115 protein-coding genes, 2 tRNA genes and 1 other RNA gene (1 of these 118 cut by a window edge) are annotated in these 113995 nt (G+C 53.0%); 58 read left to right on the plus strand and 60 right to left on the minus strand.

The window, feature by feature from the left end; all coding sequences use genetic code 11:
• Window positions 1–31: 31 nt before the first annotated feature.
• Window positions 32–1168 (minus strand): 23S rRNA (guanine(1835)-N(2))-methyltransferase RlmG, encoded by a 1137-nt coding sequence (gene rlmG / locus NMC31_RS14970; protein ID WP_253898344.1) that lies wholly within the window; start codon window positions 1166–1168, stop codon window positions 32–34.
• An 83-nt stretch (window positions 1169–1251) separates the two neighbouring features.
• Between rlmG and NMC31_RS14975 the strand changes: the two genes are divergently transcribed.
• The 5 genes from NMC31_RS14975 (at window position 1252) to sstT (ending at window position 6343) form a co-directional block, all read left to right on the plus strand.
• A complete protein-coding gene (locus tag NMC31_RS14975) occupies window positions 1252–1743 on the plus strand; it encodes a M48 family metallopeptidase (protein WP_253898345.1) in 492 nt (163 codons plus the stop codon).
• A gap of 92 nt (window positions 1744–1835) precedes the next feature.
• Complete coding sequence (locus NMC31_RS14980) at window positions 1836–2528, plus strand: SanA/YdcF family protein (protein ID WP_253898346.1); 693 nt, start codon at window positions 1836–1838, stop codon at window positions 2526–2528.
• An 81-nt stretch (window positions 2529–2609) separates the two neighbouring features.
• The gene (locus tag NMC31_RS14985) at window positions 2610–3608 is read left to right on the plus strand and encodes a Gfo/Idh/MocA family protein (RefSeq protein ID WP_253898347.1); all 999 of its coding nucleotides are present in this window, start codon (window positions 2610–2612) and stop codon (window positions 3606–3608) included.
• A gap of 286 nt (window positions 3609–3894) precedes the next feature.
• Window positions 3895–4863, plus strand: a complete 969-nt coding sequence (locus NMC31_RS14990) for a TerC family protein (RefSeq protein WP_253898348.1) — start codon at window positions 3895–3897, stop codon at window positions 4861–4863.
• Window positions 4864–5098: 235 nt separating this feature from the next.
• Window positions 5099–6343: a serine/threonine transporter SstT gene (gene sstT, locus NMC31_RS14995; protein WP_253898349.1), complete on the plus strand. Its 1245-nt coding sequence runs from the start codon at window positions 5099–5101 to the stop codon at window positions 6341–6343.
• A gap of 18 nt (window positions 6344–6361) precedes the next feature.
• Here the strand turns inward: sstT and NMC31_RS15000 are convergent, their stop codons facing one another.
• The 3 genes from NMC31_RS15000 to uxaC all read right to left on the minus strand — a co-directional run bounded on the left by NMC31_RS15000 (window position 6362) and on the right by uxaC (window position 9910).
• Window positions 6362–6913, minus strand: coding sequence for a YgjV family protein (locus tag NMC31_RS15000; protein WP_149463935.1), 552 nt, complete (start codon window positions 6911–6913; stop codon window positions 6362–6364).
• An 82-nt stretch (window positions 6914–6995) separates the two neighbouring features.
• The gene (locus NMC31_RS15005) at window positions 6996–8483 is read right to left on the minus strand and encodes a UxaA family hydrolase (RefSeq protein ID WP_253898350.1); all 1488 of its coding nucleotides are present in this window, start codon (window positions 8481–8483) and stop codon (window positions 6996–6998) included.
• Between the two features lie 14 nt (window positions 8484–8497).
• Entirely contained in the window at window positions 8498–9910 is a 1413-nt protein-coding gene (gene uxaC, locus NMC31_RS15010; RefSeq protein WP_253898351.1) for a glucuronate isomerase, read from the minus strand.
• 460 nt (window positions 9911–10370) lie between these two features.
• On the opposite strand from uxaC, the gene exuT reads away from it, so the two are divergent.
• From exuT to NMC31_RS15050, 8 genes are all read left to right on the plus strand, one after another.
• Window positions 10371–11666, plus strand: coding sequence for a hexuronate transporter ExuT (exuT, locus tag NMC31_RS15015; protein WP_149463938.1), 1296 nt, complete (start codon window positions 10371–10373; stop codon window positions 11664–11666).
• Window positions 11667–11791: 125 nt separating this feature from the next.
• Window positions 11792–12568, plus strand: a complete 777-nt coding sequence (gene exuR, locus NMC31_RS15020) for a transcriptional regulator ExuR (RefSeq protein WP_253898352.1) — start codon at window positions 11792–11794, stop codon at window positions 12566–12568.
• Window positions 12569–12884: 316 nt separating this feature from the next.
• On the plus strand, window positions 12885–13550 hold the full coding sequence (gene yqjA, locus NMC31_RS15025) for a DedA family general envelope maintenance protein YqjA (RefSeq protein ID WP_108475034.1): 666 nt from the start codon (window positions 12885–12887) through the stop codon (window positions 13548–13550).
• On the plus strand, window positions 13550–13933 hold the full coding sequence (gene mzrA, locus NMC31_RS15030) for an EnvZ/OmpR regulon moderator MzrA (RefSeq protein ID WP_253898353.1): 384 nt from the start codon (window positions 13550–13552) through the stop codon (window positions 13931–13933). The genes yqjA and mzrA overlap by 1 nt, the downstream gene beginning before the upstream one ends.
• A 135-nt stretch (window positions 13934–14068) precedes the next feature.
• Entirely contained in the window at window positions 14069–14437 is a 369-nt protein-coding gene (locus tag NMC31_RS15035; RefSeq protein ID WP_149463940.1) for a DUF1090 domain-containing protein, read from the plus strand.
• A 29-nt stretch (window positions 14438–14466) separates the two neighbouring features.
• Window positions 14467–14772: an ElaB/YgaM/YqjD family protein gene (locus tag NMC31_RS15040; protein ID WP_015962914.1), complete on the plus strand. Its 306-nt coding sequence runs from the start codon at window positions 14467–14469 to the stop codon at window positions 14770–14772.
• 2 nt (window positions 14773–14774) lie between these two features.
• Window positions 14775–15173, plus strand: coding sequence for a phage holin family protein (locus NMC31_RS15045; RefSeq protein WP_015962913.1), 399 nt, complete (start codon window positions 14775–14777; stop codon window positions 15171–15173).
• On the plus strand, window positions 15166–15447 hold the full coding sequence (locus NMC31_RS15050) for a YqjK-like family protein (protein ID WP_015962912.1): 282 nt from the start codon (window positions 15166–15168) through the stop codon (window positions 15445–15447). The genes NMC31_RS15045 and NMC31_RS15050 overlap by 8 nt, the downstream gene beginning before the upstream one ends.
• Window positions 15448–15486: 39 nt before the next feature.
• On the opposite strand, the gene NMC31_RS15055 is transcribed toward NMC31_RS15050, so the two are convergent.
• A complete protein-coding gene (locus tag NMC31_RS15055) occupies window positions 15487–16455 on the minus strand; it encodes an Rpn family recombination-promoting nuclease/putative transposase (protein ID WP_253898354.1) in 969 nt (322 codons plus the stop codon).
• A gap of 273 nt (window positions 16456–16728) precedes the next feature.
• On the opposite strand from NMC31_RS15055, the gene NMC31_RS15060 reads away from it, so the two are divergent.
• The 3 genes from NMC31_RS15060 to NMC31_RS15070 all read left to right on the plus strand — a co-directional run bounded on the left by NMC31_RS15060 (window position 16729) and on the right by NMC31_RS15070 (window position 18667).
• Window positions 16729–17121, plus strand: a complete 393-nt coding sequence (locus tag NMC31_RS15060) for a DoxX family protein (RefSeq protein WP_015962910.1) — start codon at window positions 16729–16731, stop codon at window positions 17119–17121.
• 66 nt (window positions 17122–17187) lie between these two features.
• Window positions 17188–18174, plus strand: coding sequence for a glutathione S-transferase family protein (locus tag NMC31_RS15065; RefSeq protein WP_253898355.1), 987 nt, complete (start codon window positions 17188–17190; stop codon window positions 18172–18174).
• Window positions 18175–18301: 127 nt separating this feature from the next.
• The gene (locus NMC31_RS15070; RefSeq protein WP_108475028.1) at window positions 18302–18667 is read left to right on the plus strand and encodes a DUF805 domain-containing protein; all 366 of its coding nucleotides are present in this window, start codon (window positions 18302–18304) and stop codon (window positions 18665–18667) included.
• A 79-nt stretch (window positions 18668–18746) separates the two neighbouring features.
• Here the strand turns inward: NMC31_RS15070 and NMC31_RS15075 are convergent, their stop codons facing one another.
• On the minus strand, window positions 18747–19643 hold the full coding sequence (locus tag NMC31_RS15075; RefSeq protein WP_149463942.1) for a LysR family transcriptional regulator: 897 nt from the start codon (window positions 19641–19643) through the stop codon (window positions 18747–18749).
• A gap of 105 nt (window positions 19644–19748) precedes the next feature.
• On the opposite strand from NMC31_RS15075, the gene NMC31_RS15080 reads away from it, so the two are divergent.
• Together NMC31_RS15080 and NMC31_RS15085 are read left to right on the plus strand one after the other, a co-directional pair.
• A complete protein-coding gene (locus NMC31_RS15080) occupies window positions 19749–20450 on the plus strand; it encodes a pirin family protein (RefSeq protein WP_253898356.1) in 702 nt (233 codons plus the stop codon).
• Between the two features lie 25 nt (window positions 20451–20475).
• A complete protein-coding gene (locus NMC31_RS15085; protein WP_253898357.1) occupies window positions 20476–20637 on the plus strand; it encodes a protein YhaL in 162 nt (53 codons plus the stop codon).
• 31 nt (window positions 20638–20668) lie between these two features.
• On the opposite strand, the gene NMC31_RS15090 is transcribed toward NMC31_RS15085, so the two are convergent.
• From NMC31_RS15090 to garP, 14 genes are all read right to left on the minus strand, one after another.
• A complete protein-coding gene (locus NMC31_RS15090) occupies window positions 20669–21982 on the minus strand; it encodes an L-cysteine desulfidase family protein (protein ID WP_253898358.1) in 1314 nt (437 codons plus the stop codon).
• Between the two features lie 23 nt (window positions 21983–22005).
• A complete protein-coding gene (locus NMC31_RS15095; protein ID WP_149463945.1) occupies window positions 22006–23337 on the minus strand; it encodes an SLC5/6 family protein in 1332 nt (443 codons plus the stop codon).
• Window positions 23338–23643: 306 nt separating this feature from the next.
• The gene (gene tdcG / locus NMC31_RS15100; RefSeq protein WP_253898359.1) at window positions 23644–25008 is read right to left on the minus strand and encodes an L-serine ammonia-lyase; all 1365 of its coding nucleotides are present in this window, start codon (window positions 25006–25008) and stop codon (window positions 23644–23646) included.
• Between the two features lie 67 nt (window positions 25009–25075).
• Complete coding sequence (locus NMC31_RS15105; RefSeq protein ID WP_015962903.1) at window positions 25076–25471, minus strand: enamine/imine deaminase; 396 nt, start codon at window positions 25469–25471, stop codon at window positions 25076–25078.
• Between the two features lie 14 nt (window positions 25472–25485).
• Window positions 25486–27780, minus strand: a complete 2295-nt coding sequence (gene pflB, locus NMC31_RS15110) for a formate C-acetyltransferase (RefSeq protein ID WP_253898360.1) — start codon at window positions 27778–27780, stop codon at window positions 25486–25488.
• A gap of 33 nt (window positions 27781–27813) precedes the next feature.
• Window positions 27814–29022: a propionate kinase gene (gene tdcD, locus NMC31_RS15115; protein ID WP_253898361.1), complete on the minus strand. Its 1209-nt coding sequence runs from the start codon at window positions 29020–29022 to the stop codon at window positions 27814–27816.
• Window positions 29023–29053: 31 nt separating this feature from the next.
• Window positions 29054–30385, minus strand: coding sequence for a threonine/serine transporter TdcC (gene tdcC, locus NMC31_RS15120; RefSeq protein ID WP_149463950.1), 1332 nt, complete (start codon window positions 30383–30385; stop codon window positions 29054–29056).
• Between the two features lie 93 nt (window positions 30386–30478).
• On the minus strand, window positions 30479–31468 hold the full coding sequence (gene tdcB, locus NMC31_RS15125) for a bifunctional threonine ammonia-lyase/L-serine ammonia-lyase TdcB (protein WP_108475019.1): 990 nt from the start codon (window positions 31466–31468) through the stop codon (window positions 30479–30481).
• Window positions 31469–31580: 112 nt separating this feature from the next.
• Window positions 31581–32504 (minus strand): transcriptional regulator TdcA, encoded by a 924-nt coding sequence (gene tdcA / locus NMC31_RS15130; protein ID WP_253898362.1) that lies wholly within the window; start codon window positions 32502–32504, stop codon window positions 31581–31583.
• A gap of 688 nt (window positions 32505–33192) precedes the next feature.
• Window positions 33193–33573, minus strand: an RNA gene (rnpB, locus tag NMC31_RS15135) — RNase P RNA component class A.
• 32 nt (window positions 33574–33605) lie between these two features.
• On the minus strand, window positions 33606–34751 hold the full coding sequence (garK, locus tag NMC31_RS15140) for a glycerate 2-kinase (RefSeq protein WP_253898363.1): 1146 nt from the start codon (window positions 34749–34751) through the stop codon (window positions 33606–33608).
• Between the two features lie 96 nt (window positions 34752–34847).
• Window positions 34848–35738: a 2-hydroxy-3-oxopropionate reductase gene (gene garR, locus NMC31_RS15145; RefSeq protein WP_149463953.1), complete on the minus strand. Its 891-nt coding sequence runs from the start codon at window positions 35736–35738 to the stop codon at window positions 34848–34850.
• A gap of 30 nt (window positions 35739–35768) precedes the next feature.
• Window positions 35769–36539, minus strand: a complete 771-nt coding sequence (garL, locus tag NMC31_RS15150) for a 2-dehydro-3-deoxyglucarate aldolase (protein WP_253898364.1) — start codon at window positions 36537–36539, stop codon at window positions 35769–35771.
• A gap of 28 nt (window positions 36540–36567) precedes the next feature.
• On the minus strand, window positions 36568–37899 hold the full coding sequence (garP, locus tag NMC31_RS15155) for a galactarate/glucarate/glycerate transporter GarP (RefSeq protein WP_149463955.1): 1332 nt from the start codon (window positions 37897–37899) through the stop codon (window positions 36568–36570).
• A 415-nt stretch (window positions 37900–38314) separates the two neighbouring features.
• Here garP and garD point away from each other — a divergent pair, with 415 nt between their 5' ends.
• Complete coding sequence (gene garD, locus NMC31_RS15160; RefSeq protein WP_253898365.1) at window positions 38315–39886, plus strand: galactarate dehydratase; 1572 nt, start codon at window positions 38315–38317, stop codon at window positions 39884–39886.
• 220 nt (window positions 39887–40106) lie between these two features.
• Here the strand turns inward: garD and NMC31_RS15165 are convergent, their stop codons facing one another.
• Window positions 40107–40913: a DeoR family transcriptional regulator gene (locus tag NMC31_RS15165; protein ID WP_253898366.1), complete on the minus strand. Its 807-nt coding sequence runs from the start codon at window positions 40911–40913 to the stop codon at window positions 40107–40109.
• Window positions 40914–41162: 249 nt separating this feature from the next.
• Between NMC31_RS15165 and kbaZ the strand changes: the two genes are divergently transcribed.
• The 12 genes from kbaZ (at window position 41163) to NMC31_RS15225 (ending at window position 51527) form a co-directional block, all read left to right on the plus strand.
• Entirely contained in the window at window positions 41163–42443 is a 1281-nt protein-coding gene (gene kbaZ / locus NMC31_RS15170; RefSeq protein WP_149463958.1) for a tagatose-bisphosphate aldolase subunit KbaZ, read from the plus strand.
• A 27-nt stretch (window positions 42444–42470) separates the two neighbouring features.
• Window positions 42471–42944: a PTS N-acetylgalactosamine transporter subunit IIB gene (agaV, locus tag NMC31_RS15175; RefSeq protein ID WP_149463959.1), complete on the plus strand. Its 474-nt coding sequence runs from the start codon at window positions 42471–42473 to the stop codon at window positions 42942–42944.
• Between the two features lie 11 nt (window positions 42945–42955).
• A complete protein-coding gene (agaW, locus tag NMC31_RS15180) occupies window positions 42956–43735 on the plus strand; it encodes a PTS N-acetylgalactosamine transporter subunit IIC (RefSeq protein ID WP_149463960.1) in 780 nt (259 codons plus the stop codon).
• Window positions 43725–44603: a PTS N-acetylgalactosamine transporter subunit IID gene (agaE, locus tag NMC31_RS15185; protein ID WP_253898367.1), complete on the plus strand. Its 879-nt coding sequence runs from the start codon at window positions 43725–43727 to the stop codon at window positions 44601–44603. Before agaW ends, agaE begins: the two co-directional genes overlap by 11 nt.
• A gap of 15 nt (window positions 44604–44618) precedes the next feature.
• Entirely contained in the window at window positions 44619–45053 is a 435-nt protein-coding gene (gene agaF / locus NMC31_RS15190; RefSeq protein ID WP_253898368.1) for a PTS galactosamine/N-acetylgalactosamine transporter subunit IIA, read from the plus strand.
• Window positions 45050–46180, plus strand: coding sequence for an N-acetylglucosamine-6-phosphate deacetylase (nagA, locus tag NMC31_RS15195; RefSeq protein WP_253898369.1), 1131 nt, complete (start codon window positions 45050–45052; stop codon window positions 46178–46180). The genes agaF and nagA overlap by 4 nt, the downstream gene beginning before the upstream one ends.
• A 279-nt stretch (window positions 46181–46459) precedes the next feature.
• Window positions 46460–47614, plus strand: coding sequence for an SIS domain-containing protein (locus tag NMC31_RS15200; RefSeq protein WP_253898370.1), 1155 nt, complete (start codon window positions 46460–46462; stop codon window positions 47612–47614).
• A gap of 12 nt (window positions 47615–47626) precedes the next feature.
• Window positions 47627–48499: a tagatose-bisphosphate aldolase subunit KbaY gene (kbaY, locus tag NMC31_RS15205; protein WP_253898371.1), complete on the plus strand. Its 873-nt coding sequence runs from the start codon at window positions 47627–47629 to the stop codon at window positions 48497–48499.
• A gap of 200 nt (window positions 48500–48699) precedes the next feature.
• Complete coding sequence (gene agaB / locus NMC31_RS15210) at window positions 48700–49176, plus strand: PTS galactosamine transporter subunit IIB (protein WP_253898372.1); 477 nt, start codon at window positions 48700–48702, stop codon at window positions 49174–49176.
• 49 nt (window positions 49177–49225) lie between these two features.
• The gene (agaC, locus tag NMC31_RS15215; RefSeq protein ID WP_149463967.1) at window positions 49226–50023 is read left to right on the plus strand and encodes a PTS galactosamine transporter subunit IIC; all 798 of its coding nucleotides are present in this window, start codon (window positions 49226–49228) and stop codon (window positions 50021–50023) included.
• Window positions 50013–50804: a PTS galactosamine transporter subunit IID gene (gene agaD / locus NMC31_RS15220; RefSeq protein ID WP_253898373.1), complete on the plus strand. Its 792-nt coding sequence runs from the start codon at window positions 50013–50015 to the stop codon at window positions 50802–50804. Before agaC ends, agaD begins: the two co-directional genes overlap by 11 nt.
• A 9-nt stretch (window positions 50805–50813) precedes the next feature.
• Window positions 50814–51527, plus strand: coding sequence for a galactosamine-6-phosphate isomerase (locus NMC31_RS15225; protein ID WP_253898374.1), 714 nt, complete (start codon window positions 50814–50816; stop codon window positions 51525–51527).
• A gap of 52 nt (window positions 51528–51579) precedes the next feature.
• On the opposite strand, the gene rsmI is transcribed toward NMC31_RS15225, so the two are convergent.
• Window positions 51580–52443, minus strand: a complete 864-nt coding sequence (gene rsmI / locus NMC31_RS15230) for a 16S rRNA (cytidine(1402)-2'-O)-methyltransferase (RefSeq protein WP_253898375.1) — start codon at window positions 52441–52443, stop codon at window positions 51580–51582.
• A gap of 63 nt (window positions 52444–52506) precedes the next feature.
• On the opposite strand from rsmI, the gene NMC31_RS15235 reads away from it, so the two are divergent.
• From NMC31_RS15235 to dolP, 4 genes are read left to right on the plus strand one after another with little or no spacing between them, the layout of a single operon-like run.
• Window positions 52507–54588 carry a penicillin-binding protein activator gene (locus NMC31_RS15235; RefSeq protein WP_253898376.1) on the plus strand — a complete coding sequence of 694 codons (2082 nt, stop codon included), beginning with the start codon at window positions 52507–52509 and terminating at the stop codon, window positions 54586–54588.
• The gene (locus NMC31_RS15240; protein WP_253898377.1) at window positions 54546–54932 is read left to right on the plus strand and encodes a YraN family protein; all 387 of its coding nucleotides are present in this window, start codon (window positions 54546–54548) and stop codon (window positions 54930–54932) included. The genes NMC31_RS15235 and NMC31_RS15240 overlap by 43 nt, the downstream gene beginning before the upstream one ends.
• A gap of 29 nt (window positions 54933–54961) precedes the next feature.
• Window positions 54962–55552 (plus strand): DnaA initiator-associating protein DiaA, encoded by a 591-nt coding sequence (diaA, locus tag NMC31_RS15245; protein ID WP_015962885.1) that lies wholly within the window; start codon window positions 54962–54964, stop codon window positions 55550–55552.
• 9 nt (window positions 55553–55561) lie between these two features.
• On the plus strand, window positions 55562–56137 hold the full coding sequence (gene dolP, locus NMC31_RS15250) for a division/outer membrane stress-associated lipid-binding lipoprotein (RefSeq protein ID WP_149463973.1): 576 nt from the start codon (window positions 55562–55564) through the stop codon (window positions 56135–56137).
• A gap of 98 nt (window positions 56138–56235) precedes the next feature.
• On the opposite strand, the gene NMC31_RS15255 is transcribed toward dolP, so the two are convergent.
• Window positions 56236–56880 carry an NAD(P)H-binding protein gene (locus NMC31_RS15255; RefSeq protein ID WP_253898378.1) on the minus strand — a complete coding sequence of 215 codons (645 nt, stop codon included), beginning with the start codon at window positions 56878–56880 and terminating at the stop codon, window positions 56236–56238.
• A gap of 103 nt (window positions 56881–56983) precedes the next feature.
• On the opposite strand from NMC31_RS15255, the gene NMC31_RS15260 reads away from it, so the two are divergent.
• Window positions 56984–57502 (plus strand): type 1 glutamine amidotransferase domain-containing protein, encoded by a 519-nt coding sequence (locus tag NMC31_RS15260; protein ID WP_015962882.1) that lies wholly within the window; start codon window positions 56984–56986, stop codon window positions 57500–57502.
• Here NMC31_RS15260 and NMC31_RS15265 read toward each other — a convergent pair.
• The gene (locus tag NMC31_RS15265) at window positions 57482–57925 is read right to left on the minus strand and encodes a YhbP family protein (RefSeq protein WP_253898379.1); all 444 of its coding nucleotides are present in this window, start codon (window positions 57923–57925) and stop codon (window positions 57482–57484) included. The genes NMC31_RS15260 and NMC31_RS15265 overlap by 21 nt on opposite strands.
• A gap of 54 nt (window positions 57926–57979) precedes the next feature.
• Between NMC31_RS15265 and NMC31_RS15270 the strand changes: the two genes are divergently transcribed.
• Window positions 57980–58264 (plus strand): GIY-YIG nuclease family protein, encoded by a 285-nt coding sequence (locus tag NMC31_RS15270; protein WP_253898380.1) that lies wholly within the window; start codon window positions 57980–57982, stop codon window positions 58262–58264.
• Here the strand turns inward: NMC31_RS15270 and NMC31_RS15275 are convergent.
• Both NMC31_RS15275 and ubiT read right to left on the minus strand, forming a co-directional pair.
• The gene (locus NMC31_RS15275) at window positions 58251–58754 is read right to left on the minus strand and encodes a GNAT family N-acetyltransferase (protein WP_253898381.1); all 504 of its coding nucleotides are present in this window, start codon (window positions 58752–58754) and stop codon (window positions 58251–58253) included. The genes NMC31_RS15270 and NMC31_RS15275 overlap by 14 nt on opposite strands.
• Entirely contained in the window at window positions 58748–59272 is a 525-nt protein-coding gene (ubiT, locus tag NMC31_RS15280; RefSeq protein ID WP_253898382.1) for a ubiquinone anaerobic biosynthesis accessory factor UbiT, read from the minus strand. The genes NMC31_RS15275 and ubiT overlap by 7 nt, the downstream gene beginning before the upstream one ends.
• Before the next feature lie 205 nt (window positions 59273–59477).
• Here ubiT and ubiU point away from each other — a divergent pair, with 205 nt between their 5' ends.
• The 3 genes from ubiU (at window position 59478) to NMC31_RS15295 (ending at window position 62555) form a co-directional block, all read left to right on the plus strand.
• Entirely contained in the window at window positions 59478–60473 is a 996-nt protein-coding gene (gene ubiU, locus NMC31_RS15285; protein ID WP_253898383.1) for a ubiquinone anaerobic biosynthesis protein UbiU, read from the plus strand.
• An 8-nt stretch (window positions 60474–60481) separates the two neighbouring features.
• On the plus strand, window positions 60482–61360 hold the full coding sequence (locus tag NMC31_RS15290; protein WP_253898384.1) for a U32 family peptidase: 879 nt from the start codon (window positions 60482–60484) through the stop codon (window positions 61358–61360).
• Between the two features lie 187 nt (window positions 61361–61547).
• Window positions 61548–62555, plus strand: coding sequence for a luciferase-like monooxygenase (locus NMC31_RS15295; protein ID WP_253898385.1), 1008 nt, complete (start codon window positions 61548–61550; stop codon window positions 62553–62555).
• Between the two features lie 81 nt (window positions 62556–62636).
• Here the strand turns inward: NMC31_RS15295 and mtr are convergent, their stop codons facing one another.
• The 12 genes from mtr to NMC31_RS15355 form a co-directional block, all read right to left on the minus strand.
• On the minus strand, window positions 62637–63881 hold the full coding sequence (gene mtr / locus NMC31_RS15300) for a tryptophan permease (RefSeq protein WP_253898386.1): 1245 nt from the start codon (window positions 63879–63881) through the stop codon (window positions 62637–62639).
• 145 nt (window positions 63882–64026) lie between these two features.
• Window positions 64027–65964: an ATP-dependent RNA helicase DeaD gene (gene deaD / locus NMC31_RS15305; protein WP_149463981.1), complete on the minus strand. Its 1938-nt coding sequence runs from the start codon at window positions 65962–65964 to the stop codon at window positions 64027–64029.
• Window positions 65957–66037 (minus strand): protein YrbN, encoded by an 81-nt coding sequence (gene yrbN / locus NMC31_RS15310; protein ID WP_100249910.1) that lies wholly within the window; start codon window positions 66035–66037, stop codon window positions 65957–65959. The genes deaD and yrbN overlap by 8 nt, the downstream gene beginning before the upstream one ends.
• A gap of 105 nt (window positions 66038–66142) precedes the next feature.
• Window positions 66143–67027, minus strand: coding sequence for a lipoprotein NlpI (gene nlpI / locus NMC31_RS15315; protein ID WP_253898387.1), 885 nt, complete (start codon window positions 67025–67027; stop codon window positions 66143–66145).
• Window positions 67028–67138: 111 nt separating this feature from the next.
• Entirely contained in the window at window positions 67139–69274 is a 2136-nt protein-coding gene (pnp, locus tag NMC31_RS15320; RefSeq protein WP_149463983.1) for a polyribonucleotide nucleotidyltransferase, read from the minus strand.
• Window positions 69275–69621: 347 nt separating this feature from the next.
• On the minus strand, window positions 69622–69891 hold the full coding sequence (gene rpsO, locus NMC31_RS15325; protein ID WP_015962870.1) for a 30S ribosomal protein S15: 270 nt from the start codon (window positions 69889–69891) through the stop codon (window positions 69622–69624).
• Between the two features lie 150 nt (window positions 69892–70041).
• Window positions 70042–70986, minus strand: coding sequence for a tRNA pseudouridine(55) synthase TruB (gene truB, locus NMC31_RS15330; RefSeq protein WP_253898388.1), 945 nt, complete (start codon window positions 70984–70986; stop codon window positions 70042–70044).
• Window positions 70986–71387, minus strand: coding sequence for a 30S ribosome-binding factor RbfA (gene rbfA, locus NMC31_RS15335; RefSeq protein WP_015962868.1), 402 nt, complete (start codon window positions 71385–71387; stop codon window positions 70986–70988). The genes truB and rbfA overlap by 1 nt, the downstream gene beginning before the upstream one ends.
• 161 nt (window positions 71388–71548) lie before the next feature.
• Complete coding sequence (gene infB / locus NMC31_RS15340; RefSeq protein ID WP_149463985.1) at window positions 71549–74236, minus strand: translation initiation factor IF-2; 2688 nt, start codon at window positions 74234–74236, stop codon at window positions 71549–71551.
• A gap of 24 nt (window positions 74237–74260) precedes the next feature.
• Entirely contained in the window at window positions 74261–75748 is a 1488-nt protein-coding gene (gene nusA / locus NMC31_RS15345; RefSeq protein WP_015962866.1) for a transcription termination factor NusA, read from the minus strand.
• A gap of 27 nt (window positions 75749–75775) precedes the next feature.
• Complete coding sequence (rimP, locus tag NMC31_RS15350; protein WP_015962865.1) at window positions 75776–76228, minus strand: ribosome maturation factor RimP; 453 nt, start codon at window positions 76226–76228, stop codon at window positions 75776–75778.
• Window positions 76229–76435: 207 nt separating this feature from the next.
• Window positions 76436–76512 (minus strand) — tRNA-Met (locus NMC31_RS15355).
• A 337-nt stretch (window positions 76513–76849) separates the two neighbouring features.
• Here NMC31_RS15355 and argG point away from each other — a divergent pair.
• A complete protein-coding gene (gene argG / locus NMC31_RS15360; RefSeq protein WP_253898389.1) occupies window positions 76850–78193 on the plus strand; it encodes an argininosuccinate synthase in 1344 nt (447 codons plus the stop codon).
• A 304-nt stretch (window positions 78194–78497) separates the two neighbouring features.
• On the opposite strand, the gene NMC31_RS15365 is transcribed toward argG, so the two are convergent.
• The 6 genes from NMC31_RS15365 to rlmE form a co-directional block, all read right to left on the minus strand.
• Window positions 78498–78584, minus strand: a tRNA-Leu gene (locus NMC31_RS15365).
• Window positions 78585–78597: 13 nt separating this feature from the next.
• The gene (secG, locus tag NMC31_RS15370) at window positions 78598–78927 is read right to left on the minus strand and encodes a preprotein translocase subunit SecG (protein ID WP_253898390.1); all 330 of its coding nucleotides are present in this window, start codon (window positions 78925–78927) and stop codon (window positions 78598–78600) included.
• Between the two features lie 229 nt (window positions 78928–79156).
• Window positions 79157–80494 carry a phosphoglucosamine mutase gene (glmM, locus tag NMC31_RS15375; RefSeq protein WP_149463987.1) on the minus strand — a complete coding sequence of 446 codons (1338 nt, stop codon included), beginning with the start codon at window positions 80492–80494 and terminating at the stop codon, window positions 79157–79159.
• Window positions 80487–81335 (minus strand): dihydropteroate synthase, encoded by an 849-nt coding sequence (gene folP, locus NMC31_RS15380; protein ID WP_149463988.1) that lies wholly within the window; start codon window positions 81333–81335, stop codon window positions 80487–80489. The genes glmM and folP overlap by 8 nt, the downstream gene beginning before the upstream one ends.
• A 97-nt stretch (window positions 81336–81432) precedes the next feature.
• Complete coding sequence (gene ftsH / locus NMC31_RS15385; RefSeq protein ID WP_108474971.1) at window positions 81433–83367, minus strand: ATP-dependent zinc metalloprotease FtsH; 1935 nt, start codon at window positions 83365–83367, stop codon at window positions 81433–81435.
• A gap of 100 nt (window positions 83368–83467) precedes the next feature.
• Window positions 83468–84097 (minus strand): 23S rRNA (uridine(2552)-2'-O)-methyltransferase RlmE, encoded by a 630-nt coding sequence (gene rlmE, locus NMC31_RS15390; RefSeq protein ID WP_015962846.1) that lies wholly within the window; start codon window positions 84095–84097, stop codon window positions 83468–83470.
• 126 nt (window positions 84098–84223) lie between these two features.
• On the opposite strand from rlmE, the gene yhbY reads away from it, so the two are divergent.
• A complete protein-coding gene (gene yhbY / locus NMC31_RS15395; RefSeq protein WP_041686369.1) occupies window positions 84224–84517 on the plus strand; it encodes a ribosome assembly RNA-binding protein YhbY in 294 nt (97 codons plus the stop codon).
• A 153-nt stretch (window positions 84518–84670) separates the two neighbouring features.
• Here yhbY and greA read toward each other — a convergent pair whose 3' ends face one another.
• Window positions 84671–85147: a transcription elongation factor GreA gene (greA, locus tag NMC31_RS15400; protein ID WP_015962844.1), complete on the minus strand. Its 477-nt coding sequence runs from the start codon at window positions 85145–85147 to the stop codon at window positions 84671–84673.
• Window positions 85148–85393: 246 nt separating this feature from the next.
• Between greA and dacB the strand changes: the two genes are divergently transcribed.
• Complete coding sequence (gene dacB, locus NMC31_RS15405) at window positions 85394–86827, plus strand: serine-type D-Ala-D-Ala carboxypeptidase (RefSeq protein WP_149463989.1); 1434 nt, start codon at window positions 85394–85396, stop codon at window positions 86825–86827.
• 37 nt (window positions 86828–86864) lie between these two features.
• Here the strand turns inward: dacB and cgtA are convergent, their stop codons facing one another.
• From cgtA to rplU, 4 genes are all read right to left on the minus strand, one after another.
• Window positions 86865–88043 (minus strand): Obg family GTPase CgtA, encoded by a 1179-nt coding sequence (gene cgtA, locus NMC31_RS15410; RefSeq protein WP_149463990.1) that lies wholly within the window; start codon window positions 88041–88043, stop codon window positions 86865–86867.
• A 15-nt stretch (window positions 88044–88058) separates the two neighbouring features.
• Window positions 88059–89024, minus strand: coding sequence for a DMT family transporter (locus NMC31_RS15415; protein WP_253898391.1), 966 nt, complete (start codon window positions 89022–89024; stop codon window positions 88059–88061).
• Between the two features lie 103 nt (window positions 89025–89127).
• Window positions 89128–89385: a 50S ribosomal protein L27 gene (gene rpmA, locus NMC31_RS15420; RefSeq protein WP_007673187.1), complete on the minus strand. Its 258-nt coding sequence runs from the start codon at window positions 89383–89385 to the stop codon at window positions 89128–89130.
• A 19-nt stretch (window positions 89386–89404) separates the two neighbouring features.
• Window positions 89405–89716: a 50S ribosomal protein L21 gene (rplU, locus tag NMC31_RS15425; RefSeq protein WP_003025032.1), complete on the minus strand. Its 312-nt coding sequence runs from the start codon at window positions 89714–89716 to the stop codon at window positions 89405–89407.
• A 258-nt stretch (window positions 89717–89974) separates the two neighbouring features.
• Here rplU and ispB point away from each other — a divergent pair, with 258 nt between their 5' ends.
• Together ispB and sfsB are read left to right on the plus strand one after the other, a co-directional pair.
• On the plus strand, window positions 89975–90946 hold the full coding sequence (gene ispB, locus NMC31_RS15430) for an octaprenyl diphosphate synthase (protein WP_015962839.1): 972 nt from the start codon (window positions 89975–89977) through the stop codon (window positions 90944–90946).
• A gap of 205 nt (window positions 90947–91151) precedes the next feature.
• Entirely contained in the window at window positions 91152–91421 is a 270-nt protein-coding gene (gene sfsB, locus NMC31_RS15435) for a DNA-binding transcriptional regulator SfsB (RefSeq protein ID WP_149463991.1), read from the plus strand.
• A 58-nt stretch (window positions 91422–91479) separates the two neighbouring features.
• Here sfsB and murA read toward each other — a convergent pair whose 3' ends face one another.
• The 7 genes from murA to mlaF all read right to left on the minus strand — a co-directional run bounded on the left by murA (window position 91480) and on the right by mlaF (window position 96301).
• Complete coding sequence (murA, locus tag NMC31_RS15440; RefSeq protein WP_015962837.1) at window positions 91480–92739, minus strand: UDP-N-acetylglucosamine 1-carboxyvinyltransferase; 1260 nt, start codon at window positions 92737–92739, stop codon at window positions 91480–91482.
• 65 nt (window positions 92740–92804) lie between these two features.
• The gene (gene ibaG / locus NMC31_RS15445) at window positions 92805–93059 is read right to left on the minus strand and encodes a BolA family iron metabolism protein IbaG (RefSeq protein ID WP_015962836.1); all 255 of its coding nucleotides are present in this window, start codon (window positions 93057–93059) and stop codon (window positions 92805–92807) included.
• 139 nt (window positions 93060–93198) lie between these two features.
• Complete coding sequence (gene mlaB, locus NMC31_RS15450; RefSeq protein ID WP_149463992.1) at window positions 93199–93489, minus strand: lipid asymmetry maintenance protein MlaB; 291 nt, start codon at window positions 93487–93489, stop codon at window positions 93199–93201.
• Window positions 93486–94121, minus strand: a complete 636-nt coding sequence (mlaC, locus tag NMC31_RS15455; RefSeq protein WP_015962834.1) for a phospholipid-binding protein MlaC — start codon at window positions 94119–94121, stop codon at window positions 93486–93488. Before mlaC ends, mlaB begins: the two co-directional genes overlap by 4 nt.
• A gap of 18 nt (window positions 94122–94139) precedes the next feature.
• Window positions 94140–94694, minus strand: coding sequence for an outer membrane lipid asymmetry maintenance protein MlaD (gene mlaD, locus NMC31_RS15460; protein WP_149463993.1), 555 nt, complete (start codon window positions 94692–94694; stop codon window positions 94140–94142).
• Window positions 94695–94698: 4 nt separating this feature from the next.
• Window positions 94699–95481: a lipid asymmetry maintenance ABC transporter permease subunit MlaE gene (mlaE, locus tag NMC31_RS15465; RefSeq protein ID WP_149463994.1), complete on the minus strand. Its 783-nt coding sequence runs from the start codon at window positions 95479–95481 to the stop codon at window positions 94699–94701.
• A 7-nt stretch (window positions 95482–95488) separates the two neighbouring features.
• The gene (gene mlaF / locus NMC31_RS15470) at window positions 95489–96301 is read right to left on the minus strand and encodes a phospholipid ABC transporter ATP-binding protein MlaF (protein WP_113858901.1); all 813 of its coding nucleotides are present in this window, start codon (window positions 96299–96301) and stop codon (window positions 95489–95491) included.
• 202 nt (window positions 96302–96503) lie between these two features.
• On the opposite strand from mlaF, the gene NMC31_RS15475 reads away from it, so the two are divergent.
• The 12 genes from NMC31_RS15475 to yrbL all read left to right on the plus strand — a co-directional run bounded on the left by NMC31_RS15475 (window position 96504) and on the right by yrbL (window position 105241).
• A complete protein-coding gene (locus tag NMC31_RS15475; RefSeq protein WP_253898392.1) occupies window positions 96504–97478 on the plus strand; it encodes a calcium/sodium antiporter in 975 nt (324 codons plus the stop codon).
• Between the two features lie 14 nt (window positions 97479–97492).
• Window positions 97493–98479 carry an arabinose-5-phosphate isomerase KdsD gene (kdsD, locus tag NMC31_RS15480; protein WP_253898393.1) on the plus strand — a complete coding sequence of 329 codons (987 nt, stop codon included), beginning with the start codon at window positions 97493–97495 and terminating at the stop codon, window positions 98477–98479.
• A gap of 14 nt (window positions 98480–98493) precedes the next feature.
• Window positions 98494–99060, plus strand: coding sequence for a 3-deoxy-manno-octulosonate-8-phosphatase KdsC (gene kdsC, locus NMC31_RS15485; protein ID WP_253898394.1), 567 nt, complete (start codon window positions 98494–98496; stop codon window positions 99058–99060).
• Complete coding sequence (gene lptC, locus NMC31_RS15490; protein ID WP_149463997.1) at window positions 99057–99632, plus strand: LPS export ABC transporter periplasmic protein LptC; 576 nt, start codon at window positions 99057–99059, stop codon at window positions 99630–99632. The genes kdsC and lptC overlap by 4 nt, the downstream gene beginning before the upstream one ends.
• On the plus strand, window positions 99601–100155 hold the full coding sequence (lptA, locus tag NMC31_RS15495; protein ID WP_149463998.1) for a lipopolysaccharide ABC transporter substrate-binding protein LptA: 555 nt from the start codon (window positions 99601–99603) through the stop codon (window positions 100153–100155). Before lptC ends, lptA begins: the two co-directional genes overlap by 32 nt.
• Before the next feature lie 6 nt (window positions 100156–100161).
• Entirely contained in the window at window positions 100162–100887 is a 726-nt protein-coding gene (gene lptB, locus NMC31_RS15500; RefSeq protein ID WP_108474955.1) for an LPS export ABC transporter ATP-binding protein, read from the plus strand.
• Between the two features lie 47 nt (window positions 100888–100934).
• Window positions 100935–102368 (plus strand): RNA polymerase factor sigma-54, encoded by a 1434-nt coding sequence (rpoN, locus tag NMC31_RS15505; protein WP_149463999.1) that lies wholly within the window; start codon window positions 100935–100937, stop codon window positions 102366–102368.
• A 22-nt stretch (window positions 102369–102390) separates the two neighbouring features.
• Window positions 102391–102678 (plus strand): ribosome hibernation promoting factor, encoded by a 288-nt coding sequence (hpf, locus tag NMC31_RS15510; RefSeq protein ID WP_149464000.1) that lies wholly within the window; start codon window positions 102391–102393, stop codon window positions 102676–102678.
• Between the two features lie 56 nt (window positions 102679–102734).
• On the plus strand, window positions 102735–103223 hold the full coding sequence (gene ptsN, locus NMC31_RS15515; RefSeq protein WP_149464001.1) for a PTS IIA-like nitrogen regulatory protein PtsN: 489 nt from the start codon (window positions 102735–102737) through the stop codon (window positions 103221–103223).
• Window positions 103224–103256: 33 nt separating this feature from the next.
• Window positions 103257–104111 (plus strand): RNase adapter RapZ, encoded by an 855-nt coding sequence (gene rapZ, locus NMC31_RS15520; protein WP_015962821.1) that lies wholly within the window; start codon window positions 103257–103259, stop codon window positions 104109–104111.
• Window positions 104108–104380 (plus strand): PTS phosphocarrier protein NPr, encoded by a 273-nt coding sequence (npr, locus tag NMC31_RS15525; protein WP_015962820.1) that lies wholly within the window; start codon window positions 104108–104110, stop codon window positions 104378–104380. Before rapZ ends, npr begins: the two co-directional genes overlap by 4 nt.
• A 228-nt stretch (window positions 104381–104608) precedes the next feature.
• Complete coding sequence (gene yrbL / locus NMC31_RS15530; RefSeq protein WP_253898395.1) at window positions 104609–105241, plus strand: PhoP regulatory network protein YrbL; 633 nt, start codon at window positions 104609–104611, stop codon at window positions 105239–105241.
• On the opposite strand, the gene mtgA is transcribed toward yrbL, so the two are convergent.
• The 4 genes from mtgA to mnmL form a co-directional block, all read right to left on the minus strand.
• Window positions 105238–105963: a monofunctional biosynthetic peptidoglycan transglycosylase gene (gene mtgA, locus NMC31_RS15535; protein ID WP_253898396.1), complete on the minus strand. Its 726-nt coding sequence runs from the start codon at window positions 105961–105963 to the stop codon at window positions 105238–105240. The genes yrbL and mtgA overlap by 4 nt on opposite strands.
• Window positions 105960–106613, minus strand: a complete 654-nt coding sequence (elbB, locus tag NMC31_RS15540; protein ID WP_253898397.1) for an isoprenoid biosynthesis glyoxalase ElbB — start codon at window positions 106611–106613, stop codon at window positions 105960–105962. Before elbB ends, mtgA begins: the two co-directional genes overlap by 4 nt.
• A gap of 232 nt (window positions 106614–106845) precedes the next feature.
• Window positions 106846–109182 carry an aerobic respiration two-component sensor histidine kinase ArcB gene (arcB, locus tag NMC31_RS15545; protein WP_149464005.1) on the minus strand — a complete coding sequence of 779 codons (2337 nt, stop codon included), beginning with the start codon at window positions 109180–109182 and terminating at the stop codon, window positions 106846–106848.
• Window positions 109183–109328: 146 nt separating this feature from the next.
• Window positions 109329–110303, minus strand: a complete 975-nt coding sequence (gene mnmL, locus NMC31_RS15550) for a tRNA modification radical SAM protein MnmL/YtqA (RefSeq protein ID WP_253898398.1) — start codon at window positions 110301–110303, stop codon at window positions 109329–109331.
• A gap of 683 nt (window positions 110304–110986) precedes the next feature.
• On the opposite strand from mnmL, the gene gltB reads away from it, so the two are divergent.
• Window positions 110987–113995 carry the 5' portion of a glutamate synthase large subunit gene (gltB, locus tag NMC31_RS15555; RefSeq protein ID WP_253898399.1) on the plus strand. Its footprint extends 1452 nt past the window's final position, so 3009 of the gene's 4461 nt are visible here — the first part of the coding sequence; it begins with the start codon at window positions 110987–110989; its stop codon lies off the right edge, out of view.

Genomic DNA, 113995 nt, shown 5'->3' on the forward strand with positions numbered 1-113995 from the left:
AGTGGGAGAGGGCCGGCGTGAGGGATTCGCCTTAACGGCGACGCCCCAGTTTCACCGCTTTCAGCACCACAAACTTGCTGTTGGTGGCGATAGTGGTGCAGTTGCCGAAAATCTTCTTCAGCTTATGGAAGTAGTCGAGGTGACGGTTAGCCACAATATACAGCTCGCCGTTAATTTTCAGGCAACGACGCGCGTGGTGGAACATCTCCCATGCCACGTTATCAGTCAGCGCATGCTGCTGATGGAACGGCGGGTTGCACAGTACCGCGTTGAAGCGGAACGGTTCGACGCCGGAAAGCGCGTTGTTGATCATAAATTCACAACGATCGATGGCGTCCGGCAGGTTGCTTTCAACATTAAAGCGGCTGGAGGCCACCGCCATCGGTGATTCATCCACAAACACTACCGTTGCTTCTGGATTTTTCTCCAGCAACGTCAGGCCAATCACGCCGTTACCGCAGCCGAGATCAACAATCTCACCTTCCAGGTTTCCCGGCAGATGTTCCATAAAGAAGCGCGCGCCAATATCCAGCCCGGTGCGAGAGAAGACGTTCGCGTGGTTATGAATGGTCCACGAGGTGCCTTCCAGCGGCCAGCTCAGGATCTGCGATTCGTCTGCCAGCACCGGTTTAGTGAAAGTGCAGTTGATCAGACGCGCTTTCTTCCACGCAAGCGTGGTGGTAGTCGTGCCGAGGATTTTCTCGAACAGCGCCAGCGTGGAGTTGTGAATATCACGCGCTTTCGCACCGCCGATAATACGCGTTTGCGGCGTAACCACCTCGCGCAGTGCGCGCAGTTGCTGCTCAAGCAGCGCCAGCGTTTTTGGGATTTTAATCAGCACGACGGCAGGCGCAGACGGATATTCAGCAGTGCTGTCGAGGAATCTGACGCTGGATTCTTCAATGTCGTTATGGCGCAGGTTTTCGCGCGTGCCGAGCTCGCTGACGTAAGAGTCACCAATGCTGTAGGGCTTATGCTCCGCCAGCGCGCAGCTCAGTGCACCGAAGCTGTCATTGAAGATCAGGACCGGGCCGTTGATTTCGGTGTCGTCCAACTGCTGCAGCAGATACTCATCCGCCGCTTCCCACGCCTGTAGCGGGTTGACGTCGTCCGTCTCCGGGAAACGTTTCAGGTTCAGTGAACGGAAACCGTTGTCTATGTGGCTCATCGGCCCTCCAGAATGGTAAAATTTGGCGTTATCCCTGAAAAGGGTGCGTGAGTATACACTTTTTAATCCGATTTGGGGCTGTGATGACGCAACTAACTTATCTCCAGGGCTACCCAGAACACCTGCTGGCACAAGTGCGCACGCTTATCGCCGAACAGCGTTTAGGTGAGGTACTGGAGAAACGCTACCCGGGAACGCATGATTTTGCGACGGATAAAGCCCTCTGGCAGTACACGCAGGATCTGAAAAGTCAGTTTCTGCGTAATGCGCCGCCAATTAACAAGGTGATGTACGACAACAAAATCCATGTTCTGAAAAATGCGTTAGGGCTTCATACCGCCGTTTCGCGCGTTCAGGGCGGAAAGCTGAAAGCCAAAGCAGAAATTCGCGTCGCCACCGTTTTTCGCCATGCGCCAGAGCCGTTTCTGCGCATGATTGTGGTGCATGAATTAGCGCACCTGAAAGAGAAAGTGCACGACAAAGCGTTTTATCAGTTGTGCTGTCATATGGAACCGCAGTACCACCAGCTGGAGTTTGATACCCGGCTGTGGCTGACACAAATGTCATTGGGTTAAGACAAAATCTGAATTCGATTGTCGATCGTTATGAATTTATCCACTAACGTCTACAATCGACGTTCCCCCGCTTTCGTTAAGGATAACGATCAATGCTTCGCGTATTAGCCCGTTTTCTCCGTCGCCTTCTTTTTTCTCGACGCATGTTCAGGTTCGTCTGTTTTCTGCTTTTTGCGGCTATTGCTATGATTTTTTTCGCCAACCGGGAGATAGTCAAAGCAAGCCAGCAACTGACATGGAATGACGTCGATGCAATACCCACGCGCAATGTCGGCCTGCTGTTAGGCGCCAAACCGGGCAACAATTACTTCGCCCGGCGGATTAACGCGGCAGCGGCATTATTTCATGCCGGAAAAGTGAAATGGCTGCTGGTGAGCGGCGATAATGGCCGTAAAAATTACGATGAATCTTCCGGCATGCAGCAGGCGCTGATTGCCAAAGGGGTGCCCGCCAGCGCTATCTTCTGTGACTACGCCGGTTTCTCTACCCTCGACTCGGTCGTGCGTGCCAATAAAGTCTTTGGCGAAAATAACATTACGATTATCTCGCAGGAATTTCATAATCAGCGCGCCATCTGGCTGGCAAAGCAATATGGCATCGATGCTATAGGCTTTAACGCGCCAGACCTGGAGAATAAGCGTGGAACGTACACACGCCTGCGGGAAAAACTCGCCCGCGTCAGCGCACTGATTGATGCCCAAATCCTTCACAGGCAACCCAAATATCTCGGCCCCACGGTGGTGATTGGCCCAAACAGCGAGCATGGTTGCCCCGCCACGAAATAAGTGCGTTACCGCGCACTCAATTTGTCACGCCCGCGTGCTACATTGAAGGAAGATCCCCTTTTATGGAGCACGTCAGCGTCTATGATACGTTTCGCAGTCATTGGTACAAACTGGATAACCAAACAGTTTGTCGATGCCGCCCACGAGACCGGCAAATATAAGCTCACCGCTATCTACTCCCGCAGCCTTGAGCAGGCCCAAACCTTCGCCAACGATTACCCCGTCGAGCATCTCTTTACTTCGCTTGAAGCGATGGCGCAAAGTGATGCCATTGATGCGGTGTATATCGCCAGCCCAAATTCATTCCATTTCCCGCAAACGCAGCTTTTCTTAGGCCATAAAAAGCACGTGATTTGTGAGAAGCCGCTGGCGTCAAACCTGCGCGAAGTGGAAGCCGCGATTGAAACCGCGCGCGAAAATCAGGTGGTGCTATTTGAAGCGTTTAAAACTGCCAGCCTGCCAAATTTCCTGCTTTTGCAGCAGTCGTTAAGCAAAGTGGGTAAGGTGCGTAAAGCGCTCATCAACTACTGCCAGTACTCGTCCCGCTACCAGCGTTATCTCGACGGTGAAAACCCAAATACCTTTAATCCGGCGTTCTCTAACGGTTCGATTATGGATATCGGTTTTTATTGCCTGGCCTCAGCGGTCGCGCTGTGGGGCGAGCCGCACGGCGTGCAGGCATCCGCGAGCCTGCTGGAAAGCGGCGTAGATGCGCACGGTCTGGTGGTGCTCGATTATGGCGATTTCAGCGTTACCCTTCAGCACTCAAAAGTGAGTGACTCGGTGCTGCCAAGCGAAATCCAGGGCGAAGAGGGTTCGCTGGTCATTGAGAAGATTTCCGAATGCCAGAAAGTCACCTTCGTGCCGCGCGGCGGCAAAGCGCAGGATCTCACTCAGCCTCAGCATATTAATACTATGCTGTATGAAGCAGAGGTCTTTGCCCGTCTGGTCGAAACCAATGAAGTGAATCATCCGGGGCTTGCTGTCAGCCGTACAACAGCGAAACTGCAAACGGAGATTCGCCGCCAGACTGGCGTCACCTTCCCTGCTGATGACATCAGTGAGCAGGTACCAGCGTAAAGCTATGTAAAACGGATGTTACAGGTCATTGACGTCGTCGATGGCCTGTAATATTTTGTAACCTGCAAAGGGGAGTAACTTCCTTGCCGGTGGATCGTCATTACGATATGTGAAAAACCATATCCGGTCGCCGGGCAATAAAACGTATGCACCTTCGGGCAACCGTTTGAAGTGCATACTTTTTGTTGTAAGTGAGACCTTGCCGGAAGGCGAGGTCTATGCATAAAAAAGCAGCGGCTGACGTCTTCCGACATTAGCCGTTTTTTTATGCGTAAGGAAAATATCTATGAATAGTGTCGGCACACCGTTGCTGTGGGGCGGATTCGCTGTCGTCGTCGTGATCATGTTAGCCATCGACCTGATGTTGCAGGGCCGACGCGGCGCTAACGCCATGACCATGAAACAGGCTGCGGCCTGGTCTATCGTCTGGGTCACGCTCTCGTTGTTGTTCAACGCTGCCTTCTGGTGGTATCTGGCTGAGACACAGGGTCGCGCGGTGGCCGATCCACAAGCGCTCGCCTTCCTTACCGGTTATCTGATTGAGAAATCGCTGGCCGTCGATAACGTCTTCGTCTGGTTGATGCTGTTCAGCTACTTCTCCGTACCACCTGCGCTGCAACGACGCGTACTGGTTTACGGTGTGCTGGGCGCGATCGTGCTGCGTACGGTTATGATCTTCGCCGGAAGCTGGCTCATCACCCAGTTTGAATGGCTGCTGTATGTGTTCGGCGCATTCCTGCTGTTCACCGGCATCAAAATGGCGCTGGCGAAAGAAGATGAGAGCGGCATCGGCGATAAACCGCTGGTGCGCTGGCTGCGCGGTCATCTGCGCATGACCGATAAGATAGAGAGCGAGCACTTCTTTGTGCGTCAAAAAGGCGTTGTCTACGCCACGCCGCTGTTGCTGGTGCTGATTCTTGTCGAGTTCAGCGACATTATTTTCGCCGTCGACAGCATTCCGGCGATCTTCGCGGTCACTACCGATCCGTTTATCGTACTGACCTCTAACCTGTTCGCTATTCTCGGCCTGCGCGCAATGTACTTCCTGCTGGCGGGCGTGGCAGAGCGCTTCTCGATGCTTAAATATGGCCTGGCGGTGATCCTGGTGTTTATCGGTATCAAGATGCTGATTGTCGATTTCTACCATATCCCGATCGCGATTTCCCTTGGGGTCGTAGGCGGTATTCTGGTACTGACGCTGTTGATCAATGCCTGGGTCAACCACCAGAACGATAAAAAGCTGGAGACAAAATAAGAGGTGGCCCCGGTGAATTTTTCACCGGGGTTGTCCCCTTGAGTTTTCTATCAATGTCAAAATATTGTTTATAGATAGTTAAAAAATAAGATCCGCGATAAAAAACCAGTATTTTGCACTTCCCCCCGGCCGCCGTTTCTTTATACTCGACTGTGCAAACATTTGTTACATTCTGACAAAGAGTACCTCCAGAGTACGTCAGAATGGCAGCCACAACACGCTCAAGGAAACAGAAATGACAACGCAACCAACAAGCGGATTACTCCGCAGGTTCACTCAGGGTAGTCTGGTAAAAAAAATTCTCGTCGGGTTGGTTCTCGGTATTTTGCTGGCATGGGTTTCTAAACCCGCGGCTATCGCCGTTGGCCTTCTGGGTACGCTGTTCGTCGGTGCGCTGAAAGCGGTCGCCCCGGTGCTGGTACTTATGCTGGTCATGGCCTCTATCGCCAACCATCAGCAGGGTCAAAAAACCAGTATTCGCCCAATATTATTCCTTTATCTGTTAGGCACATTCAGCGCGGCGCTTACCGCTGTCGTCTTCAGTTTCCTCTTCCCCTCAACGCTGCATCTCTCAAGTTCAGCCACTGATATCGTGCCGCCTTCAGGCATCGTTGAAGTGATGCGGGGTTTGCTGATGAGCGTAGTCGCTAACCCTATTCACGCGCTGCTTAACGCTAACTATATCGGTATTCTGGTGTGGGCTGTGGGACTGGGTTTCGCGCTTCGCCATGGTAATGAATCCACCAAAAACCTGGTCAATGATTTCTCAAATGCTGTGACATTTATGGTGAAGCTGGTGATTAGCTTTGCGCCAATCGGTATCTTTGGCCTGGTGGCGTCCACCCTGGCGACGACCGGCTTCGAAACGCTTTGGGGATATGCGCAGTTGTTGCTGGTTCTGGTAGGCTGCATGTTGCTGGTCGCTCTGGTCATTAACCCGCTGCTGGTGTGGTGGAAAATCCGCCGTAACCCTTTCCCGTTGGTACTAATGTGCCTGCGTGAAAGCGGTGTCTATGCGTTCTTTACCCGCAGTTCTGCGGCCAACATTCCGGTTAATATGGCGCTGTGTGAAAAACTGAATCTGGATAAAGACACCTATTCTGTTTCTATTCCGCTGGGAGCCACCATCAATATGGCCGGCGCGGCAATCACTATCACGGTACTCACTCTGGCGGCGGTCAGCACGCTGGGTATTCCGGTTGATTTGCCCACGGCGCTGCTGCTGAGCGTCGTCGCCTCATTGTGCGCCTGTGGGGCATCCGGCGTGGCGGGCGGTTCACTGCTGCTCATTCCGCTGGCCTGTAATATGTTCGGTATTCCCAACGATATCGCCATGCAGGTGGTCGCCGTCGGCTTCATCATCGGCGTGCTGCAGGACTCCTGTGAAACGGCGCTGAACTCCTCTACCGACGTCTTGTTTACGGCTGCGGCCTGCATCGCAGAAGACGAGCGTCTGGCTAAAAACGCGCTGCGTAGTTAATTTTTTCCCCCTTCGCCGTCAGGCGGAGGGGCTTTCTTCCTGTGTTTTCTTCTCAACATTGAACGGGTCTATTCCACGACGCTGCATGCGCCAGAAACGGATAATATTCAGTCCGTTCATTACCAGAAAACTTCCTTCAATCATCGTGCCGCCAATTGAGCCAAGCCAGAAGTTATGGATAACCCAGCAGGCCGTTGAGCACCACATTACGCAGCGTACCGACAACCCTTTGCAGCGAAACAATGCCCACGTACTGGCCACCGTACCGGCAATCGGTAACAGTTCCATGGCGTGGTGTAGCTTGCTTAACCCGAGGATCAACGTCAGGGCGATAAACACAAACATCACCCAGATGCGTCGGGTATACACCGAGATGATGGTACGGATAACGTTGAGTTCGGCGCTCATCCCTGCCGGGATGGCTCCCATCAGAAAGAAATGCACGCCAATCGTCGCACTGTAGAGGGAGAGCTGAAACTTGAAGCGCCGTTCATCGCGGTTGATGAAGGTGGTGATACCGATTATAAACGCGAGTACACCTACGCCCTGGGCGAGCCAATACGCAGTCATGGAGAGGTCCTTGTTGAACACCATAAAAAAACGGCGTTTCAGGAAGTGAAACGCCGTTTTATCGTATCAGATCACATTTTTATTACAATGTGACACCGCTCTTAAAGATCGCCAGCTCGCGGAAATCATTGCGTTCGTTGCAGGTCTCTTTGCCGTTGGCAAAATCAACAATCACATCAACAAACTCGTTCAGCAACTGCGGCATCGCTTTGCCATGAATCAGCTGACCCGCGTCGAAGTCGATCCAGTGTTTTTTCTTTGCCGCCAGTTCACTGTTGGTGGCAATTTTCACCGTCGGCACAAAACCGCCGTACGGCGTGCCGCGACCGGTGCTGAACAGCACCATATGACAGCCCGCTCCCGCCAGTGCACTGGTCGCAACCGCGTCGTTACCCGGCGCGCTCAGCAGGTTCAGGCCAGGCGTTTTCAGACGTTCGCCGTAGCGCAGTACGTCCACCACTTTGCTGGAACCCGCTTTTTGCGTGCAGCCCAGCGATTTATCTTCCAGCGTGGTGATGCCACCGGCTTTGTTACCCGGTGATGGATTCTCGTAGATAGGCTGGTCATGGGCAATGAAGTACTGCTTGAAGTCATTGACCATCGTCACCAGTTTTTCAAACGTAGCTTCGTCACGGCAGTGGCTCATCAGGAGCTGTTCCGCGCCAAACATTTCCGGCACTTCGGTCAGCACGGTAGTGCCGCCGTTGGCAATCACGTAGTCGGAGAAGCGACCCAGCATTGGGTTGGCGGTGATCCCGGAGAGGCCGTCGGAACCGCCGCACTCGAGGCCAAACTTCAGCTCGCTCAGCTTGCCTGGTACGCGCTTATCATTACGCATCACGTTGTACAGCTGATGGAGATGCTCAATCCCCGCTTCCACTTCATCGTCCTGGTGTTGGCAAATCATAAAGTGAACGCGGTCGGCATCAAAGTCACCCAGCGTTTCGCGGAAGGCATCAACCTGGTTGTTTTCACAGCCAAGACCAATCACCAGCACCGCGCCCGCGTTAGGGTGACGCACCATGTTTTGCAGCATGGTGCGGGTATTAATATGGTCGTCGCCCAGTTGAGAGCAGCCGTAGGTGTGACTGAAGAGATGCACGCCATCGGTACCTTCGGCGTCATTGGTCTCTTTCAGGAAGCGAGTCTGGATCTGACGCGCGATGCCGTTAACACAGCCCACAGTAGGCAGGATCCAGATTTCGTTACGCACCCCAACGTCACCGTTAGCGCGACGATAAATGTTGATATCGCGATCTGCCGGTTGCGCCGCTTCAGGCTGGAAATCGGGTTGATAGCTATACGTATCCAGATCGCTCAGATTGGTACGCGTATTGTGCGAGTGAATATGTTCACCTGCCGCAATATCTACCAGCGCATGGCCAATCGGTAAACCATACTTAATGACGTTTTCACCTTTGGCGATAGGGCACAACGTGAATTTATGCCCACGCGCTACCGCCTGACGGAGCGTTACCGTCTGGTTGTCGACCGAAACTTCCGTGCCTTCAGCCAAATCCGCTAATGCTACCGCAACGTTATCCAGCGCATGGATCTTGATGTATTGCATATCAACCCCGGACCTTAGTTCAGTTCAATGGCGAAGTAGTCACGCGCATTGTTAAAGCAAATGTTTTTCACCATCTCGCCCAGCAGGTTGATATCCGCCGGCGCTTCGCCCGCAGCCACCCAGCGGCCAATCATCTGGCACAGGATGCGACGGAAGTATTCGTGACGGGTATACGACAGGAAGCTGCGGCTATCGGTCAGCATGCCAACGAAACGGCTCAGCAGGCCCAACTGTGCGAGCTGAGTCATCTGACGTTCCATGCCGTCTTTCTGATCGTTGAACCACCAGCCGGAACCGAACTGCATTTTGCCCGGCATCCCTTCGCCCTGGAAGTTACCGATCATGGTGCCCAGCACTTCGTTGTCGCGCGGGTTCAGACAGTACAGGATGGTTTTCGGCAGCAGATTCTGTTCGTTCTGTTTGCTCAGCAGTTTAGAGAGCTCTTCCGCCATCGGACGGTCATTGATGGAGTCGAAACCGACGTCCGCGCCCAGCAGTTTGAACTGACGCAGGTTGTTATTACGCAGCGCACCAATGTGATACTGCTGTACCCATTCGCGACGGGCGTATTCTGCGCCGAGGAAGACCAGTACCGCCGTTTTGAACTGGGCGACTTCATGCTCGTTCAGGGTTTCACCCGCCAGACGACGCGCCAGGATGCTATCCAGCTCGGCTTCACTCGCTTCGGCGAACATGACCACATCCAGCGCGTGGTCAGACACTTTACAGCCGTGCGCGGCGAAGTGGTCCAGACGTTTGGTCAGCGCGGTTTGCAGGTCGGTGAAACGACGGATATCGATGTCAGACACTTCACCCAGTTTCGCCATGTAGTCGTTGAAGGTGGACTGCTCAATGTTGAACGCTTTATCCGGACGCCAGCTCGGCAGGACTTTGATGGAGAAAGTGCTGTCCTGGGCAACGGTCGCATGATGTTCCAGCGAGTCGATCGGGTCATCGGTGGTGCCGACCATTTTCACGTTCATCTGCTGCATGATGCCACGTGCGGAGAACGTGTCCTGCGCCAGCAGTTCGTTGCATTCATTCCAGATTTCGTCCGCGGTAGACGGCGAAAGCAGTTTGCCGGTGATGCCAAACGGACGGCGCAGTTCAAGGTGCGTCCAGTGGTATAACGGGTTGCCAATGGTGTGTGGCACGGTCGCCGCCCACGCATCAAACTTTTCACGGTCAGACGCATCACCGGTACACAGACGCTCAGCGACACCGTTGGTACGCATGGCGCGCCACTTATAGTGATCGCCTTTGAGCCAGATGTCATACAGGTTGTTGAAACGGTAGTTTTCAGCAATCTGCTGCGGCGGGAGATGGCAATGATAGTCAAAAATCGGCTGATCTTTTGCGTAGTCGTGGTACAGACGGCGGGCAAATTCGGTATCTAACAGAAAATCTTCAGTCATAAACGGGGTCATTATCGTCTTCCTCTCACGAGTGGTCAGATGTTTATCTGTAATGCCGACAAAGTTATCACACCAATTTCGTCAAGCCGAAGATTTTTTCGTGAGTTAGATCAATAAAAATTGACAAAAAATGACATTAAAAAACTAAAAAAAGCGACCAAAGCCGCGCCATGACTGACTTCAAGCCCTACCACCTATACCCACACGTAAAATACCTCTTTTGTGACAGCATTCACCTTTTAAAGTTGTATGACAAGTTATTGTGCACCCCGTCAAACATAAGCCGACGGAATGCATTGTTGGTGAAAGATACACCTGACTTAACGGTACGGATACCGAATTAAGCACAAGTACGAAGGCAAGGTTCGGGTCGTACCGGGTTCTCCCGGTAAGCCCCTCGATTGAGACATCCTCCCGTAGTACTGGATGAAGACCGTATGAAGATGCGGAATAACGACACGATGAGGTTTACATGCGTAAAATTAAAGGATTACGTTGGTACATGATCGCACTGGTGACGCTGGGCACCGTGCTGGGTTACCTGACGCGTAATACCGTTGCAGCCGCTGCTCCAACCCTGATGGAAGAGCTGCACATTTCTACACAGCAATACTCCTATATCATTGCCGCTTACTCCGCGGCCTATACGGTAATGCAGCCTGTTGCCGGTTATGTGCTGGATATTTTGGGCACCAAAATTGGTTACGCCTTCTTCGCCGTTGCCTGGGCTGTCTTCTGCGGCGCAACCGCATTAGCAGGTAGCTGGGGTGGGCTGGCGCTGGCGCGAGGTGCGGTCGGTGCGGCAGAAGCTGCGATGATCCCGGCTGGCCTGAAAGCGAGCTCCGAATGGTTCCCGGCGAAAGAGCGCTCTATCGCGGTCGGTTACTTCAACGTCGGTTCTTCAATCGGTGCGATGATTGCGCCTCCGTTGGTGGTATGGGCAATCGTCATGCACAGCTGGCAGATGGCATTTATTATCTCCGGTGTGCTGAGCTTCGCCTGGGCGATGGCATGGCTTATCTTCTACAAACACCCGCGTGACCAGAAAAAACTGACCGACGAAGAACGCGACTACATCATTAACGGCCAGGAAGCCCAGCACCAGGTCGGTACGGCGAAGAAAATGTCCGTGGGTCAGATTCTGCGTAACCGTCAGTTCTGGGGTATCGCCCTGCCACGTTTCCTGGCAGAGCCTGCCTGGGGTACTTTCAATGCCTGGATCCCGCTGTTCATGTTTAAAGTGTATGGCTTTAACCTGAAAGAAATCGCCATGTTCGCCTGGATGCCAATGCTGTTTGCTGACCTGGGTTGTATCGTGGGGGGTTACCTGCCGCCGCTGTTCCAGCGCTGGTTTGGCGTGAACCTGATTGTTTCCCGTAAAATGGTTGTCACCCTGGGCGCCCTGCTGATGATTGGCCCAGGTATGATTGGTCTGTTCACCAGCCCGTATGTTGCAATCGGCCTGCTGTGCATCGGTGGCTTTGCTCACCAGGCACTGTCTGGCGCGCTGATTACGCTCTCTTCTGACGTATTCGGTCGTAACGAAGTGGCCACGGCTAACGGCTTGACCGGGATGTCCGCCTGGCTGGCAAGTACTCTGTTCGCCCTGGTGGTCGGTGCGCTGGCAGATACCATCGGCTTCAGCCCGCTGTTCGCGGTATTGGCCATCTTCGACCTGCTGGGTGCATTGGTCATCTGGACGGTATTGAAAAACAAACCGGCTGAAGAGGTTGAGCAAGAAACGCACCAACCGGCCACGCAAAGCTAGTTTGAGAGTGTTAAACCTGTAGCAAAAGCCGCCGATTATGGCGGCTTTTTCATGCGGCGTTATGGTTAGATCCTCGTAAAAGTGGTATAACAAATCTAATCTGCCGTACCCTGCCTGGAGAGAATATGGAAATCACTGACGCACGTCGTTTATATCAGCAACTTGCCGCTGAGCTGAAAGAGCGCATTGAGCAAGGCGTTTATCTCGTGGGCGACAAACTGCCTGCCGAGCGCTTTATTGCTGACGAAAAATGCGTGAGCCGTACAGTGGTTCGTGAAGCCATTATCATGCTGGAAGTCGAAGGCTACGTTGAAGTGCGCAAAGGCTCCGGCATCCATGTTATTTCCAATACGCCACGCCATCAGCAGGCGCCTGACGAATCCATGGAATTCGCCAATTACGGCCCGTTCGAGCTGCTCCAGGCCCGTCAGCTCATTGAAAGTAATATCGCCGAATTTGCCGCTACCCAGGTGACCAAGCAGGACATCATGAAGCTGATGGAGATCCAGGACAAAGCGCGCAACGAGAAGTGTTTCCGCGACTCCGAATGGGATTTGCAATTCCACATTCAGGTCGCGATGGCCACGCAGAATACCGCCCTTGCCGCCATCGTCGAGAAAATGTGGACCCAGCGTAGCCATAACCCGTACTGGAAAAAACTGCATGAACATATTGATGCGCGTACGGTCGATAACTGGTGCGATGACCATGACCAAATCCTGAAAGCGTTGATCCGCAAAGACCCACATGCTGCCAAACTGGCGATGTGGCAGCATCTGGAAAACACCAAGCTGATGTTGTTCAACGAAACCAGCGATGACTTCGAATTTAATGCCGATCGCTACCTTTTCGCTGAAAACCCGGTTGTGCATCTCGACACGGCCGCCAACGGCACTAAATAATCGTCTATCCCTTATCAGGCCAGTCTTCGGACTGGCCTGACGTTTAATGTGGGTAAGCAAAACATATATAGTGTCAGCCTTTGTAAATACCCTCGCCTCTCCCCCACACAACACGCAAAATCAAACCTCAACAAACTGCAAAATCTGTGACGTAAAACTCAGGCGTTTGTTACAATTAGATGCATTTTGTCGTTCTGTGAGTTAGCAATTGCTTACTTCGCCATTAACAAGGATGTGTTTACCGCGACCGATTAAAATATAAACAATGTCGCAGTGCGTTCAGGCGTTACGTTAATCGTTGTACCAGGAATCGTGAATGGAACTATTATCCCAGTTATTAAATGCGTTATGGAGCCAGGATTTCGAAACCCTGTCGAATCCGTCCATGATTGGCATGCTCTACTTCGTCTTGTTTATGATCCTGTTCCTTGAGAACGGGCTGTTACCTGCCGCCTTCTTGCCAGGCGATAGCCTGCTGGTGCTGATTGGCGTTCTGATTGCCAAAGGCGCGCTGGGTTTCCCACAAACCATTCTTTTGCTTACCACCGCCGCAAGTCTGGGCTGCTGGCTCAGTTATATTCAGGGGCGATGGCTGGGGAATACGCGCATTGTGCAGAACTGGCTTTCGCATCTTCCGGCCCACTATCACCAACGCGCGCATCATCTGTTCCATAAACATGGGCTCTCTGCGTTGCTGATTGGCCGTTTCATCGCTTTCGTACGTACCCTTCTGCCAACCATCGCCGGGATATCCGGGCTGAGCAATGCGCGCTTCCAGTTCTTTAACTGGATGAGTGGCCTGCTGTGGGTGCTTATCCTGACTTCGCTGGGGTACCTGCTTGGCAAAACGCCGGTATTCCTGAAGTATGAAGATGCGTTGATGTCCTGTCTGATGCTGTTGCCGGTAGCGTTGTTGATAATTGGCCTGGTAGGGTCGCTGGTTGTTCTGTGGAAGAAAAAATACGGCAACCGGAGCTCATAATGGAGCTGAAACAGGTCACGCTACGTCGATTTACCCTGAGCCTTGGCGCATTATTGCTGTTTTGCGCCATTCTCTGGCTCTGCGCGACGTTACAGCAGAAAGAATCCACGCTGGCGATTCGCCCACTCAATCAGGGCGTCAGCATGCCGGATGGCTTCTCCATCTGGCATCATCTGGATGCTAACGGTATTCAGTTCAAGAGCATTACGCCGCAAAACGACGCGCTGCTGATTAAATTTGAGTCCAGCGCGCAAAGCGCCGCAGCCAAAAAGGTGCTCGACAGCACGCTGCCGCATGAGTACATCATCGCCCAACAAGATGACGATCGCGATGCCTCCACCTGGCTTTCGCTATTGCGCGACACGCCGCATCGCTTTGGATAATTCTGTATCTAATCACTGGCTTTGGTGATTTCCCTTTTTTCTAACTATGCTTAAGTAAGTGGGCGTAACCTATCACCCCACATTACTGGAACCCGTACATTCCTGATGTACTTAACACAATGGAAGGTTTCTTACATGAAATACCGCATCGCACTGACCATCGCTCTTCTGTCCCTTACTGCTGGCGCTAGCGCGACCACGCTCTGTCAGGAGAAAGAACAGGACATCCAGCGTGAGATAAGCTATGCCGAAAAGCATAACAATCAAAACCGTATAAATGGCCTGAAAAAAGCGTTAAGTGAGGTCAAAGCACACTGTTCCGACAGTAAGCTACGCGCCGACCATCAGGAAAAAATTGCCGAGCAGAAAGAAGAGATCGCTGAACGTCAGCGTGACCTGCAGGAAGCAAAGCAAAAAGGCGATGCGGATAAAATTAGCAAGCGCGAGCGTAAACTCGCGGAATCTCAGCACGAGCTTAAAGAACTGGAGTCTCGCCAGTACTAAGCACATGGACATTCAAACAGGAGAGCATCATGTCTAAAGATACCAATGCAGATAATCTGCGCGCGGAACTGAAATCACTGGCTGACACCCTGGAAGAAGTACTGAATAGCTCCTCTGATAAGTCTAAAGAAGAGATAAGTAAGCTGCGCAGCAAAGCGGAAAGCGCACTGAAAGAGAGCCGCCATCGTCTGGGCGAAACCAGCGATGCACTGGCCAAACAAACCCGCGAAGCCGCGGCGCGTGCCGATGGCTATGTACGTGAAAATCCCTGGACCGGTGTAGGAATTGGCGCGGCGGTGGGTCTGGTGCTGGGCGTACTGCTGACGCGTCGCTAATAATGGCGGATTATCAACACACACAAGGCCCGGGGAAAAACATCCTCGGCATCGGCCAACGTCTGGTAACCGTACTGGTGCAGATGGTTGAGACGCGGGTGCGCCTTGCGGTGGTGGAGCTGGAAGAAGAGAAAGCCAACATCTTCCAGCTATTACTGCTGGTTGGCTTAACCCTGCTGTTTGCCGCTTTCGGTCTGATGAGCCTGCTGGTCCTGATTATCTGGGCAGTCGATCCACAATATCGGCTGAACGTGATGATTGGTACCACCGTCACCTTACTGGTGCTGGCGTTAATCGGCGGCCTTTGGACGTTACGTAAAGTGCGACGCTCAACCCTGCTGCGTCACACACGTCACGAACTGGCCAACGACCGGGCGCTGCTGGAGGACGATCGTGAGTAACCGAAAGGAGCGTGAGGCGCGTAAGGCGTATTTGCTGAGCCAGATTCAGCAACAGCGGCTGGACTTAAGTGCGGGCCGACGCGACTGGCTGGAACTCACCCACGTCTATGACCGTAAATGGGCGATGCTGCTCAGCCTGCGGACCTGGGCGCTGGCGGGGAGCGGTGTGTTCGCCGTCTGGGGTTTACGTCAGCCGAACAGGCTGGTGCGCTGGGCACGACGCGGATTCAGCGTCTGGAGCGCCTGGCGGCTGGTGAAAAATACGCTGCGTTAATCTGACACAGGGCCCGGTATACCATGCCGGGCCTTGTTTTTAGGCGAGCGCTTCTATCTCGGCAACAGCCAGGCCGGTGGTTTTGGCGATAATCGCCACGTCGATGCCGGTGGCTAATAGTGCCTGGGCGATTTGGCGTTTGGCAGTGCGTTCGCCCCTATCAAAACCCTTATCGAGCCCTTTACTAAAACCTTCGCGACGCCCTTTGTTCATCCCTAACCGACGGCCAAAATCGATCCCTTTTTCCCGCTCTTTTTCCATCCACTCCGCAATCGTCATCAACGTCTCCTTGTGTTGAGGTACCTTACGCGCCAGCCGGCGAAAAAAGACGAACAGACTGGCGGAATGGCCGGCCTGCGCGATATAGCTCATCATCGCATCGAACTGGCTTTGGGTAGTGTAACCTGGCGCTAAAAGCCTTGCCAGCGCATCGGTGAGCTCAAGAAGATCGCGGCGGCGAATATGCTTTTGTAGAAATTCCAGCACCGCCATTCGCCGATGCGTGGCGATCTCATCGTCTGACAGCACCGTGATATCCACCAGCGGCAGCGCCTCGAAATAGACCTGTTTCGCCAGTGCCGGATGACTAAACGCTTCCCACCAGCGCATGGAATAGGGATAAGGGCTGCGTTCGCCATGATAAAACAGAATCGGAATAACCAAAGGCAACTGGTTATCGACGTTTTTGAGATGGCGATGCATCGCGGAAAAGGCATAGTACATCAGGCGAAAGGTCATGTTCTTCTGGGCCGTGCTTTGATGCTCAACCAGCGCATAGACATAACCTTTTCCCTGCACGGTATCCACGGACCACAGCACATCGGAGTGTGTTTCCTTCAGCTCCTCATCGATAAAACTGCTCGATTCCAGCTGCAGCGTCGACAGGTCGCACTGCGCACGTAAAGGGGCGGGGAGATGAATCGTCAGAAAGTCGCGAGCGGTTTCCGGGTGGGTCATGAACGTTTTAAAAACAGCATCATGCGGTGTTGGGGTCGTTGTTTCAGTCATGACATCCTGTCCAATAAGTGTCCTGTGCCGAGTATCCTGCCGATAACCCTTGCCGTCAGCAGCCAATTCCCCTCTTCCCGAGCAGCCTCGACAAAAATATTCATCTTGCATTGCATTACTCAGAATTTTTGAAGCAATTCGACAGTTTTCCTTGCTAACAATTGATCCAGGCCGCAGGTATTCTTCTTTCCATCGACAGCAGGCACACAGCATCAACGTGTATTTGCACAATAAATAACATTGTTCGCCCGATGGGTTTCCTGGAGTTATAAGATGAAAAAATTAGAAGATGTTGGTGTACTGGTAGCGCGCATTCTGATGCCAATCCTGTTTATTACCGCAGGTTGGGGCAAAATCACCGGTTATGCGGGTACCCAACAATATATGGAAGCAATGGGCGTCCCTGGCTTTATGCTGCCGCTGGTTATCCTGCTTGAGTTTGGCGGCGGTCTGGCAGTGCTGTTTGGTTTCCTGACCCGTACCACCGCACTGTTTACTGCGGGCTTCACCATCCTGACCGCGTTCCTGTTCCACAGCAACTTCGCGGAAGGTGTAAACTCGCTGATGTTCATGAAAAACCTCACCATCGCGGGCGGTTTCCTGCTGCTGGCTATCACTGGCCCGGGCGCATTCAGCATCGACCGCGTGCTGAATAAAAAATGGTAATCGCACTATACTGAATCAAAGCGAGGAGACATCTCCTCGCTTTTGCCATCTGAAGGAGAGAAAAAAATGGGACAACTGATTGACGGCGTCTGGCATGACACCTGGTACGACACCAAATCCACCGGGGGTAAATTTCAACGTTCAGTCTCGGCATTCCGTAACTGGCTCACTGCGGATGGCGAAGCAGGCCCAACGGGCGTCGGCGGTTTTGCCGCTGAGAAAGATCGCTATCACCTGTACGTCTCGCTCGCCTGTCCGTGGGCACACCGCACGCTGATTCTGCGTAAACTGAAAGGCCTGGAGCCGTTTATTTCCGTTTCCGTGGTTAACCCGCTGATGCTTGAAAATGGCTGGACCTTTGATGACAGCTTCCCGGCTGCGACCGGCGATACGCTGTATCAGCATGAATTCCTGTATCAACTCTATCTGCATGCCGATCCACACTATACCGGGCGCGTTACTGTGCCGGTACTGTGGGATAAGAAAAACCATACCATCGTCAGTAACGAATCTGCCGAAATCATTCGCATGTTCAATACGGCCTTCGACGGTCTGGGTGCAAAAGCGGGCGATTACTACCCTGTCGCCCTGCGCGAGCAAATTGATGAACTGAACGGCTGGATCTACGACACCGTAAATAACGGCGTCTACAAAGCCGGCTTTGCCACCAGCCAGGAAGCCTACAGCGACGCAGTCGAGAAAGTCTTCACCTCACTGGAACGCCTTGAGCAGATCCTCGGTCAGCATCGTTATCTGACGGGCAACCAACTCACTGAGGCTGATATTCGCCTGTGGACCACATTGATTCGCTTTGATCCGGTTTATGTAACGCACTTTAAGTGCGACAAACACCGCATCAGCGATTACCTGAATCTGCACGGCTTTATGCGCGATATCTATCAGATGCCGGGCATTGCCGAAACGGTGAATTTCGATCACATCCGCAATCACTATTTCCGCAGCCATAAAACGATTAACCCTACAGGAATCATTTCCATCGGGCCGTGGCAGGATCTCGACGAGCCGCACGGGCGTGATGAGCGCTTCCGTTAATGACACAGGGCATCCTTCGGGATGCCCTATTAATTGGTTACGTAAATATTTACCACCGTTTCATTCACAGCTATTCTTAATTTGATCGCTTAGAAAACAAGTGATTAACGATTAGCTGAGGCAGAAAATGGATTGGTATCTCAAAGTTCTACGAAATTACATCGGTTTTGGGGGCCGCGCGCGCCGTAAAGAGTACTGGATGTTTATTCTGGTCAACGTCATCTTTACGCTGGTGCTGGGTATTCTCGATAAGATGCTGGGCTGGCAACGCGCCAGCGGTGAAGGCATTCTGACAACAATTTATGGTGTGCTGATTTTCCTGCCCTGGTGGGCCGTCCAGTTCCGCCGTCTGCATGATACCGACCGCTCAGCCTGGTGGCTGTTGCTGCTGATCATCCCGATTATCGGCTGGCTGGTGATTATTATCTTCAACTGCCAGTCGGGTACGCCGGGCGAGAACCGCTTTGGGGCGGATCCGAAGTTGAATTCGTAGCGCATTTATTGCCGGATGGCGCTTCGCTTATCCGGCCTACGCAAGTCCTGTAGGCCGGATAAGGCGCTGAACATAATGACTACTTAACCGCCAGCAGCTTCTGAATTTCCCGCAGACACCACGACTTCGCTTCGCCCATGCTGTCGCGACGCCACGCCATGATAATTTCCACTTCGTTGGTGTATTCCGGGCTCACTACCCGCAAACGCCCCTCGGCGATATCTTTTTCCACCAGCGGATACGGCATGGTCGCCACGCCTAATCCGGCCAGCAGAGCCTGGCGCTTATCTTCCATTGAGGTTACGGTAAGACGTGGCTGTTTATCCAGCAACTGCACCGTCAGCACCGGGCGTTCACGCGCCGTATCTGCCACCGCCACACCGCGGTATTTCACGCGCGTCACTTCAGAGAGCGGTTCCGGCTCCTGATGAATCGGGTGATCTGGCGCGGCGACGTACACGTTCATCACCGAATAGAGTTTGCGGGAGTTAATTTCCGACGACGAGCGGAAATGCATATCCGGCGCAATCACGATATCCGCACGCCCTTGCTCCAGACGTTCCCACGCACCGGCCAGCACTTCGGTGATAATCGACAACTGGGTGTTAGCTTTCAACGCCAGCTTCTCAATCAGCGGGTAGAGCGTAGGCGTTGGAATAAGCGCTTCGGTGACAATCGTCAGATGCGTTTCCCAACCGCGCGCCAGTGCTTCGGCATCGGTCGTCAGCTTATCCGCCGCTTCCAGCAGCACGCGCCCGCGTTCCAGAAGCATCCGCCCGACATTGGTGAATTTTGTTCGATGACCCGAGCGGTCGAACAGCACAACGTCCAGTTCTTCTTCCAGTTTTTGCATGGTGTAGCTTAATGCAGACGGAACGCGTCCCAGCTCATCAGCCGCAGCGGCAAAGCTGCCGCGACGGTCGATTGCATCCATCACCCGCAGGGCTTCCAGCGTTAATGCTCTCTCTTTAGCCATCGTTTTATCATTCAGGAAATTTGAATATACCGGGCAGAATATCTGGCTAACAATGCAGCGTCCATACCTTTACCATTGATTTAGTGTAAAGAGAGGTCAAAAACTATGATTACTACCCGAACAGCCAAACAGTGTGGACAGGCGGACTTCGGCTGGCTCCAGGCTCGCTACACTTTCTCCTTTGGACACTACTTTGACCCGAAACTGCTGGGATACGCCTCTTTGCGTGTCCTGAACCAGGAAGTGCTGGCACCAGGGGCCTCCTTCCAGCCGCGAACTTACCCGAAAGTGGATATCCTTAATATCATCCTCGAAGGGGAAGCGGAGTACCGCAACAGCGAAGGCCATCATGTCCAGGCGAAAGCAGGCGAAGCGCTGCTGATTTCGACCCAGCCGGGCATCAGCTACAGCGAACATAACGTCAGTAAAGATACGCCGCTCACCCGGATGCAACTCTGGCTTGACGCCTGCCCGGAACGCGAAAACCCGCTGGTTCAGAAAGTGGACATTGCAGATGCATCACGACAACTGCTCGCTTCACCGGACGGCGCAGACGGCAGTCTGCAACTGCGTCAGAAGGTGTGGATCCACCATATCGACTTAAAAAAAGGCGAAAAAGCCAGTTTCCACCTCAACGGCCCGCGCGCTTATCTGCAATCGATTCACGGTACCGTGCATGCCGAAACGCTGGCGATGGAAAAAGGGGCGCTCACCTGCGGTGATGGCGCATTTATTCGTGACGAAGATAACATAACGCTGGTTGCCGATACGCCGCTGCGCGCTTTACTGATAGATTTACCTGTATGATTTTCAGGATGAAAAGAGTGAGCAGATGAGTAAAAAAAGCCATAAGAAGCCGCAGGCGAAAAAGCAGGTAAAACCCAAGTCCGTCATTTCAGCGCCGGTAAGTTTCGGTTATGAAGAGATGTTAGGCGAACTCGAAGCGATTGTCGCTGATGCCCAAAACCGCCAGTCGGAAGAGGAAGTGGCGTAAAAAAATCCCCGGTGATACCGGGGATTGTTATTTAAATGGTCGCCTTGTGAGACATAATCTCGATAATTTGTTGGTCCGTATGCTGCATCGCATGGCGCGCCAACGCACACAGATTAGCAATTGAATGCTCGACGTCACACCCCACAATGCCATCGTTGCCACTTACCGCCGATCCATCTAACGCCAGCAGAACGGCTTTCCACGCAGAAGACACACTGGTAGAGACCTTCATCGCGCAGCTGTTAGACGCCCCATCGCAAATCATTCCGCTTACGTCTCCTATCATGCTGGCGATAGCCATTGAGATCACGGCATAATCGCCCCCCGCAAGTAAGGCCATCCCCGCCGCAGCCCCCATCGCCGCTGTCGTAGTCGCACAGAGCGCAGAAAGTCGCGGAAGTTGATTATGAATATAAATGGCGCTTAGGTGCGACAGCATTAATGCTCGCGCCAGTTTTTCATCATCGGCCGCAAAATGCTCCGCGACAATCAACACCGGGAGCGTGGCAGTAATCCCCTGATTACCTGAGCCTGAATTGGTCATGGCAGGAAGCGACGCCCCTCCCATTCTGGCATCAGACGCCGCGCTGGTGCGGATTAAAATAGCCGTCGAAATATCATCAGCCAACAACCCACGATGCCGTTGTTTTTCTAGCGTTCGGCCAAGGTGTAATCCCCATTCGCTTTGCAGGCCCTGCCTGGAGAGCGCATCATTCATCTGGGCAGCGTCGAGAATAAAACGAATCGCCTCAAAGGGAATCTGAATAGCGAAATCGACAATCTCCGCAAGCGTAGCCGATGCCAGACTTTCCAGAGGATTAGGTCGACGCGTTTCGCCGCCCTTCTCCGCAAGGGAAAATAGCGCTCCATCCTGCGTCTCAATGCTGACGATACGCGTGTGATCTCCAACGATGGTCACGCTACACCAGTGCTCGCCAGCACTAAGCCTGGCTCTGGCGTAGAGAATATCCTCGCACGGCGATTGCAATACGATGCGTACCTGCCCATTTTCCAGCATCAATTTCGCCGCCGTAAGGTGGTCCCTGGTGCTGTTTTTCAGTACCTCCAGCCCAGCCCGCGGGTCACCGCCCAGCGCCCCCAGCGCCGCCGCAATAGGTAGGCCCACCATCCCGGTTCCCGGAACGGTCACGCCCATGCCGTTCTTCATCAGATTAGGCGAGACCCACGCGTCAATGCGTTCAATTTTTCCCTGTAAATGCGATGCCGCCACAGCCGCTGCGAGCGCCAATGAGACAGGCTCAGTACAGCCAAGCGCAGGTTTTACCTCCTGCTTTACTGCAGCGAGAAACACATCCCATTTGGGGTTTATTTCATTCTCAAACATAACAACAACCTTTTATAGCGATATCAGGAAAATGCGAGGAATGGAGATACACATAATAGAAGGCCAGTAACAATAATGACCCACAGGGATAACCCCTTATATTTATGCAATGCAGGAACTTTATAGACCAGCCAGGCAGGAATTAAACATCCGACCATGCCGAATATAGGGCTGCAAATCGAAGTAAAACTAAGTACCGGGGCATTCAGAACAATTGCACTCCAGGCCAGGAGAACTGCAAATATCATGATGCCGCGCTGTACGATTTTTTCATTGATTGCATCAGATGAAAATCTACGGCGCAGTACGTTCATTACAATACCCTGAGTCGCTTCACGGAAGCCTAAATAGACACCAAAGAAGGCGGTCATCACCGCGAAGATATTCAGGATAACGCTGACAACTTTCACCCAACCAGCACCTGCGCCGCTAATAAATTGCGCAGCAATCGCCAGTGCAGAAATATTCTGCTCATAGGCTTTGACAGCCTCATCATGCCCCATCGCCAGCGTAAATGAGACGGCATAAAAGAATACAGTTACAAAGAGAATACCAAATGCAATATTCATGGCCCGCAATGCTTTATAGCGTGCGACTTCTATTGATTTTTCCCGAGAACGGTAGGAAATCACCATCGGGCTCAGTGTCTGAATAAAGAGAATGGACGTCAGTGTAAAAGGCAACGTAATGATCGCATTTTTGATTAGCAGGCCTAACGGCGGTAAAGCACCAACATTATAGAGACGCCACATCCCTATCATTGACAGCCCCAACGCAGCGACAACCAGAAGCTTTGTCAGTACCATACCTGATGAGATCTTGAACAGCAGTTTCTCTCCCCGGGAGGAGATTGCCACCAGAACGCAAATAAGCACTAACCCATAAAACGGGTTTTCGGAGAGCAACCCGTCCGTTACGCCAAAGGTTTGCAGATAAGATGCACTGTCGTTGGTGATTGCAGTTGAATAGACGAACATCCAGATGACTAACATCACAAAATAGAGAGCGCCCAACAGGATCCCCCAGTTTTTACCGAGGTAGCCGCTAATCACGCTGGGATAATCTTTGCATTCTGGTGATTCAGCGAGGGTATTAATAAACAGTCGCTGAAAAAGATACATTGCCGGATAACCAATAATCGAAGAGAGTAAAAAAACCCACAGGCCCATTAGCCCAACCTGCACAGGTAAAAAAACAATGCCCGCACCAATTGCCATGCCGATACTCATAATAACCCATCCAGTATCGGTGCTGTCGAACTTGATGGCTTCTTTCCAGGCTTGCTCACTCATATTCTCCCGAGAAAGAGGTACAGCACTTTCCCGAGCAACACAATTTTTTGTCGCCGTTTCCATAACGTAACCACTCTGTGTATAGGTAAGATGTTTATTATTTATCTCGTTGCTACAAAGGCGATATACAACGTATTTTTGGCAGGCTTATTATTAATATAAAGGCATCATACTCGTAGATTGAGAGAAATATTTCACAATATTAAGATGAATAGAGGGTAATATTGACAAAAATTTTCTCTGCCAAGGCGCATATGAAGAAAAAGATACTACCAATAAAGTATGTTTGAACAACATCACATTTTTAATCCAGGGAAAAAGGATAAAAAAAAGCTCCGTCGTGCGGAGCTTTTTCGTGACTGGAGAGTGTTAACTGCACACCACTTTTATCGCCAGCCCGCCACGAGACGTTTCGCGATACTTATCGTTCATATCTTTGCCCGTTTCATACATTGTCTCGATCACTTTATCGAGAGAGACACGCGCTTCACTGGTACGCTGAATAGCCATTCGCGCCGCATTGACCGCTTTTACCGCGTTGATGGCATTACGCTCGATACAGGGAATTTGCACCTGACCGCCAACCGGGTCGCAGGTCAGGCCCAGGTTATGCTCCATGGCGATTTCCGCCGCCATGCACACCTGATGCGGGCTGCCGCCAAGCAGCTCCGTCAGGCCCGCCGCCGCCATTGAAGCTGCAACGCCCACTTCGCCCTGGCAGCCCACTTCTGCGCCAGAAATTGAAGCATTCTGTTTATACAGGCCGCCAATCGCCCCGGCGGTCAGTAAAAAACGCGCCACGGAGTTGCCGTTCACCGTACGACGGAATTTGTCGTAATAGGCCAGCACTGCCGGTACGATACCGCAGGCACCGTTGGTGGGCGCGGTGACGACGCGCCCACCCGCCGCATTCTCTTCACTGACCGCCAGCGCGAACATGTTGATCCAGTCGATCACATTCATCGGATCGCTGGATGTACTGTCGCTGGAGACGAGGATCCGCCGTAACGCCACCGCGCGACGCGGCACATTCATCGGCCCGGGCAACACGCCTTCCGTATTCATACCACGCTCGATCCCGGTGCGCATGACGTGCCAGATCCGCGCAAAACCGGTGTCGATCTCTTCTCTGCTCCTGAGCGCCAGCTCGTTTTGCATCATCAGGCCTGAGATAGACAACCCGTTATCCGTGCACTGTTTTACCAGTTCACTGGCTGAACGGAATGGAAACGGCACCGGCTGTTCGATGTCATGCGCCAGGCCAAACTTTTCCTCTTCGACAATAAAACCGCCGCCCACCGAGTAGTAAGTTTTACTCAGCAGAATCTGGTCGCCGTGACGCGCGGTAAAACGCATGCCGTTCTCGTGGCGCGGCAGGGTCTCGTCATGAAAGACCACGTCATCATTCACAGAGAACGGCACCACGGCAGCGCCTTGCGCGACCGTTAGACGCCCGCTGCGCTGTACGGCGCGAATAAATGCCGGAATGGCGTCAATATCGACGCTATCCGGGCGATTGCCGGCCAGCCCCATAATCACCGCGATATCGGTGGCATGCCCTTTCCCGGTGAGCGACAGCGAACCATAGAGATCAACCGTCAGACCGGTTATTTGCGACAGCGCCCCACTCTTCTCGAGTTCATCAATAAAGGATTTCCCGGCATTCATCGGCCCAACCGTGTGCGAACTGGATGGCCCAACGCCGATTTTGAACATATCGAATGTGCTAATCATATCCGTGACCTCGATACGACTTCAGAGACGGGCTGCCGGATAGCAGCCCGGTGTGGCTACAACTGATTTACAGGCTATCTCCCCGAACGGCAATTGCCTCAATTTCCAGCTTCACATCCTTCGGTAATCTCGCCACCTGCACGCAGCTGCGCGTCGGGTAAGTCGCATGATGATCGTCGAAGAACTGCTGATAAACCTGGTTGATGGTCGCAAAATCATTCAGGTCAGTGATAAATACCGTCGTCTTCACGATACTCCCCACTTCAAGGCCTGCCGCCGTGATGATGGCTTTGACGTTCTCCAGGCTCATTCGCGCCTGATCCGCCACATCCGCCGGGATCTCGCCGTTTTGTGGATTCACCGGGATCTGCCCGGAGGTGAAGATCATTTTTCCTAAATCGATCCCTTGTACGTAGGGGCCAATCGCACCCGGCGCACGGGTGGTTTCAATCATCTTTTTCATGCGCTCTCCAGTTCTCAAAGTGCCTGAGTAAAGGTTCGGAAAATTACGTCCTGTTGCTGCTCACGCGTCAGCGCATTAAAGCGCACCGCGTAGCCCGAGACGCGAATCGTTAAGTTCGGGTAATTTTCCGGATGCGCGATGGCATCCAGCAGCATGTCGCGGTTCATCACGTTGACGTTAAGATGCTGGCCGCCTTCTATCGACGCTTCATGATGGAAATAGCCATCAAGCAGGCCGACGAGGTTGGTCTTGCGTACCGCATCCTCTTTGCCGAGCGCTGCCGGAACAATCGAGAAGGTGTAGGAAATCCCGTCTTTGGCATAGGTAAACGGCAGCTTCGCCACCGATGTCAGCGAGGCAACCGCACCTTTGCGATCGCGTCCGTGCATCGGGTTGGCACCCGGCGCAAATGGCGTGCCCGCGCGGCGGCCGTCCGGCGTATTCCCGGTTTTCTGGCCATACACCACGTTCGAGGTGATGGTCAGAATCGACTGGGTCGGTACGGCGTTACGGTAGGTTGGCAGCACTTTGATTTTCTTCATAAAGCGCTCAACCAGGTCACAGGCGATGCTATCGACACGTTCGTCATTGTTACCGTATTGCGGATAATCGCCCTCGATTTCAAAATCGACAGCCAGCCCGTTTTCATCACGAATCGGTTTTACGCGGGCATATTTGATAGCCGACAGGGAATCTGCAGCCACCGATAACCCGGCCATACCGCAGGCCATGGTGCGATAGACATCGCGGTCGTGCAGTGCCATCAGCGACGCTTCGTAGCTGTATTTGTCATGCATGTAGTGAATGACGTTCAGCGCGCTGATGTACTGCACCGCCAGCCAGTCCATAAAGTGATCGAGGCTTTCCATGACGGTGTCGTAATCCAGCACCTCATCCAACAACGGCGCGGTTTTCGGGCCGACCTGGATTTTCAGCTTCTCATCCACCCCACCGTTAATGGCGTACAGCAGCGTTTTCGCGAGGTTGGCGCGCGCACCGAAGAACTGCATCTGCTTGCCAATAACCATCGGGCTGACGCAGCAGGCGATGGCGTAGTCATCGCTGTCGAAGTCTGCGCGCATCAGATCGTCGTTTTCATACTGCAGGGATGAGGTGACGATAGAGACCTGCGCCGCATACTGCTTGAATGCTTTCGGCAGCGCTTCCGACCACAGTATGGTCAGGTTAGGCTCTGGCGCGGGGCCCATGGTGTGCAGAGTATGCAGGTAACGAAACGCGTTTTTGCTTACCAGCGTGCGGCCATCCAGCCCCATCCCGCCGATCACTTCCGTCGCCCAAATCGGGTCGCCGGAGAAGAGCGTGTCAAATTCCGGGGTACGCAGGAAACGCACCATGCGGATCTTCATAATAAAGTGGTCGATCAGCTCCTGCGCCTGCTGTTCCGTTAGCTCACCCGCCTGCATATCGCGCTCGATATAGATATCAAGGAAGGTGGCCGTGCGGCCCAGCGACATCGCGCCGCCGTTCTGCGATTTCACCGCCGCCAGGTAGGCGAAATAGAGCCACTGCACCGCCTCCTGAGCATTACGTGCCGGGCGCGAGATATCGCAACCATACTTCGCTGCCATCTCCTGCATTTGCAGCAGCGCGCGGCGATGTTCTGCCAGCTCTTCACGCAGGCGAATGGTGGCTTCCAGGCTTTCGCCCCACTCCAGTTTGTTCTGTAAGTCCGCAAATTGCAGCTCGCGTTCGCGCACCAGATAACGGATGCCGTACAGCGCCACGCGGCGGTAATCGCCGATAATGCGCCCGCGCCCGTAGCCATCCGGCAAGCCGGTCAGCACGCCCGATTTGCGGCAACGCAGCATATCCGGCGAGTAGGCGTCAAATACGCCCTGGTTATGGGTTTTACGCAGCGACGTGAACTGGTACTCGAAATCGGCATCCATTTCGCGGCCATAGGCCTCGAAAGAGCTTTTGATCATATTGATGCCGCCGAACGGATGCAGCGCGCGTTTCAGCGGTTTATCCGTTTGCAGGCCGACGATTTTTTCCAGATCTTTTTCGATATAACCCGCATCGTGCACGGTGATGGTGGTCGCGATATTGGTGTCAAAATCGACCGGGGCGTGAGTGGCATTCTCGGTACGAATGCCTTCCATCACTTTTTCCCACAATGCGGTCGTCGCCGATGTCGCTTCCGCAAGGAAAGACTCATCGCCTTCATACGGCGTGTAGTTCTGCTGAATAAATTCGCGAACGTTAATCTCGTCCTGCCATTCGCTACCCTTAAAACCGCGCCATGCATCGGCAAAATGCATATCGTTAAGATCGATATTTACCTTCATGAAACTCTTCTCTCAATTTTAAAAGCGATTAACTCAGGCGTATTCCGCTACCGTATTAATATTTCCTAAACGGATAGCGTCCAGCGCAATCATTTTTTCTTCATTGGTCGGAATAACGGCGCAGACGACACTGGAATGTTCGTCAGAAATAATACGTTCGCCGCAGGAATTAGGTTGGTTATTCATTTCGCGACTCACCACCACGCCCAGCACGCGTAAATGCTCCATCACCATTTGGCGGATAAGTACCGAATTTTCACCGATACCGCCGGTGAAAATAATACCGTCCAGCCGGGTCAGCGATGCCGCGTGTCCGGCAATATGGCGCGCAATGCGATGGACAAAGGTTTTGATCGCCAGCTGCGCGCGCTCATGCCCTTCGTGCCACGCTTTTTCCAGGGTGCGCAGGTCTGATGACAATCCGGAAATACCCAGCAGGCCAGACTCTTTATTGACGATGTGCTCAAGGTCGCTCATCGTCTGGTTGGTCTGGCTGGCAATCCACGCCATCGCGCCAAAATCGACGTCGCCGCTGCGGGTGCCCATCATCAGGCCTTCCAGCGGCGTCATGCCCATCGACGTATCTACGCTCTGCCCGTTGTGTACCGCGCAAATAGATGCCCCGTTGCCCAGGTGCGCAATCACCAGCCCGGAATCGGCTTCCTGTAACCCCAGCAGGCCATACGTCTGTTTTGCGACATAACGATGAGAGGTGCCGTGGAAACCGTAGCGGCGCACGCCCAGCTCTTCAGTGTATTTCCATGGTAGACCATAGAGATACGCTTCTGGCGGCAGCGTCTGATGGAAGCTGGTGTCAAACACGGCAACCTGCTGTACGCCCGGGAAAAGCTGGCGGGCGGACTCAATCCCGCTCAGGTTGGCGTAGTTATGCAACGGCGCCAGCGGCGAAACTTTACGGATACTGTCAATCACTGCGTCAGTAATTAAAACAGACTGGGTAAAGATATCGCCGCCGTGGGCGATGCGGTGGCCAATTAAGGCCACATTGTCCATTAAATTGCGTTTTTCAAGTTCAAATGAGATAGCGCTTAATGCAGCTTCATAAGTGGGTTGGGACAGCGGCGAAATATCGCCGCCGTTGACCGTTAAACCCGCCTGTTCAGTATTAATACCCTCCGCGATACCCGCCAGTAATACATCACAGGTATCAACATCCAGTACTGAAAATTTAATAGACGATGAACCGCTATTAATAACCAATACAACCGGGAACTCATTCATATTACGACTCCGCTCATCCTGAGCATGTTAATTAAAACAGTTTGTAGACGATATTCAGAATGGTCAGCAGACCAATCGCGGTAACGAAGACGTTATCCAGTTTGCCGCGGTATTTCGCCAGCGACGGTGCTTTACGGATGGCATACATCGGCAGCAAGCAGAGCAGAGAAGCGATAATCGGCGCGCCCATGGCTTCAATCAGGTCCAGGATGTTCGGGTTGGCGTAGGCCACCACCCAGGTAGAACCCATGATGAAAATCATGCTGATGGTATTCAGTTTGCCGGTGGAAACTTTGGTTTTGTCACCCTTGTAACCGAACTTCAGCACCAGGCCATTCAGCCCTTCCAGCGTGCCCAGGTAGTGGCCGAAGAAGGATTTGAAGATAGCAACCAGCGCGATGATGGAGGCACCATACTCAAGCGTGGTGGCAAACGTCGATTTCTGACCCGCCATGGAGGAGAAGTGGTTCGCCAGATACGACAGCACCGGGATGTTCTGCGCTTTCGCTTCCGCCATGTTTGCCGGAGAGAGCGTAAACAGGCAACTGAAGGCGAAGAACATCACCACGGCCACCATCAGCATACTGGCGCGGGAGATAATTTTAGAGCACTTACGCTCGGTATAATCACGGCCAAATTCGCCTTCGTACTCTTCACGCTTAGAGACCACGAAAGAGGAGACAATCGGTGAGAAGTTGAAGGAGAACACCATGATGGAAATCCCCAGCCACACGGTGACCAGAATGCCATCGTGACCGGTCAGCGAGATATCGCTGAGGCTAACCTGGTCAATAACCGCAGAGTTCCAGTAAGGAATCAGGGAGAGCGAAATTAGCACCAGGCTCGCGATGAACGGGAACACCAGGAAGCTCATCACTTTCACCATCAGATCTTTACCGAAGTAAATGACGAACGCCATCAACAACAGCAGGAACAATGCCACCAGGCCACGGTTTAACGCGGGCATCTGGAGCTGGTTTTCCCAGAAGGTCATGAAGGTGTTGGTAATGGTAACGCCATAAATCCACAGCAGTGGGCAGATAGCAAAGAAGTACAGGAAGGTGATAACCACCCCGCCGGTTTTACCAAAGTGCTCTTCTACCGTTTCAGTGATGTTTCCGGAAGGGTTAGATCCTGAAAGACACAGGCGCGCCAGCGCGCGGTGGCAATAAAAGGCAATGGGGTAAGCCAATAACAGCATTAATAATATTGGGATAAGGCCGCCGTAGCCTGCGCGAATTGGGAAGAATAAAACCCCGGCACCAATCGCTGTACCGAATAAACCCAACGTCCATGTGGTATCCGATTTACGCCAGGAGGCTTCTTTAGAATGGCTTACATTAATACTTTCTGTCGTACTCATATCTTATCCTTTGATTAAAGTACCCGTCATTCTTTAAATACCAGGCCAGCGCCGTTCGGCGCGCGGCCCGTAAATAATGATCAGGAAAATGGATTAAGCACCAACATACCCTGTAATTTGGGAAACACGAGAAAGGTCGATATTCCCACCTGAAATAATACTGACCGTTTTACGGCCACGAATATAATCGTCGAGCTTGCCGCTTAAGAGTGCCGCCGACGCTAATGCCCCCGCGCCTTCTGTCACCACTTTATTACGCTGAATTAATGCAATCATGCTGTCGCGAATTTCGTCTTCAGTGACCAGAACAATATCGTCAACCAGCTCACGCACAATTTCGAAGGTCAGGTTGCCCGGACGCGCAACGTCGCAGCCGTCAGCCAGCGTCGTGCAGGTGCGGTGATTGGTGATTTCACCGGCATAGAACGATGCGGCCATACCGTGAACATTTTCAGACTGCACACCGATAATTTTGATTGTCGGGTTAATGGATTTGATCGCCGTGGCGATCCCGGCAATCAGGCCGCCGCCGCCGATTGGCACGATGACGTTATCCACATCATAAAGGTCTTCAAGGATCTCCAGACCAATCGTTCCCTGACCAGCAATCACCAGCGCGTCATCATAAGGAGGAATAAAGATGCGGCCTTCGGTTTCAACGATTTCGCTGACTTTGGCAATCGTGTCGTTGAAGTTATCGCCGTGAAGAATCACTTCCGCAGAGTAATCCTGCGTCGCCGCAACTTTCGATTTCGGCGCACCTTTTGGCATCACGACCTTGCCGTCAATCCCAAGCATCGCGCAGGAAAGAGAAACGCCCTGCGCATGGTTGCCCGCTGAACAGGCGACCACGCCTTTACGGCGTTCAGCTTCCGTCAACGCGCTTAGTTTGTTAAATGCGCCGCGAATTTTAAAGGAACCCGTACGCTGCATATTTTCAAACTTCAGAAATATTTCACCTTTGCAGCGTTCGCTAAGATAATTTGAGCGCGGCATCCCGGTTTTATAAATTTTACCGGCCAGTCTTTTTTTCGCTGTTTGAATATCGTCAAGCGTTACAGGCAGATCGTAGGTAATATGCATCATATCCTCTTATCAGAATGGCTTTCTGATGTTTAGACAAAATCAGGGTGTCAGAGTATTTAATGACTCTGGGTTTCGTTTACGTTATTAGCTGTTTTTATTTAACAGGCTATTAATTCATTTCCGCCTTCCCGGCCTTCGACGAATATTCTTTCGCCAAATCAACCAATACTGAGGCAGATTTTTTAATCCGATAATTTTTAGACCACACTGCTGCATAGCGCGCTACCGGTAATACATCTTCAACCTTTAGCGTAATAAATTGTTTAGAGCCAAATGGCGCAATCATATCTCTTGGGATCACCGTCAGGAATCCGGCATTCAGCACCAGGTTGTAAATGGTGACGACAGAATCGGTTTTTACAATATTTTCGGTGCTGATGTGATGAAGATGGAGGGTGGTGAGAAGTTCTTTGTAGTAACCCATATCCGTTTGCGGTAAAACCCACTGCGCGTTCGAGAGCGACTCCAGCGTAACCGTTGACGTATACGTTCGCGATTTCGATGCGACGACAACAAATTCAGACTCGAACAGCGGCTCTACCTGCAAATCCTGAAGCTGCATTTCATCACTCAATGTACCAATGGCAAAATCTAAGCGTCCATCACGCAGGGCCGGTAAAAACGACGAAAGCTGTGCTTCAAACATGGTGACCTGCGCCGCCGGGAACACCGTTTTAAAGGTTTTAATCATCTCGGGTAAGAAGGTAAAACCGATTAGCGACGGGTAACCAAACGAAACGTCAACCACGCTGTTGCAGCTCAGGCTGTTCATCTCGTTGACCATGTTTTTCATTTCACGGGTGATGGATTCGGAGTAGCTCAGCAACACCTGACCTGCGCTGGTCAACGTGACGCCGGTATTTTTACGCACCATCAACTCGATACCAAAGTTAGACTCAATGTCGTTAATAATTTTGCTGACCGCCGGTTGGGTAAGCCCAAGCTGCTTGGCAGCTGAACCAAAAGAACCACTTCTAATGACTTCCTGAAACACCACTAACTGTTGTGTTTTTGGCAGAAGAACATTATCCATTTTTCTTTCCCCCTTTATTTCCATTTGGCGAGAGGGATTCTAATAAATATAGGAGAGTAAGATGTGTGCTATTACTCACAATTTACTTTAAACCTGTATAAACACAGGTCACAAAATACAATAAAAACATTATAAATCATATGGTTATTAATACACTCAAGTGACTTTACCCTGACTTTTATCAACAAAAATAAGGTGTATAACTTTATTTTATGGCGATAAATAAAGCACCTTTAAACATATAAAAAACCAAATCAAAAGATCACCTTTCAACCAATTTCAGGGCACTTTTTACCCTATTGTGCGAATTAACATTCTTTTTAATATATAAAATAAACTGGTAAAAAAGCCTGTTATCAAAAAAATTCTTCGTACAACGTCACAGATACCCAGGACAAACATACATTCACGTTAATATGTTTAGATCACTATCGTTAACATACTTGAGACATATAAGAAACATTGCGAATATTTCAAAAACCTGTTTTTGTTTTGTTTTACGGTAAAATCATGAAGAAAAAAGCACGACAGGCAGCATAAAAATCCGCTGTATTTCACCCGATCAGTGTTTTGTGCATTGTGTCGCAATTCTGCAAAATGGCACACGTAGATGCAGGAGGAAGAGAAGGAAATAGCGGTTGTCGGGGCAGAAAAGCAAAAACCCGCCGAAGCGGGTTTTGCCTGAAAAAAGTGAAACTGACCGATAAGCCGGGTTCTGTCGTGGACAGTCATTCATCTAGGCCAGCAATCGCTCACTGGCTCAAGCAGCCTACCCGGGTTCAGTACGGGCCGTACCTTATGAACCCCTATTTGGCCTTGCTCCGGGTGGAGTTTACCGTGCCACGGACTGTTACCAGCCGCGCGGTGCGCTCTTACCGCACCCTTTCACCCTTACCTGATCCCGCTTGCACGGGCCATCGGCGGTTTGCTCTCTGTTGCACTGGTCGTGGGCTGTTACACCCCCCAGGCGTTACCTGGCACCTTGCCCTATGGAGCCCGGACTTTCCTCCCCTCCGCCCGTCTCCCCCGAAGAGGACGACGACGAAGCGGCGACTGTCTGGTCAGCTTCGGCGCGAAGTATAGAGGGTTTGCGCGCCCTTGTCACCCCGCGCTGCGCATTCCGACCGCAAGCGTGGCCGCAATGTTGCGTGAAGCGCGGTAAATGTTGTCAAATGCGCCGCGAAACGCCTCCTCCAGCGTGCCGATACTGGTCAGCACGCTAAATACCGCATCGATACCATATTGATGTACCACGCCCACGTCACGCGTCAGGCTACCCGCAATACCAATCACCGGTTTATGATACTTTTTCGCCACGCTTGCCACGCCAATCGGCACTTTGCCATGAATGCTTTGGCTGTCAATGCGCCCTTCCCCGGTGACCACCAGCGTGCAGTCGTGAATATGCTCTTCCAGATTCAGCGCGGTGGTGACTATCTCAATGCCGCTTTTCAGCTCCGCACCAAGAAACGCCATCAGCGCAGCCCCCATGCCGCCTGCCGCGCCCGCGCCAGGCACCTCTTTAACGTCTACGCGCAGCGATGTCTTGATCACATCGGCATAGTGCGACAGGTTGTTATCGAGTTCGCGGATCATCGCCTCGTCAGCCCCTTTCTGCGGGCCAAAGATGCGGGATGCGCCGCTATCGCCGATTAGCGGGTTGGTCACATCACAAGCGACGCGGATGCTGCAATGTTGAATGCGGGGATCGAGGCCCGAGATATCGATGGAATTCAGGCTATCAAGGCTGCCACCGCCAAAACCGATGTCAGTGCCATTGGCATCCTGGAGTTTCGCGCCCAGTGCCTGGACCATGCCTGCACCACCGTCATTAGTGGCGCTGCCGCCAATGCCAATAATAATGTTGGTTGCGCCGCTTTCCAGCGCTTGCAGGATGAGCTCACCGGTACCGCGAGAGGTTGTCACCAGTGGATTACGCTTCTCCGGAGGAACCAGCGCCAGCCCACTGGCTGCCGCCATTTCGATAAACGCGGTTTTTCCGTCGCCAGACATTCCCCAGTTGGCGTTCACCTTTTCGCCCAAAGGCCCGGTGACCCACGCATGATGTTCAGAGCCTTGCGTGGCAGCAATCATCGCTTCAACCGTTCCTTCGCCGCCGTCAGCAACCGGAACAGAAACATACTGCGCATCAGGAAATATTTCCCGAAATCCTTTTTCTATCGCCTGAGCTACCTCGGAGGCAGAAAGGCTTTCTTTGTAAGAGTCTGGGGCGATTACGATTTTCATAGTGATAGCCTGTTGCTGCACAACGCCGGATGGCGTTTCACTTATCCGGCCTACAATGTAGGCCCGGTAAGCTAAGCGCCACCGGGCACAACGTCCTTAGCGAGTGACTTCCACTTTCGCCAGTTTTTCGTAGTAGCACGCCAGGGCGCTATGGTCTGCCGTTCCCAGTCCATCAGCACGCAGGGCCTGCATCATTTCCATGACCGCAGCGGTAAGCGGCAGTTGTGCACCAACGCCGTGAGAAGTGTCCAGGGCGTTCGCCAGATCCTTGATATGCAGGTCGATACGGAAGCCGGGTTTAAAGTTTCTATCCATCACCATAGGGGCTTTAGCTTCCAACACGGTGCTGCCCGCCAGGCCGCCACGAATCGCCTGGAATACCAGTTCCGGGTTAACACCCGCTTTGGTTGCCAGCGTCAGCGCTTCGGACATCGCAGCGATGTTCAACGCGACAATCACCTGGTTTGCCAGTTTAGTGACGTTGCCTGCGCCAATTTCACCGGTATGCACCACGGAGCCCGCCATCGCTTTCATCAGGTCGTAGTATTTGTCGAAAATCGCCTTGTCGCCGCCAACCATGACAGAGAGCGTGCCGTCGATCGCTTTCGGCTCACCACCGCTGACCGGCGCATCCAGCATATCCACGCCTTTTGCTTTCAGTGCTTCACTGATTTCGCGGCTCGCCAGCGGCGCAATAGAACTCATGTCGATAAGAACCGTGCCCGGCTTCGCACCTTCGATAATTCCGCCTTCACCCAGCGCAACCTCTTTCACGTGCGGGGAGTTCGGCAGCATGGTGATAATCACATCGCACTGCTCGGCAATACCTTTGGCAGTGCTTGCGGTTTCTGCGCCTAAGGCAATCAGCTCAGCAATCACTTCCGGGTTACGATCGGAAACCACCAGCGAGTAACCGGCTTTAATGAGGTTTTTACTCATTGGTTTACCCATGATGCCCAGGCCAATAAAACCAACTTTCATCGTCATAATTGTCTCTCTCTCTTATTGCGGTGGTGGTTATTTTTTAAAGGAATCAGCCAGTTTCTGCGTGGCAGAACGGAAAACGCCGAGGTCGCTGCCGACGGCGACAAAGGTCGCACCCCAGTCAAGGTAGCGACGCGCGTCCGCGTCAACCGGGGCCAGAATGCCGCTCGGTTTGCCGTGTGCTTTTGCACGCGCAAAAATGTGCTGGATAGCTTTCTGTACATCCGGGTGCGATGCGTTGCCAAGATGGCCCAGTACCGCAGCCAGGTCGCTTGGGCCAACGAAAATACCGTCCACGCCTTCGGTCGCCGCGATAGCATCAACGTTATCGACGCCCTGCTGGCTTTCAATTTGTACCAGGATGGTGATGTTCTTGTTCGACTGCGCGAAGTAGTCCGGCACCGTGCCAAACATGTTGGCGCGATGTGAAACGGAGACGCCGCGAATACCTTCCGGCGGGTAGCGCGTCGAGGCTACGGCCTGCACAGCTTCTTCTTCGGTTTCCACAAACGGGATCAGGAAGTTATAAAAACCGATATCCAGCAGACGCTTAATAATCACCGGCTCGTTCGTCGGCACACGCACCACCGGTGCGCTGCTGCTGCCCTTCAGAGCCATCAGTTGTGGAATAAAGGTAGAGATATCGTTTGGCGCATGTTCACCGTCCAGCACCAGCCAGTCGAACCCGGCCAGGCCCAGCACTTCGGTGCTGATGGGGCTTGCCAGCGCTGACCAGCAGCCAATTTGAATCTGTTTGGCGGCCAGCGCGGCCTTGAATTTATTCGGGAAGATATCGTTATTCATCGCTTATACCTTGTCTCTTAACCGTTAATTATTTCTGCAATTCCATACGCTTGATGTCACCGACGACAAACAGGTAGCAGAACATCGCCATCAGTGCCGAACAGCCGACGAAGACCAGCGCGGCGTTGAAAGAATGCAGTTCACTAACCAGATAGCCAATCACCAGCGGCGTCACGATAGAGGCTACGTTGCCAAACACGTTAAATACTCCGCCGCACAGGCCTACAATTTCTTTCGGCGCGGTGTCGGAAATTACCGGCCAGCCCAGCGCGCCAAACCCTTTACCGAAGAACGCCAACGCCATCAGCGTGACCACCAGTGCGGTATTATTGGTGTAGTTACACAGGATGATGGTCGACGCCAACAGCATGCCCAGCACAATCGGTAACTTACGCGCTAACGTAATGGTGGCCCCGCGTTTAATCAGATAATCCGAGAACACACCGCCCAGTACGCCACCGGCAAAACCACACAGCGCCGGAATTGATGCCACCAGGCCCACTTTCAAAATCGACATCCCTTTTTCCTGTACCAGATAAATCGGGAACCAGGTAAGGAAGAACCAGGTGATGGTGTTGATAAAGTATTGCCCGAAGAACACGCCCAGCATCATGCGGTTGGTCAATAACTGTTTGATGTAGTGGAGTTTTGGCCCCTGTGTCGTGCTGCCTGGCTTTTTGTGATCCATATCGACCACGGCGCCGTTATCAGAGATGAACTTCAGTTCTTCCGCCGACATACGAGGGTGGTCGGTCGGGTTATGAATCAGCTTGATCCACAGCCCCGTCAGCACAAAACCAATCACGCCCATCACGGTAAAGACATGCTCCCAGCCCCAGGCGAAGGTCAGCCAGCCCAGCAGCGGAGAGAAGAGCGCCAGAGAGAAGTACTGCGCCGAGTTAAAGATAGCGGACGCGGTGCCACGCTCTTTAGTCGGGAACCAGGCCGCGACAATACGTGCGTTAGCCGGGAAGGATGGCGCTTCCGAGAAACCAAGCATAAAACGCATAAAGAACATGGAGATACCTGCCCAGGCGAGCGGGAACATGTCCACAAACCCTTGCAGGAACGTAAACAGCGACCAGAAGAAGAGACTGTAAGAGTAAACCTTCTTCGAGCCGAATTTATCGAGCAGCCAGCCGCCTGGGATCTGCATCAGCAGGTAAGCCCAGCCAAACGCGGAGAAGATATAGCCCATAGAAACCGCACTCAATTGCAGTTCTTTGGCCACTTCTGTACCAGCAATGGATAACGTAGCGCGGTCCGCGTAGTTAACGGCGGTAACAATAAAGATAATGAGTAAGATTAAATATCGGGTTGGTACACCTTTCTTCGATTCGACAGCAGTATCCAGCATCATTTAATTTATCCTCGGGCACAGGATGCCTTATATTATTTATTTTTTACTAAGGCATATTTCACTGATTATTTATCGACAGCAGGAATATCGAATAGCTAACCAGACACAATGAAATCGTGATTCAGTATAATCAGCATCGCTGGTCTACACACTGTGCAATTACACAATTTGAATATTTTAATATTGCATAGTATTGAGCATATGCACATCTCTTTGGGCGCTGATGCACAAATTTACGTATTACCCGTCATAGCTGGCCTGACTGGCGATTAAGTGGTGATCTGCGTCACATTTTTACCGTTAAACTCCTGACATTCTTTATGCCATCACGCGATGTAATAATTTTGCTTCGTCAGAAAGCGATACCCTTTATTGTAATTTTTAGGTTTACCACCTGGCTGGAGAATACTGGACAATGGCTAACATCGAAATTCGCCAAGACGCCCCGAAAGCATTTTATATAAAAGTGCACGATACGGATAACGTGGCGATTATTGTTAATGATAATGGCTTAAAAGCAGGAACACGTTTTCCTGATGGGCTGGAGTTAATTGAACATATTCCACAAGGCCATAAGGTGGCATTGGTGGACATTCCCGCTAATGGTGAAATTATTCGCTATGGCGAAGTCATTGGCTATGCGGTGCGCGATATCGTGAAAGGCAGTTGGATCGACGAATCCACCGTGTCGCTGCCGGAAGCGCCGCCGCTGAATACGCTGCCGCTGGCCACCAAAGTACCGGAACCGCTACCTGCGCTTGAGGGTTACACCTTTGAAGGTTATCGCAACGCCGATGGCAGCGTGGGGACGAAAAATCTGCTGGGGATCTCCACCAGTGTTCACTGCGTAGCGGGAGTTGTCGATTATGTCGTCAAAATTATTGAACGCGATCTGCTACCGAAATATCCCAACGTTGATGGTGTCGTCGGCCTGAACCACCTCTATGGCTGCGGTGTGGCGATTAATGCGCCTGCCGCCATCGTACCTATCCGCACCATTCACAACATCGCCCTGAACCCGAACTTTGGCGGCGAGGTCATGGTGATTGGCCTCGGCTGTGAAAAACTTCAGCCGGAACGTCTGCTGGAAGGCACGCCGGATGTGAATGCCATCCCGGTCGACAGCGCCAGCATTGTGCGTTTGCAGGACGAACAGCACGTCGGCTTTAAATCGATGGTTGATGACATTTTGCAGGTCGCTGAACGTCACCTGAAAAAATTGAACGAACGCCAGCGCGAGACCTGCCCGGCATCTGAACTGGTCGTCGGGATGCAGTGTGGCGGCAGCGATGCGTTTTCCGGCGTGACGGCGAACCCGGCAGTGGGTTACGCGTCTGACCTGCTGGTGCGCTGCGGCGCAACCGTGATGTTCTCAGAGGTGACTGAGGTACGCGACGCTATCCACCTGCTTACACCGCGCGCTATTAACGAAGAGGTGGGGAAACGCCTGCTGGAAGAGATGGCCTGGTACGATAACTATCTCGATATGGGTAAAACCGACCGCAGCGCCAACCCGTCCCCCGGCAATAAAAAAGGCGGGCTGGCAAACGTGGTGGAAAAAGCGCTCGGCTCGATTGCCAAATCAGGCAAAAGCGCCATTGTGGAAGTGCTGTCACCTGGTCAGCGCCCAACCAAACGCGGGCTGATCTACGCGGCCACGCCTGCCAGCGATTTTGTCTGCGGCACGCAGCAGGTAGCTTCCGGTATTACGGTGCAGGTCTTCACCACCGGGCGCGGCACGCCGTATGGCCTGATGGCGGTCCCGGTTATTAAGATGGCGACGCGTACCGAACTGGCGAACCGCTGGTACGACTTAATGGATATCAACGCAGGGACTATTGCAACTGGCGAAGAGACGATTGAGGACGTGGGTTGGAAGCTGTTCCGCTTTATTCTCGACGTCGCCAGCGGTAAGAAAAAGACATTCTCGGATCAGTGGGGGCTGCATAACCAGCTGGCGGTATTTAACCCGGCACCGGTGACCTGATATTCTTTTGGAATACTCCCCGCAAAACATGGCCTTAGGGCCATGTCAGACCGATGATAAACGCAAAATTGCCTGATGCGCTACGCTTATCAGGCCTACAATTTATCTTCAGTATATTGATTTTGCACTATTTTGTAGGCCGGATAAGGCGTTTACGCCGCATCCGGCAATAACAACACGCACCTTGTCAGCACTCTGACATCGCCCTGGCGATCGTGTTTTATTCCGCCACCACGACAACGTCGATTCCTGTCTTCCGCAACCCTTCCAGGCACTCTTGCGGAATACCGTCATCAATAATAATCGTATGGATCCGCTGAGTATCGATGATCTTATGCAGGCTCGAACGATTGAATTTACTGGAGTCGGTAACCACGATAATGCGTTCCGCGACTTCACACATTTTACGATTCAGCCGCGCTTCATCTTCGTTATGGGTACTGACACCACGTTCAAGATCGATCGCATCCACACCCAGGAAAAGCATATCAAAATGATAGTTTTGCAAAGACTGTTCGGCCTGATCGCCGTAGAAAGAGAGTGACTGTCGGCGCAAATGCCCACCGGTCATCAACAACTCAACGCCCTCTGCTTCCAGTAGCGCATTGGCTACGTTAATCCCATTCGTCATCGCGATTACGCCCTGATGATGGCGCAGCTTCCTGGCAATCTCATAGGTCGTCGTACCGGGGTCAAGGATCACACGATGCCCTGGATGAATCAGTTCTGCCGCAACCTGCGCAATACGCTGCTTAAGACCGGTATTCAGTGCACTTTTGTCTTCCAGGCTAGGTTCTATGTTTGTTGCACCCGTTTCACAAATCAGCGCGCCGCCATAGGCGCGTACAGCAATCCCCTGCTTTTCAAGGAACGCTAAATCATTACGGATAGTTACCGTTGATACACCGAAAAAGTGAGAAAGATCATTAACCTGAACACTTCCCTGTTGGCGTAACCGCTGAATAATCTGCTCACGGCGCTCACTGGTGCCCGTCATCCGTTTGTCCGCAGAAGTAGAGTCGCTCATCGATAATCCTTTTCTTAACCTTTCGTTTTATTTCGTTTCGTCTATTAACCCCTTTCTTTTACCAAAAAGCAAGCCGGAAACGGTGCAGAGACCGGTTTCTTAGTCACGCCAGAACCTTTCGTTATATTTCTTTTGTGAAACAGATCGTAATTCTATTATCTTTCGTTTTGTTTTTACATCACCTTAATACACTATCAAATGAAACAAACCGAAAGATTTACTGACACGAAACCCTACCGGGAGATGAAAGTGAAACATCTGACGCACGTCGTGGAGCAACATAAAAAAGGTAAAGCCAAAGGAATATACGCGGTCTGTTCCGCACATCCTGTTGTACTTGAAGCCGCCATCCGCTTTGCCCGTGAAATGCAAACTCCGCTTCTGATAGAAGCCACGTCGAATCAGGTCGATCAATTTGGCGGCTATACGGGAATGACACCTGTAGATTTTCGCCAATTTGTTATAGAGCTTGCGAACAAATGGCATTTCCCGTCAGAGGATCTGATCCTTGGAGGTGATCATTTAGGGCCAAATCGCTGGCAAAAATTATCCTCCGCTACTGCCATGGCTCACGCTGAAGATCTGATAAAAAGCTACGTTCAGGCCGGATTTAAAAAGATCCATCTTGATTGCAGCATGTCCTGCGCCGACGATCCTGTTCCCCTGACCGACACGATTGTCGCCAGCCGTGCCGCGCGACTGGCGACAATTGCCGAAGAAACGGCCCGCGAGATGTTTGGTGAATCTGACCTTGTTTACGTCATCGGTACCGAAGTGCCTGTTCCGGGAGGGGCCCATGAAACGCTAAACACACTTGAAGTGACGACGCCTTCTGCCGCGCAAGCGACGCTACGCGCGCATTACGATGCCTTTGAACAACATGGGCTCACTGCCATTTGGCCAAGAATCATCGGGCTTGTCGTTCAACCAGGCGTTGAATTCGACAACACGCAGGTTATCGATTACGTTCCTGAAAATGCCACCGCACTCAGTCAAATGATCGAAGATTACGACACACTAATCTTTGAAGCGCACTCGACCGATTATCAGAATCCTGCATCGCTGCAAAAGTTAGTTTGCGATCACTTTGCCATTCTTAAAGTAGGCCCGGCGCTCACCTTCGCGCTACGGGAAGCGCTTTTTGCCCTTAGCGCCATTGAAGAAGAGTTGCTCCCTTCTCGTGCCAGTGCCAGCCTTCGTACAGTGGTAGAAAATGTCATGCTGGAAAAACCAGAATACTGGGAAAGCCACTACCACGGAGACAACGCAGTACGCCGCCTGGCCCGAGGCTATAGCTATTCCGACCGCATCCGCTACTACTGGCCCGATCAATGCATTGATGATGCTTACCATCAGTTAGTACGAAATCTGGAGCATGAAACCCTCGCGCTTCCACTCCTCAGTCAATATTTACCGCTGCAATACGCGCGCGTTCGCGAAGGCAAACTCACCGCGACGGTGCATGAATTGATCATCGACCATATTCAGGACGTGCTGCGTCAGTATCACGCAGCCTGTACGCCGCAATAACAAAGAAGAAAAGAAAGGATAAATGTTATGCCAAATATTGTGTTGAGCCGAATTGATGAACGCCTGATTCACGGGCAGGTAGGTGTGCAGTGGGTGGGTTTCGCTGGCGCAAATCTGGTGCTGGTCGCGAATGATGAAGTGGCTGAAGACCCCGTTCAGCAGAACCTCATGGAAATGGTACTGGCAGAAGGCATTGCTGTACGGTTTTGGTCACTACAAAAAGTCATCGACAACATTCACCGCGCCGCTGACAGACAGAAAATTCTATTGGTTTGCAAAAACCCAACGGATTTTTTAGCACTGGTGGAAGGCGGCGTTCCGGTCAGCCGCATTAACGTCGGCAATATGCACTACGTCAACGGCAAACAGCAAATCGCAAAAACGGTTTCCGTCGATACCCGGGATATCGCCGCGTTCAACGGACTAAAGGCAAATAATGTTGCTTGCTTTGTCCAGGGCGTCCCCACAGAACCCGCACAGGATCTGTTTAAACTTCTCTGAAGGAGAGTGTCATGGAAATCAGTTTATTACAGGCTGCCGCACTCGGAATACTGGCCTTTATTGCCGGTCTGGATATGTTCAATGGCCTGACTCACATGCATCGCCCGGTCGTTCTCGGGCCGCTGGTAGGACTCATTCTGGGCGATTTGCACACGGGGATTCTGACCGGCGGTACGCTGGAACTGGTCTGGATGGGTCTGGCGCCTCTGGCAGGGGCACAGCCGCCAAATGTGATCATTGGCACCATCGTGGGCACCACCTTTGCGATTACAACAGGGGTAAAACCTGAGGTTGCTGTCGGCGTCGCCGTCCCTTTTGCCGTCGCCGTGCAAATGGGCATTACGTTCCTGTTCTCTGTTATGTCAGGGGTCATGGCACGTTGTGACAATATGGCCGCTAACGCGGATACCCGTGGTATTGAACGCGTCAACTATCTGGCACTTCTGGCTCTGGGGACGTTCTACTTTTTGTGTGCGTTCCTGCCAATCTATTTCGGCGCTGAACACGCCAAAACCGCTATTGATGTTCTGCCGACCCGCCTGATTGATGGTCTCGGCGTGGCAGGCGGCATCATGCCGGCTATCGGCTTCGCGGTCCTGCTAAAAATCATGATGAAGAATGTCTACATTCCCTACTTCATCCTCGGTTTTGTCGCCGCAGCCTGGCTGAAGCTACCGGTACTGGCCATTGCCGCCGCCGCGCTGGCAATGGCGCTCATTGACTTCGTTCGTAAAGATCCCGAACCCAAAACTGCACCGTCACAGCAGGAGGAATTTGAAGATGGCATCTAATCACACCACGCTGACCCCGGTTGCTGATAAAGAGGAAACCCTGCTGACCGGCGTAAACGAAAATGTTTATGAAGATCAGTCAATGGGGGCAGACCTGACGCGGCAGGATATTAATCGTGTGGCATGGCGCTCAATGCTTTTACAAGCCTCATTTAACTACGAGCGTATGCAGGCTTCTGGCTGGTTGTATGGTCTGCTCCCCGCGCTAAAAAAAATCCATACAAATAAGCGCGACCTCGCGCGGGCAATGACAGGACATATGGGATTTTTTAATACCCATCCTTTTTTAGTGACCTTTGTCATCGGCATCATTCTGGCAATGGAACGTTCTAAGCAGGACGTCAATAGCATTCAAAGTACCAAGATAGCCGTCGGCGCACCGCTGGGCGGGATTGGCGACGCCATGTTCTGGCTTACGTTGTTACCCATTTGTGGCGGGATTGGGGCTAGTCTGGCGCTTCAGGGATCAATCCTCGGCGCGGTTATTTTTATTGTTCTGTTTAACGTGGTGCATTTAGGTTTGCGCTTCGGCCTGGCGCATTACGCATACAGGATGGGTGTCGCGGCAATTCCACTTATAAAAGCCAACACGCGTAAAGTGGGGCACGCGGCATCGATTGTGGGCATGACGGTCATTGGTGCGCTGGTGGCAACCTATGTGCGTCTGGCGACAACGCTCGAAATTACCGCAGGCGACGCGGTCGTTAAACTTCAGGCGGATGTCATTGATAAGTTGATGCCTGCTTTTTTACCCCTGGTCTACACCCTGGCGATGTACGGACTGGTTCGTCGCGGCTGGAGCCCATTGCGCCTTATTGGTATCACCGTCGTATTAGGGATCGTCGGCAAATTTGCCCACTTCCTTTGAGCATAAGGAGACACAATGTTAAGCATTATTTTGACAGGACACGGCGGGTTCGCCAGCGGAATGGAAAAGGCGATGTTACAGATTCTTGGTGAGCAGGAGCAGTTTGTTGCCATCGATTTCCCGGAAACGTCCTCCACTGCGATTCTCACCGCACAGCTTGAAGAGGCAATACAAACCTTACCGGAAACCGAAGGCATCATTTTTCTCACAGACCTGTTGGGCGGTACGCCTTTCCGCGTGGCTTCAACGCTTGCGATGCCACGCCTTGATTGCGAAGTTATCACCGGCACCAACCTGCAATTATTGTTAGAAATGGCGATGGAACGCGATGATCTGAGCTGCACAGATTTTCGCCAGCAGGCTCTCAAGTGCGGTCACCGCGGTTTGACCAGTCTGGCCGATGAGCTTGTCCGCAATCGCGAAAGCGAACCCGTTGAGGAAGGAATATGACGCAAATCATCCGTGCCCGGCATGTATTGACCGGGCAAGGCTGGTGTCACGACAGGTTGCTTCGCATTGAAGACGGAATAATTACCGCCATCGAACCTGTACCGATTGGGATTCCTTTCCGTGAAGCTGAGTTACTCTGCCCAGCCTATATCGATCTGCATGTTCATGGCGGCGATGGCGTAGATGTGATGGATTGCGATCCTGACGCGCTTGATAGATTAGCCATTTTCAAAGCACAACAAGGGGTTGGCGCCTGGCTGCCCACAACGGTCACCGCTCCAATGGCAGAGATACATCACGCGCTGGCTCGCATTGCTAGACGTTGCCAGTCTGGCGGGCCCGGTGCAACGGTTCTGGGGAGTTATCTGGAAGGGCCTTTTTTCACGCCGAAGAACAGTGGTGCGCATCCAGCTGCGTTGTTTCAGGAGTTAGATCTCAACGAACTTGACCGCTTAATCACTGTTTCACAACGGACCTTACGCATCGTCGCGCTTGCACCAGAGAAGCCCGGAGCACTGGAAGCCATTACGTACCTTAAACAACAAGGTGTTCTTGTCATGCTTGGCCATAGCGATGCGACATGGGAACAAACACAGAAAGCCTTCGATGTTGGCGCTGACGGTCTGGTGCATTGTTTCAATGGCATGACGGGATTACATCATCGTGAACCCGGTATGGTGGGGGCGGGCCTTACGGATGACCATGCCTGGCTGGAGCTTATTGCTGATGGTCATCATGTTCATCCCTCGGTACTCGCGTTGAGTTGCACGTGCGCTCGCCAGCGCATTATTCTCATTACCGATACCATGCGTGCCGCGGGTATGCCGGACGGGCGTTACGATATCTGCGGTTGTGCTGTCGACATGAAACAAGGCGTGGTACGCACTGCGGAAGGTGGACTGGCTGGCAGTACGCTGTCACTGGATGTCGCGGTTCGCAATATGGTGCAGTTCTGCGACATCAGTTCAGAAGAGGCGATCAAAATGGCATCGTTGCACCCTGCCAAACTGCTGGGTATGGATAGCGAATTGGGCACCATCGACGTCGGAAAACGCGCGAATCTTATCGCTCTGGATAGCCATTTACAGGTACAGAAAACCTGGGTGAATGGCATCGTCGCTATTTAAAACCTTTCGTTATGTTTCCAACTGACTTATTGAGTCTCTCAGTAAGTCAGATTCTTTCACTTCCTTATCTTGATAAACAAATAAAACCTTATAATTCATCCTCTTAAATAAAACACCCTTCATATCTCACAAATTTCGTTTTATTTCCTTTTATCAGATTGACCTTTCACTTTCTTTTCTATAGATTTTAGGAAAAGAAACGAAAGAAGCAGTGAAATGAAATGAAAGGTCAATTCCCTCACTGTAATTTCCTGAATGGCTACTGCTAAGGATGATGTGATGAGTGAAACACTGGATATCAATGCAACGGCGGCACCCACCTGGACGGAGGAAGAGATTCGCCAACAACCAGAGACCTGGCTGAAGGCGCTCAAAAATCTTGATAACCAACGGTCTGAGATAGATGCGTTCCTGAAACCTGTTCTGAAGGCCGGGAACGTCAAAATTATTCTCACGGGAGCCGGAACCTCAGCCTTTATTGGCGATATTATCGCGCCCTGGCTGGCCCGACATACTCAGCTTGATATCGTTGCCGTGCCGACCACTGATATCGTGAGTAATCCGATGGATCATTTCAGTAAAGATCGCACAACGCTGCTGGTCTCCTTTGCGCGATCCGGCAACAGCCCGGAAAGCGTGGCAGCCGTTGAGTTGGCCAATCAAATGATCGATAACAGCTACCATTTGATGATCACCTGTAATGATGCTGGCGCACTTTACCAGGATGCTCATAATAATCCTCGGGCATACGCGCTGTTGATGCCCGCTGAAACGCACGATCGTGGCTTTGCCATGACCAGCAGCATCACCACAATGATGGTAAGTTGCCTCGCCGTTTTCGCCCCGGAAGTCATTAACCTTGCAAGCTTCAGCGCAGTCTCTGAACGCTGCCAGCAGATTATTGAATCTCTGGGCGAATTCCATTCCCATCCCTTCGGCGATCTTCCTTTTAAACGCATCGTCTACCTTGGCAGTGGCGGATTACAAGGCGTAGCACGCGAATCAGCGCTGAAGGTTCTCGAGCTTACCGCGGGCAAATTGGCGGCCTTCTACGATTCCCCTACGGGTTTTCGCCATGGACCAAAATCATTGGTCGACGGGGAAACGCTGGTGGTTGTGATGATTTCAAGCCATCCGTACACCCGTCAGTACGATCTGGATCTTCTGACCGAATTGCGTAATGACAAGCAAGCAATGCGCGTCATCGCGATCTCTGCTGAGAAGCATCCGGCGATCGACGCGGGCCCACATTTCTACCTACCTCCCGCTCGCCATTTTCATGATGTTGAACAGGCCTTTTGTTTCCTGATCTACGCACAAATTTTTGCCCTTTCGGAATCGCTAAAAGCCGGAATTACCCCCGACTCCCCTTCGGCTAACGGAACCGTAAACCGTGTCGTTCAGGGCGTCACTATTCATCCCTGGAACGCATGAGAGGTCTGACAAATGGCAATTATCTCGACGAAATACCTGCTTCAGGATGCCCAGGAAAAAGGTTATGCCGTTCCCGCATTCAATATTCATAACGCCGAAACTATTCAGGCGATCCTGGAAGTATGTAGTGAACTTCGATCGCCGGTTATCCTGGCCGGAACGCCGGGTACCTTTAAACACATCGCTTTTGAAGAGATTTACGCGCTGTGTGAAGCCTACTCAGCAAGCTACGATATCCCCCTCGCTCTCCATCTCGATCATCATGAAAAACTGGATGATATCCGCTGTAAAGTCGACGCAGGCGTACGCAGCGCAATGATCGATGGCAGCCACTATCCGTTTGAAGAGAATGTCCGTTTGGTGAAATCGGTCGTCGATTTCTGCCATCGTCACGATTGCAGCGTTGAAGCCGAGCTAGGTCGCCTGGGTGGCGTCGAAGATGACATGAGCGTCGATGCAGAAAGCGCTTTTCTTACCGACCCGCAAGAGGCCCGTCAATTTGTGGAACTGACCGGGGTAGATAGCCTGGCCGTTGCGATCGGAACAGCCCATGGTTTATATAAACAGCGCCCAAAAATTGACTTTGCTCGACTAGCCGAAATTCGTGAAGTGGTTGATATTCCGCTGGTTCTCCATGGTGCGAGTGATGTGCCAGACGAGTATGTCAGACGCGCCATTGAGTTAGGTATTTGCAAAGTTAATGTTGCAACAGAATTGAAAATTGCTTTTGCCGCGGCAGTTAAAAACTGGTTTAGCGAAAATCCTGATGGTAATGACCCACGCTATTATATGCGCGTAGGGATGGATGCAATGAAAGAAATCGTTAGAAACAAAATTGCCGTCTGTGGTTCAGCACAAAAACTACTCGCTGAGTCAATAAGTTAAACCCTGGCTTAACTCTCTATTTAAAAAAATGACATTGCATTAAAGCATGAAAATAGCGTTATCTGGCATTCACTGGATAACGCTATTTTTGAAATAATTACGTAGTAATACGTAATTAAAAACACTCAGTTTATGAATGACACAAATAAGTATTCACCACCCTTATAATACAATAAATTTCTATGACAGGAAAATATAACATGAGTTCTCCAAATATTTTATTAACACGTATCGATAACCGTTTAGTTCATGGTCAGGTCGGTGTGACCTGGACATCGACCATCGGAGCAAATCTGTTAGTCGTTGTTGATGATGACGTGGCGGGTGATGACATTCAGCAAAAGCTTATGGGCATGACCGCAGACACCTATGGTTTCGGTATTCGATTTTTCTCTATAGAGAAAACCATTAACGTCATTGGTAAGGCTGCGCCCCATCAAAAAATATTCCTCATCTGCCGCACGCCTGCAACGGTCCGTAAACTCGTTGAAGGTGGTGTACCACTTAAAGAGGTGAATGTAGGGAATATGCATTTCTCTGAGGGTAAACGCCAGATCAGCAATAAAGTTTATATCAATGATCAAGATTTAGAAGACTTACAATTTATTAAGAACAAGAACATTAATGTTTTTATTCAGGACGTCCCTGGAGATCAGAAAGAAAGCATACCTGAGTAAATGGTCTCCAGATATTCAACCCGACATTACTGATTCATGAGGCATTAATATGCATGATATTACATTAATGCAAGGGATATCCCTTGCCGCGTTAGTGTTCTTCCTTGGAATTGATTTTTGGCTGGAAGCACTTTTCCTTTTTCGCCCCATTATCGTTTGTACGTTAACGGGTGCAATTCTGGGAGATATTCAAACGGGGCTTATCACGGGTGGATTAACCGAACTGGCCTTTGCAGGTCTTACACCTGCGGGCGGCGTTCAACCTCCGAACCCCATTATGGCCGGATTGATGACCACCGTTATTGCTTACTCCACTGGCGTTGATGCCAAAACGGCGATTGGCCTCGGTCTCCCTTTCAGCCTGCTGATGCAATACATCATTCTCTTTTTCTACTCAGCCTTCTCGCTGTTTATGGCTAAAGCTGACCGCTGTGCAGAGGAAGCAAACACAGGGGCTTTTTCAAGGCTTAACTGGACGACCATGCTGATTGTCGCCAGCTCATATGCCCTGCTCGCTTTTCTGTGTACTTATCTGGCGCAGGGGGCGATGCAATCACTGGTTAAGGCCATGCCAGGCTGGTTAACACATGGATTTGAAGTCGCTGGCGGCATCCTACCTGCTGTCGGTTTCGGCCTGCTGTTACGCGTGATGTTTAAGGTGCAGTTCACGCCTTACCTGATAGCCGGGTTCCTGTTTGTCTGTTTTATCCCAGTCAATAACTTACTGCCGGTTGCCGTGCTTGGTGCAGGCTTTGCTATCTGGGAATTCTTCAACGCAAAAACCAAAGCTGCGACGCAGGTCGTGCAGAAAAATGAATCAACAGAGGACTACAGCAATGGGATCTGAAATTAGCAAAAAAGATATTACCCGCTTAGGGTTTCGCTCCTCTTTGCTTCAGGCCAGCTTTAACTATGAACGTATGCAGGCCGGCGGATTTACCTGGGCAATGTTACCGCTGCTAAAGAAAATCTATAAGGACGACAAAGCCGGGCTGAGCGCGGCAATGAAGGATAACCTCGAGTTTATTAATACTCACCCTAACCTGGTGGGCTTCCTGATGGGCCTGTTAATCTCCATGGAGGAAAATAAAGAAGATCGCAGCACTATCAAGGGGTTAAAGGTTGCATTGTTTGGGCCCATTGCCGGGATTGGCGACGCTATTTTCTGGTTTACATTGTTACCGATTATGGCCGGGATCTGTTCATCTTTTGCCAGTCAGGGGAACCTGCTCGGGCCAATACTCTTTTTCGCCGTCTATCTGGGCGTATTCTTCCTGCGCGTCGGCTGGACGCATATTGGTTATACGCTGGGCGTCAAAGCGATCGACAAAGTGCGTGAGAACTCGCAAATGATTGCCCGTTCCGCGACGATCCTCGGGATCACCGTCATCGGGGGTTTGATTGCCTCTTACGTGCACATCAACGTGATCACCACGTTCGCTATTGATGCCACTCATAAAGTTGCGCTCCAGCAGGACTTCTTCGACAAAGTCTTCCCGAATATTCTGCCTCTGGGCTATACGCTACTGATGTACTACTTCCTGCGGGTGAAAAAATCACATCCAGTATTACTGATTGGGGTGACGTTCGTACTGGCAATCCTCGCCTCAGCACTGGGCATTCTTTAGGATATCATCATGCAGAAAATTAATGTCTGTCGTCACTATGACGTTTTGAGCCAACAAGCCAGCGAACTGTTGCTTGCCTGCATTGAAAACAAACCGGACGCTGTCATTTGCCTTGCTACCGGCGCGACACCGTTGCTTACCTATCAGTATCTTGTAGAGAAAATCCACCAGCGCAAGATAGATATCAGCAAAGTGACCTTTGTAAAACTGGATGAGTGGGTGGGCTTACCCTTAGAGACACCAGGAACCTGTGAGCATTTCCTGCAACAACACGTTATACAATCGCTGGCGTTACGAGCAGACCAGCTAATCGGCTTCCGATCCGAAGGGATTGATGAAACAGAGTGCCTGCGTGTGACGCATCAAATTGCCCAACGCGGCGGGCTGGATCTCTGCGTTCTGGGTCTGGGTAAAAATGGTCACCTGGGTCTGAATGAACCCTCACCGACTCTCGAACCGTTCTGCCACATCAGCAAGCTTGATGATAAAACGCGGGGTCATGACATGCTGCAACAAGCAGGTCTTCCCGTTGAATTCGGTATTACGTTAGGGCTGAAAGAAATCATGAGTGCCAGAGAAGTTCTTATGCTGATTGCAGGAGAGGGAAAACAGGATGCTGTGGAACGGTTTATGTCAAAAAGGATAAGTACGCTAACACCAGCCTCATTGCTGTGGTTGCACGAGAAGTTGACGTGTCTGGTTGATGGATCAATCGCGAGATAGAACGCCTGTCAGGTTGCGGCTTAATCGGGAGCCGCAACCTGGTCAATTCGTTTTAATCGCCTTGCTGCTCCAGCGCATACTTATACAGCGCATTCTTCTTCACGCCGTGAATTTCCGCGGCCAGGGCTGCCGCTTTTTTCAGTGGCAGTTCTGCCTGTAACAGCGCCAGCGTGCGCAGTGCATCGGCGGGTAAATCATCTTCCTGCGCTTTATGCCCTTCGACAATTAGCACCATTTCGCCTTTGCGACGGTTTTCATCTTCTTTCACCCACGCCAGCAGTTCAGCCACCGGCGCGCCGTGAATAGATTCCCAGGTTTTGGTGAGTTCACGGGCCAGAACCACATAGCGAGATTCGCCCAATACCGCGACGATATCTTCCAGGCTATCTAACAGACGGTGTGTTGACTCGTAAAAAATCAGCGTGCGCGTCTCTTCTTCAATGGCTTTCAGCGCATCGCGACGGCCTTTTGATTTGGCTGGTAGGAAGCCTTCATAGCAGAAACGGTCCGATGGCAGACCGGCGGCGCTCAGTGCGGCGATAGCGGCACACGGCCCCGGCAGTGGGACAACGCGGATGCCCGCTTCACGACAGGTACGCACCAGATGATAACCAGGATCGTTAATCAGCGGCGTACCGGCATCAGACACCAGCGCAATGTTTTGCCCCTCTTTCAGCTTCGCCACCAGCGTTTCCGCTTTTTGTTGTTCATTGTGGTCGTGAAGCGCAAACAAACGGGCGTTAATCGCAAAGTGTTGCAGCAGCAAACCGGTGTGACGCGTGTCCTCTGCGGCAATTAAATCAACGGCTTGTAATACGTTTAATGCACGTTGGGTGATATCAGCCAGATTCCCGATAGGAGTGGGTACAATATAGAGCTGACCTTCAGAATTCTCAGCTGATTCGTGTTGTTTCATTGTTTCATCCGTATTGCCGATTTAATATTGAGCATTGAGCCAAAAAAATATCACTGGATACATATGGTACCGTCAACATTTCTTCGTTCTAAAGCCGCGCGCTGCCTGCCTGTTGTTATGGCGGCATTACTTTTCGCCGGCTGTGGCACCCAGCAAACACAGGACCAGAGTGCATCCCATTTAGAGGGAACCGCACAAGCGGACTCGGGTTATTACCTGCAGCAGATGCAGCAGAGTGCGAATGATAGCAAGACCAACTGGCAATTACTCGCCATTCGTGCACTGCTGAAAGAGGGTAAGAGCCAGCAGGCAATGGAACTGTTCGGCCAGTTACCGAAAGAGCTTAACGATGAGCAGCGTCTGGAGCAGTCCCTGCTGGCCGTTGAGATCAAACTGGCACAGCAAGATTTCAAAGGCGCGGAAGCGCTGCTGGCGAAAATCGACCCGAAGGGTCTGAGCAATAATCAACAGATCCGCTTCTGGGCCGACGGCATCGCCTCGCAGCAAGGGAAGCCTACCCTTGCGTTGCTGCGCGCGTTAATCGCGCAGGAACCCCTGCTGAAGGCCGTACCGGAAAAACAGAAAAATATCGATGCCACCTGGCAGGCGCTTTCCGCAATGACGCAGGAACAGGCCAACGCGCTGGTGATTAATGCCGATGAAAATGTGTTACAAGGTTGGCTCGATCTGCAACGTGTCTGGTTCGATAATCGTAACGATGTCAACATGATGAAAGCCGGAATCAAAGACTGGCAAACTCGTTATCCACAGAATCCAGGCGCAAAACTGCTGCCGACCCAACTGGTAAATGTGCAGAGCTTTAAACCCGCATCAACCAATAAGGTAGCCCTGCTGCTGCCGTTAAATGGTCAGGCCGCGGTGTTTGGTCGCGCCATTCAGCAAGGTTTTGAAGCCGCGAAAAACGGGATTTCTTCGGTAAGCGGCAGCGCAGTGCCGGAACAGGTTGCACAGGCGGCATCGACAAATAACGTGGTGAGCCCGTCTCAGGCTGAAGTCACTGACCTGACGACACCGCAGACGCATCCAGTACAGGCCCCAGCACCTGCACAAGCACCGGTGCAGTCTGTCACCACTGCGCCACAGCAACAGGAGCAAGCGCCTGCCACAACCGCACCTGCGACGCCTGCGGCCCAGCCCGTTGCTGCGAATCCGTCTGCCGAGCTGAAAGTTTATGACACCACCACGCAACCTATGAGCCAGATTCTGACGCAGGCTCAGCAGGATGGCGTCACGCTGGTGGTCGGCCCACTGTTGAAAAACAATGTCGACGATCTGCTGAAAAGCAATACGCCGCTGAACGTGCTGGCGCTTAACCAGCCTGAGTCAGTCACCAACCGTTCTAACATTTGCTACTTCGCGCTCTCTCCGGAAGACGAAGCGCGTGATGCCGCGCGTCATATTCATGAGCAGGGAAAACAGGCTCCGCTACTGTTGGTACCGCGCAGCGCACTGGGCGATCGCGTAACGCGCGCCTTCGCAGAAGAGTGGCAATCATTGGGCGGCGGTACCGTGTTACAGCAGAAATTTGGCTCCCTGTCTGAGCTGCGCGGCGGTGTGAACGGCGGTTCCGGTATTGCCTTGACCGGCAGCCCGGTCACCACCAGCCAGAATCAACCGCAGAGCGTAACGATTGGCGATTTAACCATTCCGGCACCGCCGAGCGACGCGCAAATCAGCAGCGGGGGTAAAGTGGATGCCGCGTACATCGTGGCGACAGCGCAGGAAATTGCGTTCATCAAGCCGATGATCGCCATGCGTAATGGCAGCCAGGGCAGCGCAACGTTGTATGCCAGCTCGCGTAGCGCGCAGGGCGTCGCCGGGCCCGATTTCCGTTTAGAGATGGAAGGCTTACAGTACAGTGAGATTCCAATGCTGGCGGGCAGTAATCCGTCTCTGATGCAGCAGGCACTGCGTGCGGTGAATAACGACTATTCCCTGGCGCGCCTGTATGCAATGGGCGCAGATGCCTGGTCGCTGGCGAATCATTTCTCGCAAATGCGCCAGGTGCCAGGCTTTGAGCTGAACGGCAACACCGGCGATTTGACGGCAACTCAGGATTGCGTGATTAACAGGAAGTTATCATGGCTCAAATACCAACAGGGGCAGGTCGTTTCAGCAAACTAACCACGAAACAGACTGGCGACGCGGCGGAGCTTCGTGCGCGTCGCTGGCTGGAACATCAGGGGTTAACATTCATCGCCGCCAACTTTCGCGCTCGCGGCGGCGAAATCGACCTGATTATGCGCGATGGTACGGTAACGGTTTTTGTGGAAGTCCGTTACCGTACTTACGGTGCGTATGGCGGTGCTGCCGCCAGCGTAACCCGGAGCAAGCAACATAAATTATTACACACTGCTCAATTGTGGCTCGCCCGTCACAATGGGAGTTTTGATACTGTGGATTGCCGGTTCGATGTGGTAGCCTTCACGGGCAATGAGATCGAATGGCTTAAAAACGCATTTAGCTAATAGCAACATCAAGAATTTAAAGGGAAATCGTGCTCGAAAGAATTAAAGTTTGCTTCACTGAAAGCATTCAAACGCAAATTGCAGCGGCAGAAGCCCTCCCGGATGCTATCTCCCGAGCCGCTATGACCCTTGTGCAATCACTGCTCAATGGCAACAAAATTCTCTGTTGTGGTAACGGGTCCTCCGCCGCCAACGCACAGCATTTTGCTGCCTGCATGATCAATCGTTTCGAAACCGAGCGCCCTGGTTTACCCGCGATTGCACTTAATGCGGATAACGTGGTCTTAACGGCGATCGCAAACGATCGCTTACACGATGAGATTTACGCCAAGCAGGTTCGCGCGCTGGGTCATGCCGGAGATGTGTTACTGGCAATTTCAACGCGAGGCAACAGCCGCGACATCGTGAAAGCGGTTGAAGCTGCCGTGACGCGCGATATGACCATTGTGGCGTTAACCGGCTACGACGGTGGTGAGCTGGCTGGTTTGCTCGGTCAGCAGGATGTGGAAATTCGCATCCCTTCGCATCGCAGCGCGCGCATTCAGGAAATGCACATGCTGACGGTGAATTGCTTATGCGATCTGATTGATAACACGCTTTTCCCACACCAGGACGATTAAGGAGTACATATGAAGGCATTCTCGCCCGTCGCAGTCCTTATTTCCGCGCTGCTGCTTCAGGGATGCGTCGCCGCAGCCGTGGTTGGCGGCGCTGCGGTTGGTACGAAAGCGGCAACCGACCCGCGTACAGTGGGAACCCAGGTTGACGATGGCACGCTGGAGCTACGCGTAAACACCGCGTTGTCGAAAGACGAACAAATTAAGAAAGAGGCGCGAATCAACGTGACAGCATACCAGGGCAAAGTGCTGCTGGTCGGTCAGGCACCCAATACCGCGCTGGCCTCTCAGGCCAAACAGATTGCCATGGGCGTTGACGGTGCAACCGAAGTCTTCAACGAAATTCGTCAGGGCGCGCCAATTAGCCTGGGGACTGCCTCCACGGATACCTGGATAACCACGAAAGTACGCTCCCAGTTGCTGACGACCGATCAGGTCAAATCGTCGAACGTGAAGGTCACAACGGAAAACGGAGAAGTGTTCCTGATGGGGCTGGTAACGGATCGTGAAGGCAAAGCCGCTGCGGATATCGCCAGCCGCGTTAGCGGTGTGAAACGCGTTACCACGGCGTTTACCTATATTCAGTAACGGCAAAGGCCTGCGTCAATCGCAGGCCTGATAAGCGTAGCGCCATCAGGCACCGTGTAGCGCAATTGCCGGATGGCGGCGTTAACGCCTTCTCCGGCCTACACTGCTCGCCGCGCGATGTCGCGCAACACCCCGGACTTCAAAATGGTGACCGGCTCCCGTTCCGGCGATAACGCTTCTGTCAGCATGGCCTGCGCCACATCGCGCGCCTTAATCGCCTTCCAGTTTCCGGGCAGGAAACCAAACAGCGGGGCCAGCAGCGACTCGTTGAGGCGTTTTTTATGGCGTTCCCCGACCAGCATGGAGGGCCGGGCAATGGTCAGTCGCGGCCACTGCTGCGCGATCAGCGCATCTTCCATCTCACCTTTGACGCGGTTATAGAAAAAGGGTGAATGCGCATTGGCGCCCATCGCGCTCACCACCAGCATATGCTTCGCCCCCAGTCGTAAACCCGTCAGCGCCGTATCGACCACCAGCGTGTAATCCGACTGAATGAACGCCTCTTTTGAGCCCGCCTCACGCATCGTCGACCCCAGGCAACAGAACACGATATCAATGGGCGTCGTGACCTGCGCGAGCGCGTCGCTTAACTGCGGATCGTGCGGGTTAAAGACTTCGGGAAATCCTTCAAGCGGTCGGCGCGTCGGGGCAGCAATCGAGTTAATACGCGGCTCCTGAAGCAGAAGATGCAGTAAGTGCCCACCAACTAACCCGGTCGCGCCGGTTATCAATACCTGACTCATTCATATCCCCTTTACGGATTTTTCACCCTTGTAATCTCATCGTCCTACCCCAGACTATATAGTTCGCAGGATTTTTTTCTGAAGCCAAAACCATGGAGGAATCATGAGCAAGAAAATAGCCGTCTTGATCACCGACGAGTTTGAAGATTCAGAGTTTACTTCTCCCGCCGATGCGTTTCGCAAAGCGGGCCATCAGGTTATCACCATTGAGAAGCAGGCCGGTAACACCGTGACGGGTAAACGTGGCGAAGCGAAAGTGAAGATTGACGCCGCCATTGACCAGGTAAGCCCTGCGGAGTTTGATGCTCTGCTGCTGCCAGGCGGCCACTCTCCAGACTACCTGCGCGGCGACGATCGTTTTGTCACCTTCACCCGCGATTTTGTTAACGCCGGCAAACCGGTTTTCGCCATCTGCCACGGGCCGCAACTGTTGATCAGCGCCGATGTGGTGCGCGGACGCAAGCTCACCGCCGTGAAACCTATTGTAGTGGATGTGAAAAATGCCGGGGCGGATTTTTACGACCAGGAAGTGGTGGTCGACAATGACCAACTGGTGACCAGCCGGACGCCAGATGATTTACCGGCATTTAACCGGGAAGCTTTACGCCTGCTGGGCGCCTGATTCCCGTAGCCAATGCAGTTTTTTACCGAAGCCCAGCGTGTTGTCAGTAAACTTGAGTTCATCAAGGCGAATTTCCCACACGGGTGCTGACAACATTCTGGCGACCGGGAAGCGGCGGTTATATAACGCGCGCTTCTCGTCGCTCTCTTCACCTTCCAGCAGCCGAATCTCGCCCTTAAACTGCAGGCCGCGAATCAACGCCACCGTTTTCGGCTGACCGTTAACCGTTCCGGCAACGAGTGCATGCGTACCGGTCATCTGCCCATGACGAGTGGTGGTGTCGCTGAGCAAATAAAACGCGACGCGATCGGCGTCATACACGAAGAAGGCATTCGCACACCAGAGTTCGCCTTCACTCGCCACACACCAGCTTACAACGTGTTGTTTTGTCAGCCAGCGACTAATGGCAGCAAGCGTTTCCATCTTTTCTCTCCGTTATGCTAAGGTGCGTTCACGTTACTATACAGGTTTCAACTCGTGCCCTGGTTTCTTTATCTGGTCCGCTCGGCGGATAACAAACTCTACACCGGGATCACCACCGACGTGGCGCGACGCTTTAAGCAGCATCAAAGCGGAAAAGGCGCAAAAGCGCTACGCGGCAAGGGTGAACTGACGTTGGCATTTTCTGGCGAAGTTGGTGAGCACTCACTGGCTTTGCGGCTGGAATACCGCATTAAACAGCTAACGAAGCGCCAGAAAGAGCGCCTCGTTGCTGGAGATGAGTCGTTTGAAGCCCTGCTAAGCGGCCTTAAAAACGATTAAAGTGATCGGAATACTCGACCAGACCGTGCACGCCGTTCAGCGCATCATCCGCCAGACGATGCACCATAAACGCGTCTTCCGTACCCGGCCAGCGGCAACGTAAGTCGTACTGTGCGGCGCGTTCGAAGCCAAAGCGGCTGTACAACGCGGGCTCGCCAAGCGTGACAACCGCGGCATAACCGAACTCGTTCAGGGAATCGAGGCCTTCATAGACCATCTGGCGCGCCAGCCCCTGCCCACGATAGTTTTCATCGACCGCCAACGGCGCCAGCCCGACCCACTGCAGTTCTTCCCCTTCAATGCTTACCGGGCTGAATGCCACGTAACCTACCACGTGACCTTCGTCATCCGTCGCCACAAGCCCGAGGGTAATCAAGCCATCTTCGCGCAGCTCGCGCACAAGGTTGGCTTCCCCGTCGCCGTTGAAGGTGCGACGCAGCAGAGAGTCTATCCCCGGTGCATCAATCCCAATTTCCACTCGAATCAGCATGGCTCACCTACCGATGTGTGTTTAGAGTCTGATGGCGTTTTCAGCCCGGCTTCCACGAAGTCCGCCAGTTGCATCAGCATGACACGCAGCGCTTTTGGCATCTGTTCAAGCTCAATGGCATCCATCAGGTTTTTAACGTATAACCCCAACTCTGTATCGCCTTCAATAACCAGTCGACGCTGGAAGAAGAGCGTGTCAGGATCTTGTTTACGCGCAGCGATCATCAGTAAATCGCTGGCGTCCGCGCTAAAGCTCACATCAGCCTGCGCCGATTCACTCACAATCAGGCGATCGTTCTCGACGGTAGTAAACCATTGCAGGCCAATATCACGCACCTCAATGCTTAACCAACGGCCTTCGAGAAATTCAAGCTCACCTTCGGCCAGCGCCTGGCGGAATTGCCAGCTGAGCATCTGCTGCAACACCTGACGTTTAAGGGCGAACGGTGTGAACTTCACCGGCACGCTCATCAGCGTTGGGGCAACATGAACCAGACGTGAACGCAGTTTATCCAACACAAGCTTTACTCCATGAATGCAATAATCCTGTTATTTTGCCATATCAGATAAACGACATAGCGGCGTAAATCAACAATTATGTGGTAAAGACTAACCATTATTGGTGCCATCAATACGCTTTTGTCTGCCTCAAATCAAAAATAATCGCCGCCAGGTTAACTAAAATCCCACCTCGTTAACATTATCGCTATCTGCAGGAAGAATTATGGAGCTGCTCTGCCCTGCCGGAAATCTCCCGGCGCTGAAGGCGGCCATCGAAAACGGCGCCGATGCTGTCTATATCGGGCTGAAAGATGACACCAACGCCCGCCATTTTGCCGGCCTGAATTTTACCGAGAAAAAACTGCAGGAAGCCGTCAGCTTTGTGCACCAGCATAAGCGCAAGCTTCACATCGCCATTAACACCTTTGCACACCCGGACGGTTACGTTCGCTGGCAACGCGCGGTAGACATGGCTGCACAGCTTGGCGCAGATGCGCTGATCCTGGCCGATATCGCCATGCTGGAGTACGCGGCAGACCGCTACCCGCATATTGAGCGCCACGTCTCCGTTCAGGCTTCCGCTACTAATGAAGAGGCGATTCGCTTCTATCATCGTAATTTCGATGTCGCTCGCGTGGTACTGCCGCGTGTACTGTCAATCCATCAGGTGAAACAGCTGGCGCGCGTCACCCCCGTTCCGCTGGAAGTGTTCGCCTTCGGAAGCCTGTGCATCATGGCGGAAGGCCGTTGCTATCTGTCGTCCTACCTGACCGGTGAATCACCAAATACCGTCGGCGCGTGTTCTCCGGCGCGCTATGTACGCTGGCAGCAAACGCCGCAGGGGCTGGAATCACGCCTGAATGAAGTGTTGATTGACCGCTACCAGGACGGCGAGAACGCCGGGTATCCAACGCTGTGTAAAGGGCGTTATCTGGTCGATGGCGAGCGCTATCACGCGCTGGAAGAACCGACCAGCCTGAATACGCTGGAACTGCTGCCGGAACTGCTGGCCGCCAATATCGCGTCAGTGAAAATCGAAGGTCGCCAGCGTAGCCCGGCCTATGTCAGCCAGGTCGCAAAAGTATGGCGTCAGGCCATCGATCGCTGCATCGCGGACCCGCAAAACTTTGTGCCGCAGGCGGCATGGATGGACACCCTTGGTTCAATGTCCGAAGGCACACAAACCACGCTTGGCGCGTACCACCGCAAATGGCAGTAGGAAAGACCATGAAATATTCATTAGGGCCGGTGCTGTACTACTGGCCAAAAGAGACGCTGGAGGATTTCTACCAGCAGGCCGCCACCAGCAGTGCTGATATTATTTATCTGGGCGAAGCGGTATGCAGCAAGCGTCGCGCCACCAAAGTGGGCGACTGGCTGGATATGGCGAAATCGCTGGCGGGCAGCGGCAAGCAAATTGTGCTATCCACGCTGGCGCTGGTGCAGGCCTCTTCTGAACTGGGCGAGCTGAAGCGTTACGTTGAAAACGGCGACTTCCTGCTGGAAGCGAGCGATCTCGGCGTGGTGAATATGTGCGCCGACCGCAAATTGCCGTTCGTCGCCGGGCATGCGCTGAACTGCTATAACGCAGTAACGCTTCGTCTGCTGGCGAAACAGGGCATGATGCGCTGGTGTATGCCAGTCGAGCTGTCTCGCGACTGGCTGGCGAATCTGCTGACGCAGTGTGAAGAGCTGGGCATCCGCAATCAGTTTGAGGTGGAAGTTCTGAGCTACGGCCATCTGCCGCTGGCCTACTCCGCACGCTGCTTTACCGCGCGTTCGGAAGATAGGCCAAAAGATGAATGCGAAACCTGCTGCATTAAATACCCGAATGGGCGCAGTATGCTGTCGCAGGAAAACCAGCAGGTCTTCGTGCTCAACGGCATTCAGACCATGAGCGGTTATGTCTACAACCTGGGTAATGAGCTGGCATCAATGCAGGGGCTGGTGGATATCGTGCGTCTGTCGCCGCTGGGCACCGAGACGTTCGACATGCTGGATGCCTTCCGCGCCAACGAAAATGGCCAGGCACCACTGAACCTCACCGCCAACAGCGACTGTAACGGTTACTGGAAACGTCTGGCGGGTCTGGAGCTACAGGCGTAACCTTTCGCCGGATGGCGGCATAAATGCCTTATCCGGCCTACAAATATATTGTCGCGTAGGCCTGATAAGCGTAGCGCCATCAGGCATTTTACCTGCGCCACCTACCGTATAAAGCTCACTTTGTTAACAACATTCACTACTCTTTAATGCAGTATGAAATGTTCAGCAGCTAACAAAGTGAGCCTTTATGACTGACAAAACCGTTGCATACTCGGTGCTCGATCTCGCGCCGATCCCACAAGGTTTGCAGGCCAAAGACGCCTTCGACCGTTCCCTCGATCTCGCAAAGCTCGCCGAAAAGCGTGGCTATCATCGCTACTGGTTAGCGGAACACCACAACATGACCGGCATCGCCAGCGCGGCAACGTCGGTACTGATTGGCTATCTGGCGGCGAATACCACCACCCTGCATCTCGGTTCCGGCGGCGTGATGCTGCCGAACCACTCTCCACTGGTCATTGCCGAACAGTTTGGCACGCTTAATACGTTGTACCCTGGTCGTATTGATTTAGGGCTGGGCCGCGCGCCAGGCAGCGACCAGCGCACCATGATGGCACTGCGTCGTCATATGAGCGGCGATGTGGATAACTTCCCACGCGATGTTGCGGAGCTGGTTGACTGGTTTGATGCCCGCGATCCCAATCCACACGTGCGCCCGGTTCCCGGCTACGGCGAAAAAATCCCGGTTTGGCTGCTGGGTTCGAGCCTCTATAGCGCGCAGCTTGCCGCACAGTTAGGTCTGCCGTTCGCGTTTGCCTCGCACTTCGCACCGGATATGCTGTTCCAGGCACTGCACCTTTACCGCACCAACTTCAAACCTTCCGCGCGGCTGGAACAACCGTACGCGATGGTGTGTATCAATATCATCGCCGCCGACAGCAATCGCGACGCGGAATTCCTGTTCACCTCCATGCAGCAGGCGTTTGTGAAACTGCGCCGTGGCGAAACCGGGCAACTACCACCGCCGATTCAAAACATGGATCAGTTCTGGTCGCCGTCCGAGCAGTATGGCGTACAGCAGGCGCTGAGTATGTCGCTGGTTGGAGATAAAGCGAAAGTGCGTCACGGGCTCGAGTCAATTCTGCGTGAAACCGACGCGGATGAAATTATGGTTAACGGGCAGATTTTTGATAGCGAGGCACGTCTGCATTCGTTCGGGCTGGCGATGGATGTGAAGGAAGAGTTGTTGGGGTAAGTACGGTTTGTGTGCCCCTCACTCCGGGCAGTCCCCTCTCCCTGTGGGAGAGGGTTAGGGTGAGGGCATCAGGCCGCACAATTACTGATAAACCGGCAACAAATTAAAGCTCGACAGAATGTGCACCAGCGCATTGCCGATACCGAAGACCAGAATCAGCGCAATCATCGGCTTGCCGCCCCAGACGCGGAATTTCGGGCTGCCGAAGCGTTTGCGCGATGCGCGGGCCAAAAGAGCGGGTACAATCGCCGCCCAGATGGTTGCCGCCAGCCCGGCATAGCCAATGGCATGCAGGAAGCCGTTCGGCCACAGTACGCCGCCCACGATCGGTGGTGCGAAGGTCAGCAGCGCCGTTTTGAAACGGCCCATCGCGCTATCGTCAAAGCCAAACAGATCGGCCAGGTAATCGAACAGACCCAGCGTTACGCCCAGGAATGAACTCGCTACCGCGAAGTTAGAAAACACCACCAGCAACAGGTCCAGACTACGGCTGTTCAGCACGCCGCTCAGCGCTTGTACCAGCACGTCAATGTTCCCGCCTTTCTCAGCAATGCCGATAAATTCCGGACGCGGGATGTTACCCATCGTTCCCAGCAACCAGATGGTGTAAAGCCCCAGCGCCAGCAGCGTACCGTAAACCAGGCATTTCACGATGGTCTTAGGATCTTTACCGTAATACTTCATCAGGCTTGGCACGTTGCCGTGATAGCCAAAGGAGGCCAGGCAGAACGGTAACGTCATCAGCAGATACGGGGTGTAAGAGGCATTACTTTCTGCGACGTTAAACAGCGTTGTCGGCTCCACATGCCCCAGCAAACTACCAAACGTCAGGAAGAAGGTGATGACTTTCGCGCCCAGTACGATAGCCGTCATGCGGCTGACCGCTTTGGTACTCATCCAGACAATAAAGGCCACCAGTAATGCGAAGGTAAAGCCCCCCACGCGTGCCGGTACGTTTAGCGACATCTCTGCAAACGTATGATGCAGAATAGAGCCGCTCGCAGAGATATAGGCGTAGGTCAGAATATAAAGAACAAAGGCAATCGAGATGCCGTTGACGATATTCCAGCCTTTGCCAAGGAGATCTTTGGTCAACGTGTCGAAGCTCGCGCCGATGCGGTAGTTGAGGTTCGCTTCGAGGATCATCAGCCCGGAATGCAGCATGCAGAACCAGGTGAAAAGCAGCGCCGCCAGCGACCAGAAGAACCAGCTACCGGCCATCACCACCGGCAGCGAGAACATGCCCGCACCAATAATGGTCCCGCCGATGATCACTACGCCACCAAAAAGTGACGGTCGTGAAGCTGTAGTGGTAAGTGTCGCCATTTGCCGATATCTCCAGTGAATCATTCTTTGCTATACGTTAGCATGGCGCTAATGTACCAGTACACGAGTACAAAAGGAATAAAAAAAACCCCGATTTCGCAACCGGGGCTGTATATTTTACTTTACGCTAACAAGCGATGATTTCTTACGCATCACCACCGAAACGGCGACGGCTGGAAGAGTCATCACGACGCGGCGCGGCAGCATCATCACGACGCGGCGCACGGCCACCGTCACGACGTTCGCCGCTGAAACGACGACCATCACCACGGCCACCTTCACGACGCTCACCACCGAAACCACGGCCTTCACGACGTTCGCCGCCAAAGCCACGACCGCCTTCACGACGCTCGCCGCCGAAACCGCGACCACCGCTACGCTCAGGACGCGGTTGCGCGTCGCCCAGCAGCTGCATGTTCATCGGTTTGTTCAGGATGCGGGTGCGAGTAAAGTGCTGCAGTACTTCGCCCGGCATACCTTTCGGCAGTTCGATAGTGGAGTGCGTACCGAACAGTTTGATGTTACCGATGTAACGGCTGCTGATATCGCCTTCGTTGGCAATCGCACCAACAATGTGACGTACTTCAACGCCATCATCACGGCCCACCTCAATGCGATACAGTTCCATATCACCGGCATCACGACGTTCGCGACGCGGACGATCTTCACGGTCGCCACGCGGGCCACGATCGTTGCGATCGCGCGGACCACGGTCATCACGGTCACGGAATTCACGTTTCGGACGCATCGGCGCATCTGGCGGAACGATCAGAGTACGCTCGCCCTGTGCCATTTTCAGCAGTGCTGCGGCCAGGGTTTCGATATCCAGTTCTTCGCCTTCGGCAGTCGGCTGGATTTTCGCCAGCAGGCCACGGTAGAGATCCAGATCGCTGCTTTCCAGCTGCTGCTGTACTTTCGCGGCGAATTTTTCCAGGCGACGTTTGCCCAGCAGTTCTGCATTCGGCAGTTCAACTTCCGGAATAGTCAGCTTCATGGTGCGTTCGATGTTGCGCAGCAGACGACGCTCGCGGTTCTCAACGAACAGCAGCGCGCGGCCAGCACGACCCGCACGGCCGGTACGACCGATACGGTGAACGTAAGACTCAGAATCCATCGGGATATCGTAGTTTACGACCAGGCTGATACGCTCAACGTCCAGGCCACGGGCCGCAACGTCGGTTGCAATCAGGATATCCAGACGACCATCTTTCAGACGTTCCAGCGTCTGCTCACGCAGCGCCTGGTTCATGTCACCGTTCAGCGCGGCGCTGTTGTAGCCGTTACGCTCAAGAGCTTCAGCCACTTCCAGAGTCGCGTTTTTGGTACGAACGAAGATAATCGCCGCATCAAAATCTTCCGCTTCCAGGAAACGTACCAGTGCTTCGTTTTTACGCATGCCCCAGACAGTCCAGTAGCTCTGGCTGATGTCAGGACGGGTAGTGACGCTGGATTGAATGCGTACTTCCTGCGGCTCTTTCATAAAGCGGCGGGTAATACGGCGAATTGCTTCCGGCATGGTTGCAGAGAACAGAGCGGTCTGATGACCTTCCGGGATCTGCGCCATAATGGTTTCAACGTCTTCGATGAAGCCCATGCGCAGCATTTCGTCAGCTTCATCCAGAACCAGACCGCTCAGTTTAGAGAGGTCCAGGGTGCCGCGTTTCAGGTGATCCAGCAGACGACCCGGCGTACCGACGACGATCTGCGGCCCCTGACGCAGGGCGCGTAATTGCACGTCATAACGCTGGCCGCCGTACAGAGCAACCACGTTTACACCGCGCATATGTTTAGAGAAATCCGTCATGGCTTCAGCAACCTGAACCGCCAGTTCGCGGGTCGGTGCCAGCACCAGGATTTGAGGTGCTTTCAGCTCAGGATCAAGATTGTTCAGCAGTGGCAGGGAAAACGCTGCGGTTTTACCACTACCTGTCTGGGCCATGCCCAGCACGTCACGACCGCCCAGCAGGTGCGGGATGCACTCAGCCTGGATCGGAGATGGTTTTTCGTAACCCAGATCGTTAAGGGCTTCAAGGATAGGAGCCTTCAGGCCCAGATCTGCAAAAGTGGTTTCGAATTCAGCCATGTAGTACAAGTGCCTCGATATTAATGGCGGCCAGTCTACATAACTCATCATGAAATTGATCTGCAATTTTCATTGAAAAGTGTGAACCGGCTCAAAGTAGGTGTATTAACGAACAACAACGCCCTCACCCGCGAAGGTGATGGCAATCAAAAAGATTACGGGCTGATGTAGTCGTCAGCTATTGCTGGTCCGATTCTGCCAGGTCATCTTGGTCCTGGCCCAGGAGCGATAATTCCAACAATGCGTATCGGTGCTCAACATAGTTATGAACGTTGTTAGCAACCGCCAGTTTGAACAGTGCCGTAGCGCTGTCCTTGTCCCCAAGACTTAGGTAATACTTACCTAAACAGAAGTTGGTTTCACTGAGATGCTCAGCGAGCGAGGTGTTATCCGTTGCGTCCGCCTTCAGGCGCTCCATTAACGTTTTTTCGTCAATGTTGCCTAAGTAGAACTCGACAATGTTCCATCCCCATTGTTCTTTATCCGATTTATCGAAGCGTTGTTTCAACGCGTCTTTTGCCTGCTTCTCATCGAGCTTCTGCTCGGCGAGGAATAACCACAGACTACGGAAGGGATCATTGGGATCGTCTTGATAAAACGCCAGCAGATCATCTTGCGCTAATTTTGCACGGCCACCGTAATAAAGCGCGATGCCGCGGTTCAAGTGCGCATAATTGTAAGTTGGATCAAGCTCAAGTACAGAATCAAACGCTTCATAGGCAGCATCAAAATTGCCTGCCTGCGTTAAGTAAATGCCTAAGTAATTGAATACTTCAGGCATATCTGGTCGGATTGCCAGCGCTTGCGAAAAATCGTTACGCGCTAGTGCCCTCAGACCGAGACTATCATACAACACTCCGCGCTCATATAAAAGCTGTGCGCGTTCGTCATCGGTTAAAGCCCGACTGGCAAGAATTTGTTCCATGCGTGCCAGAATCACTTCCTGCTGTAAAGTCGGTTGCAATGGTACCGCAAGGACCTCACTCTTTCGCCAGGCAGAATTACTGCATCCTGCCAGCGTGAGTGCTGTCGCTACGAAACACCAGCGCAAAAAAGGCTTCATTTCCCACTCCCGAAGACAACAATTGGATGAACGTCCTGTCCCCCGGCTGCAAACAGGCATCCCGCCAGGTAAAATTGCCCCCTGCTTACGCAGAGGGCAAAACGGCAAACCTTACTCGCCTTGTTCCGCGGCCGGAGCTTCCGGTGCGGCAGCAGGCTGAGACTGCTCGGTTGCTTCTTTGATGCTCAGACGGATACGGCCCTGACGGTCAACTTCCAGAACCTTAACCGGTACTTCCTGATTCATCTGCAGGTAATCAGTGACTTTCTCAACACGCTTGTCAGCGATCTGAGAGATGTGCACCAGGCCTTCTTTACCGCCGCCGATGGCAACGAATGCGCCAAAGTCTACGATACGGGTCACTTTACCGTTATAGATACGACCCACTTCGATCTCTGCGGTGATCTCTTCGATACGACGGATAGCGTATTTCGCTTTTTCACCATCGGTCGCAGCGATCTTCACAGTACCGTCATCTTCGATTTCGATGGTGGTGCCGGTTTCTTCGGTCAGGGCACGGATAACTGAACCGCCTTTACCGATAACGTCTTTGATTTTGTCCGGGCTGATCTTGATGGTGTGGATACGCGGTGCGAACTGAGAGATGTCGCCGCGCGGCGCGTTGATCGCCTGTTCCATCACGCCCAGGATGTGCAGACGCGCACCTTTAGCCTGGTTCAGCGCAACCTGCATGATCTCTTTGGTGATACCTTCAATTTTGATATCCATCTGCAGCGCAGAGATACCGTCGCGGGAACCCGCTACTTTGAAGTCCATATCGCCCAGGTGGTCTTCGTCGCCCAGGATGTCAGACAGAACAACAAAGTTGTCGCCTTCTTTCACCAGACCCATCGCGATACCCGCCACGGCTGCTTTGATAGGCACACCAGCGTCCATCAGCGCCAGGGAAGCACCACATACGGAAGCCATGGAGGAAGAACCGTTAGATTCGGTGATTTCAGAAACCACACGAACGGTGTACGGGAATTTGTCCAGTTCCGGCATCACTGCCAGTACGCCGCGTTTCGCCAGACGGCCGTGACCAATTTCACGACGCTTCGGAGAACCGACCATACCCGTTTCACCTACGCAGTACGGAGGGAAGTTGTAGTGGAACAGGAAGTTGTCCGTACGCTCGCCCATCAGCTCGTCGAGGTTCTGCGCATCGCGGGTCGTACCCAGGGTAGCAGTAACCAGCGCCTGAGTTTCACCACGGGTGAACAGCGCGGAGCCGTGAGTACGCGGCAGCACGCCAGTGCGCACGTCCAGACCACGGATCATGTCTTTTTCACGGCCATCGATACGCGGTTCGCCTGCCAGTACGCGGCTACGAACAACGTTTTTCTCGATAGCGTGCAGGATTTCGCCCAGCTCGTTAGCGTCCAGAGTTTCGTCTTCAGCTACCAGCGTTGCGATGGTTTCAGATTTGATCACGTCAACCTGAGCATAACGCTCTTGTTTGTCGGTGATGCGGTAAGCGTCGCTCAGGCGAGCTTCTGCCAGAGCAGCAACGCGTGCATTCAGCGCGTCGTTAGCGGCTTCAGGCTGCCAGTCCCAACGAGGTTTACCGGCTTCTTTCACCAGCTCGTTGATTTCACGGATAACAACCTGCTGTTGTTCATGACCGAACACTACCGCGCCGAGCATCTGATCTTCGCTCAGCAGTTCTGCTTCGGATTCAACCATCAGAACAGCAGCTTCGGTACCGGCAACCACCAGGTCCAGCTTGCTTTCTTTCAGCTCGTCCTGAGTCGGGTTCAGTACGTACTGGTCATTGATGTAACCTACGCGAGCGGCGCCGATTGGGCCGTTGAACGGGATACCGGACAGAGACAGCGCAGCGGATGCGCCAATCATTGCCACGATGTCTGGGTTAACCTGCGGGTTTACGGACACAACGGTCGCGATAACCTGAACTTCGTTGACGAAGCCTTCCGGGAACAGCGGGCGAACCGGGCGGTCAATCAGACGCGCGATCAAGGTTTCGCCTTCACTTGGACGGCCTTCACGACGGAAGAAGCTACCCGGGATACGACCAGCAGCGTAGGTACGCTCCTGATAGTTAACGGTCAGCGGGAAGAAATCCTGGCCTGGTTTCGCTTTTTTCTGGCCGACAACGGTAACGAATACCGCGGTGTCATCCATGCTAACCATCACAGCGGCAGTTGCCTGACGCGCCATCATGCCGGTTTCCAGGGTTACGGTGTGTTGGCCGTACTGGAATTTACGAACGATCGGATTAAGCAAAATTCTATCCTTTCTCAATAAGTGGCAGCACACCTTCAGGCGTGCCGACATAGGAACTCGATCTTCGTTGCATCCTCGCGACTAATGACAACCCTAACCCTTCATGGGTAAAGCCTCTCATTAGCCGCGCGAACCTCTGCAATGAAGAACATCTACAACAACAATACATTATACCCGTTATCTTTCAAAATACCGCTGCGTTAGCAACGTGCGTTGTAAATTCATTTACGTGGCACACAGGCTTTCGCTTAAGCACTATTTTTTTGCGGGTACGTTTTCTCTTAACTGGCTGACATCTGGTGGAAAAAAGGGGCCATAAAGGCCCCTCTTTCTGAAACTCGCCAGAATTAGCGACGCAGACCCAGACGCTCGATCAGCGCGGTGTAGCGTGCAACATCTTTACGTTTCAGGTAGTCCAGCAGTTTACGACGCTGAGAAACCATGCGCAGCAGACCACGACGGCTGTGGTGATCTTTTTTGTGCTCTGCAAAGTGACCCTGCAGGTGGTTGATCTGTGCAGTCAGCAGAGCAACCTGAACTTCGGTAGAACCGCTGTCGTTCGCATCGCGACCGAACTCAGAAACGATTTGTGCTTTAGCTTCAACGCTTAGAGACATTTTGAACTCCAAATTTAAAAGAATGAAAGGGTGCCGATCTCTAATTCAGCAGCCCTGAGATAACGCTTGCCCATTGTTAAACAATTACGCAGACGTTAAGCCGCAACATTCTACTCGTAGCGACCTGTTATCGCAAGAGAGGCAATTGCCTCACTCGGGGTATTCCACCACCAGACGACGCGGTGCGACACGACCTTCATCATCGATTTCAGCCATGCCGATAAATTTCGCGTCGTCGCCTTCGGTGACGCGGACTAATCCGCTGGCGGGCGCCTGAGAGGCACGCACCGGCTGGCCGTTCTTAAAGTATGCCGCCACAACGGAGGGAATATTGACGACGGGGAAGTCCGAAGCCGGACTGTCCATCGGCATCAGCAGCGGGTCCAGCAGTTGTGCGGCAGGAATCCCCTGCTGTTCTGCCTGCTCGACATACTCGCGCAACTGTTCCAGGGTCACCATCCGTTCAACCGGGTATTTACTCACCGCCAGACGACGCAGGAAAATAACGTGCGCGCCGCAGCCGAGCTTTTCACCCAGGTCATCAATGATGGTGCGAATGTAGGTGCCCTTCGAACAGTGAATTTCCAGCTCCAGTTCATCGCCTTCGTGGCGAATAAACAGCAGTTCATACACGGTAATCGGGCGCGCTTCACGCGGCACGTCAATGCCCTGGCGGGCGTATTCGTAGAGCTTTTTGCCCTGATACTTCAGTGCCGAATACATTGACGGCACCTGCTGGGTATCGCCACGAAAACTCTCCAGCGCATCAGCCAGCTGCGCATCGGTGAAGGTCACCGGGCGCTCTTCGACAATCTGACCGTCGGCATCGGACGTATCGGTACGTTGGCCCAATCGTGCGATGACGCGATATCGCTTATCGGAATCCAGCAGATACTGAGAAAACTTGGTCGCTTCCCCAAGGCAAATCGGCAGCATGCCGGTCGCCAGCGGATCCAGCGCCCCGGTATGCCCGGCGCGGTTCGCGTTATAGAGACGTTTTACTTTTTGCAGCACATCATTGCTGGATGCACCTTGCGGTTTGTCCAGCAACAATACGCCGTGGATATCACGACCGCGACGACGAGGACGACTCATCAGTCCTCCTTGCTGTCGTCCGGGTTCACACGACGTTCTTCGTCATGCTTAACCACGTTAGTCACCAGGTTGGACATACGCATCCCTTCAACTAACGAGTTGTCGTAGAAGAAGGTCAGTTCCGGCACGATACGCAGACGCATGGCTTTACCCAGCAGCGAGCGGATGAAACCGGAAGCTTCCTGCAGCGCTTTGATGCCTGCTTTAACGGCAGCTTCATCTTTATCGTTCAGGAAGGTCACAAACACTTTGGCATAGGCCAGATCACGGGACATTTCCACGCCGGAAACGGTCGTCATCATGCCCAGACGCGGGTCTTTAATTTCGCGCTGCAGGATGAGTGCGATCTCTTTTTGCATCTCCTGCCCCACGCGCTGCGGGCGACCAAATTCTTTCGCCATAATAAATTCTCCAGACAAAAAAGGGGCCAAAAGCCCCTTTTAAAATTAATCTCAGGTAGAAAGGGCTGTTCACGTAGGCCTGATAAGACGCGCGAGCGTCGCATCAGGCAACGGCTGCCGGATGCGGCGTAACGCCTTATCCGGCCTACACCCAATCAACCTTAGGCAATCGTACGCTGAATTTCGATGATCTCGAACACTTCGATCATATCGCCAACGCGAACGTCGTTGTAGTTCTTCACGCCGATACCACATTCCATGCCGTTACGGACTTCGTTAACGTCATCTTTGAAGCGGCGCAGGGATTCCAGCTCGCCTTCATAGATAACCACGTTGTCGCGCAGAACGCGGATTGGGTTGTGACGCTTAATGATACCTTCGGTAACCATACAGCCCGCGATCGCACCGAATTTCGGTGATTTGAACACATCACGTACTTCAGCCAGACCGATGATCTGCTGTTTCAGTTCCGGAGACAGCATGCCGCTCATCGCTGCTTTCACTTCGTCGATCAGGTTATAGATGACGGAGTAGTAACGCAGATCCAGGCTTTCTGCTTCGATCACGCGGCGCGCAGAGGCATCAGCACGGACGTTGAAGCCTACCAGGATGGCGTTGGATGCCGCAGCAAGCGTGGCGTCGGTTTCGGTGATACCACCTACGCCAGAACCGATGATCTTCACTTTCACTTCGTCGGTAGACAGTTTCAGCAAGGAATCGGAAATCGCTTCTACAGAACCCTGTACGTCAGCCTTCAGCACGACGTTCACTTCGTGAACTTCGCCTTCGGTCATGTTGGCGAACATGTTCTCCAGTTTGGATTTCTGCTGACGAGCCAGTTTAACTTCACGGAATTTGCCCTGACGATACAGTGCAACTTCACGCGCTTTCTTCTCGTCACGCACAACGGTTACTTCGTCACCGGCAGCCGGAACACCGGACAGACCGAGGATTTCCACCGGAATGGACGGACCCGCTTCCAGCACTTCCTGACCCAGTTCGTTACGCATCGCACGAACACGACCGTATTCGAAGCCACACAGAACGATATCGCCCTTATGCAGAGTACCTTCGCGTACCAGAACGGTAGCAACCGGACCACGACCTTTATCCAGGAAGGATTCGATCACCGCGCCGCTTGCCATACCTTTACGAACCGCTTTCAGCTCCAGAACTTCAGCCTGCAGCAGGATAGCGTTCAGCAGGTCGTCGATACCGGTACCGGCTTTCGCGGATACTGGGATGAACTGTGCTTCGCCGCCCCACTCTTCCGGCATAACGCCGTACTGGGAGAGTTCGTTCTTAACGCGATCGAGGTCAGCTTCTGGCTTATCGATTTTGTTCACAGCAACAACCAGCGGAACCTGCGCCGCTTTCGCGTGCTGGATAGCTTCGATGGTCTGCGGCATCACGCCGTCGTCCGCTGCAACAACCAGAACAACGATATCCGTTGCCTGCGCACCACGAGCACGCATAGAGGTAAACGCGGCGTGGCCTGGGGTGTCCAGGAAGGTGATCATACCGTTGTCAGTTTCAACGTGGTATGCACCGATATGCTGGGTAATGCCGCCCGCTTCGCCTGAGGCCACTTTCGTTGAACGAATGTAGTCCAGCAGAGAGGTTTTACCGTGGTCAACGTGACCCATGATGGTTACAACCGGTGCGCGCGGTTCAGCCGCAGCACCCGTATCACGGTCGCTCATTACCGCTTCTTCCAGTTCGTTTTCACGACGCAGGATAACTTTGTGGCCCATCTCTTCGGCAACCAGCTGTGCGGTTTCCTGATCGATAACCTGGTTGATGGTCGCCATTGCGCCCAGTTTCATCATCGCTTTGATGACCTGAGAACCTTTAACGGCCATTTTGTTAGCCAGATCGCCAACGGTGATGGTTTCGCCGATGATAACGTCACGGTTAACGGCCTGCGCTGGCTTCTGGAAGCCCTGCTGCAGAGAAGAACCTTTACGCTGTTTGCCGCCTTTACCGCCACGAACCGCTGCACGCGCTTCTTCACGGTCAGCTTTCGATTCAGCGTGCTTGTTGCCTTTTTTCGCCGGACGGGCCGCTTTCGCGTTACGACCACGGCCACGACCACCTTCAACTTCACGGTCGTTTTCATCTTCAGCCTGGCGAGCATGCTGAGAAGTGGTGACGTGATAATCGCTGGTGTCTTCAGTCGGCTCAGCGCTATTCACACCATTTTTTTCGTTTTCTTCTGCCATGCGGCGGGCTTCTTCCGCTACGCGGCGCGCTTCTTCTTCAAGCTTGCGGCGTGCTTCTTCTTCCGCTTTACGCTTCAGCTCAGCAGCTTCACTTTCACGGCGGGCTTTCTCAGCCTGGGCAGTTTTAGTCATATCGTCTTGTTGATTGCTCACTTTGTCTTTTTCCGCAGCTTCACGTTTCGCTTTATCAGCGGCTTCACGCTTAGCTTGTTCTGCGGCCTCACGTTCGGCTTTTTGTTGCGCCTCGCGCTTCGCTGCTTCTTCAGCTTCACGACGGGCTTGCTCTTCCGCTTCACGCTGCGCCTGCTCTTCCGCGGCCAGGCGTTCAGCCTCTTGCGGATCGCGTTTCACAAAGGTGCGTGTCTTGCGGACTTCGATTTGTACCGACTTACTTTTACCGCCGGTACCTGGGATATTGAGCGTGCTGCGCGTTTTGCGCTGCAGGGTCAATTTGTCCGGCGCAGAACCATTTTCACGGTTCAGGTGCGCCAGTAAAGTTTGTTTCTCTTGTGCGGACACAGAGTCATCAGCAGACTTCGGGATACCAGCGTCAGCAAATTGCTGTACCAGGCGATCCACCGAAGTCTGTATCTCTGCGGCCAGCGTTTTTACGGTTACATCTGTCATGCTGTTCCTTCCTGCTACAGTTTATTACGCTTCGTCGCCGAACCAGCAAATATTACGGGCGGCCATGATGAGCTCGCCGGCTTTCTCGTCAGTTAAACCTTCGATATCAGCCAGGTCATCAACGCCTTGTTCAGCGAGATCTTCCAGCGTACAAACACCACGAGCTGCCAGTTTGAATGCCATTGCGCGATCCAGCCCTTCAAGGTTGAGCAGATCGTCAGCCGGTTTGTTATCACCGAGGCTTTCTTCCTGGGCCAGTGCCAGAGTGGTCAGTGCGTTTTTAGCACGTTCGCGCAGTGCCTCAACGGTGTCTTCATCAAGACCGTCAATTTCCAGCAGTTCTTTCATTGGCACGTAGGCCAGTTCTTCCAGCGTGGAGAAGCCTTCTTCAACCAGCACTGTCGCGAAATCTTCATCAATATCGAGATATTTGGTGAAGGTATCGATCGCTGCGTGCGCTTCAGCCTGATGCTTCGCCTGCAGGTCATCAACGGTCATCACGTTGAGTTCCCAGCCGCTCAGCTGCGAGGCCAGACGTACGTTCTGACCATTACGGCCAATCGCCTGCGCCAGGTTGCCCGCTTCAACAGCGATATCCATAGTGTGTTTATCTTCGTCGACCACGATAGACGCGACATCCGCCGGCGCCATGGCGTTGATCACGAACTGCGCCGGGTTATCGTCCCACAGAACGATGTCGATACGCTCGCCGCCCAGCTCCGTCGAAACGGCCTGAACACGCGCACCGCGCATACCCACGCAAGCACCCACCGGATCGATACGCTTATCGTTGGTTTTCACGGCGATTTTCGCACGAGAACCTGGATCGCGAGCGGCTGCTTTGATTTCAATAACTTCTTCGCCAATTTCTGGCACTTCAATGCGGAACAGTTCGATCAGCATTTCCGGCTTGGAACGGGTGACGAACAGCTGTGCGCCACGCGCTTCCGGACGTACGGAATAAAGTACACCACGGATACGGTCGCCTGGACGGAAGTTCTCACGCGGCAGCATATCTTCACGCAGGATAACGGCTTCAGCATTGTTGCCGAGATCCAGAGAGATGTTGTCACGGTTCACTTTCTTCACCACGCCAGTGATGATTTCACCTTCGTGTTCGCGGAACTGATCAACGACCATTGCGCGTTCAGCTTCACGAACTTTCTGTACGATAACCTGTTTCGCCGTTTGAGTGGTGATACGGTCGAAGGTCACAGATTCGATCTGGTCTTCAACGTAGTCACCCACGTTCAGGCTTTCGTCTTCGTAGCGTGCTGCTTCCAGGGTAATTTCTTTCGTCGGTTGCGTGACCTCTTCAACGATCACCCAACGACGGAATGTATCGAAATCGCCGCTCTTACGATCAATTTCTACGCGAACGTCGATTTCTTGTTCGTATTTTTTCTTCGTAGCCGTTGCCAGCGCGCTTTCCAGCGCTTCGAAAATCTTCTCACGCGGCAGCGCTTTCTCATTGGAGACGGCTTCAACAACAGCCAAAATTTCTTTGTTCATCGGGGCCTTTCACCTCAATCCAGACTGTTAAAAGTGGGGAACCAGGTTCGCCTTCTGGATGTTACTCAGCGCGAACACTTCATCTTTGCCTTCGACTGTCACAGTGATCATTTCACCGTCTACCGCTTTGATAATGCCCTGCCATTTACGACGGTTCTGAACCGCCATGCGCAGGACCAGCGTGACTTCTTCACCCAGGAAACGCGTGTAGTGTTCCGCGGTGAACATAGGACGATCGAGGCCCGGAGAGGAAACTTCCAGGTTGTAAGCCACTGTAATCGGATCTTCTACATCCATCACCGCGCTTACCTGGTGGCTCACATCAGCACAATCATCAACATTGATGCCATCTTCACTATCAATATAGATGCGCAGTGTGGATGTGCGACCGCGAATAAATTCGATGCCGACCAGTTCGTAGCCCAGGGCTTCAACTGGTGCCGTAATCATCTCTGTTAATTTTTGCTCTAATGTGGACAAACCCACCCCCAAGACATAAAAAAAGGGCGTAAAGCCCAGTTATTCTGTAGTCAGATAACAAAAAACCCCGATAAATCGGGGCTTTAGATAACTGAACCCTATAGCCGCAACTGCGGCCTGGAGAACCTTCCGAAAGAATTTTTTTCAAATCCAGCTACGAAGGCCTAAGTCTTCACAGTATATTTGAAAAAGAACTCTAAGGGAAAGTGGTTGCGGGGGCCGGATTTGAACCGACGACCTTCGGGTTATGAGCCCGACGAGCTACCAGGCTGCTCCACCCCGCGCCTGAAACGTGGCAAATTTTACGCGTTTTGAGTAAAAAATGCAAATAATGCTGGGATTTGGTACCGAGGACGGGACGTAAAATCGGCCTGTAGTATAAAGAAGAAAGTAACATCCTGTCAACCTCACATTCTATGCAGCGGACAAGCAGTATTACTGGCAGTAATGTGTCACAAGCGATACACCGCAGTAATAAGGATTTTTCACTGAAAATCACACGAAGCACTTCCGGTATTGCGCAAAAGATGATTAAATGAAAACTCATTTATTTTGCATAAAAATTCACTGAGAGCGAAAAAGCGTTTTCTCCATCAGTCTATCAAAGCAGGGTTTTACTTTATGACGACGATTCTCAAGCATCTTCCGGTAGGTCAACGTATTGGTATCGCCTTCTCCGGCGGTCTGGACACCAGCGCGGCGCTGCTGTGGATGCGACAAAAAGGAGCAGTGCCTTACGCCTATACTGCAAACCTGGGCCAGCCTGATGAAGAAGACTACGACGCTATCCCACGCCGTGCCATGGAATACGGCGCAGAGAACGCTCGTCTGATCGACTGCCGTAAGCAGCTGGTTGCAGAAGGTATAGCCGCTATTCAATGTGGCGCCTTCCACAATACCACCGGCGGCCTGACCTACTTCAACACAACCCCACTCGGTCGCGCCGTTACCGGCACCATGCTGGTTGCCGCCATGAAAGAAGATGGTGTGAACATTTGGGGCGACGGCAGCACTTACAAAGGCAACGATATTGAACGTTTCTATCGTTATGGCCTGCTGACCAACGCCGAACTGCAGATTTACAAACCGTGGCTCGATAGCGACTTTATCGATGAGCTGGGCGGTCGTCATGAGATGTCTGAGTTCATGATTTCCTGCGGCTTCGACTACAAAATGTCCGTCGAGAAAGCTTACTCCACCGACTCCAACATGCTTGGCGCAACGCACGAAGCGAAAGACCTGGAATTCCTCAACTCCAGCGTCAAAATCGTTAACCCGATTATGGGTGTGAAGTTCTGGGATGAGAACGTGAAGATCCCGGCAGAAGAAGTGACCGTGCGTTTTGAACAGGGTCATCCGGTCGCGCTGAACGGTAAAACCTTCAGTGACGACGTGGAGATGATGCTGGAAGCAAATCGCATTGGCGGCCGTCACGGTCTGGGCATGAGCGATCAAATTGAAAACCGTATCATTGAAGCGAAAAGTCGTGGCATCTACGAAGCCCCGGGGATGGCGCTGCTGCATATCGCTTACGAGCGTCTGCTGACCGGTATTCACAACGAAGACACCATCGAGCAGTATCATGCGCATGGCCGTCAGTTGGGTCGTCTGCTGTACCAGGGCCGTTGGTTCGATTCTCAGGCGCTGATGCTGCGTGATTCACTGCAACGCTGGGTCGCAAGCCAGATTACCGGCGAAGTCACGCTGGAACTGCGTCGCGGGAACGACTACTCCATTCTGAATACCGTGTCTGACAACCTGACCTATAAAGCAGAGCGTCTGACGATGGAGAAAGGCGACTCCATGTTCTCTGCCGAAGATCGTATCGGTCAGTTGACTATGCGTAACCTGGATATCACCGACACGCGCGATAAGTTGTTCGGTTATGCAAAAACTGGCCTGCTCTCTTCCTCAGCCGCCAGCGGTGTTCCGCAGGTTGAGAATCTGGAGAAGAGAGGGAAGTAATTGCGTCTCTGTCGATGCATCTAAAAAGCCGCGTATGCGGCTTTTTTTGTGGGCAGGTTGTACCGACGTCTGGCGATTCTGCTGCTTGCACAATGCCTGATGGCGCTGCGCTTATCAGGCCTACGAAGCGTGCGGTGTTTGGTGTTTGGTGTTCGATGTTCGGTGCATCTGTAGGCCGGATAAGGCGAAGCCGCCATCCGGCAACTCTGCCGCGAGCACAATGCCTGATGCGCTACGCTTATCAGGCCTACGTTTACTATAGACGAAAAAAAAGACGCTTTTCAGCGTCTTTCTTTCGGAATATTGGTACTGAGGATGGGACTCGAACCCACAAGCCCGTTAGGGCACTACCACCTCAAGGTAGCGTGTCTACCAATTCCACCACCTCAGCACAGATACTACTCTTAGTGTGGGATATCGCTGGTCGGCTGAGCCGGTGCAGTTGGCTGAGTTTGCTCGGTTTTCGGCGCACTCAGATTTTCCCACTCGCTTCCTTTATTGGTCTTGTTGCTGTTAATGTTACCCAGCGCCAGACTGATAATGAAGAACAACGTTGCCAGAACTGCGGTCATGCGGGTCATGAAGTTACCAGAACCACTTGAACCAAACAGCGTGCCGGAAGCGCCTGCTCCGAAGGAGGCTCCCATATCAGCGCCTTTACCTTGCTGCAGCATGATCAGACCAACAAGGCCAATCGCTACAATAAGGAAAACTACTAAAAGAGCTTCGTACATAATCAACCTGTTCCTTGCGGAGTTGCCGCATACCAATTGCTTCGACCAATTAAAGTGGGCTTTTTTAATGTTTCCCACTGAAGCGGGTGTGAATACTAACCAAAGCGAATCACCTTCGCAAGGGCAATTTTATCGCATTGTATCAACTGCGGAAAAAAACAGCAAAAAAGCCTGTTTTCCCTAAAAGAGAGGCGGCAACCGCCGCCTTATTAATCACTTATCGCAGATATCAGACCGCTTTAACCGCATCCGCGATGCGATTAGCGAATGCAGTAACCTGTGCTTCGTCTTCGCCCTCAACCATCACGCGAATCAGTGGCTCGGTGCCCGATTTACGCAGCAGCACGCGACCGCGGTTGCCCAGTGCGGCTTCCACTTCCGCCGTCACCGCTTTTACGGTTTCATTTTCCAGCGGGTCGCCGCTACCCGCTGTGAAGCGGACGTTGATCAGCACCTGCGGGAACATTTTCATGCCGCTGCACAGATCATGCAGAGACATGTGGTTACGCACCATCGCTGCAACAACCTGCAGCGCGGCCACAATCCCGTCACCCGTGGTGGTTTGATCTAACAGAATGACGTGACCGGAGTTTTCCGCACCAATGCGCCAGTCTTTCTCCTGCAGTTTTTCCAGCACGTAACGGTCGCCCACTTTGGCGCGTACAAACGGAATACCTAACTGCTTCAGCGCGACTTCCAGACCCATGTTGCTCATCAGGGTGCCGACCGCGCCACCGCGCAGTTTGCCCTGACGCAGCCCTTCACGGGCAATGATATAGAGGATCTGGTCACCGTCGACTTTATTACCTTCATGGTCAACCATGATGACGCGGTCGCCGTCGCCGTCAAAGGCGATGCCAAGGTGTGCCTTCTCAGCCAGTACGCGCGCCTGCAAGGCACGAACGTCGGTTGCGCCGACTTCCTGGTTGATGTTTACGCCATCCGGATCACAGCCGATGGCCACAACCTGCGCGCCCAGTTCGCGGAACACGTTCGGCGCGATGTGATAAGTGGCACCGTTCGCACAGTCGACCACGATTTTGAGGTCGTTCAGGCTCAGTTCGTTCGGGAAGGTCGCTTTGCAGAATTCGATATAGCGGCCCGCAGCATCGACGATACGACTGGCTTTACCCAGTTCGGCTGAATCCACACAGCTGATCTCTTTTTCCAGCTCAGCTTCGATGGCTTCTTCAACTTCATCCGGCAGTTTGGTGCCGTCGATGGAGAAGAATTTGATGCCGTTGTCGTAGTACGGATTATGCGATGCGGAGATAACGATACCCGCCTCAGCGCGGAAGGTACGTGTCAGGTAAGCCACCGCAGGGGTCGGCATTGGGCCAGTAAAGGACGCAGAGAGCCCCGCAGCGGCAAGGCCGGCTTCCAGTGCAGACTCCAGCATGTAGCCTGAGATGCGGGTATCTTTACCGATGATGATTTTACGTGAACCGTGGCTTGCCAGCACCTTCCCGGCTGCCCAGCCCAATTTCAATACGAAATCAGGGGTGATGGGCGCATCGCCTACGCGGCCACGAATACCATCGGTACCAAAATATTTACGTTTACTCATAGCGTTTGTTTTCCTTCGCTGACAACGTAGCTTCCACCACGCGCATCGCTTCTACAGTTTCTTTGACATCATGGACACGAATAATATGCGCCCCCTGCATTGCGGCAATCACCGCACACGCCAGGCTACCACTGAGACGTTCGGAAGGCCCAACGTTCAGCAGTTGGCCAATCATCGATTTACGCGACATCCCAACGAACAGCGGAAGGCCAAAATGATGGAATTCGGACAAGCGTGCCAGTAATGCATAATTATGGGAGAGATTCTTACCGAAACCGAACCCCGGGTCGAGGATCAATTTCTCTTTTCCGATACCTGCCGCTTCGCAACGTGCGATATGCTCAATAAAGAAGCGATTCACATCTGCAAAAACGTCATCATATTTCGGTGCTTCCTGCATGGTTTTCGGATTGCCCTGCATGTGCATCAGGGAAACGGGGAGGCCGGTTTCTGCAGCCGCTTCCAGTGCGCCGGGTTCGGTAAGCGAGCGGATATCATTAATAATGTGGGCGCCTGCGCGCGCGGATTCGCGGATGACCTCCGGTTTTGATGTATCAACAGAGATCCACACTTCAAATCGCTGGGCAATGGCCTCTACGACCGGGATCACCCGTTCCAGCTCCTCTTCGACGCTGACTTCAGAAGCCCCTGGGCGCGTAGACTCACCGCCCACATCCACAATAGTCGCTCCAGCGTTAATCATCAGGTTAGCGTGCTTCACCGCCTCCACTAACGTATTGTGCGTTCCACCGTCGGAGAACGAATCCGGCGTGACGTTCAGAATGCCCATAACGTGAGGGTGAGAGAGATCCAGCGTGGAGCCCTGGGCGAAGAGTTTCATGGCTAATCCTTCCGATTAATTCTTGTCTTGAATGTAAAAAAACCCTGAGGCAAGCCTCAGGGTTTCAGGTGATGCTACGTTATCACGTGTGGATAACTTATTTGTCGCCTAACTGTTCTGACATGGTGTTGCCCGGGTTTGGCGTACGCGGTTCATCGACCGGACGCGGCGCTCGCGGGGTGCCATTGTTGTCAGAATTGTTGGATGAACCCGGTTCTTCCCAGCCAGCTGGCGGGCGAACATCACGGCGGGCCATCAGGTCATCAATCTGCGGCGCATCGATGGTCTCATATTTCATGAGCGCATCTTTCATCGCATGCAGGATGTCCATGTTGTCGTTAAGCAACTTACGTGCACGATCGTAGTTACGTTCGATGAGCGATTTTACTTCCTGGTCGATGATACGCGCGGTTTCATCAGACATATGTTTCGCTTTCGCGACAGAACGGCCCAGGAACACCTCGCCCTCTTCTTCCGCGTACAGCAGCGGACCGAGTTTGTCGGAGAAGCCCCACTGGGTGACCATGTTACGCGCCAGGTTCGTCGCGACCTTAATGTCGTTCGACGCACCGGTAGAAACATGCTCCGCACCGTAGATGATCTCTTCTGCCAGACGACCGCCATACAGCGTAGAAATCTGGCTTTCCAGTTTCTGACGGCTGGCGCTGATCGCGTCGCCTTCAGGCAGGAAGAAGGTCACACCCAGCGCACGTCCGCGCGGAATAATCGTCACTTTGTGCACCGGATCGTGTTCCGGCACCAGGCGACCAATAATCGCGTGGCCTGCTTCGTGATACGCGGTAGATTCTTTCTGCGCTTCCGTCATCACCATGGAGCGACGTTCCGCACCCATCATGATTTTGTCTTTCGCTTTTTCGAACTCAACCATTGAGACAACGCGTTTGTTGCCACGTGCGGCAAACAGTGCCGCTTCGTTCACCAGGTTCGCCAGGTCTGCACCGGAGAAACCAGGAGTACCACGGGCAATGATTGCCGCGTCGATATCGGGTGCCAGTGGTACGCGACGCATGTGAACTTTCAGGATCTGCTCACGACCACGAACATCTGGCAGGCCAACGACAACCTGACGGTCGAAACGGCCAGGACGCAGCAGCGCCGGGTCGAGAACGTCCGGGCGGTTAGTTGCCGCGATAACGATGATACCTTCGTTACCTTCGAAGCCGTCCATTTCAACCAGCATCTGGTTCAGAGTCTGTTCACGTTCATCGTGACCACCGCCCAGGCCTGCGCCACGCTGGCGGCCTACGGCGTCGATTTCATCGATAAAGATGATGCACGGTGCCGCTTTCTTCGCCTGTTCGAACATGTCACGCACACGAGATGCGCCCACACCGACGAACATTTCTACGAAGTCAGAACCGGAAATCGTAAAGAACGGAACCTTCGCTTCGCCAGCGATTGCTTTCGCCAGCAGCGTTTTACCGGTACCCGGAGGGCCGACCATCAGGACGCCTTTCGGAATTTTACCGCCCAGTTTTTGGAAACGGCTCGGCTCACGCAGATATTCAACCAGTTCACCAACCTCTTCTTTTGCTTCGTCACAGCCTGCGACGTCAGCAAAGGTGGTTTTGATCTGATCTTCAGTCAGCATGCGCGCCTTACTTTTACCGAACGACATGGCACCTTTGCCACCGCCGCCCTGCATCTGGCGCATGAAGAAGATCCAGACACCGATCAGTAACAACATCGGGAACCAGGAGATGAAGATAGAAGCCAGCAGGCTCGGTTCTTCAGGCGGTTCGCCAACCACTTTGACATTTTTAGTCAGCAGGTTGTCGAGAAGCTTCGGATCGTTAACCGGAATGTAAGTCGTGTAACGGTTACTATCTTTCTTGGTAACGTTGATCTCACGTCCGTTGATACGCGCTTCGCGAACCTGGTCCTGATTGACCTCTTGCAGGAAGGTAGAGTAGTCCACCTTGCGGCTATTCGACTCGCTGGGCCCAAAGCTCTGGAATACTGACATCAGCACAACGGCAATGACCAGCCAGAGTATTAGGTTTTTCGCCATGTCACTCAAGGGATTAACCTCTTATTACAACTGTGTTAAAAACAGCGTCAGGATACTCTATATCCAGTTTGTTTCAAACTTTCGTCTGAAATTCCACCTTCTATGGTTTTCGCCCGGTCGCTACAATGTACACTTCCCGCGAACGCGCGCGAGAAGAGTCCGGCTTACGAACTTTCACCTTCGTAAACAGGGAGCGAATTTCCCTTAGATACTCATCGAAGCCTTCGCCCTGGAACACCTTCACTACAAAATTACCGCCTGGCGCGAGAACATCACGAGCCATTTCAAGCGCCAGCTCCACCAGATACATGGCGCGGGGGATATCCACCGCGGGTGTTCCACTCATGTTTGGTGCCATATCTGACATGACAACTTGTACTTTACTGTCACCCACGCGTTCCAGTAACGCTTTCATCACGAGTTCATCACGAAAGTCGCCCTGAAGGAAGTCCACACCAACGATTGGATCCATAGGTAAAAGATCGCAAGCGATGATGCGGCCTTTGCCACCAATCTGCGTGACCACGTACTGTGACCAGCCTCCTGGGGCAGCACCGAGGTCAACAACCGTCATCCCCGGCTTAAAAAGTTTGTCACTTTGCTGTATTTCATCAAGTTTAAACCAGGCACGGGAACGCAACCCTTTTTTCTGTGCCGCTTGAACATATTTATCGCTAAAGTGTTCCTGAAGCCAGCGACTTGAGCTGGCAGAACGCTTCTTACCTGTCATTTAACTTTCCCATCGGGGCAGAACATCGTTGCCATGCGGCGTAAATTTCAACGCACTATTTGGCGATATATGGGAGATGGCGGTAGAATGACCCGTTTTCAATCCCAACGTAAGCAAAAATATACGATGAATCTGAGTACTAAACAAAAACAGCACCTGAAAGGTCTGGCACATCCGCTCAAGCCGGTAGTTATGCTTGGCAATAATGGTTTGACCGAAGGGGTACTGGCCGAGATTGAACAAGCGTTAGAGCACCATGAACTCATCAAGGTGAAAGTCGCGTCTGAAGATCGCGAGACCAAAACCTTGATCGTGGACGCTATCGTGCGCGAAACCGGCGCCTGTAACGTACAGGTCATCGGTAAAATGCTGGTGCTTTATCGCCCGAGTAAAGAACGTAAAATCTCGCTGCCACGTTAAGAATATCCTAAATTTGCACACAACAGTGTGTAAAACGAGGGTTTTCCTTCTCGAGGGCTAGCAACATGCCACGCTCTTCAGCTTGATAAAAGGCCGCTATGCGGCCTTTTTCTTATCTTTACAATGCATCAACATCTCTGCGTTGGGCAACCGTTAAAGATATTCAACCTTAATGATTTCGTACTCGACTTCGCCACCTGGCGTGCGAATGGTTACGACATCATCCTGCTCTTTGCCGACCAGACCACGCGCGATCGGTGAGTTCACAGAAATCAGATTCTGCTTAAAATCCGCCTCATCATCACCCACGATACGGTAGGTTTGTTCTTCATCAGTATCGAGGTTAAGGACAGTGACAGTTGAGCCAAAAATCACGCGGCCATTGTTAGGCATTTTGGTGATATCGATAACCTGCGCGTTAGACAGCTTGGCTTCGATATCTTTAATACGGCCTTCGCAGAAGCCCTGCTGCTCACGGGCAGCATGGTATTCAGCGTTCTCTTTCAGATCGCCGTGCTCACGTGCTTCCGCAATGGCTGCAATGATTTCAGGACGGCGAACAGATTTCAGAAAATCGAGTTCTTCACGCAGTTTTTCTGCGCCACGAAGGGTCATCGGAATAGCTTGCATTTGTTATACCTCTTGAACATTCCTGTTGGGAGCAGTTCACCCCGCTCCAGCTCTCAGCCCGCCTGACAACGCCACGCGGCCAGGCCAGAAGCAAAAGAAAACCGACCCGGGTACAAAGTCCCAGGTCAGCAGCAATTTCTCATTTGATAAGTATTTTACCCTGAAGTTCACTATGGGTCATCGTTTACTTTACAGGGCTTTGCGCCGTAGTATGTCGGCTTGTTTCCAGGTTGTTAGCGCGGGATTATGCGATTTTCCAGATTTATCATTGGATTGACCACCACGATAGCGTTTAGCGTCCAGGCCGCGAATGTTGAAGAGTACACCAGTCAACTTCCTGCAGGGGCCAATCTTGCTTTTATGGTGCAAAAAGTGGGCGCAGCAGCGCCAGAGATCGACTACCACAGCCAACAGATGGCGCTGCCTGCCAGTACGCAGAAAGTGATCACTGCGCTTGCGGCGTTGCTTCAGCTTGGCCCTGACTTTCGCTTTACCACCACTCTTGAGAGCAAAGGCAGCATCGATGATGGTACGCTGAAAGGCGACCTGGTGGCGCGATTTGGCGGCGATCCGACGTTAAAACGTCAGGATATTCGCAATATGGTCGCTAACCTGAAAAAAGCAGGTGTGCAGAAAATTGAAGGTAATGTGCTCATTGATACCTCAATTTTCGCCAGTCACGATAAAGCTCCTGGCTGGCCGTGGAACGACATGACCCAGTGCTTCAGCGCCCCGCCTGCTGCGGCGATTGTCGATCGCAACTGCTTCTCAATTTCTCTCTATAGTGCGCAAAAAGCGGATGATTTAGCGTTTATTCGCGTTGCGTCTTATTATCCGGTGACCATGTTCAGCCAGGTACGTACGCTGGCGAAAGGCTCCCCTGACGCGCAATACTGTGAACTGGACGTGGTGCCAGGCGATCTTAACCGCTACACCCTGACCGGCTGTCTGCCGCAGCGTTCCGAGCCGCTTCCACTGGCTTTCGCGATCCAGGACGGCGCCAGCTACGCCGGTGCGATCATTAAAGATGAACTGAAGCAGGCTGGCATTACCTACAGCGGCACGCTGCTGCGCCAGACCCTGGTTAATGAGCCGGGAACCGTGATCGCCACGAAGCAGTCCGCGCCGCTGCACGATCTGCTGCGAATTATGCTGAAAAAATCGGACAACATGATCGCCGATACCGTCTTCCGTATGATCGGCCACGCACGTTTTAACGTGCCGGGCACCTGGCGTGCGGGTTCCGATGCGGTACGCCAGATCCTGCGCCAGCAGGCGGGCGTTGATTTGGGCAATACGATTATCGCCGATGGTTCCGGGCTTTCACGGCATAACCTGATCGCCCCTGCGACGATGATGCAGGTGCTGCAATATATCGCTCAGCATGATAATGAGCTGAACTACATCTCTATGCTGCCGCTCGCCGGGCATGATGGTTCTTTGCAATACCGCGCAGGTCTGCATCAGGCGGGGGTAGATGGCAAAGTCTCCGCGAAAACGGGTTCGTTGCAGGGCGTGTATAACCTGGCCGGATTTATCACCACCGCCAGCGGTCAACGAATGGCATTCGTGCAGTATCTCTCGGGCTATGCGGTTTCACCGGCGGATCAACGTAACCGCCGAATTCCGTTGGTGCGGTTTGAGAGCCGGTTGTATAAGGACATTTATCAGAATAACTGAGCATAAAAAACCCGGCCATCAGGCCGGGTTTTTAAGTTTAACGCTTGTAAATGAACTCAACGCCTTCTTCGTCGTCTTCGTCCCAATCGTCATCCCAGTCTTCATCGTCTTCTTCTTCGACAGCCGCTTCTTCAAGCTGCTGGCGGTGGTAGTCATCCCACATGAATTCGACTTTCTCTGGCTGTTTCGCTTCTTCTGCGGAAACAATCGGGTTCTCGATGATAAAGGTCATGACATCCCAGCACAGGTCTTTTACGCCTTGCTGGCTGGCGGCGGAGATCAGGTAGTGTTTACCTTCCCAACCCAGCGCCTCTGCAATCTCTTTAGCCTTCGCTTCAGCTTCCGCTTTATCCATCAGGTCGATCTTATTGAAGACCAACCAGCGTGGCTTACCGGCCAGTTTTTCACTGTACTTCTCAAGTTCGCCGATAATAATACGGGCGTTCTCAACCGGATCGGAACCGTCGATCGGCGCGATGTCAATGAGATGCAGCAGCACGCGGCAACGCTCAAGGTGTTTCAGGAAGCGGATACCCAGACCAGCACCTTCCGCTGCGCCTTCGATCAGCCCCGGAATATCGGCAACCACGAAGCTCTTCTCGTTATCCATACGCACCACACCAAGGCTTGGCACCAGGGTGGTAAACGGATAATCCGCCACTTTCGGCTTCGCCGCAGACACGGCGCGGATGAAGGTGGATTTACCGGCGTTCGGCATACCCAGCATACCAACATCGGCCAACAGCATCAGTTCCAGCTGCAGGTCACGTTTATCACCCGGCGTACCCATCGTTTTCTGGCGCGGAGTACGGTTAACGGACGATTTAAAACGGGTGTTACCCAGACCGTGCCAGCCGCCCTTCGCCACCATCAGACGCTGACCGTGTTTGGTCATGTCGCCCATGGTTTCGCCGGTACCCTGATCGATAACACGGGTACCCACCGGCACTTTAACCGTGACGTCTTTGCCGCGCTTACCGGTACAGTCACGGCTCTGGCCGTTCTGGCCACGTTCCGCACGGAAAGATTTTTCAAAACGATAGTCAATCAGGGTGTTCAGGTTCTCGTCAGCTTCCAGCCAGACATCACCACCATCGCCGCCGTCGCCGCCATCAGGGCCACCGCGTGGAATATATTTTTCACGGCGGAAGCTTACGCAACCATTACCGCCATCACCTGCTACAACCAGGATCGTTGCTTCATCAACAAACTTCATTTTACTCTCCGTAAATCATTCGCCTGAGCGGGGGACAACTACAACCGCCTCACGCTTACGCCACCGTCCCCAAAGACGGTGACCAATGGCGGAATACATTGCGCCCGCAACCACGACAAACGCACCGAGATAACCGATAAGGTTTAACATCGGTCTGGCGAAGAAATCGGGCCAGGCCATTGATAATAAATCTGAAAACAACAGTGTAAACAGTGGGGTCAGCGTCACAATCGCGCTCACCTGCGCAGCCTGCCAGCGAGCCATGGCTTCCGCCAGTGCGCCATAGCCAACCAGCGTGTTCAGCCCACAAAAAATCAGGCAGACCAGTTGCCAGTCACTGAGCTGATGGATAACCGCCGGCTTTGCCAATGGCAGCAGCGCAATAGTACATAAAGTGTACAGTAAAAACAGGATCTGTTGTGACGCCAGCCGCCGCAATAACACCTTTTGCGCGACGCCATAGCTCACCCAGACCATCGCCGCCCCGACACCGAAGATAACGCCCCAAGTGTAGTCGGTCAGGCGCGTGAAAATCTCAATCAAACTGGTGTTGAAGAACATCACCAGCCCGCAGACCAGCATGATGGCGCCAACAATCTGCGTACCGCGCATTTTCTCTTTGAGGATAAATACGCTGGCAACCATCATCCCGACGGGAGAGAGCTGCCCAATGACCTGCGAAGCGGTTGGACTGACATATTGCAGCGAGGAGCTGAAGAGAACAAAGTTCCCAAACAGACCGCCTGTGGCAATCGCCAGCAGAACCAGCCAACGCGGGTTACGGAAAATTCGCAGCGGCGGCAGCTTGCGCTTCACCGTCAGAATGAGGCCAAGGCCGACACTGGCCATCAAAAAGCGATAGAAGACAACGGTAGGCGGTTCCATGACCTCCAGTACCTGCTTCATTGCAATCGGCAAAGCACCCCAACATATCGCCGTGGTGAGTGCCAAAAGAATACCAATACCTGCCTGCTGCTTCATACCGGATTCCCTGCCTGAGACCACTGTGATTTTCCGGGCGTCGAATGTAAAAAGCCCCGCAACGAGTTGCGGGGCTTTAATCCGTTACCGGACCACGAAAACCTTACTCAGCAACGATGCTGATGTATTTACGGTTGTTCGGGCCTTTAACTTCGAATTTCACTTTACCGTCTGCTTTAGCAAACAGAGTGTGGTCACGACCGCAACCTACGTTGTTACCAGCGTGGAATTTGGTACCACGCTGACGAACGATGATGCTACCCGCCAGAACGGTTTCGCCACCGAAACGCTTAACGCCAAGACGTTTAGCTTCTGAATCGCGACCGTTACGAGTTGAGCCGCCAGCCTTTTTATGTGCCATTTAAATCTCTCCTCAGGTCTTAGGCGCTGATGCCAGTAATTTTCACATCAGTGAACCACTGACGGTGGCCCTGCTGCTTACGGTAGTGTTTACGACGACGAAACTTAACGATTTTAACTTTCTCGCCACGACCGTGAGCAACAACTTCAGCTTTGATTACGCCGCCATCAACGAAAGGAACGCCGATTTTGACTTCTTCACCGTTTGCGATCATCAGAACTTCAGCGAATTCAACAGATTCGCCAGTTGCGATGTCCAGCTTTTCCAGGCGAACGGTCTGACCTTCGCTTACTCGGTGTTGTTTACCACCACTTTGGAAAACCGCGTACATATAGAACTCCGCTTCCGCGCACATTAATCGTGTGATTCAGAGTGCGCTATAAATATTCACAATAGGGCGCGAATATTACGCAAAACGCGAGCCTTTGACAAGTGCTACCATCAATACACGCAGAAAAAAAACACAACTTTCACGGTAACGTTTATCTGAGCCGTTTTTTCAGTACAATCAGTGCTACAACTCTAACGTAAAACCTTCATTATCCCGTACGGATAAGTGGTAAACAGGACATTAAGCCCGGCTTTTGCGATGAATCTACAACAAATCAATGAGTTAACCGCGCAGGATATGGCGGGTGTCAATGCAACGATTCTTGAACAGCTCAACTCAGATGTTCAGCTCATCAATCAGTTGGGTTATTACATCGTCAGTGGAGGCGGAAAACGCATTCGCCCTATGATCGCCGTACTGGCCGCTCGCGCGGTCGGCTACGAGGGAAATGCCCATGTCACCATCGCTGCGCTGATTGAGTTTATCCACACCGCCACGCTGCTGCACGACGATGTGGTGGATGAATCCGACATGCGCCGCGGGAAAGCGACCGCGAATGCCGCCTTTGGGAATGCGGCAAGCGTCCTGGTCGGCGATTTCATCTACACCCGTGCGTTCCAGATGATGACCAGTCTCGGCTCGCTGAAGGTGCTGGAAGTGATGTCGGAAGCGGTGAACGTGATTGCTGAAGGCGAAGTGCTGCAGTTGATGAACGTCAACGACCCGGACATCACCGAAGAAAACTACATGCGCGTGATTTACAGTAAAACCGCGCGCCTGTTTGAAGCGGCATCCCAGTGTTCCGGCCTGCTTGCAGGCTGTACGCCAGAGCAGGAAAAAGGTTTGCAGGATTATGGGCGCTATCTCGGTACTGCTTTCCAGTTGATTGATGATTTACTGGATTACAGCGCCGATGGCGAGACGCTCGGTAAAAACGTGGGTGATGACCTCAACGAGGGCAAGCCGACCCTGCCGCTGCTGCACGCTATGCGTAACGGTACCCCGGAACAAGCGCTGCTGATTCGCGGTGCGATTGAGCAGGGTAACGGGCGTCATCTGCTGGAGCCGGTTCTGGAAGCCATGGCGGCCTGTGGCTCGCTGGAGTGGACGCGTCAGCGCGCCGAAGAAGAAGCGGATAAAGCTATTGCCGCCCTCTCACCGCTGCCTGATTCTCAATGGCGCGATGCGCTTATCGCCCTCGCCCACATCGCTGTTCAACGCGACCATTAATCCTGTCTGTCTCTCCCGCGCACATAGCGGGAGAGTTCCAGTAAAATCCAAAAAATGATTATTCATGCCTGATAGCGTCGAAAATTTGATGTTTTCTGAATTTAGCCTCAACTTACATGAACTTTTTAGAGCTTACCAACAGGAAGCGCTATAGTACTCCCGTGCTGTTTTCACGAACAATTTAGCTTCTGAACAGGGAGATAACATGGATAAGTTTATTGACTGGCACCCTGCGGATATCATCGCGGGTCTGCGCAAAAAAGGCACAACAATGGCGGCGGAATCCCGTAAGAATGGCCTGAGTTCCTCTACGCTTGCCAACGTTCTGTCGCGCCCGTGGCCGAAAGGTGAGCTGATTATCGCCAAAGCGCTGGGTACTGAGCCGTGGGTTATCTGGCCGTCACGCTATCACGACCCTATCACGCATCAGTTTATTGATAAGACGCAGTCGATGCGTCAGACGAAAAAGAAATAAACCTCAGAAAGCACAACGCCTCTCACGCTGCACGTAAGAGGCGTTGTGAGAAGAACGATTACTCGCCCTTCACACGTTCGATATTCGCACCCAGCGCGCGCAGTTTGTCTTCAATGCGCTCGTAGCCACGGTCGATGTGATAGATACGGTCAACAATGGTGGTACCTTCCGCGATGCAACCTGCCAGCACCAGGCTTGCAGACGCGCGCAGATCGGTCGCCATTACCTGAGCGCCGGAGAGTTTCTCAACGCCGTGACAGATAGCCGTATTGCTTTCGATTTCCGCACGCGCGCCCATACGGATCAGTTCCGGAATGTGCATGAAACGGTTTTCGAAGATAGTTTCGGTGATCACACCCGTCCCTTCCGCCAGCATATTCAGCAGGGTGAACTGCGCCTGCATGTCGGTCGGGAAGCCAGGGTGCGGCGCGGTACGCACGTTCACCGCTTTCGGACGCTGACCGTGCATATCCAGGCTGATCCAGTCGCTGCCGACTTCAATTTCAGCACCGGCTTCACGCAGTTTCGCCAGTACGGCATCGAGCGTTTCCGGGCACGCGTTACGGCAGATGATTTTGCCGCGAGAGATGGCCGCCGCCACGAGGAAAGTACCGGTTTCGATACGGTCTGGCAGTACGCGGTAAACGCCGCCACCCAGGCGTTTTACGCCTTCGATGGTGATGCGATCGGTGCCCTGACCGCTGATTTTCGCGCCCAGCGCAACGAGGAAGTTTGCTGTATCGACAATTTCCGGCTCGCGCGCGGCGTTTTCGATGATGGTGGTGCCTTCAGCAAGGGTAGCCGCTGACATAATGGTCACGGTGGCGCCAACGCTCACTTTGTCCATCACGATGTGCGCGCCTTTCAGGCGGCCATCAACGGAGGCTTTCACGTAGCCTTCTTCCAGCTTGATGGTCGCACCGAGCTGTTCCAGGCCGGTAATGTGCAGGTCAACCGGACGCGCACCAATGGTACAGCCGCCCGGCAGTGAAACCTGCCCCTGACCAAAACGCGCTACCAGCGGACCAAGAGCCCAGATGGACGCACGCATGGTTTTCACCAGTTCATACGGCGCGCAGAAGATGTTCACACCGCTTGCATCAATGTGTACCGAACCATTGCGCTCAACTTTCGCGCCTAGCTGGCTCAGCAGCTTCATCGACGTATCAACGTCTTTCAGTTTCGGGACGTTTTGAATCTCTACCGGCTCTTCCGCCAGCAGTGCGGCGAAGAGGATTGGCAGTGCGGCATTTTTAGCGCCGGAAATAGACACTTCGCCCTGGAGCTTAGTCGGCCCCTGAACACGGAATTTATCCATTATTCTGTTCTCTGTTAAAAGTCATACTCGCCATCGATTCACGCCTTTACAGGCGAATCCATGGCTCAAAATCCGTTAAGTTTACGGTCGCGTGCCCACTCTTGCGGGGTATACGCTTTGATTGACAGGGCATGGATGCGGTTGTCCGCAATATACTCCATCAGCGGGGCATAGATAGTCTGCTGCTTCTTGACCCGGCTCATGCCGTCAAACATCTCACCCACCGCGATAACCTGAAAGTGGCTGCCATCGCCCGAGACGATCGCTTCCTGAAGGGAGAGTGCATTCATCAGCACGGTCTGAATTTCATGATTTTCCATGGGTTCACATTTTTATCTGATAGAGAAAACAGCCCAACATCTTAGAGGAAAGTGACGCAGGCTTAAACAATCAAAAAGCCCCATCGTGCAGATTGATGGGGCTTTGAGAGTAATCAGCAGCAATAACGCACTGAAAGTATTATGGGATCATATCTGCTGGCAGATTATACAACCCGGCGAGCGTGGCGACGTTTTCGCTCACACCTTTAACGCTGGCTGTATTTCCCTGACGGCGGATCAGCTCGATAAAGTGGATTAATAACGCGAGGCCAGCGGTATCGACGCGGCTTAGACCACTTAAATCAATCACCTGAGCGCCGCTCGTGGCTTCGGCTCTGGCGTCCCACAGGGGGACCAGTAGATCTTGATCCAGTTCACCGTGCAGCGACAGGATATCCCCGTCGCGCGTCCAGCTTAGCTGTTCCATTATTTTTTCTGTTCCAGCGTAATCGGCTGGTTAGAGATAGATTTCAACTGTGCGGTAAGGCCATCAATGCCTTTGGTACGCAGCAGGTCGCTCCACTCGTTTTGCTTGGTGGTGATCATGCTCACCCCTTCCGCAATCATGTCGTAAGCCTGCCAGTTACCCGTCTGGGTGTTTTTACGCCACTGGAAATCCAGACGCACTGGCGGACGGCCATTCGGGTCGATAATGGTTACACGGATTGGCACGATAGACGCGTCATTCAGCGGCTGTTCCGGCGCGATCTGGTAGGTCTGACCATGGTACATGGCCAGCGCCTGGCCGTATGCCTGTTTCAGGTATTCACGGAATGCCGCGAAGTAAGCATCACGCTGTGCGGGCGTCGCATCTTTGTAGTAACGGCCCAGCACCAGCGCTCCGGCATATTTTACCTGCACGTACGGCAGAAGTTCCTGATCGACCACGTCGCGCAGATAGTTCGGATTCGCGCGAATTTTCGGCTGTTCATTTTTCAGGCGATCAAAAGTTTTCTGCGCCGCTTCATTCATCAGCTTGTACGGGTTGGACTGGTCAGCCGCCGTTGCCGCAGTTAACGGGGCAATCACCAGCATAGCGACCATCAATAAGCGTTTAAACATGAGTTACGTCTCCTGAAATTAATTCGTCGAGCCAGCAGCAGGCGCCGCAGCATCAGTATGTCCTTCGCCGGAGCTCTGCGCATCGCCTGAATTCTTATTGTCACTGCCTTTACTGTTGTAAAGGAACTGACCGATTAAATCTTCCAGCACCATGGCAGATTTGGTGTCCTGAATGGTACCGCCATCTTTAAGGATAGACGTTCCCAGCTCCGGGTCCTCAAAACCAACGTTCAGGGCCAGATACTGTTCCCCCAGCAGCCCGGAGGTGCGAATCGCCAGCGAGCTGGTATCCGGGATATGGTTGTAACGCTCTTCGATATCCAGCGCTACACGCGGCAGATAGGTTTTTGGGTCGAGGGTGATGTCCGCGACGCGGCCAATCACAACCCCACCAATACGCACCGGCGAACGCGCTTTCAGGCCGCCGATGTTATCGAAGGTGGCGTAAATGCGGTATGTCGGCTCCGTACGCAGCGAGGTAACATCCGCCGCTTTCAGGCAGATAAACAGCGCCGCCAGCATGGCAACCAGCAAAAAGATACCGACCCAGATTTCACTCTTTTTCGTTTGCATTCACTCAATTCCCAAACATCAGTGCCGTCAGCACAAAGTCCAACCCAAGTACCGCCAGCGACGAATGCACCACGGTGCGCGTTGTCGCCCGGCTGATCCCGGCAGAAGTAGGGATCGCATCGTAACCGTTGAATAACGCAATCCATGTAACCGTAATGGCGAAGACCACGCTCTTAATCAGGCAGTTCACCAGATCAAGGCGGAAATCCACCGCATTTTGCATTGCCGACCAGAAGAAGCCCGCATCAATACCTTTCCAGCTCACGCCAACCAGCGAACCACCCCAGACGCCAACCGCGACGAACATAATCGTCAGCAACGGAAGCGAGATGACGCCCGCCCAGAAGCGTGGAGAAATAACACGACGTAACGGGTCGACCGCCATCATCTCCATGCTGGAAAGCTGTTCCGTCGCGCGCATCAGGCCGATTTCCGCCGTCAGTGCGGAACCTGCACGGCCTGCAAACAGCAGCGCGGCAACCACCGGCCCCAGCTCGCGCAGCAGCGACAGCGCCACCAGCATGCCTAAACTGGTTTCCGCGCTATAGGTGGTTAGAACCAGATACCCCTGAAGCCCCAGCACCATACCGATGAACACGCCGGACACAAGGATGATGAGCATCGATAGCACACCAACGTTATAGAGCTGGCGCACCAGCAACGGCGCGTGCTTGCGAAACTCCGGCTTGCCGACGATGGCATTGAATAACATTAACCCAGCGCGCCCGAACGTCGCGAGAGTCTTAATCCCGCGATGGCCCAGCGCGGCCAGTGCATTTAACAGCATGAGTAAGTTAGCTCCCTGTTCCTAAGAGATCGCGGCGATAGTCGCCCGCAGGATAGCGGAACGGCACAGGCCCATCGGCAATGCCGTCGAGGAACTGGCGTACCCGGGGATCATCGTTTTCCTGCAACGCTGACGCGCTCCCGTGCGCGACAATTTTTTTATCCGCCACGATGTAGGCGTAATCCGCGATACTCAGCACTTCTGGCACATCGTGCGAAACCACGACACAAGTGACACCAAGCGCGCTATTGAGTTCCGAAATCAGTTTGACCAGAACGCCCATAGTGATGGGGTCCTGACCAACAAAAGGTTCATCAAACATAATGAGGTCAGGCTCAAGCGCGATAGCGCGCGCCAGCGCCGCACGTCGCGCCATGCCGCCGGAGAGCTCTGACGGCATCAATTTCGCTGCCCCACGCAGGCCAACGGCTTCCAGTTTCATCATCACCGTGCTTTTCAGCAAAGCGGGAGGAAGCCGCGTGTGCTCACGAATAGGATAGGCAACATTGTCAAAAACGTTCATGTCGGTGAACAGCGCACCGGACTGAAACAGCATGCTCATGCGTTTACGCACGGTATACAGGCGCGAGCGGGACATCTCCGGCACATTCTCGCCGTCAAACAGGATCTCGCCGCTGTCCGGTGGGATCTGCCCGCCAATCAGGCGCAGCAGTGTGGTTTTGCCGATGCCGGACGGCCCCATAATGGCAGTAATTTTTCCGCGCGGCACCGAAAGCGAGATATTGTCAAAGATAACACGGTTCCCGCGCGTAAAGCTCATTCCCCGGACATCAACAAGATTCGCTAAACTCTGGCTCATACGTTTCCCTTTACCAGGACCTTAACAGGGTGAGCATGGAATGATTCCCTGCCCTAAACCCGACATTCTTACAGAATCTGCTCTGCTTTGGTTAACGAAATCTGGCATTTGTTTTACTTTTACAGCGCATAAAGTCAAAATTAAGAATTCGTTACGACCAGGCGTTACGGACTAGCGATTATACCTTAAGAAAGGACTTTGAATGCTTTTAGCGACGGCTCTGTTCATAATTGGTTTACTTCTGGTGGTTTACAGCGCCGACCGTCTGGTTTACTCCGCATCAATACTGTGTCGCGCGGTAGGTATTCCGCCGCTGATTATTGGTCTGACAGTGGTCAGCGTCGGCACATCATTACCGGAAATTATTGTATCTTCCGCCGCCGCGCTGCACGGGCAGGTCGATCTAGCCATTGGCACCGCCATTGGTTCGAATATCATCAATATTTTATTAATCCTCGGACTTGCCGCCTTACTGCACCCTTTTACCGTGCATTCTGATATCCTGCGCCGCGAAATTCCCTTAATGTTAATCGTCAGCCTGCTGGCGGGCTATGTGTTGTATGATGGTGAATTATCACTGTTTGATGGCGTTTTTTTGCTCGCGCTGGCGGTGCTTTGGTTGCTGTTTACCGTTAAAATCGCCCGGCTGGCGGAACGTCAGGGAAACGATAGCCTGACCCGCGAACAGGTCGCGGAACTGCCTCGCGAAGGGTCGCTGCCGGTTGCGTTCCTGTGGCTCGGTATCGCATTGATTATTATGCCCATGGCGACGCGTATGGTTGTGGATAACGCCACCGTACTGGCCAATTTCTTTGCCATGAGCGAGTTGACGATTGGCTTGACCGCCATTGCGCTGGGCACCAGTCTCCCAGAACTGGCAACGGCAATCGCGGGCGTGCGCAAAGGCGAAAATGACATTGCCATTGGTAATATTATCGGCTCCAACTTTTTTAATATCGCCATTGTTCTTGGAATACCGGCGCTGCTTGCGCCTGGCGCGTTTAACCCACTGGCCTTCACCCGCGATTACGGGGTGATGGTTATCGTGAGCGTGATTTTTGCGTTGCTGTGCTGGCGACGTCAACAAATTGGCCGCGTGGCGGGCGCGCTCTTAACCGGCGGGTTTATCGCATGGCTGGCGATGCTCTGGTGGGCGACGCCGCTCTTTGTAGAATGAATCGGGATAACATTATGTCGCAAATCGATTTGCAACCGGGTTTTGACTTCCAGAAAGCCGGGAAAGAGGTGCTGGAGATTGAACGCGAGGGTCTGGCCCAGCTCGATCAATACATCAACGACGACTTCAGCCGCGCCTGTGAGAAAATCTTCTATTGCAGCGGTAAAGTCGTGGTAATGGGCATGGGAAAATCCGGGCATATTGGCCGCAAAATGGCTGCGACATTTGCCAGCACCGGCACCTCCGCGTTCTTCGTGCATCCGGGCGAAGCCGCACACGGCGATTTGGGCATGGTGACGCCGCACGATATCGTCATCGCCTTGTCTAACTCTGGTGAATCAAACGAAATTCTGGCGTTGATCCCGGTTCTGAAACGTTTGCAGGTGCCGCTGATTTGCATGACCAGCCGCCCGGAAAGCAGTATGGGCCGCGCGGCGGATATCCATCTGTGCGTGAAAGTGCCGAAAGAAGCCTGCCCGTTAGGTCTGGCGCCGACTTCCAGCACTACCGCGGCGCTGGTGATGGGTGATGCGCTGGCGGTTGCGCTGCTAAAAGCGCGCGGTTTCACTGCCGAAGATTTTGCGCTTTCTCACCCCGGTGGCGCACTCGGTCGTAAGCTGTTGCTGCGCGTAAACGACATTATGCACACCGGCGACGACATTCCGCGCGTCAACAAAGAAGCCTCTTTGCGTGATGCGCTGCTGGAAATTACCCGCAAAAACCTCGGCATGACGGTAATTTGCGATGAAAACATGAAGATCGACGGTATCTTTACCGATGGTGACCTGCGCCGCATCTTTGATAATGGCGCCGATTTACGTAGCCTGAGCATCGCCGATGTCATGACCCCAGGCGGCATTCGTATCCGTCCGGGTACGCTGGCCGTTGACGCGTTAAACCTGATGCAATCACGCCACGTCACCTGCGTGCTGGTTGCTGAGGGCGATCACCTGCTGGGCGTCATCCATATGCATGATTTACTGCGCGCAGGCGTAGTGTAAAAGGATTAAAAACAATGAGTAATGCTGTCACTTCCGTGGCAACCTGTTACGGCCCGGTGAGTACCGAATTTATTGAGAAAGCGGCGAAAATTCGCCTGCTGATCCTCGACGTCGACGGCGTGCTGTCCGATGGTCTGATTTACATGGGGAATAACGGCGAAGAGCTGAAAGCGTTTAACGTGCGTGATGGCTACGGTATTCGCTGTGCCCTGACGTCCGGAATCGAAGTTGCCATTATTACCGGGCGAAAAGCTAAACTGTTAGAAGACCGCTGTGATACGTTAGGAATTACCCATCTTTATCAAGGGCAATCCGATAAACTTATCGCCTATCGCGAGCTGCTCGGCAAGCTCAGTTTGCAGGCCGATGAAGTCGCTTATGTGGGCGACGATCTCATCGACTGGCCGGTCATGGCGGAAGTGGGTTTAAGCGTTGCGGTCAATGACGCGCATCCGCTGTTGCTGCCGCGTGCGGATTACGTCACCCGTATTGCCGGTGGGCGCGGCGCGGTCCGCGAAGTGTGCGATCTCCTGTTGCTGGCGCAAGGGAAGTTAGAGGAAGCCAAAGGGCAATCGATATGAGTAAAACCAGACGTTGGGTTATTATCCTGCTTTCGCTTGCGGCGCTCGTCCTCATTGGCGTGAATCTGGCCAGCAATGATGATGACGGTCAGGCGGTGGTTAACAGCAACGACCCAACTTATAAAAGCGAACATACCGATACGGTGGTCTACAGCCCTGAAGGCGCGTTGAATTATCGATTAATCGCAGAACACGTCGAGTATTTTTCCGACGAAGCTGTCTCGTGGTTTACCCAGCCGAGACTGACCACCTTTGACACTGATAAAGTGCCAACCTGGTCAATCAAAGCCGATAAAGCGAAGCTGACAAACGATCGCATGCTGTACCTTTATGGTCACGTTGAAGTTAACGCCCTGACCCCTGACGCGCAATTGCGCAAAATTACGACGGATAACGCCCAGATCAACCTGGTCACCCAGGATGTTACCTCTGATGATTTGGTGACGTTATACGGAACGACATTTAATTCCAGCGGCCTGAAAATGCGCGGCAATTTACGCAGCAAGAACGCCGAGCTGATTGAAAAGGTTAGAACCTCCTATGAAATTCAGAACAAACAAACTCAGCCTTAAGCTGGCGCTCGCCGGTTCTCTGCTGGCAGCCAGCCTGCCGGCACTGGCACTGACTGGTGATACTGACCAGCCGATTCATATTGAATCCGATCAGCAGTCGCTGGATATGCAGGGCAATATCGTCACCTTTACCGGCAACGTTATTGTGACCCAGGGCAGTATCAAAATTAACGCCGACAAGGTGGTGGTGACCCGTCCTGGCGGCGAAAAAGGCAAAGAGGTGATCGACGGCTACGGTAACCCGGCGACCTTCTACCAGATGCAGGACAACGGCAAGCCGGTGAAAGGCCACGCCGCCAAAATGCATTATGAACTGCAAAGTGATTTCGTGGTGCTGACCGGCAACGCATATCTGGAACAGGTGGACAGCAACATCAAGGGCGACAAAATCACTTACCTGGTTAAAGAACAGAAAATGCAGGCGTTTAGCGAAAAAGGTAAACGCGTAACGACCGTTCTGGTTCCGTCCCAGTTGCAGGACAAGAACAAAAACCAGGCTCCGGCACAGAAGAAGAGTAACTGATTCGTTATGGCGACATTAATTGCAAAAAACCTGGCAAAAGCCTACAAAGGCCGTCGCGTGGTAGAGGATGTCAGTCTGACCGTCAACTCCGGTGAGATTGTAGGCCTGCTTGGGCCGAACGGCGCGGGTAAAACCACTACCTTCTACATGGTGGTTGGTATCGTGCCGCGCGACGCGGGTAATATCATCATTGATGATGAAGATATCAGCCTGCTGCCGCTGCACGCCCGTGCGCGCCGCGGGATTGGCTATCTGCCGCAGGAAGCGTCCATTTTCCGTCGTCTGAGCGTGTATGACAACCTGATGGCGGTGCTGCAAATTCGTGACGATCTCACCAGTGAACAGCGCGAAGACCGCTGTAACGAGCTGATGGAAGAGTTCCACATCGAACACCTTCGCGACAACATGGGTCAATCGCTCTCTGGTGGCGAACGTCGCCGCGTAGAGATCGCCCGCGCGCTGGCCGCAAATCCGAAATTTATCCTGCTGGATGAACCGTTTGCGGGCGTTGACCCGATCTCCGTTATCGATATCAAACACATCATTGAGCATCTGCGCGACAGCGGTCTCGGCGTGTTAATCACCGACCACAACGTCCGCGAAACGCTGGCGGTGTGTGAGCGTGCGTATATCGTCAGCCAGGGGCAGCTTATCGCCCACGGCACCCCGACAGAGATCTTACAAGACGAACATGTTAAACGTGTGTATCTTGGGGAAGACTTCAGACTCTGATAGGGTAGAAGTATGAGAGAGGTTAGCCGGAGATTATCGCACTGAACATGAAGCAAGGTTTGCAATTAAGGCTCAGCCAACAGCTCGCCATGACGCCACAGCTGCAACAGGCAATTCGCTTGTTACAGCTGTCGACGCTGGAACTGCAGCAGGAACTTCAGCAAGCGCTGGAGAGCAATCCCCTGCTTGAGCAAACCGATATTCATGAAGAAATCGATGCCAAAGAGACGCCGGATAACGAAACGTTAGACAGCGCCGACGCGCTCGAACAGAAAGATATGCCGGAAGAGCTGCCGCTCGACGCCAGCTGGGATGAAATCTACACCGCCGGAACGCCTTCCGGCACGGGCGCAGATTACCAGGATGACGAACTGCCGGTCTATCAGGGCGAAACAACCCAGTCCCTTCAGGATTACCTGATGTGGCAGGTGGAACTCACGCCGTTTACCGATACCGACCGGGCGATAGCCACCTCCATCGTTGACGCCGTTGACGATACCGGTTATCTGACCGTCCCGCTGGAAGATATCCGCGAGAGCATGGGTGATGACGAAATCGGTCTGGATGAAGTCGAAGCCGTGCTTAAACGAATCCAGCGATTCGACCCGGTGGGCGTTGCCGCCCGCGATCTCCGCGATTGCCTGCTTATTCAGCTCTCTCAGTTTGCCAAAGAAACCCCTCGCCTCGCCGAAGCCCGTCTGATCATCAGCGACCATCTCGATCTGCTTGCCAACCACGATTTCCGATCGTTAATGCGCGTCACGCGTCTGAAAGAAGACGTGTTGAAAGAAGCGGTGGATCTGATTCAGTCACTGGATCCACGTCCGGGTCAATCGATACAGACCGGTGAGCCGGAATATGTCATTCCTGATGTGCTGGTGCGCAAAGTCAGTGGCCGCTGGGTGGTAGAACTTAACGCCGACAGCATTCCACGTCTGCAAATTAATCAGCACTACGCGGGCATGTGTAACAACGTCCGTAACGACGCCGACAGCCAGTTTATTCGCAGCAATCTGCAGGATGCGAAGTGGCTGATTAAAAGTCTTGAGAGCCGCAACGACACGTTGCTGCGCGTCAGCCGCTGCATCGTTGAGCAGCAGCAGGCGTTTTTTGAGTCCGGCGAAGAGTATATGAAACCGATGGTGCTGGCGGATATCGCCCAGACCGTCGAGATGCATGAGTCCACCATTTCACGCGTGACTACGCAGAAGTATTTGCATAGCCCGCGCGGCATTTTTGAGCTTAAGTATTTCTTCTCAAGCCATGTGAATACCGAGGGTGGCGGCGAAGCCTCATCCACGGCGATTCGCGCGCTGGTGAAGAAATTGATTGCCGCGGAAAATCCCGCGAAACCACTAAGCGACAGTAAGCTGACCTCTATGCTCTCCGATCAGGGTATCATGGTGGCCCGCCGAACCGTTGCAAAGTACCGAGAGTCTTTATCCATTCCGCCGTCTAACCAGCGTAAACAACTGGTCTGACTCAACTGATAAGGAAGACACTATGCAGCTCAACATCACTGGACACAACGTCGAAATCACTGAAGCCCTGCGCGATTTCATCAACACGAAATTCGTGAAGCTGGAACAGTATTTTGAGAGGATCAATCAGGTCTATATTGTGTTAAAAGTGGAGAAATTGACGCACATCTCGGATGCGACCCTGCATGTTAACGGGGGCGAACTTCATGCCAGCGCGGAAGGGCAGGACATGTATGCCGCCATTGATCTGTTGATCGACAAACTGGCGCGGCAGCTTAATAAACATAAAGATAAACTGAAACAACACTAATTGTCCGGGCGGTCGCCCGATGCCGATAACGTGTCGGGCGATGCTTAGGTGAAATTATGATAAATAACGATTCGGCTCTACAACTGAGCAATGTGCTTAACCAGGAATGTACCCGCAGTGCGGTTCACTGCCAGAGTAAAAAACGTGCGCTGGAAATCATCAGTGAACTGGCGGCAAAGCAGTTAAGTCTGCCTCCGCAGGTGGTGTTCGAAGCGATTCTCACCCGCGAAAAAATGGGCAGTACCGGCATTGGCAATGGCATCGCCATTCCACACGGAAAGCTGGAAGAAGATACGCTGCGCGCCGTGGGCGTTTTTGTGCAGCTTGAAACGCCGATCGCGTTCGACGCCATCGACAATCAGCCTGTTGACCTGCTGTTTGCTTTGCTGGTGCCTGCGGACCAAACCAAAACGCATTTACATACGCTTTCACTGGTGGCGAAACGTCTGGCGGATAAAACCATCTGCCGCCGACTGCGTTCAGCGCAGAGCGACGAAGAGCTGTATCAAATCATCACAGAAACGGAAAACAGTGATGAAGCGTAAGGGAAATGAGTTCGTACTGAGGAGAAACGGTACATGGTACTGATGATCGTCAGCGGCCGCTCAGGCTCGGGTAAATCCGTGGCCTTACGGGCGCTGGAAGATATGGGTTTCTACTGTGTGGACAACCTGCCGGTAGTCCTGCTGCCAGAGCTTGCGAAAACGCTGGCCGACCGGGAGATCTCCGCCGCCGTCAGTATCGACGTGCGTAATATGCCGGAATCCCCGGAAATCTTCGAAAAAGCGATGGAAAATCTGCCGGACGCATTTTCTCCACAGTTGCTGTTCCTCGATGCCGATCGCAATACGCTGATCCGTCGTTACAGCGACACGCGCCGTCTGCATCCGCTCTCCAGTAAAAACTTGTCGCTCGAGAGCGCCATCGACAAAGAGAGCGACCTGCTCGAGCCGCTGCGCTCGCGCGCAGACCTTATCGTCGACACCTCCGAGATGTCGGTGCATGAGCTGGCAGAAATGCTGCGTACCCGCCTGCTGGGCAAACGCGAGCGTGAACTGACGATGGTGTTTGAATCCTTTGGCTTCAAGCACGGTATTCCTATTGATGCGGATTACGTCTTCGACGTACGCTTCCTGCCCAACCCGCACTGGGATCCGAAACTGCGTCCGATGACCGGCCTCGATAAACCGGTTGCCGCCTTCCTCGACAGGCATACGGAAGTCCATAACTTTATCTACCAGACCCGCAGCTATCTTGAGCTATGGTTACCTATGCTGGAAACCAATAACCGTAGCTATCTGACCGTGGCGATTGGCTGTACCGGCGGTAAACACCGTTCGGTGTATGTCGCCGAACAACTGGCTGACTACTTCCGCTCTCGCGGCAAGAACGTGCAGTCTCGTCACCGGACGCTGGAAAAACGTAAATCATGACCGTAAAGCAAACCGTTGAAATCACCAACCGGCTGGGCATGCACGCCCGGCCTGCGATGAAGCTGTTTGAACTGATGCAGGGTTTTGATGCGGAAGTGCTGCTGCGCAACGACGAAGGCACCGAAGCAGAAGCCAACAGCGTGATTGCGCTGCTGATGCTGGATTCCGCCAAAGGACGCCAGATTGAAGTGGAAGCCTCCGGCCCGCAGGAAGTGGAAGCCCTGGCCGCGGTTATCGCACTGTTTGAATCCGGGTTTGATGAAGATTAAGTAGTCTCCCTTCCCCATGCCGGATGGCGGCTTCGCCTTATCCGGCCTACGAAAAGCGCCTCTACTGTAAAAACGCCATTCGGCGTTTTTTTTGTTATCCCTGTACAATTTGTGCTCTTTCCTGTCTAAGATTAACCTTAAGAAAACCTTAATTTGCTTTGTTTATGTTTCATTTAAGTTTCGTGTCGATACTGGTTAATTGTCAGCAAATAATTCCAGGAGCGCGTCATGTTACATTTATCGGATCACACCCCCCTGGGCACCGGAAGACATCGTAAATGTTATGCGCATCCGGATGATGCCCAACGCTGCATTAAAATCGTCTACAACAACGACGATGGCGGTGATAAAGAGACGAAACGTGAGTTGGGCTACTACGCACATCTCAATCGTTATCTGAAGGACTGGAGTGGGATCCCGCGTTATTACGGCACCGTTGAGACCGACTGCGGAACAGGTTACGTCTATGACGTGATCAGCGACTTTGACGGCAAACCGTCTATCACCTTAAAACAGTTCGCTATGGAGTGTCGCTACGAAGAAGATCTGGTCGTATTGCGTCAGATCCTGCGATCGTTGAAGAAGTACATCTCCGAAAACCACATTGTGACCATGACGCTGAAACCGGCTAATATTCTGTGCCACCGCATCAGTGAATCAGAAGTGGTGCCGGTTATCTGCGACAACATTGGCGAATCGACCTTTATTCCTCTGGCCACCTGGTCAAAATGGTTCTGTCGTCGTAAGCAGGAACGTCTGTGGGAACGTTTTATTGCCCAGCCGGTACTGGCAGCCGCACTGAATAACAGCAAGCCGCGCGAAGAGCGCAGCACGCTGGAGCTCTCTTCTCGCAAAGCTTAATGCAGTTGGTGGCGGGTCATGAAGGATTCGCCGCCGAGCTGACGCATCTGACGCAGTATCCACGCCTGACGGCTACGCACGTAGCCTGAAGGGGCATCCGCTTTAAAGCGAAGCGGGTTTGGTAGTACGGCGGCTAACAGCGCCGCTTCCGACATGGTCAGCCTGCTGGCGGATTTATGGAAATAGCGCTGTGCAGCGGCTTCTACGCCAAAAATGCCCTCACCAAACTCAGCGATATTCAGGTAAACGGTCAGGATACGCTTCTTACTCCAGACTGTTTCAATCCCCACCGTCAACCCCGCTTCCAGCCCTTTGCGTAACCAGCTGCGTCCATCCCACAGCAGCAGGTTTTTCGTCGTCTGCTGGGACAACGTCGACGCGCCGCGAATGCGGTTTTCATTGCGTTCATTGTGTGAAAGCGCCTTTTCGATCGCCTGAACATCAAACCCCCAGTGCTCCGGGAATTTCTGATCTTCGGCAGCGATCACCGCCAGCCCCATCCACGGCGATATCTCATCCATGCTGACCCAGTCGGAATGCGCCACATAATGAAAATCGCCGCTCAGCCAGGCACTTAGCTGGCGCTCGACCATTACCGCAGAAAACGGAACTGGCACAAAGCTAAACAGCGCAATACCGCCGCCCCAGAAAAGCACCAGCACCAGCGTGATGCGCCAGACAATACGTTTTATCCACTTCAGCGGTGAAACGCGCTTGCTCATTCAGCCAGTACCAGCACGCGCGCCACCAGCTTTTCAATCCCCTCAGCGGCTTCGGCGATGTTCTGCGCCAGCATATAAGCTGGCGTGGTGACCACTTTGTTGTCTTCATCAACAACGATGTCATCCACCGGGCACGGCACATGCTCCGCGCCCATTTCTTCCAGCACTTCTGCCGTGTCGATATCGGTGCCGATGGTAATGCGCAGCGGGAAATCAAAAATCTTCGGCAACATCGCCGGGGCGATACACATAAAGCCGAGCGGTTTACCCGCCTGATGCATTGCCTGCGCCAACGCTTTCAGATGCGCGTCAACCTCGCACGCAGCACCCTGCGTGGCGAAGTTAGAGAGGTTTTTCGCCGCGCCAAAACCGCCGGGCACAATCAGCGCATCCAGCTCTTCCGCCTGCGCACTGGCGAGCGGACGTACATCACCGCGCGCAATGCGCGCAGACTCGATCAGCACATTGCGGCTTTCACCCATCGCTTCCCCCGACAAGTGGTCGATAACATCGAACTGGCGCTTATCCGGCGCAAAGCACACGGCCTGCGCGCCGCTACGGGCAATGGCCAGCAGCGTAATGGTGGCTTCGTGAATTTCAGAGCCGTCATAGACACCGCAGCCGCTCAAAATAACGCCAACTTTTTTCATGATGCTTGTCCCTCGCTGTAACTGACTGAAGATTATTACTATTTCTGATTAACTCGCTATGCTTCACATATTTTGCTGATTCATGTAACAAATGTTTCAACTTTTGCTATCTTAATCTGCGTGTAATCGTATTCATCAGGTTGTGTCTAACCAAAATCCTATTACATCTTATGGCGCAGCCACGATTTCCCTGGTGTTGGCGCAGTGTTCGCGCACCCCGGTTTAGCCGGGGTCATTTTTTTTCAGCGTTCGCCACCCAGGATTTAAGCACCGCGACATCGTGCTGCCATTCGGTTTTCATCTCCTCAACCCATTCACCGACGTTATCCCACCAGGCCGGTAAATCAGGCGACTGGATCTGCTGCCCTAGCTGTTGCAGATGACGCAGACCGACGGAACCCGCCGCGCCCTTAATTTTGTGCCCTTCCTCGACAATACCTTTCTGATCGCGCGCGGTCAGATTCGATTCCAGCACCGCCAGATAACCCGGCATCATCTTCTCAAAGACCGCCAGGCCGTCGGTAATGAGCTTCGGCCCCACCAATTCGATGTACTGCTCCAGCATCGGAATATCCAGTAACTGCTGTGATTTACCTTGTTCTGTTGGCATTGCGGTGCTCTCCTCGTCGTCGGCGGTGTCCCAGAATTTTTTGATCATCGCGGTGAGGGCCGGTACTGATAACGGCTTGCTCAGCACATCATCCATCCCCGCTTCCAGATACTCTTTTTTATCTTTCAGCACGTTAGCCGTCAATGCCACCAGCGGCGGCAGATCATCAGCGGCAAATTTCTGTTTTAACTCGCGAGAGATATCCAGCCCGGTCATATCCGGCAATTGAATATCGAGCAGTACCAGGTCGTATTCGCCTGGCGTAAACATCTCCAGCGCAGCCTTCCCGGTCATCGCCACATCCACGCTGTTGCCGAGTTTTTCCAGCACCGAACGGGCGACAATGACGTTGAGTTCGATATCTTCCACCAGCAGTACGTTGAGCGCTGGCAGCGGCATATCGTCGTCGTCCAGCGTATCTTCCACTTCGTCGGCAACGGCGGGGGCGTGTACGGTCAGAACAAACGTCGAGCCCTGACCCGGATTGCTGGAGACTTCAATATCGCCGCCCATGTCGCGCGCCAGGCGACGCGAAACGGCCAGACCAATCCCGGTACCGGTAGCCGGCTTACCGCCCTGGCTGTCTTTCACCTGGTAATACATAGCAAAGATTTTATCCTGCTCTGCCTGTGGAATACCGATACCGGAGTCAGCCACTTCAAAGTGCAGCATATCGCCTTCGTCGTAACGAATGCGCACTTCAACTTTACCTTGTTGAGTGAATTTCACCGCATTGCTGATCAGGTTCCACAGAATCTGACGCAGACGCGTGCCGTCGGTAATCACTTTATGTGGCAGCGGTAAGCTCGGTTCCATGACGAAGCGCAGCCCTTTCTGTTGCGCCTGCAAGCCGGAGAGGTTTTCTAAATCGGAGAGGAAGCCAGTAAAGTCGATAGTCTGGTTATCCAGCTGAACTTTACGTCGCTCCATTTTATCCATATCGATGATATCGTTGAAGATATTCCCCAACGTCACCGCGGAAACATGGATGGTTTTCAGGTATTTTTCCTGCTCAGTGGTCAGGTCGGTATCAAGCAGAATACGGCTAAGGCCAACGATACCGTTAAGCGGCGTACGCAGTTCGTGGCTGATGGTGGAGATAAAGGTGGTCTTATCGCGACTGGCGCGCTCCAGGGCATCCTGATAGCGCTTACGCTCGGTGATATCGCGGCCAAAGCCCATCAAGCCGTGGCGTTTACCGACGCGATCGTAGTAAGGCACTTTACGGATTTCGAAGCAGGCTTTGCGGCCATCCGGGTAATCCAGCCACTGTTCATAGGTGAGCGAGACGTTATGACGGAACACTTTCTCATCGGTTTCCAGAACCTTTGCCGCAGCTTCCGGCGCGTAAACGTCTTCCGGGTGCAGATGAATAAGTTGCTTTTCACTCTTGCCGGTTAATAGCTCCATTGCCCGGTTACAGCCAGAAAACTCTTTATCTTCATTACGATAGAAAACCAGATCCGGTGACGCATCCAGGAAGGAACGCAGGAAGGAGGATTGTTGCTCAAGGCGGATTTGCGTCTCTTCACGCTCTTTCATCTCGACCTTCAGTTGCTCAAGCATTGTTTCACGCTCAGCTTCCGCTTTTTCACGATCGCTGATTTCCTGGTTGAGCTGCGAGATATTGTCTTTGAGTTGAACGTTAAGTTTGAGATCGCGCTCGCGCATCTCTTCGAGCTTCTCCACCAGCTTCGATAAGCGTTGGCGAGATTCTTCCAGTTGCTCGACCACCACCGATAAAAAGTAGACCGCCCACGGCGTAATCAACAGACCAAAGAAGATAGAGCGGATCACATCAATGCTTTCGACCTGCCCATGCAGCACCATGGTCACCGCCATCTGCACCACAATGGCCAGCACTACCAGCGCAAGGGCCAATAGCATTGAAAAGCGCACCAGACCCAGCTTCATCATCAGGTCGACGTAATACTGCGCCAGTAAACGGATTTGCTTCATAGGGGGTTCCTTCACGTCATCGTCGCTCAATAATACCCAATTCTGAGCAATGCGTTGAAGGTTGTGTGAAAAATGCGTGGATTGTGCGGTCTGGTGCCCTCACCCTAACCCTCTCCCACAGGGAGAGGGAACCCATCGCATGCGGATCAATATGCTGCGCGGTTTTTCTCCCTCTCCCCGGGGGAGAGGGCCGGGGTGAGGGGTTGCACCCACCCGCGCCCCAGCGCCGATCCCTGCACACCGTGTTCGTTAAGGTATTTATCCAGCTCCACCATCCCGGTCCAGCGATTTTCACACCACAGCGGGGCGAGCAGCGTCGGACGACGCGCGCTGGCGGAAATGCGGTGGTAAATCACCTCGGGCGGCGTATGGCGAATCATCTCGCCTGCCGTCACGGTGTAATCCTCCAGCGCAATACCGCTTAAGCGCCCCGCTTCCCATGCCTTCGCCATAATGCTGCCCTTCACGATATGCAGCGGATGCAGCTTGATGCCGTCCACACCGGTCTCTACTACACGTTCCAGAGTTTGCAGACATTCACTCGCCCCTTCGCCCGGCAGGCCGACAATCAGGTGCGAACAGACTTTCAGCCCGCGTTCGCGTGCCAGTCGCGTGGTGTTCTGGTAGCAGGCGAAATCATGCCCCCGGTTGATGCGATGCAGCGTTTTATCGTGCGCGGTTTGGAGCCCCAGTTCCAGCCACACCTCATAACCCTGATCTTTATATTCAGTGAGCAAATCGAGCACCGCTTCCGGCACGCAGTCCGGGCGCGTGCCTACGCACAGGCCAACGATATTGGCCTGACTGACTGCCTGCTGATACATAGAGCGCAGCACCTGTACTTCCGCAAAAGTGCTGGTATAAGCCTGGAAATAGGCAAGATAGCGTTTGGCGCGATTCACCAGGCTGGCCTGATGTTCAAGCTGCTCGGTTATCGAGCGGTACTGCTGCGCTTCGTCGGCAAAAGAAGCGACATTGCAAAATGTGCAACCACCCCGGCCAATAGTGCCATCACGATTCGGACAGCTAAACCCACCATGCAGCGTCAATTTATGGACCTTTTCGCCATAGCGACGCGCAAGATCCCCACCAAACATATTGACTAATTTTTGTAACTGCATAATCTGATAGACCGGCCTGTAGAAAGGGGCCAAGCCTGCCATTTTTAGTCTCGATCGGCGATGACCTGGATCAATCGCCCGGTAGACCTTTATCTCATTGCATAATCACTCAAAATAAATGCAATTTCATTCACCGCTCAACCGATTACTTTTGCTTATATACGCCGCTTATTTTGCAATAATCCGCCTCCCGTAGAAAAACAGAGTGATCCTATACCCGCACAACCATTGCCAGTGTTATGTGCTGCTTTAAGCGGCAAATTCAGCACAGGTCATTTATCACAGCGCTTCCAGACAGTGAGTCAGATCACACTCCATCCGCACCTGTTTCGTGGTTAATACAATGTAAAATACATCTAAAAACATTTATTATCATAGAGTTAACGCCTGCTTAGCACATTTTCAGATAAATAAGTTTGCCATTTGACCTGTCTACGGATTCCCGATAAGTTGGAAATCCGCTGGAAGCTTTCTGGATGAGCACTCAGCTCATCATATTTATGCAGTAATTGAGATTCCCTCTGAAGCAAGTCCTCAAACTTGTTTGACCTGCGCGAAAAGGCAAAAGAGGGCGAATGCGAGATTGGTCATTGAACGACCCAATCCCGTCGCCATGCTCTTTCTGCGCCCGTGCGCAATCGGTGTCGGAGTGAGTCACGTAGAGCCTGGGGAGGTTCACTGATATGTTGTACGATAAATCCCTTGAGAGGGATAACTGTGGTTTCGGCCTGATCGCCCACATAGAAGGCGAACCTAGCCACAAGGTAGTGCGTACCGCTATACACGCACTGGCCCGCATGCAGCACCGTGGGGCAATCCTCGCCGATGGTAAAACCGGTGACGGTTGCGGCCTGCTGCTGCAAAAACCGGATCGTTTCTTCCGCATTGTGGCGGAAGAGCGCGGCTGGCGTTTAGCCAAAAACTACGCCGTCGGTATGTTGTTCCTCAATCAGGACCCGGACAAAGCCGCCGCATCACGCCGCATCGTTGAAGAAGAATTGCAGCGTGAAACGCTCTCTATTGTTGGCTGGCGCGATGTGCCGACCAACGAAGGCGTGCTCGGTGAAATCGCCCTCTCCTCGCTGCCCCGTATCGAGCAAATCTTTGTTAACGCCCCGGCTGGCTGGCGCCCGCGCGATATGGAACGCCGTCTGTTTATCGCCCGTCGCCGCATTGAACAACGCCTGGTGGAAGACAAAGAGTTCTACGTATGTAGCCTGTCTAACCTGGTGAACATCTATAAAGGTCTGTGTATGCCGGCGGATTTGCCGCGCTTCTATCTGGACCTCGCGGACCTGCGTCTGGAATCGGCCATCTGCCTGTTCCACCAGCGCTTCTCCACCAACACCGTGCCGCGCTGGCCGCTGGCACAGCCGTTCCGCTACCTGGCGCACAACGGTGAAATCAACACCATCACCGGTAACCGTCAGTGGGCACGCGCGCGTACCTATAAATTCCAGACGCCGCTTATCCCTGACCTGCACGACGCCGCGCCGTTCGTTAACGAAACCGGCTCCGACTCCAGCTCAATGGATAACATGCTCGAACTGCTGCTGGCAGGCGGGATGGATATCGTACGTGCGATGCGTTTGCTCGTTCCGCCAGCCTGGCAGAACAACCCGGATATGGACCCGGAACTGCGCGCGTTCTTCGACTTTAACTCCATGCACATGGAGCCGTGGGATGGCCCGGCGGGCATCGTCATGTCCGATGGTCGCTACGCGGCCTGTAACCTTGACCGTAATGGCCTGCGCCCGGCGCGCTACGTCATTACTAAAGACAAGCTCATCACCTGTGCATCGGAAGTGGGTATCTGGGATTATCAGCCCGATGAAGTGATGGAAAAAGGCCGCGTTGGGCCGGGCGAGCTGATGGTTATCGATACCCGCAGTGGCCGCATTCTGCACTCTGCCGAAACCGATAACGACCTGAAAAGTCGCCACCCGTACAAAGAGTGGATGGAGAAAAACGTCCGCCGTCTGGTGCCATTTGAAGATCTGCCGGACGAAGAGGTCGGCAGCCGCGAGATGGACGATGACGCCCTCGCCAGCTACCAGAAGCAGTTTAACTACAGCGCGGAAGAGCTCGATTCCGTTATCCGCGTGCTGGGCGAAAATGGCCAGGAAGCCGTCGGTTCTATGGGCGATGATACCCCATTCGCCGTACTCTCCAGCCAGCCGCGCATTATTTATGACTACTTCCGCCAGCAGTTTGCGCAGGTAACCAACCCGCCAATCGACCCGCTGCGTGAAGCGCACGTCATGTCGCTGGCGACCAGCATTGGTCGCGAAATGAACGTCTTCTGTGAAGCGGAAGGCCAGGCGCACCGTCTGAGCTTCAAATCACCGATCCTGCTGTTCTCTGATTTTAAACAGCTCACCACCATTGAAGATGAGCACTATCGCGCAGACACGCTCGATATTACTTACGACGCGACTGAAACCTCGCTTGAGGCGACGGTAAAAGCGCTGTGCGATAAAGCCGAAGAGATGGTGCGTAACGGCACCGTTCTGCTGGTGCTCTCTGACCGCAACATCGCCAAAAATCGTCTGCCGGTTCCTGCACCGATGGCGGTTGGCGCTATTCAGGCACGTCTGGTTGATAAGAGCCTGCGCTGCGATGCTAACATCATCGTGGAAACCGCCAGCGCCCGCGATCCGCACCACTTCGCCGTGCTGCTTGGCTTTGGTGCGACGGCAATTTACCCGTATCTCGCCTACGAAACGCTGGCGAAACTGGTCGATACCAAAGCAATTGATAAAGCGTATCGCACCGTGATGCTGAACTACCGTAACGGCATCAACAAAGGTCTGTACAAAATCATGTCCAAAATGGGCATCTCGACCATCGCCTCATACCGCTGTTCAAAACTGTTTGAAGCAGTCGGCCTGCACGACGACGTGGTTGAGCAGTGCTTCCAGGGCGTGGTTAGCCGTATCGGCGGCGCAAACTTTGACGACTTCCAGCAGGACCTGCTGAACCTGTCGAAACGCGCCTGGCTGGCACGTAAACCGATTAGCCAGGGCGGCCTGCTGAAGTACGTTCACGGCGGTGAATATCACGCCTATAACCCGGACGTGGTGCGCACACTGCAACAAGCCGTTCAAAGCGGTGAGTACAGCGACTATCAGGAATACGCGAAGCTGGTCAACGAGCGTCCGGCGGCCACGCTGCGCGATCTGCTGGCCATCACGCCGGGTAGCGACGCTGTCAGTATTGATGAGGTTGAACCGGCGACTGACCTGTTCAAACGCTTCGATACCGCGGCGATGTCTATCGGCGCATTGAGCCCGGAAGCGCACGAAGCGCTGGCGGAAGCGATGAACGGCATCGGCGGTAACTCTAACTCCGGCGAAGGCGGTGAAGACCCGGCGCGTTACGGCACCAATAAAGTGTCGCGTATCAAGCAGGTGGCTTCCGGTCGCTTCGGCGTCACGCCAGCGTACCTGGTCAACGCCGACGTCATTCAGATTAAAGTCGCTCAGGGTGCGAAACCGGGCGAAGGCGGTCAGTTACCGGGTGATAAAGTCACGCCGTACATCGCCAAACTGCGCTATTCGGTGCCGGGTGTGACGCTTATCTCCCCGCCGCCGCACCACGATATCTACTCTATCGAGGACTTAGCACAGCTGATTTTCGACCTGAAACAGGTCAACCCGAAAGCGATGATCTCCGTGAAGCTGGTGTCCGAA

Origin of the sequence: Pseudocitrobacter vendiensis (genome assembly GCF_943590815.1) — a bacterium.
GTDB classification, from domain to species: Bacteria; Pseudomonadota; Gammaproteobacteria; order Enterobacterales; family Enterobacteriaceae; genus Pseudocitrobacter; species Pseudocitrobacter vendiensis.

What these genes read in the sequence shown, in the direction of transcription:
- rlmG (WP_253898344.1), bottom strand. Translation starts at nt 1,168, where the DNA reads ATGAGCCACATAGACAACGGTTTCCGTTCACTGAACCTGAAACGTTTC.
- NMC31_RS14975 (WP_253898345.1), top strand. Translation starts at nt 1,252, where the DNA reads ATGACGCAACTAACTTATCTCCAGGGCTACCCAGAACACCTGCTGGCA.
- NMC31_RS14980 (WP_253898346.1), top strand. Translation starts at nt 1,836, where the DNA reads ATGCTTCGCGTATTAGCCCGTTTTCTCCGTCGCCTTCTTTTTTCTCGA.
- NMC31_RS14985 (WP_253898347.1), top strand. Translation starts at nt 2,610, where the DNA reads ATGATACGTTTCGCAGTCATTGGTACAAACTGGATAACCAAACAGTTT.
- NMC31_RS14990 (WP_253898348.1), top strand. Translation starts at nt 3,895, where the DNA reads ATGAATAGTGTCGGCACACCGTTGCTGTGGGGCGGATTCGCTGTCGTC.
- sstT (WP_253898349.1), top strand. Translation starts at nt 5,099, where the DNA reads ATGACAACGCAACCAACAAGCGGATTACTCCGCAGGTTCACTCAGGGT.
- NMC31_RS15000 (WP_149463935.1), bottom strand. Translation starts at nt 6,913, where the DNA reads ATGACTGCGTATTGGCTCGCCCAGGGCGTAGGTGTACTCGCGTTTATA.
- NMC31_RS15005 (WP_253898350.1), bottom strand. Translation starts at nt 8,483, where the DNA reads ATGCAATACATCAAGATCCATGCGCTGGATAACGTTGCGGTAGCATTA.
- uxaC (WP_253898351.1), bottom strand. Translation starts at nt 9,910, where the DNA reads ATGACCCCGTTTATGACTGAAGATTTTCTGTTAGATACCGAATTTGCC.
- exuT (WP_149463938.1), top strand. Translation starts at nt 10,371, where the DNA reads ATGCGTAAAATTAAAGGATTACGTTGGTACATGATCGCACTGGTGACG.
- exuR (WP_253898352.1), top strand. Translation starts at nt 11,792, where the DNA reads ATGGAAATCACTGACGCACGTCGTTTATATCAGCAACTTGCCGCTGAG.
- yqjA (WP_108475034.1), top strand. Translation starts at nt 12,885, where the DNA reads ATGGAACTATTATCCCAGTTATTAAATGCGTTATGGAGCCAGGATTTC.
- mzrA (WP_253898353.1), top strand. Translation starts at nt 13,550, where the DNA reads ATGGAGCTGAAACAGGTCACGCTACGTCGATTTACCCTGAGCCTTGGC.
- NMC31_RS15035 (WP_149463940.1), top strand. Translation starts at nt 14,069, where the DNA reads ATGAAATACCGCATCGCACTGACCATCGCTCTTCTGTCCCTTACTGCT.
- NMC31_RS15040 (WP_015962914.1), top strand. Translation starts at nt 14,467, where the DNA reads ATGTCTAAAGATACCAATGCAGATAATCTGCGCGCGGAACTGAAATCA.
- NMC31_RS15045 (WP_015962913.1), top strand. Translation starts at nt 14,775, where the DNA reads ATGGCGGATTATCAACACACACAAGGCCCGGGGAAAAACATCCTCGGC.
- NMC31_RS15055 (WP_253898354.1), bottom strand. Translation starts at nt 16,455, where the DNA reads ATGACTGAAACAACGACCCCAACACCGCATGATGCTGTTTTTAAAACG.
- NMC31_RS15060 (WP_015962910.1), top strand. Translation starts at nt 16,729, where the DNA reads ATGAAAAAATTAGAAGATGTTGGTGTACTGGTAGCGCGCATTCTGATG.
- NMC31_RS15065 (WP_253898355.1), top strand. Translation starts at nt 17,188, where the DNA reads ATGGGACAACTGATTGACGGCGTCTGGCATGACACCTGGTACGACACC.
- NMC31_RS15070 (WP_108475028.1), top strand. Translation starts at nt 18,302, where the DNA reads ATGGATTGGTATCTCAAAGTTCTACGAAATTACATCGGTTTTGGGGGC.
- NMC31_RS15075 (WP_149463942.1), bottom strand. Translation starts at nt 19,643, where the DNA reads ATGGCTAAAGAGAGAGCATTAACGCTGGAAGCCCTGCGGGTGATGGAT.
- NMC31_RS15080 (WP_253898356.1), top strand. Translation starts at nt 19,749, where the DNA reads ATGATTACTACCCGAACAGCCAAACAGTGTGGACAGGCGGACTTCGGC.
- NMC31_RS15085 (WP_253898357.1), top strand. Translation starts at nt 20,476, where the DNA reads ATGAGTAAAAAAAGCCATAAGAAGCCGCAGGCGAAAAAGCAGGTAAAA.
- NMC31_RS15090 (WP_253898358.1), bottom strand. Translation starts at nt 21,982, where the DNA reads ATGTTTGAGAATGAAATAAACCCCAAATGGGATGTGTTTCTCGCTGCA.
- NMC31_RS15095 (WP_149463945.1), bottom strand. Translation starts at nt 23,337, where the DNA reads ATGGAAACGGCGACAAAAAATTGTGTTGCTCGGGAAAGTGCTGTACCT.
- tdcG (WP_253898359.1), bottom strand. Translation starts at nt 25,008, where the DNA reads ATGATTAGCACATTCGATATGTTCAAAATCGGCGTTGGGCCATCCAGT.
- NMC31_RS15105 (WP_015962903.1), bottom strand. Translation starts at nt 25,471, where the DNA reads ATGAAAAAGATGATTGAAACCACCCGTGCGCCGGGTGCGATTGGCCCC.
- pflB (WP_253898360.1), bottom strand. Translation starts at nt 27,780, where the DNA reads ATGAAGGTAAATATCGATCTTAACGATATGCATTTTGCCGATGCATGG.
- tdcD (WP_253898361.1), bottom strand. Translation starts at nt 29,022, where the DNA reads ATGAATGAGTTCCCGGTTGTATTGGTTATTAATAGCGGTTCATCGTCT.
- tdcC (WP_149463950.1), bottom strand. Translation starts at nt 30,385, where the DNA reads ATGAGTACGACAGAAAGTATTAATGTAAGCCATTCTAAAGAAGCCTCC.
- tdcB (WP_108475019.1), bottom strand. Translation starts at nt 31,468, where the DNA reads ATGCATATTACCTACGATCTGCCTGTAACGCTTGACGATATTCAAACA.
- tdcA (WP_253898362.1), bottom strand. Translation starts at nt 32,504, where the DNA reads ATGGATAATGTTCTTCTGCCAAAAACACAACAGTTAGTGGTGTTTCAG.
- garK (WP_253898363.1), bottom strand. Translation starts at nt 34,751, where the DNA reads ATGAAAATCGTAATCGCCCCAGACTCTTACAAAGAAAGCCTTTCTGCC.
- garR (WP_149463953.1), bottom strand. Translation starts at nt 35,738, where the DNA reads ATGACGATGAAAGTTGGTTTTATTGGCCTGGGCATCATGGGTAAACCA.
- garL (WP_253898364.1), bottom strand. Translation starts at nt 36,539, where the DNA reads ATGAATAACGATATCTTCCCGAATAAATTCAAGGCCGCGCTGGCCGCC.
- garP (WP_149463955.1), bottom strand. Translation starts at nt 37,899, where the DNA reads ATGATGCTGGATACTGCTGTCGAATCGAAGAAAGGTGTACCAACCCGA.
- garD (WP_253898365.1), top strand. Translation starts at nt 38,315, where the DNA reads ATGGCTAACATCGAAATTCGCCAAGACGCCCCGAAAGCATTTTATATA.
- NMC31_RS15165 (WP_253898366.1), bottom strand. Translation starts at nt 40,913, where the DNA reads ATGAGCGACTCTACTTCTGCGGACAAACGGATGACGGGCACCAGTGAG.
- agaV (WP_149463959.1), top strand. Translation starts at nt 42,471, where the DNA reads ATGCCAAATATTGTGTTGAGCCGAATTGATGAACGCCTGATTCACGGG.
- agaW (WP_149463960.1), top strand. Translation starts at nt 42,956, where the DNA reads ATGGAAATCAGTTTATTACAGGCTGCCGCACTCGGAATACTGGCCTTT.
- agaE (WP_253898367.1), top strand. Translation starts at nt 43,725, where the DNA reads ATGGCATCTAATCACACCACGCTGACCCCGGTTGCTGATAAAGAGGAA.
- agaF (WP_253898368.1), top strand. Translation starts at nt 44,619, where the DNA reads ATGTTAAGCATTATTTTGACAGGACACGGCGGGTTCGCCAGCGGAATG.
- nagA (WP_253898369.1), top strand. Translation starts at nt 45,050, where the DNA reads ATGACGCAAATCATCCGTGCCCGGCATGTATTGACCGGGCAAGGCTGG.
- NMC31_RS15200 (WP_253898370.1), top strand. Translation starts at nt 46,460, where the DNA reads ATGAGTGAAACACTGGATATCAATGCAACGGCGGCACCCACCTGGACG.
- kbaY (WP_253898371.1), top strand. Translation starts at nt 47,627, where the DNA reads ATGGCAATTATCTCGACGAAATACCTGCTTCAGGATGCCCAGGAAAAA.
- agaB (WP_253898372.1), top strand. Translation starts at nt 48,700, where the DNA reads ATGAGTTCTCCAAATATTTTATTAACACGTATCGATAACCGTTTAGTT.
- agaC (WP_149463967.1), top strand. Translation starts at nt 49,226, where the DNA reads ATGCATGATATTACATTAATGCAAGGGATATCCCTTGCCGCGTTAGTG.
- agaD (WP_253898373.1), top strand. Translation starts at nt 50,013, where the DNA reads ATGGGATCTGAAATTAGCAAAAAAGATATTACCCGCTTAGGGTTTCGC.
- NMC31_RS15225 (WP_253898374.1), top strand. Translation starts at nt 50,814, where the DNA reads ATGCAGAAAATTAATGTCTGTCGTCACTATGACGTTTTGAGCCAACAA.
- rsmI (WP_253898375.1), bottom strand. Translation starts at nt 52,443, where the DNA reads ATGAAACAACACGAATCAGCTGAGAATTCTGAAGGTCAGCTCTATATT.
- NMC31_RS15235 (WP_253898376.1), top strand. Translation starts at nt 52,507, where the DNA reads ATGGTACCGTCAACATTTCTTCGTTCTAAAGCCGCGCGCTGCCTGCCT.
- NMC31_RS15240 (WP_253898377.1), top strand. Translation starts at nt 54,546, where the DNA reads ATGGCTCAAATACCAACAGGGGCAGGTCGTTTCAGCAAACTAACCACG.
- dolP (WP_149463973.1), top strand. Translation starts at nt 55,562, where the DNA reads ATGAAGGCATTCTCGCCCGTCGCAGTCCTTATTTCCGCGCTGCTGCTT.
- NMC31_RS15255 (WP_253898378.1), bottom strand. Translation starts at nt 56,880, where the DNA reads ATGAGTCAGGTATTGATAACCGGCGCGACCGGGTTAGTTGGTGGGCAC.
- NMC31_RS15260 (WP_015962882.1), top strand. Translation starts at nt 56,984, where the DNA reads ATGAGCAAGAAAATAGCCGTCTTGATCACCGACGAGTTTGAAGATTCA.
- NMC31_RS15265 (WP_253898379.1), bottom strand. Translation starts at nt 57,925, where the DNA reads ATGGAAACGCTTGCTGCCATTAGTCGCTGGCTGACAAAACAACACGTT.
- NMC31_RS15275 (WP_253898381.1), bottom strand. Translation starts at nt 58,754, where the DNA reads ATGCTGATTCGAGTGGAAATTGGGATTGATGCACCGGGGATAGACTCT.
- ubiU (WP_253898383.1), top strand. Translation starts at nt 59,478, where the DNA reads ATGGAGCTGCTCTGCCCTGCCGGAAATCTCCCGGCGCTGAAGGCGGCC.
- NMC31_RS15290 (WP_253898384.1), top strand. Translation starts at nt 60,482, where the DNA reads ATGAAATATTCATTAGGGCCGGTGCTGTACTACTGGCCAAAAGAGACG.
- NMC31_RS15295 (WP_253898385.1), top strand. Translation starts at nt 61,548, where the DNA reads ATGACTGACAAAACCGTTGCATACTCGGTGCTCGATCTCGCGCCGATC.
- mtr (WP_253898386.1), bottom strand. Translation starts at nt 63,881, where the DNA reads ATGGCGACACTTACCACTACAGCTTCACGACCGTCACTTTTTGGTGGC.
- deaD (WP_149463981.1), bottom strand. Translation starts at nt 65,964, where the DNA reads ATGGCTGAATTCGAAACCACTTTTGCAGATCTGGGCCTGAAGGCTCCT.
- yrbN (WP_100249910.1), bottom strand. Translation starts at nt 66,037, where the DNA reads ATGAAAATTGCAGATCAATTTCATGATGAGTTATGTAGACTGGCCGCC.
- nlpI (WP_253898387.1), bottom strand. Translation starts at nt 67,027, where the DNA reads ATGAAGCCTTTTTTGCGCTGGTGTTTCGTAGCGACAGCACTCACGCTG.
- rpsO (WP_015962870.1), bottom strand. Translation starts at nt 69,891, where the DNA reads ATGTCTCTAAGCGTTGAAGCTAAAGCACAAATCGTTTCTGAGTTCGGT.
- truB (WP_253898388.1), bottom strand. Translation starts at nt 70,986, where the DNA reads ATGAGTCGTCCTCGTCGTCGCGGTCGTGATATCCACGGCGTATTGTTG.
- rbfA (WP_015962868.1), bottom strand. Translation starts at nt 71,387, where the DNA reads ATGGCGAAAGAATTTGGTCGCCCGCAGCGCGTGGGGCAGGAGATGCAA.
- infB (WP_149463985.1), bottom strand. Translation starts at nt 74,236, where the DNA reads ATGACAGATGTAACCGTAAAAACGCTGGCCGCAGAGATACAGACTTCG.
- nusA (WP_015962866.1), bottom strand. Translation starts at nt 75,748, where the DNA reads ATGAACAAAGAAATTTTGGCTGTTGTTGAAGCCGTCTCCAATGAGAAA.
- argG (WP_253898389.1), top strand. Translation starts at nt 76,850, where the DNA reads ATGACGACGATTCTCAAGCATCTTCCGGTAGGTCAACGTATTGGTATC.
- secG (WP_253898390.1), bottom strand. Translation starts at nt 78,927, where the DNA reads ATGTACGAAGCTCTTTTAGTAGTTTTCCTTATTGTAGCGATTGGCCTT.
- glmM (WP_149463987.1), bottom strand. Translation starts at nt 80,494, where the DNA reads ATGAGTAAACGTAAATATTTTGGTACCGATGGTATTCGTGGCCGCGTA.
- folP (WP_149463988.1), bottom strand. Translation starts at nt 81,335, where the DNA reads ATGAAACTCTTCGCCCAGGGCTCCACGCTGGATCTCTCTCACCCTCAC.
- ftsH (WP_108474971.1), bottom strand. Translation starts at nt 83,367, where the DNA reads ATGGCGAAAAACCTAATACTCTGGCTGGTCATTGCCGTTGTGCTGATG.
- rlmE (WP_015962846.1), bottom strand. Translation starts at nt 84,097, where the DNA reads ATGACAGGTAAGAAGCGTTCTGCCAGCTCAAGTCGCTGGCTTCAGGAA.
- yhbY (WP_041686369.1), top strand. Translation starts at nt 84,224, where the DNA reads ATGAATCTGAGTACTAAACAAAAACAGCACCTGAAAGGTCTGGCACAT.
- greA (WP_015962844.1), bottom strand. Translation starts at nt 85,147, where the DNA reads ATGCAAGCTATTCCGATGACCCTTCGTGGCGCAGAAAAACTGCGTGAA.
- dacB (WP_149463989.1), top strand. Translation starts at nt 85,394, where the DNA reads ATGCGATTTTCCAGATTTATCATTGGATTGACCACCACGATAGCGTTT.
- cgtA (WP_149463990.1), bottom strand. Translation starts at nt 88,043, where the DNA reads ATGAAGTTTGTTGATGAAGCAACGATCCTGGTTGTAGCAGGTGATGGC.
- NMC31_RS15415 (WP_253898391.1), bottom strand. Translation starts at nt 89,024, where the DNA reads ATGAAGCAGCAGGCAGGTATTGGTATTCTTTTGGCACTCACCACGGCG.
- rpmA (WP_007673187.1), bottom strand. Translation starts at nt 89,385, where the DNA reads ATGGCACATAAAAAGGCTGGCGGCTCAACTCGTAACGGTCGCGATTCA.
- rplU (WP_003025032.1), bottom strand. Translation starts at nt 89,716, where the DNA reads ATGTACGCGGTTTTCCAAAGTGGTGGTAAACAACACCGAGTAAGCGAA.
- ispB (WP_015962839.1), top strand. Translation starts at nt 89,975, where the DNA reads ATGAATCTACAACAAATCAATGAGTTAACCGCGCAGGATATGGCGGGT.
- sfsB (WP_149463991.1), top strand. Translation starts at nt 91,152, where the DNA reads ATGGATAAGTTTATTGACTGGCACCCTGCGGATATCATCGCGGGTCTG.
- murA (WP_015962837.1), bottom strand. Translation starts at nt 92,739, where the DNA reads ATGGATAAATTCCGTGTTCAGGGGCCGACTAAGCTCCAGGGCGAAGTG.
- ibaG (WP_015962836.1), bottom strand. Translation starts at nt 93,059, where the DNA reads ATGGAAAATCATGAAATTCAGACCGTGCTGATGAATGCACTCTCCCTT.
- mlaC (WP_015962834.1), bottom strand. Translation starts at nt 94,121, where the DNA reads ATGTTTAAACGCTTATTGATGGTCGCTATGCTGGTGATTGCCCCGTTA.
- mlaD (WP_149463993.1), bottom strand. Translation starts at nt 94,694, where the DNA reads ATGCAAACGAAAAAGAGTGAAATCTGGGTCGGTATCTTTTTGCTGGTT.
- mlaE (WP_149463994.1), bottom strand. Translation starts at nt 95,481, where the DNA reads ATGCTGTTAAATGCACTGGCCGCGCTGGGCCATCGCGGGATTAAGACT.
- mlaF (WP_113858901.1), bottom strand. Translation starts at nt 96,301, where the DNA reads ATGAGCCAGAGTTTAGCGAATCTTGTTGATGTCCGGGGAATGAGCTTT.
- NMC31_RS15475 (WP_253898392.1), top strand. Translation starts at nt 96,504, where the DNA reads ATGCTTTTAGCGACGGCTCTGTTCATAATTGGTTTACTTCTGGTGGTT.
- kdsD (WP_253898393.1), top strand. Translation starts at nt 97,493, where the DNA reads ATGTCGCAAATCGATTTGCAACCGGGTTTTGACTTCCAGAAAGCCGGG.
- kdsC (WP_253898394.1), top strand. Translation starts at nt 98,494, where the DNA reads ATGAGTAATGCTGTCACTTCCGTGGCAACCTGTTACGGCCCGGTGAGT.
- lptC (WP_149463997.1), top strand. Translation starts at nt 99,057, where the DNA reads ATGAGTAAAACCAGACGTTGGGTTATTATCCTGCTTTCGCTTGCGGCG.
- lptA (WP_149463998.1), top strand. Translation starts at nt 99,601, where the DNA reads ATGAAATTCAGAACAAACAAACTCAGCCTTAAGCTGGCGCTCGCCGGT.
- lptB (WP_108474955.1), top strand. Translation starts at nt 100,162, where the DNA reads ATGGCGACATTAATTGCAAAAAACCTGGCAAAAGCCTACAAAGGCCGT.
- rpoN (WP_149463999.1), top strand. Translation starts at nt 100,935, where the DNA reads ATGAAGCAAGGTTTGCAATTAAGGCTCAGCCAACAGCTCGCCATGACG.
- hpf (WP_149464000.1), top strand. Translation starts at nt 102,391, where the DNA reads ATGCAGCTCAACATCACTGGACACAACGTCGAAATCACTGAAGCCCTG.
- ptsN (WP_149464001.1), top strand. Translation starts at nt 102,735, where the DNA reads ATGATAAATAACGATTCGGCTCTACAACTGAGCAATGTGCTTAACCAG.
- rapZ (WP_015962821.1), top strand. Translation starts at nt 103,257, where the DNA reads ATGGTACTGATGATCGTCAGCGGCCGCTCAGGCTCGGGTAAATCCGTG.
- npr (WP_015962820.1), top strand. Translation starts at nt 104,108, where the DNA reads ATGACCGTAAAGCAAACCGTTGAAATCACCAACCGGCTGGGCATGCAC.
- yrbL (WP_253898395.1), top strand. Translation starts at nt 104,609, where the DNA reads ATGTTACATTTATCGGATCACACCCCCCTGGGCACCGGAAGACATCGT.
- mtgA (WP_253898396.1), bottom strand. Translation starts at nt 105,963, where the DNA reads ATGAGCAAGCGCGTTTCACCGCTGAAGTGGATAAAACGTATTGTCTGG.
- elbB (WP_253898397.1), bottom strand. Translation starts at nt 106,613, where the DNA reads ATGAAAAAAGTTGGCGTTATTTTGAGCGGCTGCGGTGTCTATGACGGC.
- arcB (WP_149464005.1), bottom strand. Translation starts at nt 109,182, where the DNA reads ATGAAGCAAATCCGTTTACTGGCGCAGTATTACGTCGACCTGATGATG.
- mnmL (WP_253898398.1), bottom strand. Translation starts at nt 110,303, where the DNA reads ATGCAGTTACAAAAATTAGTCAATATGTTTGGTGGGGATCTTGCGCGT.